The 111,739-nt window shown below is 68.1% G+C and carries 109 protein-coding genes, 2 tRNA genes and 1 pseudogene (1 of these 112 cut by a window edge); 49 read left to right on the top strand and 63 right to left on the bottom strand.

All coding sequences use genetic code 11. From position 1 onward, the window contains the following. The 3 genes in view from AUL33_RS12365 to AUL33_RS12355 are tightly spaced (at most 56 nt apart) and all read left to right on the top strand, a layout consistent with a single transcriptional unit that may run on beyond the window. A protein-coding gene (locus tag AUL33_RS12365) for a transglycosylase domain-containing protein (protein WP_374754427.1) crosses the window boundary here: on the top strand, positions 1-275 show its final stretch. Its footprint begins 1,933 nt before the window's first position; only the last 275 of its 2,208 coding nucleotides appear in the window; the start codon falls outside the window, past its left edge; it ends in the stop codon at positions 273-275. 56 nt (positions 276-331) lie between these two features. Further along, the gene (locus tag AUL33_RS12360) at positions 332-919 is read left to right on the top strand and encodes a DUF1214 domain-containing protein (protein ID WP_062208165.1); all 588 of its coding nucleotides are present in this window, start codon (positions 332-334) and stop codon (positions 917-919) included. Continuing rightward, complete coding sequence (locus AUL33_RS12355) at positions 912-1,508, top strand: hypothetical protein (protein WP_062208161.1); 597 nt, start codon at positions 912-914, stop codon at positions 1,506-1,508. The genes AUL33_RS12360 and AUL33_RS12355 overlap by 8 nt, the downstream gene beginning before the upstream one ends. Positions 1,509-1,542: 34 nt before the next feature. Here AUL33_RS12355 and AUL33_RS12350 read toward each other — a convergent pair whose 3' ends face one another. After that, positions 1,543-1,743 (bottom strand): hypothetical protein, encoded by a 201-nt coding sequence (locus AUL33_RS12350; RefSeq protein ID WP_062208158.1) that lies wholly within the window; start codon positions 1,741-1,743, stop codon positions 1,543-1,545. Between the two features lie 341 nt (positions 1,744-2,084). On the opposite strand from AUL33_RS12350, the gene AUL33_RS12345 reads away from it, so the two are divergent. Next, positions 2,085-3,152 (top strand): hypothetical protein, encoded by a 1,068-nt coding sequence (locus AUL33_RS12345; protein WP_062208156.1) that lies wholly within the window; start codon positions 2,085-2,087, stop codon positions 3,150-3,152. Between the two features lie 121 nt (positions 3,153-3,273). Here the strand turns inward: AUL33_RS12345 and AUL33_RS12340 are convergent, their stop codons facing one another. From AUL33_RS12340 to AUL33_RS12330, 3 genes are read right to left on the bottom strand one after another with little or no spacing between them, the layout of a single operon-like run. After that, positions 3,274-3,609, bottom strand: a complete 336-nt coding sequence (locus AUL33_RS12340) for a DUF1491 family protein (RefSeq protein WP_062208153.1) — start codon at positions 3,607-3,609, stop codon at positions 3,274-3,276. Between the two features lie 11 nt (positions 3,610-3,620). Beyond that, positions 3,621-4,361 (bottom strand): peptidoglycan-binding protein, encoded by a 741-nt coding sequence (locus AUL33_RS12335; protein ID WP_062208149.1) that lies wholly within the window; start codon positions 4,359-4,361, stop codon positions 3,621-3,623. Between the two features lie 25 nt (positions 4,362-4,386). Beyond that, positions 4,387-6,078 (bottom strand): HAMP domain-containing sensor histidine kinase, encoded by a 1,692-nt coding sequence (locus AUL33_RS12330; protein WP_062208145.1) that lies wholly within the window; start codon positions 6,076-6,078, stop codon positions 4,387-4,389. A 550-nt stretch (positions 6,079-6,628) separates the two neighbouring features. Here AUL33_RS12330 and AUL33_RS12325 point away from each other — a divergent pair. Both AUL33_RS12325 and AUL33_RS12320 read left to right on the top strand, forming a co-directional pair. After that, positions 6,629-7,204 carry a DUF5330 domain-containing protein gene (locus AUL33_RS12325; RefSeq protein ID WP_156419389.1) on the top strand — a complete coding sequence of 192 codons (576 nt, stop codon included), beginning with the start codon at positions 6,629-6,631 and terminating at the stop codon, positions 7,202-7,204. 69 nt (positions 7,205-7,273) lie between these two features. Further along, a complete protein-coding gene (locus tag AUL33_RS12320; protein ID WP_062208139.1) occupies positions 7,274-7,696 on the top strand; it encodes a SufE family protein in 423 nt (140 codons plus the stop codon). Between the two features lie 175 nt (positions 7,697-7,871). Here the strand turns inward: AUL33_RS12320 and AUL33_RS12315 are convergent. Further along, positions 7,872-8,282: pseudogene (locus AUL33_RS12315) on the bottom strand (DUF6456 domain-containing protein); the annotation flags it as partial. A 2-nt stretch (positions 8,283-8,284) separates the two neighbouring features. Beyond that, positions 8,285-8,698 carry a helix-turn-helix domain-containing protein gene (locus AUL33_RS12310; RefSeq protein WP_062208133.1) on the bottom strand — a complete coding sequence of 138 codons (414 nt, stop codon included), beginning with the start codon at positions 8,696-8,698 and terminating at the stop codon, positions 8,285-8,287. Between the two features lie 205 nt (positions 8,699-8,903). Between AUL33_RS12310 and AUL33_RS22185 the strand changes: the two genes are divergently transcribed. Next, on the top strand, positions 8,904-9,296 hold the full coding sequence (locus tag AUL33_RS22185) for a hypothetical protein (RefSeq protein ID WP_156419388.1): 393 nt from the start codon (positions 8,904-8,906) through the stop codon (positions 9,294-9,296). 7 nt (positions 9,297-9,303) lie between these two features. Here AUL33_RS22185 and AUL33_RS12305 read toward each other — a convergent pair whose 3' ends face one another. Then, positions 9,304-9,963: a TetR family transcriptional regulator gene (locus tag AUL33_RS12305; protein ID WP_062208130.1), complete on the bottom strand. Its 660-nt coding sequence runs from the start codon at positions 9,961-9,963 to the stop codon at positions 9,304-9,306. Between the two features lie 93 nt (positions 9,964-10,056). On the opposite strand from AUL33_RS12305, the gene AUL33_RS12300 reads away from it, so the two are divergent. Together AUL33_RS12300 and AUL33_RS12295 are read left to right on the top strand one after the other, a co-directional pair. Continuing rightward, positions 10,057-11,244 carry an efflux RND transporter periplasmic adaptor subunit gene (locus AUL33_RS12300; protein WP_062208127.1) on the top strand — a complete coding sequence of 396 codons (1,188 nt, stop codon included), beginning with the start codon at positions 10,057-10,059 and terminating at the stop codon, positions 11,242-11,244. Beyond that, positions 11,241-14,399, top strand: coding sequence for a multidrug efflux RND transporter permease subunit (locus tag AUL33_RS12295; protein WP_062208124.1), 3,159 nt, complete (start codon positions 11,241-11,243; stop codon positions 14,397-14,399). The genes AUL33_RS12300 and AUL33_RS12295 overlap by 4 nt, the downstream gene beginning before the upstream one ends. A gap of 60 nt (positions 14,400-14,459) precedes the next feature. Here the strand turns inward: AUL33_RS12295 and AUL33_RS12290 are convergent, their stop codons facing one another. From AUL33_RS12290 to AUL33_RS12255, 8 genes are all read right to left on the bottom strand, one after another. Continuing rightward, entirely contained in the window at positions 14,460-14,852 is a 393-nt protein-coding gene (locus AUL33_RS12290) for a YkvA family protein (protein ID WP_062208121.1), read from the bottom strand. 144 nt (positions 14,853-14,996) lie between these two features. Continuing rightward, entirely contained in the window at positions 14,997-15,203 is a 207-nt protein-coding gene (locus AUL33_RS12285; RefSeq protein ID WP_062208118.1) for a molybdopterin-binding protein, read from the bottom strand. A 55-nt stretch (positions 15,204-15,258) separates the two neighbouring features. Next, a complete protein-coding gene (gene modC, locus AUL33_RS12280) occupies positions 15,259-16,344 on the bottom strand; it encodes a molybdenum ABC transporter ATP-binding protein (RefSeq protein WP_062208115.1) in 1,086 nt (361 codons plus the stop codon). Then, positions 16,341-17,015 carry a molybdate ABC transporter permease subunit gene (gene modB, locus AUL33_RS12275; RefSeq protein ID WP_062208112.1) on the bottom strand — a complete coding sequence of 225 codons (675 nt, stop codon included), beginning with the start codon at positions 17,013-17,015 and terminating at the stop codon, positions 16,341-16,343. Before modB ends, modC begins: the two co-directional genes overlap by 4 nt. A 27-nt stretch (positions 17,016-17,042) precedes the next feature. Then, a complete protein-coding gene (gene modA, locus AUL33_RS12270) occupies positions 17,043-17,807 on the bottom strand; it encodes a molybdate ABC transporter substrate-binding protein (RefSeq protein ID WP_062208109.1) in 765 nt (254 codons plus the stop codon). 69 nt (positions 17,808-17,876) lie between these two features. Continuing rightward, positions 17,877-18,281 carry a winged helix-turn-helix domain-containing protein gene (locus tag AUL33_RS12265; RefSeq protein ID WP_062208106.1) on the bottom strand — a complete coding sequence of 135 codons (405 nt, stop codon included), beginning with the start codon at positions 18,279-18,281 and terminating at the stop codon, positions 17,877-17,879. 133 nt (positions 18,282-18,414) lie between these two features. Next, positions 18,415-19,107 (bottom strand): dihydrofolate reductase family protein, encoded by a 693-nt coding sequence (locus AUL33_RS12260; protein ID WP_062208103.1) that lies wholly within the window; start codon positions 19,105-19,107, stop codon positions 18,415-18,417. Between the two features lie 103 nt (positions 19,108-19,210). Further along, positions 19,211-20,278: an NAD(P)-dependent alcohol dehydrogenase gene (locus AUL33_RS12255; RefSeq protein WP_062208099.1), complete on the bottom strand. Its 1,068-nt coding sequence runs from the start codon at positions 20,276-20,278 to the stop codon at positions 19,211-19,213. Between the two features lie 184 nt (positions 20,279-20,462). On the opposite strand from AUL33_RS12255, the gene AUL33_RS12250 reads away from it, so the two are divergent. The 3 genes from AUL33_RS12250 to fdhA all read left to right on the top strand — a co-directional run bounded on the left by AUL33_RS12250 (position 20,463) and on the right by fdhA (position 23,674). Next, the gene (locus tag AUL33_RS12250; RefSeq protein ID WP_062208096.1) at positions 20,463-21,386 is read left to right on the top strand and encodes a PfkB family carbohydrate kinase; all 924 of its coding nucleotides are present in this window, start codon (positions 20,463-20,465) and stop codon (positions 21,384-21,386) included. Continuing rightward, a complete protein-coding gene (locus AUL33_RS12245) occupies positions 21,383-22,348 on the top strand; it encodes a sugar kinase (RefSeq protein WP_062208092.1) in 966 nt (321 codons plus the stop codon). Before AUL33_RS12250 ends, AUL33_RS12245 begins: the two co-directional genes overlap by 4 nt. A gap of 135 nt (positions 22,349-22,483) precedes the next feature. After that, the gene (gene fdhA / locus AUL33_RS12240; RefSeq protein ID WP_062208090.1) at positions 22,484-23,674 is read left to right on the top strand and encodes a formaldehyde dehydrogenase, glutathione-independent; all 1,191 of its coding nucleotides are present in this window, start codon (positions 22,484-22,486) and stop codon (positions 23,672-23,674) included. Positions 23,675-23,812: 138 nt separating this feature from the next. On the opposite strand, the gene AUL33_RS12235 is transcribed toward fdhA, so the two are convergent. The 5 genes from AUL33_RS12235 to AUL33_RS12215 form a co-directional block, all read right to left on the bottom strand. Then, positions 23,813-26,053: a xanthine dehydrogenase family protein molybdopterin-binding subunit gene (locus AUL33_RS12235; RefSeq protein WP_306302795.1), complete on the bottom strand. Its 2,241-nt coding sequence runs from the start codon at positions 26,051-26,053 to the stop codon at positions 23,813-23,815. Further along, positions 26,053-27,036: a xanthine dehydrogenase family protein subunit M gene (locus tag AUL33_RS12230; protein WP_062208084.1), complete on the bottom strand. Its 984-nt coding sequence runs from the start codon at positions 27,034-27,036 to the stop codon at positions 26,053-26,055. The genes AUL33_RS12235 and AUL33_RS12230 overlap by 1 nt, the downstream gene beginning before the upstream one ends. Further along, entirely contained in the window at positions 27,033-27,551 is a 519-nt protein-coding gene (locus AUL33_RS12225; RefSeq protein WP_082652544.1) for a 2Fe-2S iron-sulfur cluster-binding protein, read from the bottom strand. The genes AUL33_RS12230 and AUL33_RS12225 overlap by 4 nt, the downstream gene beginning before the upstream one ends. 154 nt (positions 27,552-27,705) lie before the next feature. Further along, on the bottom strand, positions 27,706-28,839 hold the full coding sequence (locus AUL33_RS12220) for an anhydro-N-acetylmuramic acid kinase (protein WP_062208081.1): 1,134 nt from the start codon (positions 28,837-28,839) through the stop codon (positions 27,706-27,708). A gap of 125 nt (positions 28,840-28,964) precedes the next feature. Continuing rightward, on the bottom strand, positions 28,965-29,816 hold the full coding sequence (locus AUL33_RS12215) for a DUF2793 domain-containing protein (protein WP_062208077.1): 852 nt from the start codon (positions 29,814-29,816) through the stop codon (positions 28,965-28,967). A 326-nt stretch (positions 29,817-30,142) separates the two neighbouring features. Between AUL33_RS12215 and AUL33_RS12210 the strand changes: the two genes are divergently transcribed. The 4 genes from AUL33_RS12210 to AUL33_RS22640 all read left to right on the top strand — a co-directional run bounded on the left by AUL33_RS12210 (position 30,143) and on the right by AUL33_RS22640 (position 34,141). Further along, positions 30,143-30,607, top strand: coding sequence for a hypothetical protein (locus AUL33_RS12210; protein ID WP_062208074.1), 465 nt, complete (start codon positions 30,143-30,145; stop codon positions 30,605-30,607). Positions 30,608-30,615: 8 nt separating this feature from the next. Next, entirely contained in the window at positions 30,616-31,704 is a 1,089-nt protein-coding gene (locus AUL33_RS12205; protein WP_062208072.1) for a CsgG/HfaB family protein, read from the top strand. Between the two features lie 125 nt (positions 31,705-31,829). Beyond that, a complete protein-coding gene (locus tag AUL33_RS12200) occupies positions 31,830-32,657 on the top strand; it encodes a hypothetical protein (RefSeq protein ID WP_062208069.1) in 828 nt (275 codons plus the stop codon). Between the two features lie 167 nt (positions 32,658-32,824). Next, positions 32,825-34,141, top strand: a complete 1,317-nt coding sequence (locus tag AUL33_RS22640) for an outer membrane protein (protein WP_062208066.1) — start codon at positions 32,825-32,827, stop codon at positions 34,139-34,141. 175 nt (positions 34,142-34,316) lie between these two features. Here AUL33_RS22640 and AUL33_RS12190 read toward each other — a convergent pair whose 3' ends face one another. The 4 genes from AUL33_RS12190 to AUL33_RS12175 form a co-directional block, all read right to left on the bottom strand. Beyond that, complete coding sequence (locus AUL33_RS12190; protein WP_082652543.1) at positions 34,317-37,799, bottom strand: indolepyruvate ferredoxin oxidoreductase family protein; 3,483 nt, start codon at positions 37,797-37,799, stop codon at positions 34,317-34,319. A gap of 207 nt (positions 37,800-38,006) precedes the next feature. Then, positions 38,007-38,462, bottom strand: coding sequence for an Lrp/AsnC family transcriptional regulator (locus AUL33_RS12185; protein WP_062208063.1), 456 nt, complete (start codon positions 38,460-38,462; stop codon positions 38,007-38,009). Between the two features lie 72 nt (positions 38,463-38,534). Beyond that, positions 38,535-39,500, bottom strand: a complete 966-nt coding sequence (locus AUL33_RS12180; RefSeq protein WP_062208060.1) for a DMT family transporter — start codon at positions 39,498-39,500, stop codon at positions 38,535-38,537. Between the two features lie 93 nt (positions 39,501-39,593). After that, positions 39,594-40,217: a DNA-3-methyladenine glycosylase gene (locus tag AUL33_RS12175; RefSeq protein WP_062208329.1), complete on the bottom strand. Its 624-nt coding sequence runs from the start codon at positions 40,215-40,217 to the stop codon at positions 39,594-39,596. Positions 40,218-40,408: 191 nt separating this feature from the next. On the opposite strand from AUL33_RS12175, the gene AUL33_RS12170 reads away from it, so the two are divergent. The 3 genes from AUL33_RS12170 (at position 40,409) to AUL33_RS21635 (ending at position 42,347) form a co-directional block, all read left to right on the top strand. Continuing rightward, a tRNA-Met gene (locus AUL33_RS12170) sits at positions 40,409-40,485 on the top strand. Between the two features lie 406 nt (positions 40,486-40,891). Further along, positions 40,892-41,947: a GNAT family N-acetyltransferase gene (locus AUL33_RS12165; RefSeq protein WP_062208058.1), complete on the top strand. Its 1,056-nt coding sequence runs from the start codon at positions 40,892-40,894 to the stop codon at positions 41,945-41,947. Continuing rightward, a complete protein-coding gene (locus tag AUL33_RS21635) occupies positions 41,925-42,347 on the top strand; it encodes a hypothetical protein (RefSeq protein WP_082652541.1) in 423 nt (140 codons plus the stop codon). Before AUL33_RS12165 ends, AUL33_RS21635 begins: the two co-directional genes overlap by 23 nt. 21 nt (positions 42,348-42,368) lie before the next feature. Here the strand turns inward: AUL33_RS21635 and AUL33_RS12160 are convergent, their stop codons facing one another. From AUL33_RS12160 to AUL33_RS12100, 14 genes are all read right to left on the bottom strand, one after another. Continuing rightward, a complete protein-coding gene (locus AUL33_RS12160) occupies positions 42,369-42,803 on the bottom strand; it encodes a phage tail terminator-like protein (protein WP_062208056.1) in 435 nt (144 codons plus the stop codon). A gap of 1 nt (position 42,804) precedes the next feature. Then, complete coding sequence (locus AUL33_RS12155) at positions 42,805-43,467, bottom strand: hypothetical protein (RefSeq protein WP_062208053.1); 663 nt, start codon at positions 43,465-43,467, stop codon at positions 42,805-42,807. After that, positions 43,464-43,679 (bottom strand): hypothetical protein, encoded by a 216-nt coding sequence (locus AUL33_RS12150; RefSeq protein WP_062208048.1) that lies wholly within the window; start codon positions 43,677-43,679, stop codon positions 43,464-43,466. Before AUL33_RS12150 ends, AUL33_RS12155 begins: the two co-directional genes overlap by 4 nt. A gap of 152 nt (positions 43,680-43,831) precedes the next feature. Continuing rightward, positions 43,832-44,731, bottom strand: coding sequence for a hypothetical protein (locus AUL33_RS22180; protein ID WP_156419387.1), 900 nt, complete (start codon positions 44,729-44,731; stop codon positions 43,832-43,834). Further along, positions 44,731-46,332: a terminase large subunit gene (locus tag AUL33_RS12145; RefSeq protein WP_062208043.1), complete on the bottom strand. Its 1,602-nt coding sequence runs from the start codon at positions 46,330-46,332 to the stop codon at positions 44,731-44,733. The genes AUL33_RS22180 and AUL33_RS12145 overlap by 1 nt, the downstream gene beginning before the upstream one ends. After that, positions 46,304-46,699 (bottom strand): phage terminase small subunit P27 family, encoded by a 396-nt coding sequence (locus tag AUL33_RS12140; protein WP_062208040.1) that lies wholly within the window; start codon positions 46,697-46,699, stop codon positions 46,304-46,306. The genes AUL33_RS12145 and AUL33_RS12140 overlap by 29 nt, the downstream gene beginning before the upstream one ends. Before the next feature lie 490 nt (positions 46,700-47,189). After that, entirely contained in the window at positions 47,190-47,762 is a 573-nt protein-coding gene (locus AUL33_RS12135) for a hypothetical protein (RefSeq protein ID WP_062208037.1), read from the bottom strand. A gap of 14 nt (positions 47,763-47,776) precedes the next feature. Further along, the gene (locus AUL33_RS12130) at positions 47,777-48,100 is read right to left on the bottom strand and encodes a hypothetical protein (RefSeq protein WP_156419386.1); all 324 of its coding nucleotides are present in this window, start codon (positions 48,098-48,100) and stop codon (positions 47,777-47,779) included. 104 nt (positions 48,101-48,204) lie between these two features. After that, positions 48,205-49,434: a phage major capsid protein gene (locus AUL33_RS12125; protein ID WP_244492168.1), complete on the bottom strand. Its 1,230-nt coding sequence runs from the start codon at positions 49,432-49,434 to the stop codon at positions 48,205-48,207. Then, positions 49,431-49,973, bottom strand: a complete 543-nt coding sequence (locus AUL33_RS12120; RefSeq protein WP_062208029.1) for an HK97 family phage prohead protease — start codon at positions 49,971-49,973, stop codon at positions 49,431-49,433. Before AUL33_RS12120 ends, AUL33_RS12125 begins: the two co-directional genes overlap by 4 nt. Next, complete coding sequence (locus AUL33_RS12115) at positions 49,970-51,184, bottom strand: phage portal protein (RefSeq protein WP_244492166.1); 1,215 nt, start codon at positions 51,182-51,184, stop codon at positions 49,970-49,972. Before AUL33_RS12115 ends, AUL33_RS12120 begins: the two co-directional genes overlap by 4 nt. A 669-nt stretch (positions 51,185-51,853) precedes the next feature. Further along, positions 51,854-52,648 (bottom strand): BRO family protein, encoded by a 795-nt coding sequence (locus tag AUL33_RS12110; protein WP_062208026.1) that lies wholly within the window; start codon positions 52,646-52,648, stop codon positions 51,854-51,856. Then, positions 52,645-53,370 carry a hypothetical protein gene (locus AUL33_RS12105; protein WP_156419385.1) on the bottom strand — a complete coding sequence of 242 codons (726 nt, stop codon included), beginning with the start codon at positions 53,368-53,370 and terminating at the stop codon, positions 52,645-52,647. Before AUL33_RS12105 ends, AUL33_RS12110 begins: the two co-directional genes overlap by 4 nt. Next, entirely contained in the window at positions 53,367-53,564 is a 198-nt protein-coding gene (locus AUL33_RS12100; protein ID WP_062208019.1) for a hypothetical protein, read from the bottom strand. The genes AUL33_RS12105 and AUL33_RS12100 overlap by 4 nt, the downstream gene beginning before the upstream one ends. A 102-nt stretch (positions 53,565-53,666) precedes the next feature. Here AUL33_RS12100 and AUL33_RS21625 point away from each other — a divergent pair, with 102 nt between their 5' ends. Together AUL33_RS21625 and AUL33_RS12095 are read left to right on the top strand one after the other, a co-directional pair. Continuing rightward, the gene (locus AUL33_RS21625) at positions 53,667-53,996 is read left to right on the top strand and encodes an Arc family DNA-binding protein (protein WP_082652539.1); all 330 of its coding nucleotides are present in this window, start codon (positions 53,667-53,669) and stop codon (positions 53,994-53,996) included. Between the two features lie 4 nt (positions 53,997-54,000). After that, positions 54,001-55,236, top strand: coding sequence for a site-specific integrase (locus AUL33_RS12095; RefSeq protein WP_062208016.1), 1,236 nt, complete (start codon positions 54,001-54,003; stop codon positions 55,234-55,236). A gap of 18 nt (positions 55,237-55,254) precedes the next feature. Here the strand turns inward: AUL33_RS12095 and AUL33_RS12090 are convergent, their stop codons facing one another. After that, the gene (locus tag AUL33_RS12090) at positions 55,255-55,827 is read right to left on the bottom strand and encodes a Fic family protein (RefSeq protein WP_244492183.1); all 573 of its coding nucleotides are present in this window, start codon (positions 55,825-55,827) and stop codon (positions 55,255-55,257) included. Between the two features lie 726 nt (positions 55,828-56,553). Between AUL33_RS12090 and AUL33_RS12085 the strand changes: the two genes are divergently transcribed. After that, positions 56,554-57,507 carry a Gfo/Idh/MocA family protein gene (locus tag AUL33_RS12085; RefSeq protein ID WP_062208008.1) on the top strand — a complete coding sequence of 318 codons (954 nt, stop codon included), beginning with the start codon at positions 56,554-56,556 and terminating at the stop codon, positions 57,505-57,507. A 4-nt stretch (positions 57,508-57,511) separates the two neighbouring features. Here AUL33_RS12085 and mnmA read toward each other — a convergent pair whose 3' ends face one another. After that, positions 57,512-58,696 (bottom strand): tRNA 2-thiouridine(34) synthase MnmA, encoded by a 1,185-nt coding sequence (mnmA, locus tag AUL33_RS12080; RefSeq protein ID WP_062208005.1) that lies wholly within the window; start codon positions 58,694-58,696, stop codon positions 57,512-57,514. Between the two features lie 259 nt (positions 58,697-58,955). Here mnmA and AUL33_RS12075 point away from each other — a divergent pair, with 259 nt between their 5' ends. Beyond that, positions 58,956-59,246: a DUF1153 domain-containing protein gene (locus AUL33_RS12075; protein ID WP_062208002.1), complete on the top strand. Its 291-nt coding sequence runs from the start codon at positions 58,956-58,958 to the stop codon at positions 59,244-59,246. Positions 59,247-59,484: 238 nt separating this feature from the next. Here the strand turns inward: AUL33_RS12075 and AUL33_RS12070 are convergent, their stop codons facing one another. Further along, positions 59,485-59,844 carry a flagellar FliJ family protein gene (locus AUL33_RS12070; RefSeq protein WP_062207999.1) on the bottom strand — a complete coding sequence of 120 codons (360 nt, stop codon included), beginning with the start codon at positions 59,842-59,844 and terminating at the stop codon, positions 59,485-59,487. A gap of 376 nt (positions 59,845-60,220) precedes the next feature. Here AUL33_RS12070 and ctrA point away from each other — a divergent pair, with 376 nt between their 5' ends. Further along, positions 60,221-60,916 (top strand): response regulator transcription factor CtrA, encoded by a 696-nt coding sequence (gene ctrA, locus AUL33_RS12065; RefSeq protein ID WP_062207990.1) that lies wholly within the window; start codon positions 60,221-60,223, stop codon positions 60,914-60,916. Between the two features lie 78 nt (positions 60,917-60,994). On the opposite strand, the gene AUL33_RS12060 is transcribed toward ctrA, so the two are convergent. Continuing rightward, positions 60,995-61,369: a response regulator gene (locus tag AUL33_RS12060; RefSeq protein ID WP_062207987.1), complete on the bottom strand. Its 375-nt coding sequence runs from the start codon at positions 61,367-61,369 to the stop codon at positions 60,995-60,997. A gap of 164 nt (positions 61,370-61,533) precedes the next feature. Continuing rightward, positions 61,534-62,169, bottom strand: a complete 636-nt coding sequence (chpT, locus tag AUL33_RS12055; protein WP_062208321.1) for a histidine phosphotransferase ChpT — start codon at positions 62,167-62,169, stop codon at positions 61,534-61,536. A 320-nt stretch (positions 62,170-62,489) separates the two neighbouring features. Here chpT and AUL33_RS12050 point away from each other — a divergent pair, with 320 nt between their 5' ends. Beyond that, the gene (locus tag AUL33_RS12050) at positions 62,490-63,080 is read left to right on the top strand and encodes a DUF1134 domain-containing protein (RefSeq protein ID WP_062207984.1); all 591 of its coding nucleotides are present in this window, start codon (positions 62,490-62,492) and stop codon (positions 63,078-63,080) included. Between the two features lie 285 nt (positions 63,081-63,365). After that, entirely contained in the window at positions 63,366-64,460 is a 1,095-nt protein-coding gene (locus AUL33_RS12045; RefSeq protein ID WP_062207981.1) for a hypothetical protein, read from the top strand. On the opposite strand, the gene AUL33_RS12040 is transcribed toward AUL33_RS12045, so the two are convergent. The 3 genes from AUL33_RS12040 to AUL33_RS12030 form a co-directional block, all read right to left on the bottom strand. After that, on the bottom strand, positions 64,387-65,214 hold the full coding sequence (locus AUL33_RS12040; protein WP_062207978.1) for an RNA methyltransferase: 828 nt from the start codon (positions 65,212-65,214) through the stop codon (positions 64,387-64,389). The genes AUL33_RS12045 and AUL33_RS12040 overlap by 74 nt on opposite strands. 77 nt (positions 65,215-65,291) lie before the next feature. After that, a tRNA-Glu gene (locus AUL33_RS12035) sits at positions 65,292-65,366 on the bottom strand. 59 nt (positions 65,367-65,425) lie between these two features. Then, a complete protein-coding gene (locus AUL33_RS12030) occupies positions 65,426-65,836 on the bottom strand; it encodes a hypothetical protein (RefSeq protein ID WP_062207975.1) in 411 nt (136 codons plus the stop codon). A 30-nt stretch (positions 65,837-65,866) separates the two neighbouring features. Here AUL33_RS12030 and AUL33_RS12025 point away from each other — a divergent pair, with 30 nt between their 5' ends. The 3 genes from AUL33_RS12025 to recQ all read left to right on the top strand — a co-directional run bounded on the left by AUL33_RS12025 (position 65,867) and on the right by recQ (position 70,074). Then, a complete protein-coding gene (locus AUL33_RS12025; RefSeq protein WP_062207973.1) occupies positions 65,867-66,928 on the top strand; it encodes an RluA family pseudouridine synthase in 1,062 nt (353 codons plus the stop codon). A gap of 177 nt (positions 66,929-67,105) precedes the next feature. Then, the gene (gene rpoH / locus AUL33_RS12020) at positions 67,106-68,017 is read left to right on the top strand and encodes an RNA polymerase sigma factor RpoH (RefSeq protein ID WP_062207970.1); all 912 of its coding nucleotides are present in this window, start codon (positions 67,106-67,108) and stop codon (positions 68,015-68,017) included. Between the two features lie 164 nt (positions 68,018-68,181). After that, positions 68,182-70,074 carry a DNA helicase RecQ gene (gene recQ, locus AUL33_RS12015; RefSeq protein WP_062207967.1) on the top strand — a complete coding sequence of 631 codons (1,893 nt, stop codon included), beginning with the start codon at positions 68,182-68,184 and terminating at the stop codon, positions 70,072-70,074. 386 nt (positions 70,075-70,460) lie between these two features. Here recQ and gndA read toward each other — a convergent pair whose 3' ends face one another. From gndA to AUL33_RS11990, 5 genes are all read right to left on the bottom strand, one after another. Further along, a complete protein-coding gene (gndA, locus tag AUL33_RS12010; RefSeq protein ID WP_062207965.1) occupies positions 70,461-71,894 on the bottom strand; it encodes an NADP-dependent phosphogluconate dehydrogenase in 1,434 nt (477 codons plus the stop codon). 137 nt (positions 71,895-72,031) lie between these two features. After that, entirely contained in the window at positions 72,032-72,877 is an 846-nt protein-coding gene (gene fghA / locus AUL33_RS12005) for an S-formylglutathione hydrolase (RefSeq protein WP_062207962.1), read from the bottom strand. Positions 72,878-72,923: 46 nt separating this feature from the next. Beyond that, positions 72,924-73,391 (bottom strand): GNAT family N-acetyltransferase, encoded by a 468-nt coding sequence (locus AUL33_RS12000; RefSeq protein ID WP_244492162.1) that lies wholly within the window; start codon positions 73,389-73,391, stop codon positions 72,924-72,926. Between the two features lie 8 nt (positions 73,392-73,399). Further along, a complete protein-coding gene (locus AUL33_RS11995; protein ID WP_062207959.1) occupies positions 73,400-74,512 on the bottom strand; it encodes an S-(hydroxymethyl)glutathione dehydrogenase/class III alcohol dehydrogenase in 1,113 nt (370 codons plus the stop codon). Between the two features lie 130 nt (positions 74,513-74,642). After that, the gene (locus AUL33_RS11990; protein WP_082652537.1) at positions 74,643-75,605 is read right to left on the bottom strand and encodes a BadF/BadG/BcrA/BcrD ATPase family protein; all 963 of its coding nucleotides are present in this window, start codon (positions 75,603-75,605) and stop codon (positions 74,643-74,645) included. A gap of 179 nt (positions 75,606-75,784) precedes the next feature. Here AUL33_RS11990 and AUL33_RS11985 point away from each other — a divergent pair, with 179 nt between their 5' ends. Further along, a complete protein-coding gene (locus AUL33_RS11985; protein ID WP_062207953.1) occupies positions 75,785-76,273 on the top strand; it encodes a dual specificity protein phosphatase family protein in 489 nt (162 codons plus the stop codon). Between the two features lie 679 nt (positions 76,274-76,952). On the opposite strand, the gene AUL33_RS11980 is transcribed toward AUL33_RS11985, so the two are convergent. The 8 genes from AUL33_RS11980 to AUL33_RS23045 all read right to left on the bottom strand — a co-directional run bounded on the left by AUL33_RS11980 (position 76,953) and on the right by AUL33_RS23045 (position 89,533). Next, complete coding sequence (locus tag AUL33_RS11980; protein WP_062207950.1) at positions 76,953-78,362, bottom strand: c-type cytochrome; 1,410 nt, start codon at positions 78,360-78,362, stop codon at positions 76,953-76,955. After that, positions 78,359-79,060, bottom strand: coding sequence for a cytochrome c oxidase assembly protein (locus tag AUL33_RS11975; protein ID WP_244492160.1), 702 nt, complete (start codon positions 79,058-79,060; stop codon positions 78,359-78,361). Before AUL33_RS11975 ends, AUL33_RS11980 begins: the two co-directional genes overlap by 4 nt. Continuing rightward, positions 79,057-79,437, bottom strand: coding sequence for a hypothetical protein (locus AUL33_RS11970; RefSeq protein ID WP_062207947.1), 381 nt, complete (start codon positions 79,435-79,437; stop codon positions 79,057-79,059). Before AUL33_RS11970 ends, AUL33_RS11975 begins: the two co-directional genes overlap by 4 nt. A gap of 7 nt (positions 79,438-79,444) precedes the next feature. Continuing rightward, positions 79,445-81,973 (bottom strand): cytochrome c oxidase subunit I, encoded by a 2,529-nt coding sequence (gene ctaD / locus AUL33_RS11965; protein WP_062208308.1) that lies wholly within the window; start codon positions 81,971-81,973, stop codon positions 79,445-79,447. Positions 81,974-81,996: 23 nt separating this feature from the next. Next, positions 81,997-82,995, bottom strand: coding sequence for a c-type cytochrome (locus AUL33_RS11960; RefSeq protein WP_244492158.1), 999 nt, complete (start codon positions 82,993-82,995; stop codon positions 81,997-81,999). A gap of 328 nt (positions 82,996-83,323) precedes the next feature. Beyond that, on the bottom strand, positions 83,324-86,839 hold the full coding sequence (locus AUL33_RS11955; protein WP_062208305.1) for an error-prone DNA polymerase: 3,516 nt from the start codon (positions 86,837-86,839) through the stop codon (positions 83,324-83,326). A gap of 26 nt (positions 86,840-86,865) precedes the next feature. Beyond that, entirely contained in the window at positions 86,866-88,308 is a 1,443-nt protein-coding gene (locus AUL33_RS22175) for a DNA polymerase Y family protein (RefSeq protein ID WP_374754428.1), read from the bottom strand. A gap of 253 nt (positions 88,309-88,561) precedes the next feature. Further along, the gene (locus AUL33_RS23045) at positions 88,562-89,533 is read right to left on the bottom strand and encodes an ImuA family protein (protein ID WP_374754426.1); all 972 of its coding nucleotides are present in this window, start codon (positions 89,531-89,533) and stop codon (positions 88,562-88,564) included. A gap of 653 nt (positions 89,534-90,186) precedes the next feature. Here AUL33_RS23045 and AUL33_RS11940 point away from each other — a divergent pair. Further along, complete coding sequence (locus AUL33_RS11940; RefSeq protein ID WP_062207941.1) at positions 90,187-90,645, top strand: Rrf2 family transcriptional regulator; 459 nt, start codon at positions 90,187-90,189, stop codon at positions 90,643-90,645. 25 nt (positions 90,646-90,670) lie between these two features. Beyond that, positions 90,671-92,080 (top strand): FAD/NAD(P)-binding protein, encoded by a 1,410-nt coding sequence (locus AUL33_RS11935; RefSeq protein ID WP_062207938.1) that lies wholly within the window; start codon positions 90,671-90,673, stop codon positions 92,078-92,080. 21 nt (positions 92,081-92,101) lie between these two features. Here AUL33_RS11935 and AUL33_RS11930 read toward each other — a convergent pair whose 3' ends face one another. Then, positions 92,102-92,488, bottom strand: coding sequence for a helix-turn-helix domain-containing protein (locus AUL33_RS11930; RefSeq protein WP_062207935.1), 387 nt, complete (start codon positions 92,486-92,488; stop codon positions 92,102-92,104). Between the two features lie 252 nt (positions 92,489-92,740). Between AUL33_RS11930 and AUL33_RS11925 the strand changes: the two genes are divergently transcribed. The 17 genes from AUL33_RS11925 (at position 92,741) to AUL33_RS11845 (ending at position 109,759) form a co-directional block, all read left to right on the top strand. Continuing rightward, positions 92,741-93,223, top strand: coding sequence for a hypothetical protein (locus AUL33_RS11925; protein ID WP_244492156.1), 483 nt, complete (start codon positions 92,741-92,743; stop codon positions 93,221-93,223). Between the two features lie 29 nt (positions 93,224-93,252). Beyond that, on the top strand, positions 93,253-93,639 hold the full coding sequence (locus AUL33_RS11920) for a hypothetical protein (protein WP_082652533.1): 387 nt from the start codon (positions 93,253-93,255) through the stop codon (positions 93,637-93,639). Continuing rightward, positions 93,639-94,094 carry a hypothetical protein gene (locus tag AUL33_RS11915; protein WP_244492153.1) on the top strand — a complete coding sequence of 152 codons (456 nt, stop codon included), beginning with the start codon at positions 93,639-93,641 and terminating at the stop codon, positions 94,092-94,094. The genes AUL33_RS11920 and AUL33_RS11915 overlap by 1 nt, the downstream gene beginning before the upstream one ends. Beyond that, complete coding sequence (locus tag AUL33_RS11910; protein ID WP_156419383.1) at positions 94,066-94,620, top strand: hypothetical protein; 555 nt, start codon at positions 94,066-94,068, stop codon at positions 94,618-94,620. The genes AUL33_RS11915 and AUL33_RS11910 overlap by 29 nt, the downstream gene beginning before the upstream one ends. A gap of 177 nt (positions 94,621-94,797) precedes the next feature. After that, a complete protein-coding gene (locus tag AUL33_RS11905; RefSeq protein WP_062207925.1) occupies positions 94,798-95,085 on the top strand; it encodes a hypothetical protein in 288 nt (95 codons plus the stop codon). A 66-nt stretch (positions 95,086-95,151) separates the two neighbouring features. After that, positions 95,152-95,757 carry a phosphatase PAP2 family protein gene (locus AUL33_RS11900; protein WP_062207921.1) on the top strand — a complete coding sequence of 202 codons (606 nt, stop codon included), beginning with the start codon at positions 95,152-95,154 and terminating at the stop codon, positions 95,755-95,757. A 600-nt stretch (positions 95,758-96,357) separates the two neighbouring features. Next, positions 96,358-98,232, top strand: coding sequence for a TRAP transporter large permease subunit (locus AUL33_RS11895; protein ID WP_062207919.1), 1,875 nt, complete (start codon positions 96,358-96,360; stop codon positions 98,230-98,232). Between the two features lie 71 nt (positions 98,233-98,303). Further along, complete coding sequence (locus AUL33_RS11890) at positions 98,304-99,323, top strand: TRAP transporter substrate-binding protein (RefSeq protein WP_062207916.1); 1,020 nt, start codon at positions 98,304-98,306, stop codon at positions 99,321-99,323. 39 nt (positions 99,324-99,362) lie between these two features. Next, positions 99,363-100,253, top strand: a complete 891-nt coding sequence (locus tag AUL33_RS11885) for an IclR family transcriptional regulator (RefSeq protein ID WP_244492151.1) — start codon at positions 99,363-99,365, stop codon at positions 100,251-100,253. A 10-nt stretch (positions 100,254-100,263) separates the two neighbouring features. Continuing rightward, positions 100,264-101,433, top strand: coding sequence for an acetyl-CoA acetyltransferase (locus AUL33_RS11880; RefSeq protein ID WP_062207913.1), 1,170 nt, complete (start codon positions 100,264-100,266; stop codon positions 101,431-101,433). After that, positions 101,430-103,091, top strand: a complete 1,662-nt coding sequence (locus AUL33_RS11875; protein ID WP_062207911.1) for an acyl-CoA synthetase — start codon at positions 101,430-101,432, stop codon at positions 103,089-103,091. Before AUL33_RS11880 ends, AUL33_RS11875 begins: the two co-directional genes overlap by 4 nt. 1 nt (position 103,092) lies before the next feature. Beyond that, positions 103,093-103,950, top strand: a complete 858-nt coding sequence (locus AUL33_RS11870; protein ID WP_062207908.1) for a PCC domain-containing protein — start codon at positions 103,093-103,095, stop codon at positions 103,948-103,950. Further along, positions 103,947-104,699 (top strand): SDR family NAD(P)-dependent oxidoreductase, encoded by a 753-nt coding sequence (locus AUL33_RS11865; protein WP_062207905.1) that lies wholly within the window; start codon positions 103,947-103,949, stop codon positions 104,697-104,699. The genes AUL33_RS11870 and AUL33_RS11865 overlap by 4 nt, the downstream gene beginning before the upstream one ends. A gap of 79 nt (positions 104,700-104,778) precedes the next feature. Next, on the top strand, positions 104,779-105,642 hold the full coding sequence (locus AUL33_RS11860) for an alpha/beta fold hydrolase (protein WP_062207902.1): 864 nt from the start codon (positions 104,779-104,781) through the stop codon (positions 105,640-105,642). Then, on the top strand, positions 105,639-106,475 hold the full coding sequence (locus AUL33_RS11855) for an SDR family NAD(P)-dependent oxidoreductase (RefSeq protein WP_062207899.1): 837 nt from the start codon (positions 105,639-105,641) through the stop codon (positions 106,473-106,475). The genes AUL33_RS11860 and AUL33_RS11855 overlap by 4 nt, the downstream gene beginning before the upstream one ends. 128 nt (positions 106,476-106,603) lie before the next feature. Then, positions 106,604-109,165: an FAD-dependent oxidoreductase gene (locus AUL33_RS11850; RefSeq protein WP_062207896.1), complete on the top strand. Its 2,562-nt coding sequence runs from the start codon at positions 106,604-106,606 to the stop codon at positions 109,163-109,165. A gap of 171 nt (positions 109,166-109,336) precedes the next feature. Then, positions 109,337-109,759 (top strand): metallopeptidase family protein, encoded by a 423-nt coding sequence (locus tag AUL33_RS11845; RefSeq protein WP_062207893.1) that lies wholly within the window; start codon positions 109,337-109,339, stop codon positions 109,757-109,759. Positions 109,760-109,766: 7 nt separating this feature from the next. On the opposite strand, the gene AUL33_RS11840 is transcribed toward AUL33_RS11845, so the two are convergent. The 3 genes from AUL33_RS11840 to AUL33_RS11830 all read right to left on the bottom strand — a co-directional run bounded on the left by AUL33_RS11840 (position 109,767) and on the right by AUL33_RS11830 (position 111,635). Continuing rightward, positions 109,767-110,456: a TIGR02117 family protein gene (locus AUL33_RS11840; RefSeq protein WP_082652555.1), complete on the bottom strand. Its 690-nt coding sequence runs from the start codon at positions 110,454-110,456 to the stop codon at positions 109,767-109,769. Positions 110,457-110,532: 76 nt separating this feature from the next. Continuing rightward, positions 110,533-110,739, bottom strand: coding sequence for a DUF1737 domain-containing protein (locus AUL33_RS11835; RefSeq protein ID WP_062207889.1), 207 nt, complete (start codon positions 110,737-110,739; stop codon positions 110,533-110,535). Beyond that, positions 110,736-111,635, bottom strand: coding sequence for a CoA ester lyase (locus AUL33_RS11830; RefSeq protein WP_244492149.1), 900 nt, complete (start codon positions 111,633-111,635; stop codon positions 110,736-110,738). The genes AUL33_RS11835 and AUL33_RS11830 overlap by 4 nt, the downstream gene beginning before the upstream one ends. Between the last annotated feature and the right edge of the window lie 104 nt (positions 111,636-111,739).

Here is a 111,739-nt window from a genome sequence, read left to right as displayed (position 1 = left end):
GCTTCATGGAAGCGGCCCACCAGGGCATCGAACTGCGCCCGATCCCCTTCATCGACGACCCCATTCCCGCGCCCGGTTCCATCGAGGTCGCCAAGACCGAGGGCGACGACGGCGCGCCGCGCATCGCCCGCCCGAGCACCGTCACCGGTTCGACGCAGAAGGTGCTGGCCGACCTCGAACGACTGCTCACCACCACCGAGCCGCTCGCGCCCGAAAAGTTCGCAGCCTCCGCGACGCCGGCCGCGATCCCCGCCACGCCGATCGCCAATCGCTGAGATGGGGTGCGTGACAGGCACTGGCATCGCCGCCCGTTCGGCGCGATAGAGGCGGCATGCGCTTCGCTCTTCTCGTGCTCCTCGCCATCGGCATCGCTCTCGGCCTCGGCAGCTGGTCCGCCGCCACCATGCTGGAGCGGTTCGAGGGCTCGGACATTCTCGTCGTCGGCCCCTGGCATGCCGATCGCACCGCGGGCTCGCCGGGCGCCGATCCCTATTCGAAGGCGCGTCTCGCTCGCTCGGGCAATCTGACCCTGGGTCTCGGCGAAGGCGTCGCCTTCCAGGCCCGCGTCGACACGCAGGGGCGCGAGCTGCGCCGCGAATGCACCTACCGCCTGGAGGGCGCCTATCCGCCTGCCCGCATCGCGACGCTGGCCGCCTACGACTTCGAGGGCCGGCTGATCCGCGGCCTCGAGGGGCGTCCCGATCATCTCGTCTCGCTCGACTGGATGCGCGAGGACGACAATTCCGCGATCGTCTCCGTCAGCGCACAGGCCCAGCCCGGCAACTGGCTGGCGACCACCGGCGACGGCGGCTTCATCCTGGCGCTCACCTTCTACGATTCGCCGATCAGCACCGACAGCGGCGCCGCACCCATCGCCATGCCCCTGATCACGCGCACGGGATGCCTCATCGATGGGTAAGCTGCTGCTCGCCGTCCTCATCGGCCTCGTCGGCGCCGCCGTGATCCACATCGCGATCGTCTTCGCGATCCCTGGCCAGGCCGAGAACGACGCATGGAGCCGGCTGTCGCGCCTCGGGCCGATCTTCTCGGTGGTCCGCATCGAGGGCGACCCGATCGGCGCCGCCGCCGCCCCGGAGCCGCGCCCCGCCGACTTCGTCTTCGTCGATCCCGCCTTCATCGCGGCCGCATGCCGCTTCACCACCGAGGCCGGGCCGGTGCGCCTCTATGCCGAAGCCGAGACCAGCTTCTGGACGGCGTCCATCTACGGCGCCAATGGCGACAATCTCTATTCGATCAGCGAACGCGTGGCGCTCGACGGGCGGCTCGATCTGCTCGTGGGCACCCGCGAGCAGTTGGACCTCGCCCGCGTCGAGGGCTCCGCCGCCGATCCGCAGTCCATTCCCGTCGAACTGCCGGTGAGCGAGGGCTACCTCACGGTCCGCGCGCTCGTCGGCGCGCAGAGCGAACGCCCCTTCGTCGATCGCTTCGCCCGGTCGCTGCAGTGCCGCCCGGCGACATCAGACGAGTCGGGCCAGCCGGCCAACTGAACGCGGATCCCGGTGAAGCGGACGCCCGATCGGCTCAGGACCGCGCGTCGTCCGGTTGGCCCGAATGCCCCAGCGAGAAGCCGAGTTCGACCGGCGACAGCGTCCCGGCGGATCGCTCGCTCAGCCGCTCTCGGCGCACGCAGGGCAGGATCACGATGTCCGCCTCGCCTTGCCATGCGCGTGGCCGAGCCGAGTGTTGCGGATCGGGTCGGATGAAGCGATGCACGACTGCCATGATGGTGTTCCCGCCTGCCGACGTCCCCTCCGGGGCCGCGAGCTCAACTGATCGATCGTACGGTTCTCTCATCGAACCCGGACGTCAGGGCCGATCCACTGCGCTTGTAGCGCCGTGAACTGCCGTCAGCCTGAAGTCCGCGCGTGCCGACCGGGAACCATCCCCGAGTGTCGCCATACCCCTTGTGCTCTGCGTCCCCGCGCCGCCCATCAGGGGCGAGACGGGATCATGCAGGACCGCGTTGTCCCCAGTGAAGCGGCTCAAGGTTAACAGCTTGCTAAGATTTTAGGCGGTATTCTGCCCGTCAGAGCATCAACGCGATGACAAACGCCTGGAGTGTCATGAAAGACGCCGCACCGCGGATCTTCCGATCCCTCGAACGTCAGGCCGGGCAGCAGGAATTCGACACGGTGGTCGCCGCCGCGGTCGCCGCCTACTCGTCCTTGCGCCACCCCAGCACCTCCCAGGCCGAAGAGCTCAGCCGGCTGGTGCTGCCGCTCTGGAGCCGCGTCAACGCCGACACGCAGCGCAACCTCGCCGCCGCCCTGTCCCACACCCAGCGGATGCCGCGCCCGCTCGTCGATCTCCTGCTCGCCGCCCCGATCGAGGTCGGCGCGCCCTTCCTCGTGTCGAGCCCGGCGCTGACCGGCGCCGACATCGCGCGCCTGGCCGCCTCGGGCGACGAGCGGGTCGTTCGTCTCGTCAAGAACCGCGTCGGCCGCGCCGATGCTCCCGCCGCTTGCCCCCTGCCCGAGCCGGAGGCCGCACCGTCCGCCCCCGCCGAGGCTCAGGAGGCCGCAAGCGAGATCCCCGCGCCGAGCCTTGCGGCCGACTTCCTGTCGGTGACGCCGATGATGCCGGATGTCGCGGGCGAGCCGCCGCTGCGCACTGCGGCGAGCGTTCGCGAAACCCTGCGCCGGCTGGCGCTGGCCGGCCGCAAGGCGCCCCCGCCGGTGGCCGCCCAGCCCGCGCCCGCGCCGGAACCACCGACCTTCGCCGCGCTGATGATGGCCGCCATGCGCCGCGACGAGCCGCGCTTCTACCGGACCCTGTCCGACATCTTCGGCCTCACCGACACGACGCTGGCGACCATCCGCGACGACGAGGGCGGCGAGCGGCTCGCCGTGGCGCTGAAAGCCCTGAAGGCGAACGCGGCGGATGCGATGAGCATTCTCATGCTGGTGAAACCCTCCATCGGCCTCGACGTCGCCGCCTTCGACGAGATGGCGCGCTTCTACAAGGCGCTGCGCTCCGAGGATTGCCGCGCCGCCATCGGCGCCTCCCGCCTGCCCCGCCCCGCCGAGCACCAGCCCCTCACGGCCCCGGAGCGCTACGACACGGCGCCCATGCCGCGCCGCGACTTCGGCCGCCGCGCGGCCCGCCCCGACGAGCGCAAGGCCAAGGGCTGAGCGCCAGCGGAGCCTCATACACGACACCGAACGGACCGAGTCGCGGTCCGTTTTCGGATGGGCGACTTGGAACATGCCGGCTGCCGATGCCGTCATCGAGAGATGATCTGAGAACGCCGCCTTAGTCGCTCTCGACGATCGTCAGGTAGGTTTCCGGCCGCTCCGTCTCGATCTCGATCACCCAGAAATCCGGGTCGAACCGCGCTTCGCGGGCCAGCCGCGCCGCGACGCCTGCCTCGTCGCTCGCCGTCTCCTCGACGAAGCGCCGGTCGCCGCACTCGTCCGCCAGGGATTGCGGCGCCGGGCCGAACAGCCGGACCCCGCCGCTGCGATCGCGCGCGACGACGAAGATCGCGCCCGCCGCCTCCGCGCCGCGCCGCTCCACAGCCGCGAAGTTCCCTTCCGAAAACAGCCGCCGGGTGAGCGCGGCGGCGAAGATCTCGCTGGTGAGACGCAAGGCCCCCGCCCTCAGCGGCCGGTGCTGACGGCCTCGAGCCGGGCCAGAACCTCGCGCGACGGCTCGCCCGTCACATCGAGGCTTTCGAGCGCCTGGAACGTGCGGATCGCCGCCTTGGTGCGCTCGCCGAGGATGCCGTCGGCCACGATGTCGGCCACCCGCGCCTCGCCGAGCTTCTCTTGGATCTGGCGCACGAGCTCGGCATCGGCCGAAGGTTGGGCGGCAATGCCAGCGGTCTCGCCGAGATCGACGCCGTCGTCGAGGCTGGCGAGACGCCCGTCGCGCGGCACGTCGCCCGCCTGCCGGATCTGCGTCAGCAGCAGCGGCGTCGCCATGCCGTCGACGCGCAGCCCCCGCTCGCTCTGGAACTCGCGAATGGCAATGTCCGTCGCCTGCCCGGCGCGCCCGTCGATCGGCGCCTTGTAGAGGCCGCGTTCGGCCAGCAGGGTCTGCACCTCGCGCACGAGCGGGAAGGCGAGGATGCGCGGATCGTTGGCGATCTCGACCGGCTCGGCCGTCGGCACGGGAACCTGCCGCACGCCGCGCGTCGCCGGCTGCGACATCAGACGCGCGACCTCGTCGGGACGGGTCGAGAGCATCGGATGCGCATGGCGACCCGCCTGCCGGTTGATCGCATTGTCGGCCACGACGCCGGCCATGGCCGAGAACACCGCGAGGCTGCCGAAGAGGATCGGCCGCGCCGCCAGAACCCGGCCACCGGCGACGAGACCGCCGGCCGCGCCGCGCAGCATCGCCCCGGCCAGTCGATGGGCGGGCTTAGGCCGTGCGGCGGTCCGGGTCGGCTTGCGGGAGGAGACTGTCTTTTTTGCGGGCATGGGTCAGCGCTACGACGTTTTCGGATGGGGTTCCACCGGCGAGGATCCGCTCGGCGCAGTTCGTCGGGATCCGGACGGTGACGACGGTGCCCCGTCCGGGCTGGCTTTTGATGCGGAGCGAGCCGTGGTGGAGTTCGGCCAGTCCCTTCACGAGCGACAGGCCGAGACCCGTTCCCTCGTAGCGACGCGCCAGCCCCTGCGACAGCTGCACGAAGGGTCGCCCGAGGCGGTCGATGTCCTCGGCGCCGATGCCGATGCCGGTGTCCGTCACCTCGAAGACGAGCGCGCCGTCCTGTGTGCGCACGCTGAGGCACACCGTGCCTTCATGCGTGAACTTCACCGCGTTGGCGAGGAGGTTCACGAGGATCTGTTGGCAGGCCCGGCGGTCGGCGACGATCGTGTCGTCGAGCGGCGCGAGCTTGACGAGGAAGCGCAGGCCCTTCGCATCCGCCTCGCCGCGGATCATCTCGGCGGCGCACTGCGCCATCTCGGTGATCGAGAAGGGCTTCGGCGCCAGTTCGTAGCGACCCGCCTCGAGCTTGGACACGTCGAGAAGCCCGTTCACGACGTCGAGGAGATGCTGGCTGGAACGGCGGATCAGCCCCACATATTCCTTCTGGCGCGGGTCGGCGAAGGCTCCGAAGACCTCTTGGTCGAGGAGATCGGAGAAGCCGATGATCGCGTTCAGCGGCGTACGCAGCTCGTGCGAGACGGTGGCGAGCAGCGCCGGCGAGTCCGTCGGCAGGCCGATCGCCTCGGCCCGTGCAGACGCCATCGGCATCGGCTCGGTCGAGCTCAGATCGACGAGATCGACATTGGCGAGCGATCCGTCGTTGCGGCGAACCGGCACAAGCCGCAACGCCATCGCCGCGAAACCCTCGTCGTCTTCGACGCGCAGATCGAGATCGAAGGGACCCGAACCCAGGCGGATTTCGTCCATCGCCTTCAGGAAGGCGACGCGGTCGAGAAGGTGCAGGCGCTGGCTGAAACGCTGGGCTTCGCCCTGCGCCCCGAGCGCCGGCATCCGGCCGGCCGGCGGAAGAATGGTGCCCTCGGCATCGAGCCGCAGGAACGGCGTCGGTAGGGCCTCGGCGGCGCGAGCCCTCGAGCGGCGCAGCCGCCATGCGGCGATTGCGCCGTAGAGCGCGAGGACGGGCAGTGCGACCCAGCCGCCGGCCAGTCCCTGCCCGGCCGGTCCCATGCCGTGCAACGACAGGAAACCGACGAGGCCGAAGGCGGCGAAGACCGACGGCAGCATCAGGCGGAAGAGAAGACCGCAGCCGGCGAGGCGCGCTTCCGCCAGCCCGACGAGCAGAAGCGCGGCGGGCCACAGGCTGTCGATCGAGACGCAGAGCACGCCGACCAGCGCGGCGGCGACGGTGTAGAGCGCGGCGGCGACGAGCTCGAACTCGCCGGACAGCGCCAGAGCGGCGGCCCCCGCCAGGCTGATCGCCGCGATGAGGCTGAAGCCGAGCGTCGCGGCGAGACCGAGGCCGGCCAGCATGGCGAGCGGCGTCAGCAGCGCCGCCAGAAGACCGGCACCGACGAGACCGGCGATCGCACGAGCCTGCAGCCGGCGACGGGCGGGATCGCTCACGCCGGCGGCGACGAGGCCCTCGAAGGGACGGATCACGGCGGCCCGAAGGCTGCCGAGATCAGCCTGTCCCGTCCGATTCCTCCGTGCGCAACCATGGGGATTCATCATCGATCCACATTCATCGGCCGGGAAATCCAGGACCATCATGGCCCCGCCGAACCGTCATTCAACATGGGACGGACGATGGGCCTTAACCGTTTAAGGAAGCCATAAACCAAGTTCGCGGCCCCCTCGAAGCGCCCCGCCGGAGCCTGTGGAAAGCCACCAAGCCGGACCTGCCTGCGATCATGGTTAACGCCCATTGAAGACCGCTTTCCGCAGTTCTCTCAAACACTTGCCGAATTGGCCGCGTCGGGTGCCGTTCGCTTGCCTCGCCCAAACGCGCCGAATTCGCTTCAGTTTGAGATAAATTCGCTCCACGAACGAAACGCCGGTCTCATCGGGGCCGTTCAAGGTGCGTGACATCGGAAGCCCGTCTTCCGAAGACAACACGATTGGGCGTCGAACGATGCGCTTCCTTTTGAAGATCGCTTTCCTGTTGGGGCTTGTCGCCCTGTTCCTGCCGTCGGGGCGGGAGGATGGCGACATGTCGGGGCCTCAACTCTCGCCGATTGTCCTCTTCTATGGCGCGCAGCAGGCGGTGCAGGATCTCAGCGGCTTCTGCGACCGGGCGCCGGCCGCCTGCGCCACCGGCCGCGACGCGATCCGCTTCGCCGGCGAGCGCATCGGCGACGGTCTGGCTCTCGCCTATTCCCTCGCCAACGAGCGCCTGAACGCCCCCACCGACATTGACACCGTGCCGCCCGTCCGCCCCGCGCAGGCCGCTTCGCCCGTCCCGGACGCCGTCGGTTCGGTGGAGCGCACGCCCCGTCCCGTTCACGTCAACACGCAGGCCCCGCGTCCCCGCCCCTACAGTCCGCCCGTCAGCGAGCGCGCGCTCGCCGTCCCGGCCGCGGACGCGCCCGGCGCCGAGGAGACGGCCTCGATCCCGGCCGCTGCTCCCAGGAGCGGGACCCCGCGCACCGCGGCTGCCGGCGAGCCCGCGCAGCCCTTCCGCATGCCGGCCCTTGGCAGCGGCGGCGAGGATTCTCGGCGCTCGATCCCGCTCGGTGACCTGCCACCGCCTCATGCGCCGCTGCCGCAGCCCGCACCCCGCGCCTGACAAGCTGGCCGGCACAGCCTATATGAGGCCCACGCCCGCCCGTCCGAGGGCCGCGACAGGGACCGTTTCATGCGCCGGATCGACGACATCATCGCGGATTTCGAGCTTCTCGACGATTGGGAAGACCGCTACCGCTATGTGATCGAACTCGGGCGCGAGCTGCCGCCTCTCGACGACGCCGACCTGAACGAGGCGACGAAGGTGCCGGGCTGCGTCAGCCAGGTCTGGCTTACCAGCCGCGCCGATGGCGGCTCGCCGCCGCGCATCACCTTTTCCGGCCAGTCGGATGCTCATATCGTGCGCGGACTGGTTGCCATCGCCCTGTCCTTCTATTCCGGCCGCACCGCGCCCGAGATCCTGGAGCAGGACGCCGAGGCGCTGTTCGAACGCCTCGGGCTTCGCGAGAACCTGACGCCGCAGCGCTCCAACGGGCTGCGCTCGATGGTGGCGCGCATCCGCAACGATGCCCGTGCCGCGCTGGAAACCGCCTGAGGGATCGAGCCGGCGCTGGAGTAAATTCAGTGAACAGGGGTTCGCCAAATAGGCTTCAGACTTCCGCTTTGTTCGCATTGTCCGACGGCGAAGCACGTCCGCTTCGTCTGGACAGGCTTTAGCTCCGCCAGCTTCGCGTGCGCGCCCCGGCCGTGCCGGCCTCAGCGACCAGCCCGTAATGGCGGGCGAGCGCGGCGAGCCCGACCTTCAGCAGGAGTTTGGCCGAGCGCGCCGGCCAGCGGCGCTCGCGCTCCACCAGTTCGGTGCCCTTCAGGAAGCAGCAGATATCCACGAGGACGCCGGAGAGTTCCGGACCGACCGCCTGCAGCGCCTCGCTGGCGCGGCGATGACAGTCCGCCCGGTGATCGCTCCAGTCGGTCGGGGCGCCGCCGCCCCCGCCCGTCCCCGGCAGCCGGTCCCAGCGCTGCGTCACGCTCGGCATCATGCCAGCGCGGGTCCAGTCGGCGCGAAGGCGCTCGCCGGCCTCTGCCTCTTCGGCGCTGAGGAAGGGCTTCCCGTCGCCGCATGGTCGGTTGGCCAAGCGGGCGAGCGGCGATTCGTCGGCGGGCGTGCGACGCGTCGCCATCCTCAGGCTTCCCCGGCTTCGTCGCCGGCCTCCGGCAGCGCCAGCCGGCGACAGGACTGCGCCAGTTGCTCCATGCGCGACAGCAGGCGGTCGAAGGTCTCGTCGTCGCGCTCGTCCTCGATCCGCGCGATAGCGTAGGAGATGCTGCTGCGATCGCGGGCAAAGCCGCGCGACACCGCCAGGAGCGGCAGCTGGAAGGCGACGTGCGCCAGATAGATGGCGATGTGGCGGGCATGCGAGACCGCTGCACTGGCGCGGCGCGCCGACAGGATCTCGGCGGCCGACACCGCCAAGAACATCGCCACGATGTCGGCGGCGACGCGGCACTGAAGGCGGCCGCGCCAGCCGAGTTCGGCCAGCGGCGGCAAGCGGCCAAGGGCCGGGCTCGTCAGGGTTCGGGGGGTCTGCGTCGCCATGGGATCCTCGCCTCGTTCCGGGCCTCCCTTCTACAACCCCTGCGCGGATATAGGAATATTTTCTCTTACTTCCCGACCCGCGATCGCCCCGGGACCCGGCTTTTCCAAAGGTTATCCCCGCAATCCCCAACTCGTGCTCAGGATTCTATCCCCCGTCCCCGGCCGGTCGGCATCATCGCCCGACATGTCGATCAGGAGGATGCGGATGACCCCGCTGGAGGATGGCACGGCCCTCGGCCGTTTCGAAATGCGGTTGCGCGAAGCGGCCCGGGCGCACGCGACAGGCGCCGCGAATGCGCAGGACATGCCGCGCTGGCTTCTTCTGCGATACGGGATCACAGCCATCCCGGCACCTCTCGATGCTTCGACACGGCGGATGCTGACGGAGCGGTTGCGGATCGAGGATCGGCGCCTGCTACGTGCGGCCCGCGCAGGTCGACCGGGCTACGACCTCGGCCGCCACCTCGCCTTGCGGCGTCTTGCCTGCCGGCTCGAAGCCCCCGAACCTGCGCCGACCCCACGGCCACCCTCGGGCGCGGAACTCAACGCCCGGTTCGCGCGAGGTCGACGACGCCAACGCGATCGCCAGAACTGTTAGTTCCCGCCTAACCCGCCAAGGCGAGCGACATCGGAGCGGCCTCCACCGGCACCGCCTCGGCCCGGAACCCGGCGAACAGCCCGTCGAAGGTCAGCGTTCCCATCTCGACGATGTCGAACTCCTCCTTCGACTGCAGCCATTCCGTGAAGATGCCGGTGAAGATGCAGATGCACGCGTTGGCGGCCAGTTGCGGCGTCCAGCCGGCGCGCAGCAGGCCCATGTCGCGGGCCCGCTCGAACACCTGGACCACCGTGCGGTGCATGTGGTGCTCGGCCTCGCGGTGACAGATCATCGCCTCCGCCATCTCGCCCACATACTCGCAGCGCAGCGTCAGGATCGTCAGCACCCGACGGGCACGCTCGTCCGCCACAAAACGCCGGATACTTTCCAGCGTGACGCGGTGGAGCGCTGCCATCGGGTCGCTTTCGCCGAGGATGTTCTGCGCCTGGAAGAACTCCTCCTGCGGCAGATAGGCCCGCTCCTGCATCGCCTGGAACAGCGCCGACTTGCCGGTGAAGTGCCAGTAGATCGCGCCGCGCGTCACGTTGGCCGCTGCAGCGATCTGCGACAGGCTGGTCTGGCTCACGCCGCGCTCGAAGAACATCTGCTCCGCCGCATCGAGAATCGCACACCGCGTTTCGGCCGCCGCTTCCTTGGTTCGCCGCACTGACCATCTCCTTGATTACATCCATTTATGAATGTATGTATGGTGCAACGCAATACCCTACATGCCGCGGGATCCGCGGCCGGAGCCTCCCTGATGCGCCTCGACCGACACGCCCTGTCGATCCTCTTTCTCGCCGCCGCGCTCGCTCCGGCCAAGGCCCAGCAGCCCGGCGGTGCGGCCCCGCCGCCGCCCGGCGTCACCGTCGAGACGCTGGTCGCCAAGCCCGTGCCCGTCACCTACGAATACCCCGCCCGCGTCGCCGCCTCGCGCGTCGTCGAGGTGCGTGCGCGCGTCGGCGGCATCCTGCTCGAGCGCACCTTCACCGAGGGTGAGCGGGTGAAACAGGGCGATCTCCTCTTCAACATCGATCGCCGGCCGTTCGAGGCCGAGGTGGCGTTGGCCGAGGCGCAGGTACAGCAGGCACAGGCAACGCAGGCGCAGGCTCGTCGCACCGAGGAGCGCGCCCAGGCGCTCGTGCGCAGCGGCGCCACCTCCACCGCAACGGTCGACGACGCCACCTCGCAGCGCGAACTCGCCGACGCCTCGGTGGCGCAGGCGCAGGCCCGGCTGCAGACCGCCACCCTGTCGCTCGACTATACGTCGGTCGAGGCCCCCGCGAGCGGCCTCACCAGCCTCGAGCAGGTGCCGGAAGGCTCTCTCCTGACCTCGGGCGACCTCCTCACCCGGATCACCCAGCTCGATCCCGCCTACGTCAACTTCTCAGCCGCCGACACCGAAGCCGCCTCGATCCGCCAGCTCATCGAAAAAGGCGCGGCCGAGGGCTCGATCGACGATCTCAAGGTCACCGTGAAGTTCGGTGACGGCTCGACCTACGCCAAGGTCGGCAAGATCGACTTCACCTCCTCCTCGATCGACCAGGAGACCGGCACGATCCTCTCGCGCGCCGTGCTCGACAATCCCGACAGCCGCCTGCTGCCCGGCCAGTTCGTGCGCGTCGAGATCGACGGGCTGATCATTCCCGACGCGCTGTCGATCCCGACAGAGGCGCTGATGCAGGGGCCGCAGGGCACGTTCGTCTACGGGCTGACGCCTGAGAACCTCGCCGAGGTTCGCCCGGTCACGGTCGGGCGCGAACTCGACGGCACGCTCCTCATCGCCTCCGGCCTCAAGGCCGGCGACCGCATCGTGACGCGCGGCGTCATCAAGGTGCGCCCGGGTTCGCCCGTCTCGCCGGTCGCCGAAGCCGCGCCCGCCGCAGCGCCCACGGCCGACGCCGCGCCGGCCGCTCCCACAAAGTCCGTCGCCGAGGCCGCCCAGTGAACTCCCGCTTCTTCGTCGACCGGCCGGTCTTCGCCGCCGTCATCTCGATCATCATCGTGATCGGCGGCCTCGCCGCCATGCGCGCGCTGCCGATCGAGCAGTATCCCGAGCTCGTGCCGCCGCAGGTCCAGGTGGCCGCGACCTATCCCGGCGCCTCCGCCGAGACCCTCGCCCAGACCGTGTCCGCGCCGATCGAGCAGCAGATCAACGGCGTCGAGGATATGATCTACATGACCTCGTCGAACTCCTCGACGGGTTCGGCCACGATCACCGTCACCTTCCAGTCGGGCACCGACCCCGACCAGGCGACGATCAACGTCAACAACCGGGTGCAGCAGGCGATCTCGTCGCTGCCGTCCGAGGTCCAGCGCCTTGGCGTCACCGTGACGAAGCAGTCCTCGTCGATCCTCGCGGTCGCGACGATGTCGTCTACCGACCCGCGCTACGACGCCACCTATGTCTCGAACTACGCGCTGCTCTACGTTCTCGACGAGTTGAAGCGCATTCCCGGCATCGGCAACGCCCAGCTCTTCGGCGCCCGCAACTACTCGATGCGCATCTGGCTGCGGCCAGACCAGCTGGCGCAGTACAAGCTGACGCCGGGCGACGTCGCCACCGCGATCCGCGAGCAGAATGCCCAGTTCGCCGCGGGCCAGTTCGGCGCGCAGCCCTCGAACAACGACCTCGCCTTCACCTATTCGGTGACGACGGCGGGCCGTCTACCCGACGCGCAGGCCTTCGAGAACATCATCATCCGCTCCGACGCCAACGGCGCGGCGCTGCTCCTCAAGGACATCGCCCGCGTTGAGCTCGGCAGCCAGGACTACGCCTTCAACGCCACCTACAACGGCGATTCCACCGTCCCGATCGGCCTCTATCTCCAGCCGGGCGCCAACGCGCTCAACGTGCTGGCGGCCGTCAACTCGCGCATGGAGGAACTCTCCGAGCAGTTCCCGGACGGCATCTCCTTCGCCGTTCCCTTCGACACCACCAAGTTCATCGAGGCCTCGATCGAGTCGGTGATCCACACCTTCATCGAGGCGATGGTGCTGGTGCTCGTCGTCGTCTACCTCTTCCTTCAGAGCTTCCGCGCCACGCTCATTCCGATGATCGCGGTGCCGGTGTCGATCATCGGCACGTTCGGCGTGCTTCTGGCGCTCGGCTTCTCGATCAACCTCCTGACCCTCTTCGGTCTCGTGCTCGCCATCGGCATCGTCGTCGACGATGCGATCGTGGTGCTCGAGAATGTCGAGCGCATCATGCGCGAGGAAGGGCTGAAGGCGAAGGACGCCACAGCCAAGGCGATGACCGAGGTCACCGGCCCCGTCATCGCCATCGTGCTCGTGCTCTGCGCCGTCTTCATCCCCGTCGCCTTCCTCGGCGGCCTCGCCGGCACGATGTACCGCCAGTTCGCCGTCACCATCGCCGTGTCTGTGACGATCTCGGGCATCGTGGCGCTGACGCTCACCCCGGCGCTCTGCGGCATTCTCCTTCGCAACGAGCACAAGGAGCCGATCGCGCCGTTCCGCTGGTTCAACCGGATGTTCGACCGGATCACCGACGGCTACGGCCACGGCGTCGCGTTCATCATGCGCCGGGCCTTCCTGGCGTTGGTGCTGATGGCGGCAATGATCGGCGGCATCGTCTACTTCTTCCAGACGATTCCGGGCTCGCTCGTGCCCAACGAGGACCAGGGCACGAACTTCGTGGTCGCCATCCTGCCGCCGGCGGCCTCGCTCAGCCGCACCACCGACGTGATGAACCAGGTCAGCGCCAACATCCTGAAGAACCCGGCGGTCTCCGACGTCGTCGCCTTCGCCGGCTTCGACCTTCTCTCCGGCTCGCAGAAGTCCAGCGCCGGTGCGGCCTTCGTGACGCTGAAGGACTGGGGCGAGCGCACCGATCCGAGCCAGGACGCCCGCAACCTGCCGGGCACCTTCATCGGCGCCAATGCCGGCATCCAGGACGCGATGGTGCTGGCCTTCTCGCCGCCGCCGATCCAGGGCCTCTCCACCACCGGCGGCTTCGAGCTCTTCGTTCAGGACCGTTCGGGCAACGGCAGCCAAGGGCTGATCGAGGCGACGAACGCGCTCATCGCGGCCGCCGCCAAGCGGCCGGAACTGGCGGGCGTTCGCACCAGCTTCGACGCCAACGTGCCGCAGTACCAGATCGACGTCGACCGCGAGAAGGCCAAGGCGCTCGGCGTTCCCATCGCCTCGATCTTCGAGACGATGCAGTCGACCTTCGGCTCGCTCTACGTCAACGATTTCACCCTGCTCGGGCGCAACTACCGCGTCTCGCTGCAGTCGGAATCGGACTTCCGCGAGAAGCCCGACGACCTGCGCTTCGTCTACGTGCAGGCGGCGAGCGGCTCGATGGTGCCGCTGGATTCGCTGCTCATCACCAAGCGCGTGGTCGGCCCCGACCTCATCGAGCGCTTCAACGCCTTCAACTCGGCCAAGGTCTCCGGCGGTCCCGCCCCCGGCTTCTCCTCCGGTCAGGCGCTCGAAGCCATGCAGGCCGCGGCGGCCGAAGCCCTGCCCGAGGGCTATGAGGTCGCGTGGACCGGCTCGGCCTATCAGGAGATCCAGGCGGGCGGCACCGGCGCGATCGCCATCGGCTTCGGCATGGTGATGGTGTTCCTCATCCTCGCCGCGCAGTACGAGCGCTGGTCGCTGCCGATCGCGGTGCTTCTCGCCGTGCCCTTCGCCATGTTCGGTGCGTTGCTCGGCATCTTCCTGCGGGGCCTCGAAAACGACGTCTACTTCCAGATCGGTCTGGTGACGCTCGTGGGCCTCGCGGCCAAGAACGCGATTCTCATCGTCGAGTTCGCGGTGCTGAAACGCGAGGAGGGTCTGTCGGCCTTCGACGCCGCGCTTCAGGGCGCCAAGCTGCGCTTCCGCCCGATCGTGATGACCTCGCTGGCCTTCGTCCTTGGCGTCGTGCCGCTGGCCACGGCCACCGGCGCCTCGTCAGCCAGCCGCCACTCGATCGGCACCGGCGTCATCGGCGGCATGCTGATGGCGACCTTCATCGCGATCTTCTTCATCCCGCTCTTCTACAAGCTGCTGGCGCGGGACAAGAAGCCCAAGACCACCGACACGCCCGAGCGCGCCGCGCCCGCCGGCGGACCGCACCCGGCCCCGGCCGAATGACCCATGAAAAAGGGCGCCGTGAGGCGCCCTTTTTCATGCCAGGGATCGCACCGGACCCGATCAGGATCGAAGCCAAACTGCGGCCAGGGGCGCGAGCCACCCGATCAACCCGATGGCCATGGCCACCCAGACGAGGATGATGGCGATCATCGCGCCCCGGCTCGCTGGCCGGCCGGACCGCGCCATCGCCGCCGCCCGGTACTCGTCCATCAGCTCGTTCGGGATCATCCGCACGATCAGCGCGATGGCGATCGGCAGCAGGATGACATCGTCCAGATATCCGATGATCGGAATGAAGTCGGGAATGAGGTCGATGGGGCTGAGCGCATAGGCCGCCACAGCGCCGGCCGCGATCTTGGCGCCTCGCGGCGTCCTCGGGTCGCGTGCTGCGATCCAGAGTGCGACGACGTCCCGCTTGATGGCCCGCGCCCACTCCTTGGCTCTCGCCAGCATCGCAAAACTCCCGCCCGCCTTCATCGATGGCGTGCCTGTCGCACCGGACTCCGGGCATGTCCACCCGGCAGTCCTAGCACTAAGCGCCTCGACCGCCTCGCTCGACTCGGCTGGTTGAGCGAGGCAGTCGGGATCTGTTGGCGCTCAGTCGACGCCCACCATCACGTCCGACGCCTTGACGATCGCATAGGCATCCGAGCCGACGCTCAAGGCCAGATCGTCGACGGCCTCGTTGGTGATGGCGGCGGTCACGATCGTCCCGGCGACGTCGATGCGCACATGCGCCGTGGTCGCGCCCTTCTCGATCGAGACGACGCGACCCTTCAGGCGGTTGCGAGCGGAAATCTTCATCGGGTTTCTCCTTCGTGTGATGACCGGATCGGTCGGGGGGACGGGTGCCGCCCCGTCAGGGCGCGGCTTCGGTGGTGGACAGCGAGACGCCCTTCACCTGCGCGAACACGGGCTTGCCGGCGCTCAGATCGAGAAGCCGGGCGGAGCGCCGGGTGATGCGGGCGAGGCATTCCTGCCCGCCGGGCAGCGCCAGGAAGACCTGCATCTCCGCCTCCCCCACCGGCTCGATCCGGCGAATGGTCGCGTCCAGCACGTTGAGGATCGTCGAGCCCGCCGGGCGATCGAGCGCGAGGCTGACATCGGCCGCCGCGATCCGCAGCCGCACCGCCTGCCCCACCGGCACCGGGCGCGCGGTGACGAGCACCGCCTGCCCGCCGAGATCGAGCCGCAACAGCCCGTCGGCCGCATCGAAGCCCGACACGACGGCATCCAGCACGGCCGCCGCGCCCCGCATCGCGGCGAGCGGCAAGGCGGGATCGGTCAGCACGGCGTTGAGTGCGCCGGCCGCCAGCACCCGCCCCTGCCGCAACAGCACGACCCGATCGGCGAGGCGCTCGACCTCGCTCATGTCGTGGCTGACGAGGATCGCGGGAATGCGCAGCCGCGCATGCAGCCGTTCGAGATAGACAAGGATTTCGTCCTTGGCGGTGCGGTCGAGCGCCGACAGCGGCTCGTCCATCAGCAGCAGGCGCGGCTGGGAGAGCAGCGCGCGTCCGAGCGACACCCGCTGGCGCTCGCCGCCCGACAGCTGCGTCGGCGCCCGCGCGATCAGCGGCTCGAGTCCGAGGAGATCCACCACCTCGTCGAAGCCGATCGTCTCCCCGGTGCCGGCGGATTTCGCCCGGCTGCGTCCGTAGTTGAGATTGCCGCGCACGGTGAGATGCGCAAACAGGCTCGGCTCCTGGAACACCATGCCGACGCGGCGCCTGTGGGTCGGCACGAAGCGGTGCCCGTCCTGCCAGACCTCGCCGCCGACCGCCAGCCGCCCCGGCAGGCGCAGCAGCCCCGTGAGGCAGCGCAGCACCGTCGTCTTGCCGCAACCGGACGGGCCGAACAGCGCGGTGACGCCGCGCATCGGCGCCTCCAGCGCCACGTCGAGATCGAACCCGCCCACCCGGCCGGCGAAGGCGGCCTCGATCATGCCGCCCGCCGCCTGGCGCGGCGCTCCATCAGCTGCACCGAGAGGATCACCACGAAGGCGAAGGCGAGAAGACCGGCCGACAGGATATGCGCCTCGCGCCAGCGCAGCGTCTCGACGAAATCGAAGATCGCCACCGACAGGACCCGCGTCTCGCCGGGAATGTTGCCGCCGATCATCAGGATCACCCCGAACTCGCCCACCGTGTGCGAGAAGCCGAGCACCGCGCCCGTCGCCAGACCGGGGCGCGCCAGCGGCAGCGCGACGGTAAGGAAACGGTCGAGCGGCGAGGCGCCGAGCGTCGCGGCGACTGCCAGCGGCCGCTCGCCCATCGCCTCGAAAGCGTTGCGGATCGGCTGCACCACGAAGGGGAGCGAGCCGATCGTAGAGCCGACCACGAGGCCGGTGAAGGAAAAGGCGAAGGTGCGAAGGCCGAGCGGCGCACCGAGCCAGCCGCCGAGCGCGTTGGGCCCGAGCGCGATGAGCAGGTAGAAGCCGAGGACGGTCGGCGGCAGCACGAGCGGCAGCGACACGACGGCCGCCACCATTTCCTTCCACCAGCGCGGCGAGCGCGCCAGCCACCAGGCCAGCGGCGTGCCGACGAGAAGAAGAATCGCCGTCGTTGTCGTCGCCAGTTCCAGCGTCAGCCGGATCGGCGACCAGAGTTCATCCATCGCCCGATCGCCCCCGGCCGTCGCGTTCTATTCGCCCGTGCGGTAGCCGTATTGGCGGATGATCTCCAGCGCCTTGGGGCTCTTCAGGAAGGCAACGAACGCCTTTGCGGCCTCGTTGCTCTCGCCCTTGGTCAGCAGCACCGCATCCTGCCGGATCGGCGTGTAGAGCGACTGCGGCACCGCCCATTGCGAGCCGCCCTTGGCGTTCACCACCTGCCCCAGCGCTACGAAGCCGAGTTCGGCGCTGCCGGTCTCGACAAATTGGTAGGCCTGCGCGATCGACGTGCCCTGAACGATGCGCGGCGACAGCGTGTCGAAGAGGCCGAGCGCCTTCATCGTCTCCACCGCGGCCGCGCCGTACGGGGCCGCTTCCGGGTTGGCGATGGCGATCTTATTGAAGCCTTTGCCCTTCAGGGTCTCGCCGTCCTTCACGAGGGCCGGATCGGCCGAATAGAGCACGAGCTGGCCGATCGCATAGGTGAAGACCGAGCCCTTGACGCCCAATCCCTCGCTCGCCGCCTTTTCGGGGCGCACGTCGTCTGCCGCGAGGAACACCTCGAACGGCGCGCCTTGCGTGATCTGCGTATAGATCTGGCCGGTCGAGCCGAAGGAGAGCACCGCCTCGTCGCCGGTCTCGGCCTGGAAGGCGGTGGCGATCTCGTTGGCCGCGTCGGTGAAATTGGCGGCGACGGCGATCTGCGCCGAGGCCGCGAGCGCCGAGCCGGACGAGAGGAGAAGCGCTGCCAGTCCGGCGAGGATCGCATGGCGGCGGGGGCGTGCGAGGCGAATCATGCGAGGTTGGCTCCGTTATGTCCGATGGACCATATCGAAACCTAGAGCCGCATTTTCGGCTGGCAAGCGTTATGTCGGATCGACCCTATCGCTCGCGCTCTCGTGTTGGGGATGCGACCCCAGGCGGGCCTCCAGCGCTTTCAGATCCTCCGCGATCGCGGCGTCGCTGAGGCGCTGCATCCGCCGGTAGCGCTCCAGAACCTCGGTGCCGAGATCGGTCAGGACGGCGCCGCCATGGCCGCTGCCGCCGCGATGAACCACAACGAGCGGCGTGTCGAACGTGGCGTTCAGGTGCTCGATCAACGTCCAGGCCCGCTTGTAGCTCATGCGCATCGCGCGCCCCGCCGCCGCGATCGAGCCGGTGTCGCGAATGCCTTCGAGGAGATCGGCCCGGCCCGGCCCGACGATGCGCTGGTCGCCGAAGAGCAGTCGCAGGCGCGGGACGAGCGACGGCTCGGCATCATCGGGTTTCATCGAAGCGGGCTCATGCGGGGGTCCATCCTCTTGCCGCGCCAGAGGAGCACAGGCGGGGCGCCCGCTCCACTCCACCCGCGCACAAGATCATTGCGAGAGCCCGCCGAGCCGCGGACGGCGACCGGGCGCGGGCTCAGCCGCGATCGTTGCTCACGCGGTAGTGCAGCTTGACGATGCCACCCTCCACCGTGTCGTTCGACAGGAGTTCGAGCTTGCGCGATCCCCGCCAGTCGCCGGCGATGTCGAAGAGCGAGGGCGCATCCTTCCGCCCGTCCGTCAGCGGCAGGACGAAAACGAGCAGTTCGTCGACGAACCCGGCATTCAGCACCGACCCGTTGACCCCGCCGCCGCCTTCGAGAAGCAGCCGCTTGATCCCAAGCTCGCGGCCGAGAACGTCCAGCACATGGGCGAAGTCGATCTCGTCCTCACCGCCGAAGATGTACGAGACGCCGCGCTGGCGCAGGAAGGCGAGATAGTCGTCGGAAACGCCCGTTGAGAGCACCGCGACATAGTGCTCGCCGTCGATGTTGTCGGTCTTCCAGTTGAGCTTGCCCGAGCGGTCGATCGCAATCGCATAGCCCTTGGCATGGCGCTGCGCGAACCAGTCGGTGCGCTCGATCGGGCCGGTGGCGAGGCCCCGCTCCCAGTCGCCGGCCGCATCGAAATCCTCTTCCAGCGTCACCCGGCCGACGAGCCAGGCATCGCCCTCCAGCGCGTCGTGGGCGTCCTCGAATATCTTCGAAGGCGCGTCGATCGCCCAGCCTTCCGTCAGCACGCGGCCGTCGATCGAGGTCATCATGAGGCAGAGGACGTGAGGCTTGGTCATGTCGGATCGGTCCGGTTGGCGATCGCCGGGATCGGCTGATGAGGGAAACAGCGAAACGCCGGCCTTTCGGCCGGCGTTCCCGTCATGCGTTGAGCGATGACGCTCAGGCAGCCTGCTTCGTCTCGGCGAGCGAGGCCATGTCGATGACGAAGCGATAGTGGACGTCGCCCTTCACCGTGCGGTCGAAGGCCTCGTTGATGTCGGCCATCTTGATCATCTCGATGTCGCAGACGATCCCGTGCTCGGCGCAGAAATCGAGCATCTCCTGCGTCTCCTTGATGCCGCCGATCAGCGAGCCGATCACGGACTTGCGCCCGATGATGAGGTTGGCGCCGCTCACCGGCGGGTCGAGCGGGCCGATGACGCCGACGATGATGTGCGTGCCGTCGCGCTTCAGCGTGCCAATATAGGGGTTGAGGTCGTGCGGCACGGGCACCGTGTCGAGAATGTAGTCGAATCGGCCGGCGGCCGCCTGCATGGCGGCCTCGTCGGTCGAGAAGATCACGTCGCTGACGCCGAGCGCGCGCGCCTCGGCTTCCTTCGTTTTGGATCGGGTGAACAGCGTCACCTCCGCGCCCATCGCCACGCCGAACTTGATGGCCATATGGCCGAGGCCGCCGAGGCCGACCACCGCCAGCTTGTCGCCCTTGGCGAGCTTCACGTGCTTGAGCGGCGAATAGGTGGTGATGCCTGCGCAAAGGAGAGGCGCGGCAGCGGCCAAGTCGAGCTTTTCGGGCATGCGCAGCACGAACTTCTCGGTCACGACGATCTTGTCGGAATAGCCGCCATAGGTCGGGATCCCGTCGCGCTTATCGGTGTCCGCATAGGTCTGCGTCATGCCCTTTTCGCAGTATTGCTCGAGGCCCTCAGTGCAGGACGGGCAATCCTGGCAGCTGTCGACCATGCAGCCGACGCCCACCTTGTCGCCGACCTTGAAGCCGGAGACCTTCGAGCCGACGGCCGAGACGCGGCCGACGATCTCGTGCCCGGGCACCAGCGGATAGGTGGCCCAGCCCCAGTCGTTGCGCGCCTGATGGATATCGGAATGGCAGACGCCGCAATGGGTGATGTCGATGAGCACGTCGTCGTCGCGAAGGTCCCGGCGCTCGAAGCTCCAGGGCTTCATCGGGGCGCTGGCGTCGGTGCAGGCAAAGCCGAAGCTCGGGGTCATGGGAGTTTCCTCGAAAGATGAAGCGGACGGGCGGTCCGATCGCGCGACAGATAATGCAGTGCAGCGAGAAGGCCACCTTAGGAAGTGCGTCGGCGCGAAGGCCCAAGTGCACAAGTGCCCCGCTTGTGACGGTCCCGCTTCTTGGCTACGGATCGGCTCGGGATCGATGGGGAGAAAGAAGCGCATGATCGTCGTGTTCGGATCGGTGAATGTCGATCTCGTCTGCCGGGTCGAGACCATCCCGAAACCGGGCGAGACGGTGCTGGCTCCGGGTTACGAGCGCATGTCCGGCGGCAAGGGCGCCAACCAGGCGGTCGCCGCCGCGCGGGCCGGCGCCGTGACGCACTTCGCCGGCGCCGTGGGGCAGGATGCGTTCGGCGAGGCCGAGGCCGCCACGCTGGAGGCCGAAGGCATCGACGTCTCGGCCCTGGCGCGGCTGAACGAGCCGACCGGCTGCGCCTTCATCACGGTGGCCGTGGACGGCGAGAACGCCATCACGGTGGCCAGCGGCGCCAACCGGCTGGCGAAGGCGGCGAGCCTGTCGGCCCTCTGGTCGCAGAAGCCTTCGGCGCTCGTGATGCAGATGGAACTGCCCTTCGAGGATACGGTGGAGGCCGCTCGCGCGGCGCGCGACCACGCGGTGCCGGTCCTCCTCAACCTCGCGCCCGTGCCGGTCGGCGTCTCCTCAGGTTCGCTGCGCGCCCTCTTCGCCTCCACCGACCTTCTCATCGTCAACGAGCACGAGCTGGCCGAGACCGCCGCCATCCTCGGGATCCAAGGCTCCGAGCCGGCCTCGCTCGCCGCGGCGGTCGCCACTGAAACCTCGCTCGCCGTGCTGGCGACGCTCGGCTCGGACGGTGCCATCCTCGTCGAGGCCGACGGCGGCATCGAGCGGTTCACCGCCCCCTCGATCCGGCCGGTCGATACGACCGGCGCCGGCGACACGCTCTGCGGCGTCCTCGCCGCCGGCCTCGACGCCGGCCTCGGTCGTGCCGACGCCGTGCGCCGCGCAGTCGCCGCCGCCTCGCTGGCGTGCCTCAGCTTCGGCGCCCGCGCCATGCCGCGCGGGCCCGAGATCGACACGTTCCTCGCACGGGGCGCCGCATGAGCGCGCCGCGCCGCATCGCCTTCGTTGGCGAGTGCATGATCGAGCTGTTCCACCGCCCCGGCGACGAAGCGGGGACGCTGCGCCGCACGGTGGGCGGCGACACGCTCAATGCCGCCGTCTACTGCCGCCGCGCGCTCGGAGAGACCCGCGACGTCGAGGTCCACTACGTCACGCGCATCGGCGACGATCCGTTCGGCGCCGAGATTCCGGCCTTCATCGCGGACGAGGGCGTCGAGACCGGCTACGTCCGCGTTGCTCCGGGCGAGACGACCGGCCTCTACGCCATCAGCCGCGACGCGGCGGGTGAGCGCTCCTTCGCCTATTGGCGCTCCACGGCCGCCGCCCGCCGCCTCTTCGCGGACGGGCAGGACGCCGACATCGAGCACGCGATCGAAGGCTTCGACGCGCTCTGCTTCTCCGGCATCTCGCTGGCGATCCTCACCCCCGAGGGCCGCGCCCGGCTTCTCGACCTTGCTTCCCGCATGAAGGCCGCGGGGCGCATCGTCGCCTTCGACGGCAACTACCGCCCGCGCCTCTGGACCTCGAAGGACGAGGCCGGCGCTGTGATCGCCGAAGCGCATGCGAGCGCCAGCCTGTCGCTCCCCGGCCTCGACGACGAACAGGCGCTCTTTGCCGACGCCGACGCCCGCTCGGCGACCGAGCGGCTGCTGGCCATGGGCGCGAGCGCCGCGATCGTGAAGTCGGGCGGCGATCCGGCGATCGTCGGCGACGCCTCGGGCCTTCGCGAGATCGCCGGCGTCGCCGCGCCTCGCATCGTCGACACGACCTCGGCCGGCGACAGCTTCAACGGGGCGGCGCTCGCCGTGCTCCTCACCGGCGGCACGCTGGACGAGGCCGCCCGCGCCGGGCACCGGATGGCCAGCCTCGTTATCGGCGAATACGGCGCGATCGTTCCGCGCGGCGCGACGGTCTGGCCGGACGGGCCGCGCGCCACCCCGTAAGCTGCACCGCACCCTTCGCGCTGCCGCATCGAAAGGCAGGCGAAGGGTCTTCCGCTTCGCCCGATGCAGTCTACCCTTCGCGGTTGCGGATCGGCCTCGCGGCCGCGTCGCCAACACAAGATGGGAGGCCAGCGCATGAGCGGTAACAGAGGCGTCGTCTATCTCGGACCCGGCAAGGTCGAGGTCCAGTCCATCGACGATCCGAAATTCTCGGCGCCGGATGGGCGCAAGATCGAGCACGCCGTGATCCTGCGCGTGGTCTCCACGAATATCTGCGGCTCCGATCAGCACATGGTGCGCGGCCGCACCACCGCGCCGCAAGGCCTCGTGCTCGGCCACGAGATCACCGGCGAGGTCATCGAGAAGGGCGCAGACGTCGAGATGCTCGATGTCGGCGATCTCGTCTCCGTGCCGTTCAACGTCGCCTGCGGGCGCTGCCGCACCTGCCGCACGCTCGACACCGGCGTCTGCCTCACGGTCAATCCGTCGCGCGCCGGCGGCGCCTTCGGCTATGTCGACATGGGCGGCTGGATCGGCGGACAGGCGAAATACGTCATGGTGCCCTATGCCGACTTCAACCTCCTCAAGTTCCCGGACAAGGACCGGGCCATGGCCAAGATCCGCGATCTCACCATGCTCTCTGACATCCTGCCGACCGGCTTCCACGGCGCGGTGAAGGCCGGCGTCGGCGTCGGCTCCACCGTCTATGTCGCGGGCGCCGGTCCGGTCGGCCTCGCAGCCGCCGCCTCCGCGCGGATCTTGGGCGCCGCCGTCGTGATGATCGGCGACTTCAACAAGGAGCGGTTGGCGCATGCCAAGCGGGTCGGCTTCGAGCCGGTGGATCTCTCGCAGAGCGACCGGCTCGGCGAGATGGTGGCCGAGATCGTCGGCGTGCCCGAGGTGGATGCGGCGATCGACGCGGTGGGCTTCGAGGCGGTCGGCCACAGCGGCAAGGAGCAGCCCGCCGTGGTGCTCAACCAGATGATGGAGATCACCCGCGCCGCCGGCTCGATCGGCATTCCCGGCCTCTACGTGACCGAAGATCCCGGCGCCTCGGAGGCGGCGGCCAAGCAGGGCAACCTGTCGCTGCGCTTCGGCCTCGGTTGGGCCAAGGCGCAATCCTTCCACACCGGCCAGACCCCCGTGCTGCGCTACAATCGTCAGCTGATGACCGCGATCCTCCACGACCGCCTGCCGATCGCCGACATCGTCAACGCCGAGATCATCTCGCTTGAGGACGCCGCAAAGGGTTACGAGAGCTTCGACAAGGGCGCGGCGACGAAATACGTCCTCGACCCCCACGGCGACCTCGGCAAGGCCGCCTGACGACGAAACGAAAACGGCGCGGGAGAGAACCCCGCGCCGCCTTCATCATCAATCCGGAGATGACATCACCATCAAAACTTGCAGCTTCTCGCCTCTGGGGAGACGATCAAGCCGCGATGCCGTTGTCGGACCGCCGCCCTACTCCGCCGCCGAGCGAAAACTCGGGCGCGGCAGGCCGGCGATGACCTTGTCCAGCGTCATCGGATAGTCGCGCACCCGCACGCCGCAGGCATTGTAGATCGCGTTCGTCACGGCCGCGCCGACGCCGGCCAGCGCCAGTTCGCCGATGCCCTTGGCGGCCAGCGGGCTCGCCGCATGGTCGCGCTCGGGCAGCAGCACGACTTCAAGCTGCGGCACGTCGGCATTCACCGGCACGTGATACTCGGCGAGATCGTGGTTCACCAGAAGACCGGTGCGCGTGTCGATCACCAGCTCCTCGTGCAGCGCCGAGCCGATGCCGAAGATCTGCCCGCCGTAGCATTGCGAGGTCGCCGTCTTCTCGTTGAGGATACGGCCGGCCGCGGCCACCGTCAGCAGACGGCGAACCCGCGTCTCGCCGGTAAAGGCATTGACCGCCACCTCGCAGAAATGCGCGCCGTAGCTCGCCTGATGGGTGGCGGTGTACTGCTTGCCCGGTGCGAACTTGCCGGTGACGACAATGTTCTCGCCGGCCAGAAGCTGCGTGAACGGGGTCTGCCGGTTGCCGGCGATCGCGGTCCCGTCCTTCAACGTCAGGTCTTCGGCCGAGACGTCCAGCTTCTTGGCCAGCGCCTCGATGATTCCCTCGCAGGCCGCATAGACGGACGAGCCCGAAGAGTTCGCGCCCCACGAACCGCCCGATCCCGGCGCCTGCGGCAACTCGCTGTCGCCGAGCGACACCGCCACCTTGTCGGCCGGCAGGCCCAGCATCTCGGCCGCGATCTGGCGCAGGATCGTGTAGGTGCCCGTGCCGATGTCGGTCATGTCGGTCTCGATCAGCGCCGACCCGTCCGCCGCCAGCGTCACGCGCGCCGAAGACTGCTGCAGCATGTTCTTGCGCGAGGCGGCTGCCATGCCGAGGCCGATCAGCCATTCGCCTTCGCGCCGCGTGCCCGGCCGCACCGACCGCTTGTCCCAGCCGAAACGCCTGGCGCCTTCGTCCATGCATTCGACGAGCATACGCGAGGACCAGGGCAGGCCCTCCTGCGGATCCACCGCCGGCTCGTTCAGCTTGCGGAACTGGACGGGGTCGAGGCCGAGCTTCTCGGCCATCTCGTCCATCGCGTTCTCGGTGGCGAGCATGCCGACCGCCTCGCCCGGCGCCCGCATCGATGCGCCGAGAAGGATGTTCACGTCCGCCTTCCAGTGCCGGATCTGCCGGTTGTCGCCGCCGTAGAGGAAGACGGTCGAGATGCCCGCGGGCTCGAACCCGTCGTCGCCGGGCGTGTTGCCGGTGGTCGTGTCGTGACCGATCGCGGTGACCACGCCGTCCTTCGTCGTGCCGATCCGCACGCGCTGGATCGTGTCGGGCCGCCGGCTCGTCACCTGGTAGACCTGCTGGCGGGTCAGCGCGAGCTTCACCGGCCGGTCGATTTCCTTGGCCGCCAGCGCCGCGAACACGGCTTCGGGCGAAATGCCGAGCTTGCCGCCGAAGCCGCCGCCGACATAGGGGCTGACGATCCGCACGTGCTTCTTGTTGATGCCGAGCGCGGCCGCGAGCTGGCCGACATTGGTCGAGACGAGCTGGTAGGAGCCATAAAGCGTCAGGTCGTCGCCGTCCCAGACCGCGACGGACGTGTGCGGCTCCATCGCCGAATGGCTGTGGCTCGGCGTCGTATAGGTGGCGTCGAACGTCACCTCGGCCTTGCCGAACGCCGCGTCGAAGTCGCCCTTCTCGGTCATCGACGGCATCGTCTGCTCGCCGGGATCGAAGGCGTTCGCCTTCTCGGCATGCAGATCGTACTTGCCTTCCGTCGCCTTGTACTCGACGTGAACGAGCTTGGCGGCATCGCGCGCGATCTCGAAGCTCTCGGCGACGACAAGGCAGATCGGCTGACCGAAATGCGTCACCTTGCCGGCGATCGCCGCCGGCTTGGCATCGCTCGGGTCGGCCGAGGCACGAACCCCGTGCTTGTCGATCACGACATGCAGGACGCCCGCCATCGCCATCGCCGCGTCGGTGTCGATGGAGACGATGTCGCCCGAGCCGATGCTCGACGTCACGAGATAGCCGTAGGCCACCTTGCCGGCATGCTGATGCTCGTAGGCGTAGGGTGCGCGCCCGGATACTTTCAACGGGCCTTCCAGCCGGTCGATGCCCTTGCCGATGACGTTCTGGACGCCGCGGTCGAGACGCGTCTCGCCGATCGGCTCGTCCATCTTGATGCTGTGCGTATCCATCATGCGGCTCCCTGTGTCGCTTCGTCGAGGACGGCCGGCAGGACGCGGCGCATCAGATCGATCTTGAAGTCGTTGTCGCCATGCCCCTTGGCCTCCGCGAGGAGAATGTCCGTGGCCTTGGCGAAGACGGCCTCGCCGGGCGCCTGCCCCTTCAGGGCCGCTTCCACCGCTGCGTCGCGCCATGGCACGGTGCCGATGCCGCCGAAACCGAGCCGCACGTCGGCGATCACGCCGTCCTCCATGCGCACGACGGCCGCGATCGAAATGAGCGCGAAGGCGTAGGACGCGCGATCGCGGACCTTGCGGTAGAGATGCGTGCCGCCCAGCGGCTTGGGCAGCACGATCGCAGTGATGAGCTCACCGGCCTCGAGGTTCGTCTCGCGCTCGGGCGTCGTGCCGGGCATGCGGTGCAGCTCGTGGATGGGAATGCGGCGGGTCGAACCGTCGGCCTTCACCGTCTCCACCACGGCATTCAGCAAGCGCATGGCCACCGCCATGTCGGACGGGTGCGTCGCGATGCACTGGTCGGACGTGCCGAGGATCGCGAGGATGCGATTGAACCCGTCCATCGCGTCGCAGCCCGTGCCGGGCTCGCGCTTGTTGCAGCGCGCATTGGTCTCGTAGAAATAGCCGCAGCGGGTGCGCTGCAGGAGGTTGCCGCCGGTGGTCGCCTTGTTGCGCAGCTGACCCGACGCCCCCGCCAGGAGCGCGCGCGACAGCACCGCGTAGTCGCGGCGGATCCGCTCGTCGGCGGCCAGATCGCTGTTGGTGACGAGCGCGCCGATGCGAAGCCCCTCGCCCTCGGTGTCGATCGTCTTCAGCGGCAGACGGGTGATGTCGACGAGCTTCGTCGGCGTCTCGATCTGCAGCTTCATCAGGTCGAGAAGATTGGTCCCCCCGGCGATGAACTTGGTGGCCGCCGACGAGGCGATGGCCGCCGCCTCGCTCGAACTGGTGGCGCGGGCGTACTCGAACTGTTTCATGCCGCTGTCCCGTCCTTCAGGCTCTTGTCTTTCACGGTGCGGATCGCATCGACGATGTTGGGATAGGCCGAGCAGCGGCAGAGATTGCCGCTCATGCGCTCGGAAATCTCGGCGTCGGAGAGGTCTGCATGGCCTTCGAGGTCGGCCGTCACGTTGCTCGGCCAGTTGTCCTTGGCCTCGCCCAGCATGCCGACGGCCGACACGATCTGGCCCGGCGTGCAGTAGCCGCACTGGTAGCCGTCATGATGCAGGAAGCTTTCCTGCATCGCGTGCAGGTTCCCCGGCTCGCCGAGGCCCTCGATCGTGGTGATCTCGTCGCCGTCGTGCATCACGGCCAGAGTCAGGCACGAATTGATGCGCCGGCCGTTGACGAGAATGGTGCAGGCGCCGCACTGGCCGTGGTCGCAGCCCTTCTTCGTCCCGGTCAGGGCGAGATGATCGCGCAGCACGTCGAGAAGCGTGGTGCGCGGGTCGATATCGAGCGAATGCCCGGTTCCATTGACGGTGAGTTGCATGGAGGTGCCGCTCCTTAAAACGTTTCCAAATCGGGAACGCAGCTAGAGCGGCTTCGATGCATTCAAACGCGAGGGGCGAGTGAATAGTCCTCGCCCGCGACTTCATCTTGCGCGACGTTCCTGCGTCACGGCGGACCTCGGGAGCCGCTTGATTTCAGCGTGCGCGAGGCGCCGGCGGCAGGGCGACGCGCCCGCCCGTCATCGGCGCGGGCACGCCGGTCGTGGTGGGGAAGCTGATCGGCAGGCCTTCGAGCACGCGCACGGCGAGGAAAGCGAAGCACTCGGCCTCGACGGCATCGCCATGAAGGCCGCAGGCGTCGGCATCCACCACCTCGACGCCAGCGCGCGCCGCGATCTCGCGCATCAGCACGGGGTTGCGCCGGCCGCCGCCCGAGACGACGAGGCGTTTCGGCCGTTGCGGCAGGAGATCGAGCGCCCGGCCGACCGCCCCGGCGGTGAAGGCGGTGAGAAGCGCGGCGCCGTCCTCGGTCGACAGACCCTCCGCCATCTTGGCCGTGAAGTCGTTGCGGTCGAGCGATTTCGGATAGGGCGCGCCGCAATAGGGATGGTCGAGCAGCTTCGCGAGCCGCGCCTCGTCGACATGGCCGCGCGCGGCGGTGATGCCGTCACGGTCCATCTCGGCCCGCACCTTCTGGCCCATCCAGTCGTTGAGCGGCGCGTTCGCCGGGCCGGTGTCGAAGGCCTGCATCGTGCCGTCGGCGGACACCCAGGTGACGTTGGCGACGCCGCCGAGATTGAGGAACGCCGTGTCGACGCCCGCGCCGATCCGGCGCAGAAGCGCGCGGTGATAGAGCGAGGCGAGCGGCGCCCCCTGCCCGCCGGCCGCGACATCGCGCGAGCGAAAGTCGAACACGACGGGAATGCCGAGCCGCTCGCTCATCAAGGCACCGTCGCCGAGCTGGCGCGTCGCGCCGAGCCGGGCGGGCGTGCGCGCCCGGTGCAGCACGGTCTGCCCGTGGAAGCCGATGGCGCCGATATCCTCGGCCGGGATGCCCTCGTCCTCGAGGAACGCGGCGACCGCATCGGACTGGGCGATGGTCAGCGCGCGCTCGGCCTCGGCGAAGATCGCCGGCTCCGGGCCCTCGAAGCCCCAGGCGGCGGCCGTCGCGAGGGTTTCCTTCAACAGCGGGCGGATGTCGCGCGGATAGGGCGCGAGCATGCGCGGACCGAAATCATCGATCCGCTCGCCGTCCGTCTGCAGCATCGCGATGTCGACATTGCCGTCGAGCACCGTACCGGTCATGAGTCCGATCGCCCAGATCGACATGGCCGCTCTCCTGTCTTCGTCGAATCGCCCGGGCTCTGCGCCCGGACGCGTCCGTTCTACCCTGTCGCACGGCGTGGTGGGAGCCAGCCTGACGCGGCCGTGGATCACGCCGCCGGCATGGGCTTTTAAGCCACGACGGCGCGGTCGGTGACGCGCCGCCATGCCGCGCCGTCGCTGAAGGCCAGCACCGCGCCGCCCGCTTCGTCGGGGACGAACACGATCTGCCCGGCCCCCGCCGCGGCGGCGGGAAGCGCGGCCTTGGCGAAGGTGCCGACGCGCACGGGACCGCCGACATCGAGCGCGCAGACCGCCGCCCCAGCCCGCGCCACGGCGACGCGTCCGTCCGACGCGCCGATCCGCATCGCATCGCGGAAGCTCGCGCCGTCCGCCGAGACCCGCAGCGAGAAGTCGTCGTTGCCGACGAGGCCGAATTCGGCGCGGCCCGAGAACCCCGTCTGGAACAGGACGGCGGCGGTGCGCCCAGGCGCGGCCTTGTTGATGATCTTGCGGGCGTCCCCCGTCCCCGGCGTGCGCGCGTCGTGCGTCAACAGCTCGGCATCGGCGGCGACCGTCAGCCGGTTCGTGCTCGAGGGCTCGGCATTGACGGCGAAACTCGCGCTCGGCCGAGGGGCGAAGGGCTCGCCCGTCCACGCCCCTTGCGTGTAGACGAGAAGCACCTTGCGATCCCGCACATAGGCGATCTGCCCCTCCGTCGGCTCGATCTCGACGAAGGCGCCGTTCTCGCAGAGCGCCAGCGCGCCCTCCGCCATCGTCGCCCAGCGCGCGCCGCTGCGCCCCGCCGGCAGGATGAAGAGATCGCCTTCCGCCGCCGATTCCGGTTCGTCCGTCCTGTCGGCCGAGACGACCGCCGTCTGCACGAGCACGTCGAGCAGCCTCAGCGCCTCGTTGTGCGTCAGATGCTTCTGCGCCTGCTGCGGCATGAGATAGGGAAACCTGAGCCGGGACGACTGGGACATGAAACCTCCTGTTCGAAGACGAAAGGCAGTCTGCGCGCGGTCGACAGGACGCGGAGAAATCGGGGACAAGTCGGGCTCGGTCTTTCAGACGTCTTGCAGTGCACGCCCGCCACGGTTGTAGCCGTCCTGCAACACAGGCGAGCAGCAAGATTTCCGTATGCAATTTTGAGTTGCAGACGCTGAGGCTTTTATGGCCAAGTCGTTCCCGGGGAAGCTGCCGAAGCGGCAGCACAATCATCAGCTTGCCAGACCTTAGGACCGGACGCGTCTTTGCTGCGCGTTCCCAAGTCTTCGCGTGTCTGTCAGGTGTCGAGGGGAAGCGAACGATGAACCATTGCCTGCGAAATGCCTTCGCCATGGCCGTGGTCGTCGTCGGCGCGTCGGCAGGACTGGCCTTCGCTCAGAGCACGGTGAGCCCGGCGTCCGACTGGAACGGCAACTACGGCTTCAACTCGACGTCCGAGAAGAACCTCCGCCTCCTGCAGAGCGACATCCTGCGCAAGAACGAGGAGGGATATTACGAGTCCCTCGGCAAGACGCAGATCACCTCGTTCAACAACGTTCACTACGGCGACAACATCGCCACGCAGACGAACAAGACGGTCAACGACATCGAGCAGCAGACCACCGCGATCGGCGCGGTGAACAACTCGACGAACAACATCGACATTTCCGGGAAGGGCAACATCAACGTCTCGACGAACAACGAGGCGACATCGCGGGGCTGCCAGGACGGACACGTGTCGATCGACGCGGCGCTGCCCTCTCCCACGATGCCCAGCTGTAATTGAGGCTGGCGATGCGAACCCTTCTCAAGACGCGCCTGATTCCCGCCATGATGGCGCTTGCAACCCTGCCGGGTTGTGCCGCGGCGCCGGGCGTCGCGGCCTCGACGAGCAACGCCAAGCTCGTGCAGGGTCCGCCGATCAGCGACATCGTCACGCCGTTCGACAAGGCGCTGACCTGCCTCAACGGGCGCATCGCCCGCAACCTCGTCTTCTCGGTCGGCGCCGTGCTCGACCAGACCGGCAAGGAAAGCTTCACCGACGGCGGCGTGGGCAAGTTCGTGACGCAAGGCGCCGGCGACATGATCCAGTCGGCGCTGTTCAAGGCGGGCGCCACGGTGGTGAACCGCCGCGACCCCCGCGTCATGACCACCGAAGCCGAGTGGCGGATCCGCGACACGACACGCCAGATCCCGTCGAACTTCTACATCACCGGGTCGATCAACTCGCTCGACTTCATTCCCGGCAGCGGCGCCGAGGTCGAGGTCGCCGGCATCGGCGGACGCTACCGGCAGAACCGCATCCTGATCGGGCTCGATCTGGCGATGACCGACGCCAATTCCGGGCTGATCGTCGCCAACGTGCCGCTTCAGAAGCAGATCTTCTCCTCGGAAGCAGGGATCGGCGTCGGGCGCTTCATCGGCGACCAGCTGACGAACATCGATTTCGGCGGCCGCGAGCGCGAGGCGATCCATTTCGCGCTGCGGCAGATGCTGAACCTCTCGACCTTCGAACTGCTGACGCAGGTGATGAAGGCCGACAACTACGCCGATTGCCGCGACTTCGTGGATCGCGGGCACGGCTACATCGACAACACGAAGACGGCGGAAGCCGTCGGGGCGCTGGCCAAGTCGAAGGCGGCGGCCAAGGCCGTCGGTGCGCCGCCGCCGGGCGTCGCGGTCTCGCTGCCCGCCGCCGGCACCCCCACGCCGCAGCCGACCGCGAACCGTGCCGCATCCAGCGTGCCGGCGACCGCGCCGGCGGCCGGCCGCACCGAGAAGCCCTATGCCGGATCGAGCGGCAACTTTGCGGGCAGCGACGGCGGCAAGAGCGCATCCGAGGTCACGGAGCAGGCGAAGGCCCAGGCTATCCTGACCCAATGAGGAATTCGGCGGAGCGCTGGAACCGCTCCGCCGACCGACAGGGCTCTCTCGAACGACCTGTCCAACCATAGAGACCGCCGACAGGGAGCCGGCACGTCTCGGACATCACAAGCTGGAGCTAACAAATGAAATCCCTTTTCGCAATCGGCGCGTCGGCGCTGGTCATGGGTCTCGCCTCGGTCGGCGGCGCACAGGCGCAGTCGCTCGGTGCCACGATCGGCGGTGATCTGCTCGCCGTTCAGAACCAGTTCTCCAACGGCAACTGGGTTAACGAGTCGATCAACATCGGCGCCATCAACGGCGCGGTCACGCTCGGCCAGGCCGGAGCGGAAGTCATCACCAACGTCGATCTGCCGAACGTCGCGCTGAACATCGAGGCCGCGTCCGGTCTCGGCGTTGCCGTGCTGCCGCCGGCTCTGGCTCTTGCCAACGCCGGCGAGATCGGCCTCAATGTCGACCTCGGCAGCGTGGCCTCGCAGGTTCGCACCCTCGGCGGCATCGACTCCCTCTCCGAAATCAAGACCACGGTCGTCGGCGCCGTCAATACCGGCGACATCGCGTCGGCCGTCTCGACGGTCTCGGCCGCGACGAGCAACTCCACGACCCTCGACACCGGCAGCATCTCCGCAACCGTGTCTTCGTCGGCCCAGGCCGCTGCCAACACGTCGAACACCGCCTCGTCCTCGGCGGCGTCGCAGCTGGCTTCGCTCGACCTTCAGGGTCCTTCCAGCACTGTGACGACGGCGACCGAAGCCCTCGTCAGCGGCCCGCTGCTGGACGTCTACGCGACGAACCGCGCCTTCAACTCCGGCCCGATCACCGGTTCGGTCACGGGCATCGCCAACGACATGAACCTCAACGGCATCTCCACGACGGTCGTCGGCGCGGTCAACACCGGCACCATTTCGCAGGGCTTCAACGGCGCCGCCTTCGCCGCCAGCCTGCCGAACTAAAGTCCTTCGTGGGCGGGCGATCCGTCCCGCCCACGTCCCTATCCCGCCGTTCGATGCCAACCGCCTGCGGCCACGCGGGAGGGCTCGCGGACGACTGCACCCAACACCGCACCCTCGACCGGCGGTCCGCGAACGACGTCGGACCCATCATCTCTGGAGCTGATGTCGTGAAAACCCTTCTCCTCGCCCTTGCCGCCTCCACGATCGCCGGCTCCGCCTTCGCTGCCGACATCGTCGATTATCCGCCGCCCGAGCCACCGGTCGTCTTCGTTCCCGCCTTCTCGTGGACCGGCGCCTATGTCGGCGCGCAGGCCGGCGGATCGTTCAACGACGGCTCGAGCAACATTCCGACGTCGCTCATCTTCGTGCCCGGCATCGCCGCCATTCCCGGCACGCCGGGACGGCCCGCCGTTCCCGCCAATCCCGGCAACCCGGCGATCCCCGGCAATCCCGGCTCGCCAGCCATTCCCGCCAATCCCGGAAGCCCCGCCATTCCTGGAAATCCGGGTTCGCCCGGGACGCCGGCCACCCCCGGCTCCCCTGCCGTCTTCGGCACCCTCGAATATTCCTGCACGGCCGCGGCCGCCGGTGGCGCAGGCGCCGGCTCGTGCGCAGTCCAGTACCCGAACGGCACGAGCGGCATCATCTCCGCCGACGAACTCTCGGCCACGCTCGCCGGCACCGGCGAGGCCATCGCCTTCGGCGTGGCGCGTGAGGTCAGCATCGTCGTCACGCCGGCCGTTCCCGCATCGCCGGGCACGCCGGCCATCCCGGCCACGCCCGGCACCCCTGCCGTTCCCGCCACGCCCGGCAGCCCTGCGGTTCCCGCCACCGAAGGCACGCCGGCGGTTCCCGCGACGCCCGCCATTCCCGCCGTCGCCGCCACACCGGGCACCCCCGGCACGCCGGATGCGACCTACGCCTACGACTTCGGCGCCAACACGCGGGTCTATTCCGAGGATGACGACAGCTTCGCGGGCGGCGTGCATGTCGGCTACAACCATGCCTTCGCCCCGATCGGTGCCAACACGTTCGTGCTCGGTGCGATCGCCGATCTCTCCTATGTCGACATCACCAAGAGCGCCGGCATCACCGACGGCATCCAGACGATCGGCGTGTCGCAGGAGCTCGACTATCTCGCCACCCTGCGCCTCAAGGCCGGCGTCGGGCTCGACCGCTTCCTCGTCTACGGCACGGGCGGCGTCGCCTTCGGCAATGTCGAGACGACGATCATCAACACCGTCTTCGATGCCGCCACGGCAAAGGACGACACCCGCGTCGGCTACGCGGTCGGCGGTGGCACGGACTATGCGCTGACCGACAACGTGCTGCTCGGCCTCGAATATCTCTACACCAATCTCGGCTCCGACGACGACGCGAAGCAGGTCGTTCCGCTCCGCAACGGCGCCACCTTGACCACCAGGCCGGAGGGGGATTTCGACTTCCACACGGTCTGGGCCAAGGCCTCCTACCGCTTCGACTAAGGCCTGCCCGAAGCCTGAGGGACGGCGGGACAAATGTCCTGCCGATCCCCGGTCTTCGAGCGGCCATGAGGCGCAACCCTTCGGGCCCCGGCAATCCGTGTCCTGCCGCCGGGGTTCGATCGCGGGAGTGGAGCTGCCTGCCCGGCTCCGCTCCCGCACTCGTTTCCAACGTCGGCTACTCGGCCGGGATCGCCACCGGCACCAACGAGGCCGAAGCCGGCGTGCCCGCCTCGAAGCGCAGCCAGAGCTCCGCCGCCTTCGCCGCGGCCTTGGTGCGGTTGGCCTCCTTCACCGGACCGAAGCCGCGCACCTCCAGCGGCAGGCGCAGCAGCGCCAGGGCCGCCGCGCGGTCGCCGCGCGCGAGACCGGCCAGCACGCGCTCCACATCCCGTTCGAAGGCCGGGATCGCCGCCCGCTCGGCACGTCGCTCGGTGCCATAGCCGAAGGGGTCGAGCGCGGTACCGCGCAGCCGCCGGCCCTTGGCCAGCAAGCCGAAGGCCCGCAGCATCCAACCGCCGAAGACGCGCTTCTTCGGTCGCCCCTTGCCGTCGAGGCCAGCGTTGAAGATCGGCGGCGCCAGATGGAAGCGCAGCCCCTTCACGCCTTCGAACTCCCGGGCGATCATCTCGGCGAAGCGCCCGTCGGTGTAGAGCCGCGCCACCTCGTACTCGTCCTTGTAGGCAAGAAGCTTGGCGTAGCTTTCCGCGACCGCCCGCGCCAGCGCCTCGTCGCCGGTGGTCTTCCGCACACGCTCGACCAGCGCGAGGTATCGATCTCGCAGCCGCCCGTCCTGATAGTCCGCCAGGAACGCGCCCCGCTGCGCCACCAACTCGTCGAGCGTCATGTCGGCGAGGACCGGCCGGATGGGCTCGTTGCCGCCAATCGCGCGGGCCACCTCGTCCGGCGCATGGGCGGCGAGCCGCCCCCAGTCGAAGGCCGTCTCGTTCGCCTCCACCGCGACCCCGTTCAGCCGGATCGCCTCGCGCAGGGAGGCGAGCGTTAGGGGCACTAGCCCGCGTTGCCAGGCAAAGCCCAGCATCATGATGTTGGTGGCGATGGAATCGCCGGTCAGCGCCTCCGAGATCGCGGTGAAGTTCACGAAGTCGGCGTCCTCGCGGACGCTCGCCCGCAGAGCCGAGCCGACCAGCGTGCGGCGGAAGTCGAAGTCGGGATTGCGCACGAACTCGGCCACCGGTGTCAGGTGCGTGTTCACCACGGCCCGCGTGCGCTCTTGCGCCAGCAGCGCCGCGCTCTCCTTCGAGGCCGCCACCACGTCGTCGGCGGCGATGAGGAGATCGGAACTCCCCGCCACGATCCGCGCCGAGGTGACGTCCTGCGGCCGGGCGCCGAGCCGCACGTGGCTAAGCACCGCCCCGCCCTTCTGCGCAAGGCCCGCCATGTCGAGGATCATCGCGCCGCGTCCGTCGAGATGGGCGGCCATGCCGAGCAGTGCGCCGATCGTCAAGACGCCGGTGCCGCCGACCCCGGTAATGGCGATGTTGTAGGGCGCGGTGAGATCGGCGGGGATCGCGGGCTCCGGCAGGTGGGCAAGATCGGGGCGCGCGGCGGCGGCGCGCTTGCGCGGCGTTCCGCCCTCGATCGTGACGAAGGAGGGACAGAAGCCCTTCACGCAGGAAAAGTCCTTGTTGCAGGAGGACTGGTTGATCTGCCGCTTGCGGCCCCACTCCGTCTCCAGCGGCTCCACCGAGATGCAGTTGGACTGGACCGAGCAGTCGCCGCAGCCCTCGCAGACCGCGGGGTTGATGACGACGCGCCGGTCGGGATCTTGCATCAGCCCGCGCTTGCGGCGCCGCCGCTTCTCGGCGGCGCAAGTCTGGTCGTAGATCATCGCCGAGACGCCGGGCTTGGTCTTCAGATCCGCCATCACCTCGTCCACCGCGTCGCGGTGGCGGATCGTGACGCCGGGGGCGAGATCGGCCGCCTGATAGCGCTCGGGTTCCTCCGACAGGAGCACGATGGGCGAGACGCCCTCGCGATACAGCTGGTGGCTGATCTTGGCGGGGTCCTGCTGCCCGTCGACCTGCTGCCCGCCGGTCATCGCCACGGCGTCGTTGTAGAGGATCTTGTAGGTGGCGTTGACCTTGGCGGCGACCGACTGGCGGATGGCGAGCTGGCCGGAATGGAAATAGGTGCCGTCGCCGAGATTGACGAAGACATGGGCCTCGTCGGTGAAGGGCGCGGTGCCGACCCAGGAGACGCCCTCGCCGCCCATGTGGCTGAAGAGCCGCGTCGAGCGGTCCATCCAGGTCACCATGTAGTGGCAGCCGATGCCGGCCATGCCGCGGCTGCCCTCCGGCACCACGGTCGAGGAGTTGTGCGGGCAGCCCGAGCAGAAGAAGGGCGTGCGGTTCACCGGCGGCACCAGAACGCGGTTCTCCTCGCGCCGCGCCGCAAAGAAGGCCAGCCGCTCCTCGATGTGGCGGCGCAGGCTGGGGTCGAGCCCCGGCAGCTTGAGGATGCGCTCGCCGATGACCTTGGCGGCCGAGCCGACGCTCAGTTCCTCGTGCAGCGATAGGACCGGGTGGTCCTCGTGGTCGAACTTGCCGATGATGCGCGGGCGCACGTCCGCCCGCCAGTTGAAGAGCTGCTGCTTGATCTGGTTCTCGATGATCTCGCGCCGCTCCTCCACCACGAGGATCTCTTCCAGCCCGACCGAAAAGCGACGGACGCCCTCGGGCTCCAGCGGCCAGGGCATGCCCACCTTGTAAAGCCGGATGCCGATCGCATGCGCCCCGTCCTCGTCGATCGTCAGCTCGCGAAAGGCTTGGCGCACGTCCTCGTAGGCCTTGCCGGAGGCGATGATGCCGAGCCGTGCGTTCGGGCTGTCGAGGGTCACGCGGTCGATGCCGTTGGCGCGGGCAAAGGCGATGGCGGCATAGGGTTTCAGGCTCTGCATGCGGGCGTCCTGCGACCAGCGATCGTCGGGCCAGCGCAGGTTCAGCCCGCCTTCGGGCATGTCGAAATCGGTCGGCAGCAGGATGGTGCGGCGCTCATCGGCAAGATCCACCGAGGCGGTGGTCTCCACCGTGTCGGCGATCACCTTCATCCCCACCCAGCAGCCGGAATAGCGCGACATGGCGATGCCGAGCAGCCCCATCTCGACGAATTCATGGATCGACGAGGGGTAGAGCACCGGCATCAGCGCGGCGCCGAAAGCGTGATCGGACTGGTGCGGAACGGTGGAGGACTTGGCGCCGTGGTCGTCGCCGGCGATGCAGAGGACGCCGCCCTTGGCCGCAGAGCCCGCCGCGTTTCCGTGCTTGAAGACGTCGCCCGAGCGATCGACGCCCGGCCCCTTGCCGTACCAGATGCCGACGACGCCCTCTTTGCGCGCGCCCGGCGACAGATGCACCTGCTGCGAGCCCCAGACCGCGGTGGCCGCCAGATCCTCGTTGATGCCGGGCTGGAAGACGATACCCTCGGCGTCGAGGATCTTGCGCTCCTTCATCAGCTGCTGGTCGTAGCCGCCGAGCGGAGAGCCGCGATAGCCGGAGATGAAGGCGCCGGTGTTCAGCCCCGCCGCGCGGTCGCGCCGCATCTGCACGATCGGCAGGCGCACCAGCGCTTGGATGCCGTTCATGAAGACCCGGCCGTCCTCGGCCCGGTACTTGCGCTCGAGTTCGCCGAGATACGCCATCACCGTTCCTCCCGCAGGGCTGACATCGCCGGCGGGTGGTCCCGCTCTTGGGCGAAATCGTAGAACGGGCCGAAGGGAGCCGCATCCTCGTTGATGGGATGCGAAGGGCGGGAATGAGGAGGAACGTCCTCAAGAAGCGTCGATCTTGAGGAGAGTTTGACCGTTATTGCGTCGCCGAAGAGATCCGGCCTATGTTTCGCGCTGCGATCAGATCGGCAGCCGGCCGCCGTCCTTGACGCGGCGCATGACCACGGTCGAGTGCATGTCGCCGACATGCGGCAGGTTCGACAGGCGCGTCTTGAGGAAGGTCTCGAAGGCGTCCATGTCGCGCGTCACGATCTTCAGCGCGTAGTCGTAGGTCCCGGTCACGAGATAACACTCGACGATCTCGGCGAGCTTCTCGGCCTCGCGTTCGAAGGCGTCGAGCGCAGCCTCGTCGTGCCGGTCGAGCTTCGTCATGGTGATGACGGTGATGCCGAGGCCGACCGCCTTGGGGTCGAACTGGTAGGCGCGGCCGCGAATGACGCCGTCCTCCTGCATCCGGCGGATGCGCCGCCAGCACGGCGTATGGCTGACGCCGGCGATGCGCCCGACCTCCTCGATCGAACTGTCGGGATGATCCTGCAGCGCCCGCAGGATCCGAAGATCGGTTGCATCCAGCATGGCCCGGCGCCTCCGCTCGCCTTCACTCGCCGCCGAGCTTCGCATTCCCGGCGGCCGGCCGCCAGCTTGGGGTCAGTCGCGCCGCGTCTCGTACACCAGCGCCACGCCGTCGGGCGCCGCCGAAACGGAGGCCGCACCGCGCGCCGTGGTCGCGACCTTCAACCGCTGCTCGCGCAGGAAGATGAAGACGCCGGACACGGTGATGAGCGCGGCGCCGACGAGCAGCGGCAGGCTCGGCGTCTCGCCGAAGATGAAGACGCCGAAGACGATGGCCCAGATGATCAGCGTGTACTGGTAGGGCACCACCACCGAGGCCGGGGCGATGAGCAGCGAGCGGTTGACGCAGACGTGGCCGCCCATCGACAGGATCCCGAGGAGCAGCAGGAAGGCGAGATCGAAGGGCGGCGGCGACACCCATTGCAGCGGCGAGAGCACGATGCCGGCGAGGAGCGCGGCCACCATCTGCCAGGCGATCAGCGTCGTCTCGCCGTCGGAGGCGAGGAACCGCGTCGAGATCATCAGGACGGCATAGGCGAAGGAGCCGCCGACCGCGATCATCGCCGGCCAGCCGGCGCTCATCAGGTCCGGCCCCAGCGCCACCAGCACGCCGGCAAAGCCCACGAGCACGGCGCTCCAGCGCACCCAGCCGACCTGTTCCTTCAGCACCAGCGCCGAGAGCGCCGTCACGTAGATCGGCCCGGCGAGATAGAAGGTCATCACGTTGGCGAGCGGCAGGTAGCTCAGCGCCCAGTAGAACAGCGCCACCTCGATCGTCGAGCCGGCGGCGCGCACGAGATGCAGCGGCCGGTTGCGGGGGCGCATCACCCGCCGCGGCCCCTCGCGCCAGATGAAGGGCGCAAGCACGCAGAGCGCCGCGAGCGAGCGGATGAGCAGCACCTGCCCCACGGCGTAGCGGTCGACCAGCCACTTGCCCATGGCGTCGTTCACCGAGAACAGGAACACGCCGAGCAGCATGAACGCCACGCCGACGAGCGCGCTGGAAGCGGGAGTGGAGGCGGCTCGCGAGGCGGTGGTCATGGGACGGGGTCGCAGACTTCGGGGCATCGAGGACACCGGGGCGGATCGACGCGCCGGACACGCGCCCCGGTTACACCGCGCGGCCCATCCGCTTCAAACGGTTTCCTTGAGGTTGCGAGGCTTTGTCGGGGCCGGGAAGCCGCGACTGAGAAAGCGCGACCCTTTCAGCCCGAACCGCCAGGGCTGCTCCGCCGCCTTGGTGATGCCGATCCGGGGCCCGATGACGAGGTCGACGGGGCCGCCCGGCCGCAGCACCTCGAAAGGCGCCTCGCGCAGCGACAGTCCGTCGAAGCCGAGATCGAGGCCCAGCGCCTGCGCCAGCCGCCCCGGCCCCGCGCAAAGAAGCCGCGGGGCGGCGAGCCCCCGGCGCTCCGCCATGCGACCGAGCCCCTCCAGCGGTTCGATGGCGCGGATCAGGACGGCGCTGCCGGGTTCGGCAACGTCGCAGACGACGTTCAGGCAGAAATGGATGCCGTAGGAGCGATAGAGATAGGCATGCCCCACGGGTCCGAACATCGCACGGTTCCTGGGGGTCTCGCCGCGAAAGGAATGCGAGGCCGCATCGTCGCGCCGATAGGCCTCGGTCTCGACGATGCGCCCGCCGACGCCATCGACGAAGAACCCGGCACCGACGAGATCGCGCGCCAGCGTCACGGCATCGCGCGCGAACCAGCCGGCATCGAGGGGATCGCCGAAATCGGGAGCGCTGCCTGTCATGGGGTCCTTTCCACGGAAGCCGGACGGCGCGACGCGCCCGAGGCGTTCGATGCCGCCCAAACCATCTTGACAGGCCGGGCCGCCGATCCGTATATCCGCGTCAGTTGCGCTGTCCACCGGGCGGCGGCAACCTATCCCGTATCGGCCCCGGTCGTTCGGGTCGGCGGCGCAAGCTGCTGGATGGTGGAAATGGCAGTGTAGCTCAGCTGGTTAGAGCGCCGGATTCATAACCCGGAGGTCGGTGGTTCAAGTCCACCCATCGCCACCACCCCAACCACTTGATTTTACGACAAATTCTGCAGCCAACGGCATTGTTGAGCCTAGCTCCGTGTCGCAGCTTGTTGCGCTTCACTTCCCTTGGATTGCGGGGGGTTCCCGGCACCCACGGCTACTCCATGCAACATGTCGCGCAACATGGCGGGCGCAAAGATGACCGCCATGAGCGGTGCGAAAGCCGTTTAAACGGCAAGCCATGGTCGACGCAGAGAGCGAATCATTCACGACTGAAACGATTGATGGCTGCCCAGACGGGTTGCCGCCCCTCAGCACCCTGCCTGCAGGGTGAGACTCACCTTGGCCTTACAAAAAGGTGCTCATCACGTTGGGTCTGGCAAACAGCGGTAGGGCCGGCTTATTCTCCACCTCAAGTTGAACGAATCACGCGGGAGGGTTGGTTGGGACGCAGGCTTGAGTTAACGAAATTTCGCAACTTGTCTATTGATGATCCTTTCTTTGATAGTCTGAAGGCAGGATATGATGAGTTTCCTCGCTGGTTTGCAGGCAAAGCCGATGAGGAACTTTACGTTGTAAGAGACGATGAGAACAATTCTCTAAGCGGTATGATATACCTAAAAGAGGAGAACGGTCCAGTTGAAGACGTTGAACCAAACCTCCCCGATCTCCATTGGCTGAAGGTTGGAACCCTCAAGATAGATGGCAAAGGGACTCGATTAGGTGAGCGTGTCATCAAAAAGATATTTGATACCGCGATCGATAGAGGTTGTGATGGGATCTACGTTACGGTGTTTGAACTTCATGATAAGCTGATAAAGCTTTTCACAAAGTATGGTTTTGTCAGATCAGGCACAAAAGCAACCGATAATGGCATTGAATTGGTGTTTACGCGGTCACTTACAACTACTGTAGGCGACAGGACTCGGGATTACCCTTTCATAACACTTGCCAACCATAAAGCATGGCTTTTGGCGATCTACCCAGAGTACCATACTGAGCTTCTACCCGATTCAATTTTGCATAACGAAGATGCAGATATGGTCAGGGACGTCTCGCATACAAATACGATCCATAAAGTCTATATTTCGAAGCTTGCACTTAGTCGCTTATCGCCTGGTGACACTGTCATCTTCTACAGGACAAACGATCACAAAGGACCTGCCTATTATCGCTCGGTCATAACGTCTGTATGCGTCGTTGAGGAGGTCCGGAAGAAGCGTGATTTCCGGGATGGCCAAGATTTTATAGATTATGCGTTGCCCCGCAGCGTCTTCCCCGAGGAGGAGTTACGTGGCTATTGGGCCGCTTGGTCCCGTTTGTACGTTGCCAAGCTGACTTATAATGCAGCCCTTTCAAAGCGCATTACGAGGGGGCGCCTAATGGACGATGGGATCGTGACAGAGCAGCCGCGCTGGGATCTTCGGGAGCTGACCCACGATCAGCTCAGAAGCATGCTGGAGCTTGGAGAAGTAAATGCGCGTATTATTGTCGATTAATCCAGTCCATGTCCGGAAGATTCTTGACGGGGTTAAAATATTTGAGTTCAGAAAAAAAATATTTTCACGAAAAGATGTAAGAAAAATCTTGATTTATTCAACTAAACCAGTCGCTAAAATTGTGGGTGAGTTTTCTATAGATAGAATTATTCAAGACTCTCCGGAGGCTTTGTGGGAGACGACTTACGCCGGATCGGGAATCTCTAAGGACTTTTTCGATTCCTATTTCGCAGGTCGTCAACTTGGCTATGCGTTGCAAATCGGCTTTGTACAGGAGTTTGATTCACCATTAGACCCGGATGAAATGTTCCCGAATTTCACACCTCCTCAGTCCTTTATGTACGTCCCCTCTGTACAGCCGGCCAAGCACAACGAATTTCAGCAGCTTTCACTTTTATAGTCGGGTAAAGTTATTGCGGCGTCATATTCGCTTATGCTCCTCAATCTGGAACTGGAACTCGTAAGGCACGCTAAACGAAACGCGAAAATACGCGTCAGTTTCGTTAGCGTCGTCGATGACCGGCGAGCCGGGCGCCATGCACCACAGGCCTTCGAACTCTTCGCTGCGGAACAGAGCCGCGATCCGCTCCGCCCAGGTCGGCCCTTGGCCGAGCCCTTCGCCCTTCGGCAGGGCGATGACGAAGCGGAACGTCCCCTGTTCGGCAAACCACTGGCCGCCCGGCGCCCCGACTGTCGCGGGATCCGAGCGGCACCATGGAAACTGCAGCACGACGAAGGCCGTGCGCGTCTTGTCTGCGCCGGGCTTGTCGTTCACTTCCCGGATCGGGCAATCCGGCTCGACGAAGCCGGCACGGAAGCGGGCGTCGACGGCAGCAATCACATGCGGGTGCGCCATGTCAGTTCGGCCTCACGGTGATCGCGGGTTGTCGTTTCAGCCAGTCCTGCAGGTCCGCCCCTTTGAGGTCGCGATCCTTGCGCGTCATGCTGGTCTTGCCGGCCCAGGCATCGAGCGCGCCGGCGCCCTCCAGCGAGCGCCAGGCGAAGCCGATCCGGGCGATGTTGCCGAACCGCTGCGCCGCCATCGTCGCGACGCCCTCATAGAGACCGTCCGGGACTTTCTTCGACCAGCCCTTCTCGATCCGCCGGGCGTAGGGCTGGACGTTGATGAAGGCGTATTCCTCGCCGTCCAGGTACGGCGTGCCCGGCACATGCGGCGTCCCGTCGATGTAGAGGACGTGACTGCGCGCGAACTGCCCCGTCAGAACGGGACTGTTCTTCACCAGCTCGTCGCCGATCCAGATCAGGGCCTCGGTGACGAGATTGAAGCGGGCGACGATCACGCCATCGGGCTTCACCGAGGCGAGCGGCGCCCCCTCCCGGCCGTCGACGATCTGGCGATGCGGAGCGGGCCGATCGGCCGTGCCATTGATGCGCTTAGCCTCGCTGATCTTATCCAGCGCATAGGCCGCCAGTTTCCTCGAGCGCACCCTCGGCGAGGAATGCGCCGCGAAGCTCAATTCGACCTCGCGGAAGATCGGCGCAATCTTCGAAGGCTTCATCGCCCGCCCGCCGTGACTTCGTAGGCCATCAGCGTGCCGTCGACGCGGCGCCGCTGGTCGTCGACCGTGTTGACGTAGAGTTCCGCGCCGTCGACGATCGCAAGGTCGCCCTCGCGCAGCGGATCGGACCAGGTGACGTCAGACGCGAACACAATCAGTTTGCGCCGCCCTTCCTGCACCCCGCCGACGATCTCCGCTGCCGAGAAACCCATGACGCGTCCCCGAGCGTAGCAGTCGGGCGCATCGTGACGCCGTAGCAGGATCGGGTTTCCGGTCAGCTGCCTTCGGTAGGCGGCCATGACACTGAGAGCGCGAGGCGAGATTGTGCGGCTTGATCCAAGGCGTAGTGGTTCGGCAGCGACCATCATTCGGTCCCTTCACATTTGAACGTGCTCCGCCCAGCGAACTGCGCGCTTCGGGGCGAGCATCGGGCAGAGCAAAATTTCTGCGGAATTGTCCGGGTTCGCCATCGGAAGACGCTCTCGCACGTCGGGCAAGTCGCTTCCGGCTTGGCCACGCGCTTCTGCTCCCATGAGCAAGCGTTCGAACAGAATTTCTTCTCGATGCCGTTTTTGACGTTCGGGTAAAACAGCTTGGCACACGTCGGACAGGGCTTGTCCTTGTAGATCTTGCGGCGAGCGCCGGAGCACTGTGTGGAGCAAAACCGTTGGCCGATCTCCAGCGTCAGCATGTATTTTCCGCAATGCTCGCAGGGTTCGGAGCGCTCTCGTATGGCTTCCTCTTTGCGAAGCGCCAAGCTTGCTAGGTATTGCGCGCGGTCAAGGCGTTCACTGCTTGCTCTCGCTTTTGTTTGCGATGCAAGCTGGCCGCAACTCTTGCTGCAATATTTGTATCGGTCTCCTTCGAGAGCGCCACCGCAGCGGGCGCAACGATACCGCTCGCCGCGATCGGCAATGGCAAAGTCCGACTGACCTTCCTTCCACGTGGGCCGCTCGGCGCCGAGAGAATGAAGAGCCGTTTCCACGACCTTCGCCGCGCTTCTGTCCGCATCGGCCCAAACCCAGCCCTGCCGAATGAGAGCGATCCGAAGACCGCGCCGGCAAGCCCCCTCGTACTCGAACAGCGTGGGATGCCCTGCGCGAAGGATCAGGGCGGCTGAGGCCACCAGACGGCTTAGCCTCTTGTGGTCAAGCTTTCTCGGCGGCTTGTGAACCGCGACCGCGAGGCGCCGCCGCTCGGCTGCCTCGGCCGCCGCCTGTTGTTTTTTCAGGAAGAGGAGGGTTTCGGCTGAGATATGCAGCATCAGAAGACCAGCAGCCCTTCCGGCCGCGCCCCGAAGTCGCTGTAGACCGAGCGATCGTCGTCGCCGGCAGCGGCGCGGGCGACGGCCATGGCGGCGGCAACCGCGCCGTCGATGCGGTCGCGGCTCTTGCCCTTGTGGAACATGCGGTTCCCGGCCTTGTCGGTCTCGACGGAGATGTTCTGGAAGTTCCAGCGTAGGACAGGGTGGCCGCCGTGCTGGAAGCCGCCGCCGACGATCGCGCGCTCCAGTTCCTTGACTGCCGGCGCCATCGTCACCCAGCCCTGCCGCATCTCGACCGCGGGGAAGCCGTCTTCGAGAAGGTTGTTCAGCATGTTGCGGGCGAGGTGTGGATCGAACGCGATTTCGCGCACGTCGAACCGGTCGCAAAGATCGCGGATCTCGTCCTCAACCCGCCGGAAGTCGACGACGTTGCCGGGCGTCGGGATAATGTGTCGCTCGGTCGCCCAGGTCGTGTAGGGCACGCCGTCCAGTTCCGACCGCCGCCGCAGATTGTCGGCCGGGCAGAAGAACCACGGCACGACGACGAAGCCGTCCGCGTCGTCACGGAAGGCGGCGACGATCGCCGTAAGATCCGAGTTCGACGACAGGTCGACACCAAGCCAGCACGGCCGCCCGGCGAGCGCCGCAAGGTCGATGCGGGCCGCGCCCTGGTCGTACACGTCCATGTCGACGAACGGCTCGGCCGAGTGATCGAGCCAGACGTTCAGATGGAGCTGCCGGAAGGCCTCACGATCGCCAGGACGGTTCTTCGCCTCGCGCGCCAGGGCGCGCAGGCCTTCGATATCCGGGAAGCCATCGACGAGGCCGGGGTTCACCGCGCGCCAGACGGCCTCGTCCTGCCAGTCGGCGTTCTTCGCGGTCTCGAAGATGACCGGGACGTAGGACGGATCGTCGATCTCGCCGGCCTGCACCTTGCGGGCATAGTCGACGATATCCCAGGCGATGTTCTCTTGCCCGCGCCCGGCCGTGGTGATGACCACCATGAGCGATCCGGCGACCTTCACGAGGCCGGTGCGGATCACGTCCCATAGGTCTCGGTTCTTCCACGCGTGCAGCTCGTCGGCGAGTGCGAAGGTCGGCGTGCGTCCGTGCTGCGTTCCGGCGTCGGCCGAGATCGCCTCCAGTGCCGCGCCGCTCTTCGCGTGAACGATCCGGTTCTTGTAGGCTTGGAAACTGAGGACGGCCGCGAAGCGCGGGTCCTGATTGAGGATGCCGACCGCCTCTTCATAGGCGATCAGCGCTTGCTTGCGATCCGAGGCCGCGCAGAGCGCTTGGCCCCCAGCCAGCTTCTCGAAGCCGATCGTATGCAGGAGCGCCAGCGCGGCGCCGAGGCTGGTCTTGCGGTTGCCGCGCGGCAGGAGGATCACGACGGTTCGCGCGATGCGACGACCGTTCTCATCACACGGGCCGTAAATCTTGCGCACGATGCGCTCCTGCCAGTGCGGCAGGTCGAAGGCGCGGCCGGGCAAGCGGCTTTTGGGATGCTTCAGGCCGCGCAGGAACTGGACGGCGCGCTCCCCGTACCCGAAGGGGTCGGGGATCTCGCTGCCGTCAAAGATCCAGCTGGGAGAAGAGGTCATTTTGGACACTGCCTTCCTCCTGTTCGCGGAACGTCGAGCGCGAGCGAGCCGAAGGCGTCAGACCGATTTCCACCGCGAGCTGGCGGGCGGTCGACATGCTCTTGTCCTGCATGCGGATCATCTTGAGATCGAGATCGTCGCCGGCCCGCTGGATGGCGCGCTCCAGTTGCCGGGAGCGGCCGACCGCCGTGCAGTAATTCTCCAGCGAGGCCATGTCGGCCGCCGTGAGGACGCGGCGAACGGCGACGATCGGGTAAACCCGATCCCATTCCTCGCGCGCCTCTACGCTCATCCAATCGGGCGCGGACGAGGCCGCCGGGAGCGGGTTTTCGTTCGACACGACGAGGTGCGGCTTGACCCCTCTCATCGGTCAAGCCCATCAACCCAAACGGAAAAATCCATTTGGCCTCTCTCGCGCGCGTGCCTACCCAGACGGTCTCCGGCCTTTGGGGTGAAGTTCGCACCCACCCCCCCGGTCGGGCGGTCGATCGAGGGGAGATCGAGGGTCCGGGCGCCCGATCGGGCGAAGCCCTGGTCGCGTGCCGTGCGCTGTGAGTGGTGCGGCTTGCAGAAGGGTCGAAGATTCGACCACGACAGGCGCAGGTCCGGCCGCTCCGCGACGCTGACGACGTGATCGGCTTCGGTCGCAGGCTTGCCGCAACCGGGCGAGCAGCACACGGGATGGCGCTTGAGGAAGTCGGAGCGGACACGCTTCCAGGCGGCGTCATAGCCGCGCACGGCCGCAGAGGGGCGGCGAGCGTCCGCCTCGGCACGTGCCTTGATCCGGCAAGCGCACGTCTTGCCGCTGGCGACCGTCTTGCCGCAGGAACAGATACGGGGTGCGTGAACGGGCATCGCTACAGCGCCACCGGGACGCGGTAGGCGGCAAGCGGCGCCGTGACGGCGCTCATCGTGGAGCCCGCGCCGAAGAACGCGATGCTCGACACGCCGTCCACGTCCTCAGAACGGATGGACGCGTCACGGCCACGGCTCAACCAATCGAGCTTCACCAGCTCGATCACGACCCGCTCGATATCATAGGGAAGGTCGCGACCCTCGACGCCGGGCAGCACGTACCCAGCGCTATACTCGACTGCGACCCGTCCAAAGGCGCCCGACAAGATGCCGTGATCCAGCGCATAGGCGTCGTCGCCGAGCGCACTGCCGTTGGCGGTGACGCTGTGGATCTCGGCGATCGGCCAACGCGAGAGCGTGAGGCTTCCACCCTGCCGAAGGACGCTGGCGCTGGTCTCCCGGACCCGCTCAAGAGCGAAGGTCCGACCGCATAGCGTCTCGACTGTGGCGGACGCCCGGAGGATCATCTCCTCCACTAGACCGCGCTCGTTAGCGTCGAAGCTCCCCAACTCGGCCTCCACGGCCACAGTGGTCGTGAGGGCCTTGCTTGCCGCCTTCTCGATGATGGTGAGCATGGCCCTCTCCGATCCTACTGGACGGGCTTGGCGCGAGCGCCAGCGAGGAGGACCACGACGCCGACGACGGCGCCGGTTGCAGGCGACCCGGAGACGTTCGCTTTCACGCGGACGTAGCGGGCATCGCCCAGGTAGCCGACGAGGGTCGACGCGTTGCCCTTGCCTGCCGCATCGACAGTCGGCAGAGCCTTCGTCAGGGATGCCGCAGGGACCGCCGTCCAGTTGGCGTTGTCGGCTGACTCTTCAGCGACGACGGCATGCGAGCCGTTCGTCCAGTCGCCAGTCGTCACGAGGAACGACAGCTTCTCGAAGCCGAGACGATCGATGGAACCGCCCATCGCCGAGGCGGCCCGAACCGCCGGGCTCAAGGCCACGACGGGTTTGATACTGCTTGCGTGTTCGCGCATCGGATGGTGCTCCAGAGATGAAGGGGGATCGCGGCTTAGGCCGCCGCGACCTTGAGCTTGCGAACGGCTTCAGGCCGCACCACGCCAGCGCCGACGCGGCGGCGGGCATGGAAGCGCACGAGGCCGTTGGTCTGCTGGGTGTAGGGGTCGCGAAGCACGGTCAGGCCGACGCGATCGAGGATGCGATAGGCCGAGCCGAAGTCGCCATAGGCGACCGGGACGGCGCCAGCGCCCACGTCGGCGAGATCCGGGGCCTCGATCACGGGACGGCCGAGAAGGGTCGCCGGCTGCGGCGCTGCGATCGTTCCGACCCCATCGACCCACATGAAGTTCCCGCCGGCATCCTTCATCTTGCGGACAGCCGCGATCGTCCGGCTGTTCATCAGGAAGGAGCCCCGGTTCCGGTAGACCTGCGGAAGCGAGTACATGAGGTCGATCAGGCTATCGGGCGTGATCGCGGTGGCCGATCCCGTCGCCACGCTGGCAACGTTCGGATCATTCAGGATACCGACCGGCTTCTTGATCCCGTCGCCGCTGACGAAGGCGAGGCCTTCGAGACGCCCGAACTCTTCGGCGAAGTCGATCGCCAGTTCCTGTTCCATGTTGATGGCCGCGTCTTCGAGAAGACGGTTCGACACGTCGACCCAGCACGCCATCTCGTGAACCGGGATCTCGATTTGACCATAGGTCGGCTCGGTACCGGGACGCTCCTCGACCTCGCCGACCCACTTGGCGGTGATCCGGCCCGTGCGCTTCGGCAGGATGACGGCGCCGGACGAAACGGGCGTGACGCGAGCGGCCTGACGAAGCGGCGAGATCTCGACCAGCTCGCGCAGAAGCGTCGCTTCGAACTGGTCCGGGGCGAGATAACCGCCGGCAACCTGCGCGTCGGTACGAAGCGCGCGGATCTCGTCGGCGCCGAGAAGTTCGCGGCCCTGCCGAATGAAGCCGGTGAAGGCGCGGACCTCGATCGTCGGACCAGCCGGAGGCGGATTGCCGCCGCCCGGACGGTTGAGGCGGGTTTCCAGCCCGGCCAGGCGCTCGGTGAGACCTCGAACCTCGGTCTGGTGACGATCGGCAGCGGCGGCCTGTTCGGTGCGGAAGTTCTCGTTCGCCGAACGCAGCTCTTCGACGGCAGCCGTGGCGGCCGCCAGCGGATCGTCATTCGGCTCGTCGCGGGTTTCGAGCGGCAGCACTGAGCGGGTTTCGAGCGCCGCCATACCGGCCAGCGCGCTCGAAGCGGAAAGGAGGGCGAGGGAATTCATGATCGTGTCTCCAGAGAGCGCGCGGCCTTACGGCAGGCTTCGATGAAGGCCGCCGCGCTCGACGGACGGCCATGTTGCGAGTGGATGGTCTTGATCCGCGCCCGTGCCGCCGAGGGCAGGCCGACGAGCGAGATCTCGACGAGGTCGATATCGGTGATGATCCGGCTGCCGTTCGGGCCCCGCGTATCGGCGCGGGCGCGGAAGCCGATCGAGAGGCCGTTGACGGCGCCGGCCTTTACGAGGGCGTAAGCCTCGGCCCCGCCAGCGGTCTCGCGAATGAAGCGGCCGGTGACGGCAAGGCCCTTGTCGGTCTCGACGATCGTTTCCCACACGCCAACGATCGCGCGGGGATCGTGGTCGCGCAGCATGAGAGGCCGTGTGCCGGCGCGCTTGTGCTCGGCCAGCGTCCGCTTGAACGCGCCGAAGCGGATCGTCTCGCCGTGCGAGTTCGGTTCGGTGTGGACGGCAGCAAGGCCGGTGAAGATCCCGCTCTCGTCGGGCGCGGCGAACCGGAACGACAGGTCGATATGGTCGGTCATGCCTCGCCCCCGGCGCTGCCGCTCGTCGTGTGTGGATTGGCGAACTCGTCACCGCCCGCGTAGGGCGGCAGGTTCTCGCGGGCGCGGACCTCGTTCGGGTTCAGGATGCGAGCCGTGATCGCCTTCGAGTAGGCCTCGAAGCGCGTCGTCGTATCGGCGCGAAGGAGATCGTCGAGGACGAACTCGGCGGTGAACCGGGAGCGTTCCTCGGCGGTGAAGAGCTTGAGGCGCAGCTCGCCCTGCCAAGCCTTCACCCAGCGCATCAGGCCGAAGCGGACGAAGCTCGCGCCCATCTCTTCGGCGTTGCCCCAGGTCGCCCGCCCCAGCTCGAAGAGCATGTGCGGGGGGACGCGGAAGATCCGGGCAATCTCGGTGATGACGTGCTGCCACAGCTCTAAGAACTGCGCGTCGACCGACGAGAAGGTCAGGGCTTGGAAGTCGCCGCCTTCCTCCAGAACGGCCGTGCCACCCGACTTCGCGCCGCCGGCATGGCTAGCGTTCCATGACGCCTTGATGCGGGGCGCGGTCTCGGCACCCAGCTTGTTCGGGAACTTCAGGATGCCGGACGGGCGAGCGCCGTTCGCGAAGAGCTTGGCCGCATGCTCTTCCATGACGAGGGCAAGCGCGATGGCCTCGCGGCCTTGCGTGATCGGGCTGGCGCCGGAAAGCCCGTCCATCGATGGCGCCTTGATGTGGATCAGGTCGCGCCGATCGAGGTAGCGGCGGCCACCCTGTTCCGTGATCGAGTAAAGCGGTTCGCCCGTGTGGCGGTCCCGCTCGACCGTGAGGGACGGTGGATCGAGGCGGATCAGTTCGCGCGGCTGGCCGTTCTGCCGGTTGATGAAGGCATAGCCGTTGCCATGAAGGAGGGCGTCCCTTGTGACCTGTTCGAGAAGGTCGGAGGCCGAGGTCCAATCGTTCGCCTGGTCGTGGACCAGCGCATAAGCCGGATGATCCGTCGCCCGCGACTTCGAGCCGTTCTCGCCGCGCTCGACGACGTGAATGGGAAGCTGACCGATCGCCTCGGCGATCGTCTGGACTGCGCACCGGACGGGCGTCGACCGCATGGCCGAGGCCGGGGTAACGGCGATGCCGGCGGCGGCGGGCGTTGCGCCGAAGATCTCGACCAACCGGGCGTCGGAAAGGCTGACGACGCCCGCAACGTCGCGGCGCAGAAGCGACCCGATAAATCCGCCAATCCAGTTCGACACGTCCGGCCCTCAAGTGAAGGCCCTACTTGGTCGAAGTCTTTCCTGAAATGCAAACCGAAGTAACTGTACTGATTGGAGTTTGAATAGGCGTAACAGCTATATTTTGCAGTCTGAGGGGAGCCAAGAGGATCGTTCTTTTGCATCTGCCCACAAATAAATTTCCTAGGTCAGACTTTACGAGGGTTTGCGAGGGTAGATCAGTAGTTAGCGAGGGTGGAAAATCCGAAATTTCACTAATTTTTTCAACGACTTCGAAAGTCTCGCGATAGTTTTTCCAGTTTCTATAGGCATATAACCAATCTTACTCGGTGAAATGGTCTTACGCGCGCCCACGTGAGGAAGCCTCGCACCTATCGCAAACCCCTTGCGTCACAGGGCTTCGCGGCTCCCCGGCGCCCCTCGCAAGGTATCGCAAACCCTCGCAAACTATCGCAACCGCACACTAGACACAGCTTTCCCGTTCCCTGAATAGGGTGATTTCGGCCGCAAACTTGCGGTAAAACAAGGCTCCTTTACTGATTTTGCGCGCTTATGGTCCGTTCGCCATCTCCCAAAAAACGGCGAAGCGCCGCCGCCGCACGGTGGGGGTGCGGGGGAGGCTGACGGCGGCCAAATAATGGCGCTCGCGCGGCATGGCACGCGGGCGAAGACATGGTTGCGGTGACCTCGTCACGTGTGGCGCATCCTATGCGTGGCGATGTCGGTCAGCTTGAGCCCCAAATAGTGCCGCCGGCGGCCGTCCTCGCGCTCAATCTCCGTCTGCCGCATGAGGAGACCGAACATGGTTTGCGTCAGCCGTTCCGCGTTCACGATCGGCGCCCAAGCCGCATAGGCGGCATACAGCGTGCGAGCCCCCACTTTGCCGCCGCGAACTTGCCGGCAGCAGCAGCGCAGGAACCGACGAACATCCTTGAGCTGCCGCATGTTTCGTGCGCTTGGCGGCGATGCGGTCGATCGCGGCGCCTCGCCTGCCGGGGGTGAACGTCTCGCGGCTCGCTCTTCGTCGACGGGCAAGGGCATGCCGCCCATTTCAGACCAAAGGCGCTGTGCGGCTGGACGACCGTGGATGCGACGGACCAGCTCGCAGGATCGAGCAAGCGCGAGGACGCTATCTAGTTCGGGTTTCGCCGTCGCGCCGCCGAAGCGGCCGGTGCGCCGGATCTCCGGCAGCACCGTCCCGAACACCCAGGACTTGAACCGCTCGGCCGCCTGCTTGCGGCTTTCGAAAATCAAGCGATACATGCCCGGCTCATACAGCACGACCATCTTTTGCGGCCCGCCAAGGGTGCGGATACTAACCGCCCCCTTTTCATCGGCTGGAATGCGACCGAACACATCGCGGTAACGTGCGACCCCGATAGCCAAAGCCATATCTTTTCCGATGACAGCTTCGCGGCCATCCACCGTCAAGAACCTAATAGGCTGGCTCTCGAATTCGAAATCGAATGTCGCCAGCGCGCTCAAGCGTCCTTTTCCATCATCGAACTGAAGAGCAACCACAGCTCGCCCTCTTCCGGCTGCACATCGCGCCAGAGACCACGCTCGTCGTCAGTCAGGTACTTGATGCGGATTGCATTGCCTTCGAGCGTGCGCGGGCGCCACGACAAGAGGTCGCGGGACGCGTGATCCAACAGTGCCCGAGCCTCCTTCTCACCAGCGGTTTGAGTTGCCGAGGAGCGGTTAGCGCTAGCCGCCGCGTCAAGGACCGACCTAAACGCGATCGCGGCGGCACGGTGACGGGTGAGCAGCAGCGCAAGCTCTTCGTCATCGCGTGTCCGATCCTGGATCAGCTTGCCCCTCCGCTCGGTCTCACTGACAACCTCCGCCGGCCAGGTCTCTCGATAGATCTCGTCGAGGGCTTTGACGGCGCGGTGAACTTCTTCGATCATGAAGACGATGGTGCGCGCCTGGTCCTCGAAGACCTTGGTGACCCCGCCCTCGGCAGCCATGGCGAACGTAGTATCCGCGAGCATGCAGAGAACGTGAGATCGCCCTGCCGCAGAGTGGATCGGCTCTTCGATCGCCTCATAGAACTGGCGGTAGTCGAACGGCGCCCTTGCCGCCCCGCTGGACGCGGTGTTATGAAGCTGACTGTTCACAGCGCTTTCCTTGCAGGAATTGTTGGAACCACGGCCCGGAGAGGTGGCAGCCTCTGCCGGGCCAGTTTCGTCGATGACGCGGATCAAGACGCGAACTCCACGAAGAAGTTGGTGAGCTTCGAACGCTCGGCCACCCACTTCCCGCTCACCTTTTTGGCCGGCAGCTCGCCGCTTTCGAGCATGCCGAACGTCGCACGCTCCGTACGCCCGATAAATTTGGAGATCGCCTTGGCGCCCCAGATCAGGTTGAGGGTTTCCCCTGCACTCCCTTGAGTATGCACTTTCCATCTCCTGTTAACCCCACAATGATATGGGTAGCAGAGTGGGAGGATTGGCGTCAACGGATCTACCCCATAGTGCTATGAAAAACGAGGGTCGGGTCGATGCCGCCAAAGGCTGCTGATTTTGAACAGTTCCAAATCAGGCTCCCGCCGGGGATGCGCGAGAAGCTCAAGCGTTCAGCAGCAGAGAATAAGCGCTCGATGAACGCCGAAATTGTGAAACGTTTGGAAGAAACTTACGAATTCGTCCAAACCTATTTCGATTTTGATAAAGGTGTTCAGAGTACCCATCGCCCTTCAGGCTGGTATAGAGAACAGTCATATCGAGCCATGGACGAGGACGAAATTACCGAAGCGGTAATTCGATACTCCGAAGAGCTAAACCTAGCCATTGCCGCTCTTAGAAATATTAGAGACAAAAACGGAAAGTAGTGAAATGTCTGTCCGCAAGCGGGCTTGGACCACGCCCGGCGGCGAAGCGAAAACCGCATGGGTCGTCGACTACACCGACGCCACGGGTAAGCGCCGGCTCAAGACCTTCAAGCTCAAGAAACAGGCCGACGCCTTCGCCGCTACCGCCCTGGTCGAGATCCGCGCCGGAACGCACGTCGCCGATAGCGCCAGCGTCACGGTTGCCGCCGCCGGCAAGCTCTGGCTGGCAAGCGTCGATGCGGCCGGGCTGGAGCGGACGACGGCGGCCAGCTACGAAGGCCATCTCCGATTGCATATCGTGCCCTACCTCGGCGAGGCGAAGATCTCGGCTTTGACGATCCCCGCCGTCCGCGCTTTCGAGGACCAGCTTCGGACGGCCGGGCGCTCCCCTGCCATGGTGCGGAAGATACTCGTCTCCCTCGGCACGTTGATCGCCGACGCGCAGGAACGGGGCCTGACGAACAGGAATGTCATTCGCGACGTGCGCGGCCGACGCGGCGGCAGCGATCGGCGCCAAGAGAAGCGTCACCGGGGCAAGCTGAAGATCGGCGTCGACATTCCGACCCGCGAAGAGATCAAAGCGCTTGTCGGCGCCGTCGAAGGCCGATGGCGTCCGCTGATTCTCACGGCAATCTTCACCGGCCTGCGCGCGTCCGAGCTGCGCGGCCTGCGGTGGTCTGACGTGGATCTCGATCGCCGCGAGATCCGGGTGCATCAGCGCGCCGATCGCTACAACGAAATTGGGTCGCCCAAATCCTCGTCGGGCGAGCGCACCGTGCCGGCGCCGCCGATCGTCATCAACACGCTTCGAGAATGGAAGCTCGCCTGCCCTCGCCGCTGGACAGGCAAGCGGGACGCGGACGGCAATCCGGTCCTCGTCCTCGATCTCGCGTTCCCAAACGGCGCCGGCAAGGTCGAGCAGCTCAACAACATCGTGCGGCGCGGCCTGCATCCGGCTTGGATCGCTGCCGGCGTCACGGTCGAGACGGACCAGGTGGACGCGGACGGGCACCAGGTCCTCGCCCCGAAATATTCCGGCATGCACGCCCTGCGCCATTGGTTCGCGTCATGGTGCGTCAACCGCCGCGAAGACGGCGGCCTTGCCCTGCCCCCGAAGACGGTACAGGACCGCATGGGCCATTCGACGATCGCCCTGACGATGGACCGCTACTCGCACCTATTCCCGAAGGCCGACGAAGCCGACGAAATGGCTGCCGCTGAAGCGGCACTCCTTGGGTGAACGTCTGAACGCATATTTTCAGCTAGGCTGATTATTTTCGCTCGGCTGGTCTACGGCGCCACCCTCGTATGGGAGGCCTTCATCGTCGATCTGCGCTTGGACCAAGACCGCGAGATAGTCTTCCATATCTGTAAAGTCGAGATGCCCGGCATCCCAAGCGGTATCAGCAGCGATTAAGGCTTGCTCATAGCCATCTCGAGCGTCGCGAATACGCTCAGGGAGTATGCGCTTCCCGGGCTGCAAGGCTCCACTTCGAACACATAGCAAGAAGTAGCAGACAGCTCTTGCAGTCCGGCCGTTTCCCTCAACAAATGGATGGATCCAATTGAGGCGCCACAATCCGTATGCAGCCAACTCAGTGGGCGTCCAAATGTACCAATTTTCTTGAACCGTCGAAATAAACCGATCCATCCAATCACCCACCTCATTGAAATGGGGTGGCTTGTGATCGCCTACATATATCGGCTCTTGGCGAAATCTCCCACCAAAAGCCGATATATTTGCCACTGCGACATGGTTTAAGGACCAGAGCAAAGACCTGTCAAATGATCTAGGACCTTGCTTGAGACCAATCTCAATGCAATTCAGCATTAGACTATACTGTCGGCCTAGATTTTGCTCCTGTACACGGTCATAAAGCTCCGGGTCCTCATCCTCAAGAACGATCATATCAAGCTACACAGGCTCTTGGACGCCAATTCTAACATGAGTAGTCGCACGCTGGGCTGACTCCCGGGTGATCCGCGATCCCTTAGGAGCGTTCCCGTAAACGAAACTTGCGCGCTGCTCCCGTAGCTGCTCTTCGGTCAAAACTACGGTACGCGCATTTGCCAGCTTCGCTTCCAGCTCGGGGCGCGCAGGCGCTCTCTTCAAGGCTGATTTGCGTTCGGCCATACGATTCTCCAGTCCAGGATATTTGTCTCTGAACATATCCGTGGATGCAGGAACAGCAAGGCTTTTGCGCGTACAGGACACAACGAGGGACAAGGTGTGGCAGCTGGGAACCGGCGTACCTAAAAGCTCGGTTGCGTCACACAATTCGTACGATACGGATATAGAACGACAGAGAACGCACAGGCCATCGACGCACAAAAAACGCAACATGTTCGCAACATGAGGGCTCAAACCCTTTTAAAAGCTGGATTGCCAATCGTCTTCATAACCCGGAGGTCGGTGGTTCAAGTCCACCCATCGCCACCCCCCCTCTCATCAACATCACGCTCGGCATTCACCTTGCCGCTTCGCGCAGCCAGCTTGCGGCATTGCGCTTCGGGCGATAGGCACGCCCGCAGACAGGTGCGATCGCGAGGATCCGGAATGACGAAGCGTTTGGCGGTGGTCGGCTGCGGCCAGTGGGGCCAGAATCACGTGCGCACCCTGCACGAGATCGGCGCCCTCGCCGCGATTTCCGACGCCGATCCCACGCGCGCCGCCGATCTTTCCGCGCGCTACGAGGTGCCCGCGCTGCCGCTCGACCAGCTGATCGAGGATCGCACCATCGACGCGCTCGTGCTGGCCATGCCGCCGCGCCTGCATGGGCCGACCGCGCGCCGCGCCTTCGCCGCCGGCAAGGACGTGCTCATCGAGAAGCCGATCGGGCTCGACCCCGTGGACGCCACTGAGACGGCGCGCGCCGCGAGCGAGCATGGCCGGCTGCTGATGGTCGGGCATGTCCTGCGCTTCCATCCCGTCTTCGAGCGGCTCGACGCGGTGGTCCGCGAGGGGCGGATCGGCGAGGTCCGCCACATCGTCTCGACCCGGCTCGGGCTCGGGCGTTTCCTGGGCATGGACGTCGTCTGGGATCTCGCGCCGCACGATCTCTCGCTGGTGCTCCACATGGCCGGCTCGGCGCCGGAGCGCATCGAGACGCTGCGCCGCACGGTGCTCAGCGACGAGACCGACGTCGCCGATATCGCCATGACGTTTGCCGGCGGCCTCACCGCCGAGATCCACGTCTCGCGCGTGTCGCCCTATCGCGACCGGCGGTTCTCGGTGGTCGGTACCGAGGGCATGATCACCTTCGACGACCTGGCGCCCGAGGGTCAGAAGCTGGCGCTCTATGCCCATCAGGTGCGGCGCACCGAAAACGGCTTCACGTTCCGCAACGGCGACGCCGAGCATCTGGAGACGGTGCCGGGCCTGCCGCTCGACCGCGAGCTGCGCCATTTCATCCACTGCGTGGAAACCCGCGAGACGCCGCGCACCGGCGCGAGCGAAGCCGTAGAGACCGTGCGGATCCTCGCGGCCGCCTCGCCGCGCCGCGGCGACTGACGCCTCAGGCGACGAGCGTCGCCTCCGCTCCCGCCATCGTGGCCGGTGCCTCCACCCGCACCGGCTCGGTGCGCGCGATGATGCCGCCGCCGAGCACCTGAACACCGGCGCCCTCCCCGGCGTAGAAGACGCAGGCCTGTCCCGGCGAGACACCCTCTTCGCCGGCGCCGAGTTCCACCATCACCTCGCCGCCGTCCTCCACCAGCCGCGCGGGCGCGGGCGGGCGGGTCGAGCGGATCTTGACGAAGACCGGCCTGCCGGCGAGCGCGGCGTCGATCGCCGTGCCCTCGCCCAGCCAGTTGATCGAGCGCAGCGCGAGACGACGCGTCTGCAGCGCCTCGCGCGGGCCGACCGTCACCCGCGCCGCCCGCGCATCGATGGCGACGACGTAGAGCGGCTCGCCGGAGGAAACGCCGAGACCCCGGCGCTGGCCCACCGTGAAATGCAGGATCCCCTCGTGCCGGCCGAGCACGCGGCCATCGACATGGACGAGATCGCCGGGCGCGCCGGCATCGGGCCGCAGCTTGGTGATCACGTCGCTGTAGCGACCCTTCGAGACGAAGCAGATGTCCTGGCTGTCGGGCTTGGAGGCGACGCCGAGCCCATGGCGTTCGGCGATGGCGCGCGTCTCGGGCTTGGTGAGGCCGCCCAAGGGAAAGCGCAGGTAGTCGATCTGCGCCTGCGTCGTCGCATAGAGGAAGTAGCTCTGGTCGCGGTCGAGATCGGCGGGGCGGTAGAGCGAGCGATGGTCGCCGTTCGCTCGCGATTCGATGTAGTGGCCGGTGGCGAGCGCATCGGCGCCGAGGTCCTGCGCGGTGGCCAGCAGATCGCGAAACTTCACCGTCTGGTTGCAGGCGACGCAGGGAATCGGCGTCTCGCCCGCCAGATAGCTCGCCGCGAACGGATCGATCACCGATTCGCGGAAGCGCTGCTCGTAGTCGAGGACGTAATGCGGGACGGCGAGGATCTCGGCCGTGCGGCGGGCGTCGGCGATGTCCTGGCCGGCGCAGCAGGCGCCGGCGCGCTTGGGCGTTGCGCCGCCGTCGTAGAGCTGCAGGGTGATTCCGACGACATCGTAGCCCTCGGCCTTCAGAATCGCGGCCGTGACGGAGGAATCGACGCCGCCGGACATGGCGACCACGACGCGCGTGTCCGCCGGCGACTTCGGCAGATCGAGGCTGTTTCGCATGGCAACCACTCTTCGGATGCCGATCTCGGTCGGCGTTGTCGTTTCTTTTAATCCCGACCTGCCATCGTGCCAACTGCACGAGGGATCAAGGCGACTGCCGCGGCTCTCTGGCAAGACAAACCGCTGAAACTGTGACGCCCGTCGCTTCGCATTTGGCTCAAGCTCTTCTCGAATTGTTTTGAGAGGCTTAGCGGAATTTTTAGAAGCGGAAGGCTAAGGTCGGGGGCGATTAGGTCTTTGCGTAATTGTAGAGAGTTCAATGACCGATCAGGTTAGACCGAGAGTCAAATACGTCATCGGCCCCGATGGGAGCCCGCTGACGATCGCCGATCTCCCGCCCTCGAACACGAGGCGCTGGGTCATCCGCCGCAAGGCGGAGGTCGTCGCCGCAGTGCGCGGGGGGTTGCTGAGTCTCGACGAGGCGTGCTCCCGCTATACCCTGACGGTCGAGGAATTCCTGTCCTGGCAGGTGTCGATCGACAGCCATGGGCTGGCGGGCCTGCGCACGACGCAGCTGCAGGAATACCGAAAGAAGATCGACTTCCACTAGGGGAAGCCGGTCCTCGACCAGACGATCGAACGGACCGGCCTCGTGCCGGTCTTTTCGTTTGTGGCGTTTGGTGCGGCCGAAGAGGCTTTCCCCCCATTCCGTGCTGTCAGCGACGCGCCTTTGAGGCATCCACCGCCGAAACGACGAAGCGGCCCGGCATGCTTCACGCATGGGGCCGCCGAACCACCGGCACAACTCAAGAGAGAGGCGATCGGGAGCCCTAGCGGGCTCCGCCAGATCAGGCCACCGCGACCGAGCGCCGGTCGTCGCCGTCGCGCTGCTCGAGCTTCTCGGCGTTGGACAGTTCGGCCTCGGCCTCTTCGAGCGCGATTCGGGCCGCGTTCATCTGGATGCGCAGGTCGCCCACCGAATTCATCAGGTTGTCGCGGCGGGTGCGGGCGGCCTTGGCGAAGGTCGGGTAGGCGAAATGGGTGATGTCGGTGATGCCCGACTTCTTTTCCTCGTTGGCAATCTGGGCGTCGAGCTCGCCGGCCATCCGCTCGAACTCGCCGAGCATCATCTGCAGCTGGTCCACTTGGCGGCGCTTCTCGGCCACCTTGAAACGCGTCAGACGCATGAGGTTGTCACGTTTCGACATCGAGCCCACTCTCCTGTTCCTAGGGCTTCTGGACATGAAACCCCGTGCTGCGGTGCAGTCTGCGGCTTCGGGCAAGCCTCAAAGGCTAGATCTTAACCACCTGTTTACGCGCACCGTTAATCATAGGCGCCAAGGATTTAAGGCTGAGTAAATTGCTTGATTAGAACTCTCCGGTCCCTGCGCATGGTTTGCGGATTGTCACCCGCCGCGGATTGTGACGCGCAGAACGGTCTCAGACCGAAAAGATTAGGTTGATGGAACGAGCGGACTTGAAGGCATTGTTAACCATTCAGTGCCAAGCTCTAAGCCGGCTCAAATACGAACTCCAACCTAGTCGGAACTGTGTTCCCGCCGGGCTGATGCAGAGGATTAAGTGATGCGCGTTCTTTTGATCGAGGATGACAGCGCCGTCGCGCAGAGCATCGAACTCATGCTCAAGTCCGAAAGCTTCAACGTCTACACCACCGATCTGGGTGAGGAAGGCGTCGATCTCGGCAAGCTCTACGACTACGACATCATCCTCCTCGACCTCAACTTGCCCGACATGTCGGGTTACGAGGTCCTGCGGACGCTGCGTCTGTCGAAGGTGAAGACGCCGATCCTGATCCTCTCCGGCATGGCCGGCATCGAGGACAAGGTTCGGGGCCTGGGGTTCGGTGCCGACGACTACATGACGAAGCCCTTCCACAAGGACGAGCTCGTCGCCCGGATCCACGCCATCGTGCGTCGCTCCAAGGGCCATGCCCAGTCGGTCATCAACACCGGCGACCTGACGGTCAATCTCGATGCCAAGACCGTCGAGGTCAACGGCCAGCGGGTTCACCTGACGGGCAAGGAATACGCCATGCTCGAGCTGCTCTCGCTGCGCAAGGGCACGACGCTGACGAAGGAAATGTTCCTCAACCACCTCTACGGCGGCATGGACGAGCCCGAGCTGAAGATCATCGACGTCTTCATCTGCAAGCTGCGCAAGAAGCTGGCGACCGCCACCGAGGGCAAGAACTACATCGAAACGGTCTGGGGCCGCGGCTACGTGCTGCGCGAGCCGGAAGCCGACACCCGCGCCGCCTGATCTTCGCATCCCGTAGAGCCGCGACGAACCCAAAGCCCGCCGTCCCCTCAAGGACCGCGGGCTTTTCGGTGTCCGGTCTCAGGCCGCGACCTTCACGAACGGATCGACCCAGGCGAGAAGCGAAGCGCGATCGAAGGGCCGGAAGATGAAACCGTTGGCCCCGGCCCGCTTGGCGCGGGTCATGACGCCGAGATTGGCGTCGACGAGCGAGACGAGGATGGCCGCCTTGGCGGTGGCGGGCTTGGCGCGAAGCGCCTTCACGGCCGCTTCCACCGGCGTCCCGTCGAGGGCGGCCGACAGGATCACGAGTTCGCAGAGGCCGCTCTTGGCGAGCAGCATCTCGGCTTCGGCGAGCGAGGCCGCGCCTGTCGTCTCGATGTCGATGCCGCCCAGGATCCGGGCTGCGACCTTCACCACGACGCTGGAATCGTCGATCACCAGGCACTGCGTCATCGTCGGCTCTCCCGGTCGCGCCACCCCGGCGCCGTTCCTTGTACCGGCAGAACCCTACGCGCAGATCCTTTTCGGACCCGTTGCCAAGAACGGATAAGGAACGGTCAATCCGATCGCTCCAACTGTCGGCATCCGCCCCGCCACCGGGCGGGACGAGGTGTCCTTCAGGCCGGGCGAACCGTGAAGGTCGCCATCTCCTCGACGATGTCGAGCGTGACCGTCAGGCCGCATTCGCGCGCCAGCAGCAGCGTGTAATATTGCTGGATGCCGTGGGCGTCGATCGGCTCGGCCGGGGTCTCGCCGGCCACCAGCGTGCGGAACAGGGCGGGGACGCGCAGCGGCTTGCCGCGGGCGGTGATCGTGATCTCGGCCGCCGGCTCCAGCTTCTCGATCTGCACCTCGACCTCGCGGCCGCGCGGCACCGAGGCGTTGGCGACGAGCACCAGGTTCAGCACCAGCTTGGCGATGTTCTTAGGCACGTAGGCGCGCTCGCCGGTCCAGGCGAGATCGGCCTTCTCGAAGGACATCAACCCCTCGGCCACCGACTTGGCGTCGCCCATGTCGATTTGCGCGACCGTCGAGCCCGACGAGCCGTAGGCGACGCGGGCGAACTGCAGCTTGGTCACGGCGCTGTGCGTGGAACGGCGCACCAGCGCCATCGCCTCGGGGTCGTTCGGCATTTCGTCAAGGAGCTCGAGACCCGCCTGCACCGCGCCGACCGGCGAGATGATGTCGTGGCACAGTCGGCTGGCGAGAAGTGCCGCCAGATCCGGCGCGGACATATCGGGCAGGTTGGTCATCGTCGATCCGTTCATGGCCGTTGAATTGCTTAAAATTGCGTGAACTCTTCGAGCGCCGTAACACGGCGTGCGAATCGCGGCGAGAGTCGCGGCGGCGTCGCCGCAATTTCGCCCCCCAGGTGGCGCGTGCGCGCCACGGTTCGCCTCCCCCTGTGGCGCGTGGACCCAGATCCGCTCAGGGCCCGACCGTCGCTTTCGATGCCCTCGTTTACACTCTGGCAACCATGGCGAGCGCAATCTGGGGATCGACGCGGATCGACGCGGCGCACCGGCGCCGTGACGGATCCGATTGCCGTCTCACGCTTTCGAGGAGCCGTCCGATGAACCGCATCGCCCGTCAGATCCGTTCTCTGTCGCTCGCCCTGCTGGCTGCAACGGCGCTGCTCGCCGTCGCTCCGCCACCGCCCGCCAGCGCGCAGGAGCAGGCCAGCGGCTATACGATGGACGAGATCGTCACCGAGGGGCACCGCTTCTTCGGCTCCACCGCCGGAGGCCTCGCCACGGTGATCGAGAAGGCCTTCCAGCAGAAGGGCCTGCCGAACGGCTACATTCTCGGCGAAGAGGGCTCGGGCGCCTTCATCGGCGGCCTGCGCTTCGGCGAGGGCACGCTGTTCACCAAGAATGCCGGCGAGCACCGGATCTACTGGCAGGGCCCCTCGATCGGCTTCGATGCCGGCGGCGACGGCGCCCGCACCATGATGCTCGTCTACAACCTGCCCTCGGTCGAGGGCGTCTACGGTCGCTATATCGGCGTCACAGGCAGCGCCTACCTCGTCGGCGGCCTCGGCATGACCTTCCTGCAGCGCGACTCCATCACGCTCGTGCCGATCAAGACCGGCCTCGGCGCGCGTCTCGGCGTCAATGTCGGCTACCTCAAGCTGACCCCGTCGGCGACCTGGAACCCCTTCTGATCCAGAACGACAAACGCCCGACCTCGCGCCCTCGCACGACGTCCGTCCGGTCGCGGCGCGCGAGCGGCCGGACGTCGGCGCCGGCCATCCGACGGCTTGCCGCACACACGGCCCCGTCCCGGTGTCTTTTCGCGAATCGTCGAACGCCGCTCTAGGCAGATCGCGAGAGACTGCCCTAAGTGTCGGGAACGGGCAGCGATCTCCACAGGCGTGGCGGGTGCGACAAGACCCGCGGGGACCGGGGCGGCGCGCGATCGGGGCCCTCGATCAAACCTTGGGATTGCCATGCTTGCGACCGGCCTCGTCTTCGTCCTCGGCGCCCTCATTGCGAGCCTCGTGGCCCTCCTCCTCGTGCCGCTCGTCTGGCGCAAGGCGCAGCGTCTGGCCCGCCGCGACTTCGAGGCGACGATCCCGACGAGCGTCAACGAGATCCGCGCCGAGGTCGATGCCGTGCGCGCTGCCTCGGCCTTCGACATCCGCCGCATCGAGATCCAGGCGCGCGAGGCACGCGAGGCCGGCGCCCGCGAGCGCGCCGAGGCCGGCCGCATCGTCGTCGAGAACGGCGAACTGCGGATCCGCCAGGCCGAACTCCAGAACGAGCTCGCCGCCGGGGCCGGCGCCTTGCGCCGTCTCGAGGAAAAACTGGAGGCGCTGACCGGCGAGCGCGACGAGTTGCACGAGACGCGCCAGGAACTGCGCCACAAGCTGCAGCTGCGCGGCGAGGAGTTGGAAGGACTGGCCAGCAAGTATCAGGAGATGCGCGAGGCCGCCGACGACCGCCGCCTCGCCCTCGCCGCCGCCGAGACGCGCATCCTGCAACTCACCGACGCGATGCGCGCCGGCACGACCCGCTCGAAGGCCGATGCGCCGGCGCCTGCCCCCGTTCCAGCCCAGGTGGAAGCGCCCGTCGCGCCGCTCCTCGCTGCGGCGTCTCTTCCCACGACAGGCAGACCCGAGACCGTGTCGGGCAGCCATCGCCTGCGTGCCGCCATCGCCTCGCGCACCGGCGAGCGCCGTCCGGCCTCGCGCGAGGAGAACGCCGAGATCCGTGAGCGCATCAGCGACATCGCCGCGCGCGTCATCCACAAGCAGGTCGAGACGGACGGGCCGCAGTCGCCTGTCGCCCGCATCATCTCCGAAAGCGGCCCGGCGCAGACGAGCGCAGCACCGACGCTTGCCGACCGGGTGAAGCGCCTGATGGCCGGCGAGGACATGTCGGCCGGCGAGCCAACCCTCGCGCTGGCGGCGCCGGACGAGACGAGCATGACACCCACCTTGCAAAGCGCCACTACGTCCGAAGCGGCGGTCAGCGAGCCGGCGCGTCCGGTCGCAGCGAAAAGAAATGGTGGAGGGCGATCGCGGCCGCGGTCGCGACGTTGAGACTGTCGAGCCCCGGCGCCATGGCGATCCTGAGGCTGCGGCAGTCCTGAAGGAAGCGCTCGGCAAGCCCCTCCCCTTCCGTGCCGAGAAAGAGCGCCCGCGGCCGGGGCTCGCGGATCTCGTCGAGCCGCCGCTCGCCGGCCGGCGACAGCGCCAGGCACTCGAACCCGGCCGCGCTCAGCCGCTCGCGGATGGCACCCGGCTCGCCCGCGCGCCAGAACGGCACCGTCAGCACCGTCCCCACCGAGACGCGGATCGCTTTGCGATAGAGCGGATCGCAGGCCTGCCCGTCGAGCAGCACCGCGCCGGCCCCGAAGGCGGCGGCGTTGCGGAAGATCGCCCCCATATTGTCGTGATTGGCGATGCCGCAGGCCACGACCACCTGCCCGCCCTCCCGCGCGATCGCGGCGAGATGCCGGTCGAGATCGTCGGCCGGCATCGGCACCGTCTCGCCGTGGGCGAGGATGCCGCGATGCACGGGAAAGCCGGCGACCGCATCGAACACTGCCTGTTCCGCGACGTAGAGCGGCACGTCGTCCGGTAGGTCGGCGATACGCATCTCCAGACCCGCCAGCCGGTTGCGCAGGATCAGGAGCGCCGTCGGCCGGAACCGCTCGGCCTTGAGCAGGAGGTCGAGCACCACCGCCCCTTCCGCGATGAACCCGCCGCGCCCGACGAGGTCGCGGTCGCGAATACAGCGAAACGGCTCGATCCGCGAATCGGCGGGGTCGGTGATGAGAAGGGGCTGGATCATGCGTCGCTCTCTTGCCGGTTTCGCTCTAGCCCTTGAGGTCAGAAAGCCGTTTGCAATGCAAAAAGAAGAGAGATGACTGGTACGCCCAAGGGGAATCGAACCCCTGTTTGCGCCGTGAGAGGGCGCCGTCCTAACCGCTAGACGATGGGCGCGAGCCAGTGGTTGTCCGTATAGCCACGGCGTTTCCGGATGGCAAGCGCTTTTTTGGCGCTTACGGCGTCGTCGTCGCGGGAGCCGGCGAAGCCGCGCCCTCGACCCGGATCGGGTAGCGCGAGACCACCTCGCCGGTCGCCAGATCGACGATCAGCAGCTCTTCGCCGCCGCCCGCCAGCGCGATGCGGATCAGCGCATGGTTGGCGTCGAGCGCGCTCTCGGCGATCCGCGCGCCGGCCGGCAGCAGGATCGGCGCGCTGTTGCCCTCGGTCAGCCCCTGCGTGGCGCCGGCCGGCGCGGCGGCGGTCTCGGCGGGCCGGTCGGAGCTGCGATAGACAACGGCGGAGAGAACCGCGATAAGTCCCACGAAGAGGACGGCGATCGATAACGCGAGGAGCCGTACCATCTTGCGGCGAACCCGCTCGAAGGCCGGATCGATCGGCGCCTGCGTCCCGTTTTCATCCGTCATCGCGTTCAGTCCAGTCTCTCGGAGGGTGTCATTTCGGCCGTTGGTACAGGGGGAGCCGAAGCGGGCGCAAGCCGCTTCGTGGTGGAGGGCGAGAACGCCGGAAAGCGTCTCGACCAGTTCCTGGCGCAGGCGGTCGGGGGCGAACTCTCGCGCTCGCGCGTCCAGGGCCTGATCGAGGCCGGCGAGGTCAGCGTCGATGGCGCGCCCGTGCGCGTGCCCAAGCGCAAGGTCGCGGCCGGCGAGACGGTGGCCTTTACGGTGCCGGAGGCCGAAGCCCCCGAGCCGGTCGGCGAGGACATCCCGCTCGACGTGCTCCATGAAGACGAGCATCTCATCGTCATCGACAAGCCCGCCGGGCTCGTTGTCCATCCCGGCCCCGGCAACTGGACGGGCACGCTCGTCAACGCCCTCCTCTTCCATTGCGGCGACACGCTGTCGGGCATCGGCGGCGTCAAGCGGCCGGGCATCGTCCACCGTCTCGACAAGGAGACGAGCGGCGTCATGGTGGTCGCCAAGACCGATCTCGCCCATCGCTCGCTCGCCGACCAGTTCGCCGCCCACGGGCGCGACGGGCGGATGGAGCGCGCCTATCGGGCGGTGGTCTGGGGCGTTCCCTCGCGCCCCGTCGGCCGGATCGAAGCGGCTCTCGGGCGCTCCAATTCCGACCGGATGAAGCGCACCGTGGTCAACGAGGAGCGCGCCGACGCCAAGCATGCGGTGACGCATTTCCAGGTGATGGAGCGCTTCGGCGGCGCGGCCGAGCACGCCGCGCTCGTGACCTGCGTTCTGGAGACCGGCCGCACCCACCAGATCCGCGTCCACATGGCTCATATCGGCCACCCGCTCGTCGGCGACGACGCCTATGGGGCGCATTTCCGCTCCAAGGCCCGCAAGCTCGGCGAGAATGTCGCTGCCATCATCGAGCACTTCCCGCGTCAGGCCCTCCATGCCTTCCGCCTCGGCTTCGAGCACCCGGCCAGCGGCGAGCCGATGGAGTTCGAGACCGAGCTGCCCGCCGACATGCAGGAACTCCTCGAGGGCTTCCGCCATTGTGCCGATGAGCCGCGCGGTTCGACCTACAAAAGCCGCTGACGAGACGTCGGATTTGGGCCGAAAGGTGAACGGATTGTAATCCGGTTCATCGGTTTGCGATCATGAAACGCCGGGTTCGCGTCCCCATATGAGTTCGGGCGGAATGGGTCTTCAGGGACGCTCCGTCGTCGGCCGGCTCGAATGCGAGCGGCCGTTGCAGTCGAAGGAGGGTTTCACATGGCGCGAGCCAATCTTCCGAGCATCGCCTCGGGCGAAGGCGGCCTCAGCCGCTATCTCGAGGAAATCCGTCGGTTTCCCATGTTGGAGCCCCAGGAAGAATACATGCTCGCCAAGCGTTACGCCGAGCATGACGACCGCGATGCCGCACATCGGCTCGTGACCAGCCATCTGCGTCTCGTCGCCAAGATCGCCATGGGCTATCGCGGCTACGGCCTGCCGATCGGCGAGGTCGTGTCGGAGGGCAATGTCGGCCTGATGCAGGCGGTCAAGCGTTTCGACCCGGAGCGGGGCTTCCGTCTGGCGACCTACGCGATGTGGTGGATCAAGGCCTCGATTCAGGAGTACATCCTGCGCTCGTGGAGCCTCGTGAAGATGGGGACCACCGCCAACCAGAAGCGGCTGTTCTTCAATCTGCGCAAGATGAAGAGCCGCATCCAGGCGCTCGACGAAGGGGACCTGCGCCCGGATCAGGTCGATCAGATCGCCACCCAGCTCGGCGTCTCGCCCGAAGAGGTCGTGTCGATGAACCGTCGCCTGTCGGGCGACGCCTCGCTGAACGCCCCGATCCGCGCCACCGAAGGCGAATCGGGCGAGTGGCAGGACTGGCTGGTCGATCAGACCGAGAACCAGGAAGACATGCTCGTCGAGCAGGACGAGCTGAACCAGCGCCGCGACATGCTGCATCAGGCGATGGACGTGCTGAACGACCGCGAGCGCCGCATCTTCGAGGCGCGTCGCCTTTCCGACGATCCGCTGACGCTCGAGGCTCTGTCCGGCGAGTTCGACATCAGCCGCGAGCGCGTGCGCCAGATCGAAGTGCGCGCCTTCGAGAAGGTTCAGAAGGCGGTGAAGGACACTGCCGAAGCCGCCCGCCGGGCGCTGCGCGTGGTCGAGGACGTCCACGCCTGATCTGCGAGCCGGCCGGCCGTCGCCGTCCTTCCAACCCCCGGAGCCGCCAGCTCCGGGGGTTTTCCATGTCGGGCCTTCGCCGGGTGCTGGGGACGACGCCGCGCCGGCGGTTGCCTCGACGCCCGTGATACCCGACAGTGCCCGACGCTTTCCCGGAGACCTCGATGCCTGAAACCGGACGCCGCACCCAGGCCGGGTCGGCCCCTTCCGACGCCCTGTTCGACGGACCCAAAGCCGATGGCCGCCTTCGCGAACCGCGCGAGGTGCTGCGCACCGTCTTCGGCCACGGCGCGTTTCGCGGCGAGCAGGAGGCTGTGGTCGAGCAGATCGTGCGCGGCGGCGACGCGGTGGTGCTGTTCCCGACCGGCGCCGGCAAGTCGATGTGCTATCAGGTGCCCGCGCTCTGCCGCCCCGGCACGGCGATCGTCGTCTCGCCGCTCATCGCCCTGATGCGCGATCAGGTGGAGGCGCTGCGCCAGGCCGGCGTCTCGGCGGCCTCGATGAACTCCTCGATGAGCGAGGAGGAGCGCAGCGCGGTCTGGCGCGATCTCGTCGGCGGCAAGCTCGACCTTCTCTATGTCACGCCCGAACGGCTCGTCGGCGAAGGCTTCCGGCGCACGCTCTCGCAGGTGCGCATCGCACTCTTCGCCATCGACGAGGCGCATTGCGTCAGCGCCTGGGGCCACGACTTCCGGCCCGAATACCGCGAGCTCGCGCGCCTTGCCGACGACTATCCCGACGTGCCGCGCATCGCCCTGACCGCCACCGCCGATCCGACGACGCGGGCCGACATCGTCGAGCGCCTGCGGCTGGCCGACGCGCCGGTCTTCATGACCTCGTTCGACCGGCCGAACATCCGCTACGCGATCGTCGAGCGCGACAATCCGAAGAAGCAGCTTCTGGCCTTCCTTCAGAACCACAAGGGCGCCAGCGGCATCGTCTACTGCCTGTCGCGCCGCAAGGTGGAGGAGACCGCCGCCTGGCTGAACGAGCAGGGCCTATACGCCCTGCCCTACCATGCCGGCATGGAGTCCGCCGTGAAGGCGCGCAACCAGGACGCCTTCCTCAAGGACGAGAACCTCTGCCTCGTGGCGACGGTGGCCTTCGGCATGGGCATCGACAAGCCCGACGTGCGCTTCGTCGCCCATCTCGATCTCCCCTCCTCCGTCGAGGCCTACTATCAGGAGACCGGCCGCGCCGGGCGCGATGGCGCACCCTCCGAGGCGTGGATGGCCTACGGGCTGCAGGACGTGGTGCAGCGCCGCCGGATGATCGACGAGGGCGGCTCGGAGGAGGCGATCAAGCGGGTGGAGCGGGGCAAGCTCGATGCGCTCCTCGGCATCTGCGAGACCGCCGAATGCCGGCGCGCTGCGATCCTGCGCCATTTCGGCGAGGCCCATCCCGGCAACTGCGGCAATTGCGACACCTGTCTCTCGCCCGTCGAGACCTGGGACGGCACGGAAGCGGCCACCAAGCTTCTCGCCGCCGTCTACCGCACCGGGCAGCGCTACGGCTCGGGCCACGTCATCGACGTCCTCACCGGCAAGGCGACCGAGAAGGTGCAACGTGCCGGCCACGACACGCTCGCCGTCTTCGGCGTCGGCCGCGACATCGACGCGCGCACCTGGCAGTCGGTGGCGCGCCAGCTCACCGCCGCGAGCCTGCTGACGATCGATCACGAGGCCTTCGGCGCGCTGACGCTGCCGGAAGAAGCCCGCGCGGTGTTTCGCGGCGAGCGGCGCGTCACCCTGCGCAAGGATCGCGCCCGCGTCGCAACGCAGTTCAAGCGCTCCGGCGGGCAGGCCACCGACGGGCTGGACGGCCTGTCGGCGACGGTGTTCGAGGCCTTGCGCCGCGAGCGCACCCGCCTCTCGCGCGAGCAGAAGATCCCGCCCTACATGGTGTTCTCGGACGCGACCCTGCGCGCCATGGCGCAGGCCCGCCCGACGCGTCCGCAGGACCTCAAGGCCATTCCCGGCGTCGGCATGGCCAAGCTCGAACGCTACGGCGAGATCTTCCTCGACGCCATCCGCCTCGCCGCCGACGGAGAGGTCTGACAAAGGCTCTTGAAGAACCGCTCGGCCGGGGCTGCCGCGGCTGCCGGACGCCTTCGCATCTGCAGCCCTTGCGAAGCCAAGAGGCCGCTCCAAGCGATCCCTTGATGGACGCCAGAAGGAAAAGGGCGCGCCGATCGAAGGCCGAAGCAGGCGAACGGCCGATGCAGGGGCCATCCGCGTGAGCTCGCAGGAGAAGAACGGGAAGCGACCTCGTCGCCTCCCCTCGTCAATCCGGCGCTGGCCCAGACTGACTATCTCTCGTCAGCTCGACCTCGAGAAAATAGGCGACGAGTCGCGCCCGCCGCCTGAATCGCGGCTCCATGCGGACAGTCCGACCCGCATGGAACCAAAGCGCGCCCCCGCGAATGCGGGAGGCGAAGGCCCGGTCAGACCGCCGGCCAGCGGTGGTGGAAGACGCCTTCGCGGTCCAGCCGCTTGAACGTGTGAGCGCCGAAGAGGTCGCGCTGCGCCTGCGTCAGGTTCGTCGTGCCGCGTGCGCGCCGGTAGTCGTCGAAATAGGCGAGCGCGGCCGAGAGCGCGGGCACCGGCAGGCCGGCGAGCACGGCCTTGGCGACGACGCGGCGCAGCGAGGCCTGCCCCTCTTCCACCAGCGTCTTGAACGAGGGCGCCTGCAGCAGGTTGATCACCTCGCCGCCGCCGCTCTCATAAGCCTGTGTGATGTCGTCGAGGAAGCGCGAGCGGATGATGCAGCCGGCGCGCCAGATCCGGGCGATCTCGCCGAGCGGCAGGTGCCAGCCGAACTCCTTCGACGCCTCCGCCATCGTCGCGTAGCCCTGCGCATAGGCGATCAGCTTGGCGGTCTCGAGCGCGGCTTCGAGTTCCGCCAGCCCGTCCTGATCGGCGTGGAACTCGGCCTTGGCCGTCGTCACCGCGCCGAAGAGCTTGGCGGCACCGGCGCGTTCCGCACGGCGCGAGGAGATGCCGCGCGCCGAGACGGCGGCCTCCAGCGTGGTGGCGCCGATGCCGAGCTTCTGCGCCTCGATCACCGACCAGCGCCCGGTGCCCTTCTGACCGGCCTCGTCGACGATGACGTCCACCAGCGGCTTTCCGGTCTCGGGATCGGTTTCGCTCAAGGTCACCGCGGTGATCTCGACGAGATAGGACGAGAGGCCGCGCGTGTTCCAGTCGGCGAAGATGTCGGCCATCTCGCCGGCCTGAAGGCCGACGCCGTCGCGCAGGATGCCGTAGACTTCGGCGATCATCTGCATATCGGCATATTCGATGCCGTTGTGGATCGTCTTGACGAAATGGCCGGCGCCGTCGGGGCCGAGCCAGTCGACGCAAGGCGAGCCCTCGTACTTCGCCGAGATCGGCTCGAGCAGGGGCTTCAGGCGCTCCCAGACCGCCTCGTCGCCGCCCACCATGATCGACGGCCCGTGACGCGCGCCCTCTTCGCCGCCCGATACGCCCATGCCGACGAAATGGATGCCGGTGTCCTTCACCTCGCGGTCGCGGCGCACCGTGTCGTTGAAATCGGCATTGCCGGCATCGATGAGGATGTCGCCCTTATCGAGATGCGGCAGCACCAGCGCCATCTGCTCGTCCACTGGCGCGCCGGCATTCACCATCAGCACGACGACGCGGGGGCTCTTCAGCGTCGCGATGAAATGCTCGATCGAGTCGGTCGGCACCAGACGCTCGGCCAGCGCCGGATTGTCGTCGCGCACGCCGTAGGCTTTCGCCACCGTGCGGTTCGACAGCGCCACCGTGAACCCGCCATTGTCGGCGAAGTTCAGCGCGAGGTTCGCGCCCATCGTCCCCATTCCGAGGACACCCAGGTCCGCCTGCCGCTCGCTCATGCCCGTTCCCCCTTGCCGCCATCCGGGTTCGCATCCGGTGGAATCGGCCCTCGCCATGGTTTCGCGTTACCGATAACAACCGGCGAAACGATTGAAAAGGTGGAGACCGGCAGAAGCTGGCCTCCACCTCGATATCGTCAGCCCCGGTGCAGGTGCTCGGCGTGATAGGCGACGTGGTCGGCCATGAAGGACGAGACGAAGTTGTAGGAGTGGTCGTAGCCGTCGCGCATCGTCAGCGTCAGCTTGATGCCGGCCTTGGCGCACGCCTCGCGCAGCAGATGCGGGCGCAGGCCCGTGTCGAGGAACTCGTCGGCGGTGCCTTGGTCCACGTAGAACTCGGGGAAACGCTTGCCGTCGGCGATCAGCAGCGTCGTGTCGTACTCGCGCTGCGCCTTCGAGCCGACGCCGAGATACTTGTCGAGGGCCGGCTTCGACCAGTCGGCCGTGGTCGGCTGCACGATCGGCGCGAAGGCCGAGGCGCTCTTGTAGGCCTCGGGGTTCTTCAGCGCGATCGTCAGCGCGCCGTGGCCACCCATCGAATGGCCGGAGATCGACTGGCGGCGCATGTCGGCCGGGAAATGCGTGGCGAGATAACCCGGCAGTTCGTCGGTGACGTAGGAATACATGCGATAGTTGGCGGCGTATGGGTCGCGCGTCGCATCGAGATAGAAGCCGGCGCCCGAGCCGAACTGCCAGTTGCCGGGCTCGTCGGGAACGTTGGTGCCGCGCGGGCTGGTGTCGGGCAGCACGATCATCACGCCGTGCTCGGCGGCGGCCTTGCGATACTCGGCCTTGTCCATCGCGTTCTGGTGCGAGCAGGTGAGGCCCGAGAGATACCAGAGCACGGGTACCCGGCCCTCGGATGCCTGCGGCGGCGTGAAGACCGCGAAGGTCATCACCGTGTCGGTGGTGCGCGAGTGATGGCGGTAGACCCCTTGCGTGCCGCCATGGGCCTTGGAGGACGAGATCGTATCGAGCGGCATAAGCGGGGCATCCTTCTTCGATCGGGCGGTCGTCTTGCGAGCGGGTTCAAGCCGTATCGGCGGGCCGTCGCATGTCGACATGCGGAATGTCGTCTTCCAGATAGGCGTCGGAGACGCAGGTGAAGCCGTGGCGCTCGTAGAAGCGCACGAGATGGGCCTGCGCCGAGAGATCGATGGGGTGGCCGGGATAGGTCTCGCGGCAGAAGCGGACCCCTTCCACCATCAGGCGGTGGCCCAGCCCCGTGCCGCGAAAGGCCGCTGACGTCGCCACCCGGCCGATCCGCGCGGCTTGACCTTGGGCCGGCGGCGCGAAGACGCGCAGGCACGCGGCCAGCGCGCCCTCCACCGTGTGGAGAAGGTGAAGCGCGTGCGGGTCCTTGCCGTCGATCTCGGCGAAGGCGCAGGCCTGCTCCACCACGAAGACGTCCATCCGCAGCTTCAGGAGGTCGTGGACCTCCCGGCCGCTCAAAGCGTCGAACGTCGTCCAGCGCCAGCCCTGCACCCCGCCGGTCACGATCTCGCTCAGTAGACCACCACGGAGCGGATCGACTTGCCCTCGTGCATCAGGTCGAAGGCCGTGTTGATCTCGTCGAGCGGCATCGTGTGGGTGATGAGGTCGTCGATGTTGATCTTGCCCTCCATGTACCAGTCGACGATCTTTGGAACGTCGGTCCGGCCCCGCGCGCCGCCGAAGGCCGTGCCCTTCCAGACCCGGCCGGTGACGAGCTGGAACGGCCGCGTGGAGATCTCCTTGCCGGCCTCGGCCACGCCGATGACGATCGACTCGCCCCAGCCGCGATGGCAGCATTCCAGCGCCTGGCGCATCACGTTGGTGTTGCCGGTGGCGTCGAACGAGAAGTCGGCGCCGCCCCCGGTGAGGTCCTGGATCGCCTGCACCACCTTGTCGTTGCCGATCTCGGCGGGGTTGATGAAGTCGGTCATGCCGAACTTGCGGGCCATCTCTTGCCTTGCCGGATTGATGTCGACGCCGATGATCTTGTCGGCGCCCACCATCCGCGCGCCCTGCAGCACGTTGAGGCCGATGCCGCCCAAGCCGAAGACCACCACGTTGGCGCCCGGCCAGACCTTGGCGGTGTAGATCACCGCGCCGATGCCGGTGGTGACGCCGCAGCCGATGTAGCAGATCTTGTCGAAGGGGGCGTCCTCGCGCACCTTCGCCACCGCGATCTCGGGCAGCACGGTGAAGTTCGAGAAGGTCGAGCAGCCCATGTAGTGGAAGACGGTGGTCTCGTCGCAGCGGAAGCGCGACGTGCCGTCCGGCATCACGCCCTGCCCCTGCGTCGAGCGGATGGCGGTGCAGAGGTTGGTCCGCTGCGACAGGCAGCTTTTGCAGTTGCGGCATTCCGGCGTGTAGAGCGGAATGACGTGGTCTCCGGGCTTCACGCTCGTCACGCCCGCGCCGACCTCGCGCACGATGCCGGCGCCCTCGTGGCCGAGGATCGCGGGGAACTTGCCTTCGGAATCGAGGCCCGACAGCGTATAGGCGTCGGTGTGGCAGACGCCGGTGGCCATGATTTCGACGAGCACTTCGCCCGGCTGCGGACCCCGGATGTCGACGGTCTCGATCGTGAGCGGCTTGCCCGCTTCCCAGGCGACGGCGGCGCGTGACTTCATCGAAGGATCTCCTCGGAAGGGGCCGGCGGCAGGCCGGCCAGGATGTCGGTGGCCGATGCAAGCCGTCCCCCGTTCGCGATGCTGGATACAACGGGACGCCCCCCGGGCGCCACTGCTGCGGCGATGACGATCATGCGTTTCGCCTCGCGCCCGATATCTCCGCGAGCCGGGCCTTCGCCAATCCCAGCGCCCCGTCGAGGGCATCGCCGAGGGCCGGGGCGAGACGGGCCATGCTCGCCGCCGGCAGGAAGGGCCGCAATGGCTCGGCCAAACCGCCGAGCAGCGCGATCCGCCGGCAGCCCGCCCCCGCCAGCGCATCCACGAGGCCGCCGATGCCGCGCCCGGCCTCCATGAGCAGCGCGGCGGCGTCTTCGTCCTGCGGCGCCGCGGCGAGCACGAGCGGCGCCAGACCCGCATAGTCGGCGGGCGAGGCGCGTTCCATCCAGCCGGTCATCGCGGGCGTGCTGTCGGCGAAGCGCTCGAGGATCGCCGCCGCGAGCGAGCCGCGCAAACGTCGCCCGTCCACCACCTCGAAGGCAAATGCCATCGCCGCCTGCCCGAGCCGGGCGCCCGATCCCTCGTCGGAGGCCGGCAGGCCGTAGCCACCGAAGCGCAGCGGCTGGCCGTGCAGCAGGCCCACCGCGATCGACCCGGTGCCGACCACCACCACGCCGCCCTCAGCGCCGCCGTGGGCGCCCAGACACGCGATCGTGCCGTCGTCGGTGAAGGCGAGGTCGGCGAACGGATGCGGCCGGCCGGCGAACGCCTCGGCCGCACCCTCGCGCCGAAAGCCGGCGACCCCGGCCGCGGCGACCACGCGCGAGAACACCGGGGGGCCGAGCCCCGCTTGCCCCCAGGCGCCGCGCACTGCCTCCATCATCGCGTCGAAGGCGGGCGCGACGCCAAGGCGCGCCGAGGCTGGCCCGCCGCGCCCCTCGCCGAGGACCCGTCCGTCGGCCAGCGCCAGCCGCGCCCGGCAGGAGGATCCCCCGGCATCGATACCGAGAAGCAGCAGGTCGGTCATCGCAGCCTCGCGAAGGGGTTCAAGGGGACGAACGGCAGCGCCGTTGATCGAGACCCGGCCCCTGCTCATGAATTTTCCATGAGGGGGCCGGCGGGCGCTCGCCGCCCTCCCGCGAATCGCATATCGCAAGCGCGCCGTGAAGACGCGCCGTCGCCGCCCCGCCTGCGGAGCGACGCAACACGGACCCGCCGCCCCCGTCTTTTCGGACGCATTCCGTCCTGCCGATCTCGAACCCGGAGCCTTCCCGAATGGCGGTGTCGCCGCATGTCCTGCCGCCCGCGTCGCTGCGTCGCGGCGCCCTGTTGATCCAGCCCTGCCCCGGCCGGCGCCGGCCGTTCCGCGGTGATGTCGCCTCCCTGAAGCTGCTGCAGGTCACCTGCCTTCTCGGCCTCGTGGAGCCGCACGAACTGCCCGACGCCGACGACCTCGGCGACGAGCTCGCGGCCGCCGGCATCGAATGGCTGCACATGCCGGTTCCCGACTTCGGCATTCCGCCCAGCGCCGCGCTCTGGCGCGAGATCGCCGGCCGCATCCACCCGCGCCTCGACCGGGGCGAGACAGTGGCGATCCATTGCTGGGGCGGCCTCGGGCGCTCCGGCATGATCGCGGCCCGGCTGCTGGCGGAGCGCGGCCGCTCGCCGGATGGCGCCGTCGCCAAGATCCGCCAGGTGCGGCCCGGCGCGATCGAGACCGAGGCGCAGGAAGCCTGGATCGCCACCGCCGGGACGGCCGCCTGAAGCATGTCCAGACGAAGCGGACACACTTCGTCTGGACATGCGGGCAAGACAGAGACCCACAGCATCGGACGATGAACGGGGCGCAAGTCCGTGGGTCCTGTCCGTCCGATCCCTGCGACGGACTGCAGGCCTGTGGCCCGGCGCTGCGGCCAACGGGTTCGAGGCAATGGAGCGGATAGGCACGGCCCATGCGAACGGCTGAGGGCGTTGTCCGCCAATCCCGTCGGCGTGCGTCATGGCTTCGGCCCCTACACGCCTCTGCCCACCTTCGCGTTGTCGAAAGGACAAAGGCACGCGCTCGCCGTGGCGGGCCAAAGGCAAGCGATCAGACGCAGTAAGCTGGCTGGCAAGGGCCGAGCCGAGGGATGACGCCCTGTCGGCCAATCCCGACGGCGTGTGTAGCGGCCTGAATCCCGACCGCTCTGCCCCCACCTCAGCCTTGTCGGTCGACTGATGGACGAACTCGCCGCGGCAGGCCATAGGCAGGCAATTCGACACCGTAAGCTGGCTGGCAGGGGCCGAGCCGAAGGGATGACGCCCTGCCGGCCAATTCCTGCAGCGCGCGTTGCGGCCGGACCTCCGGTACGGTCCTGCCAGCCATTCTGATCCGAGCCGACAAACCGCACTCGGAACGGGACCCGATAGATCGCCCAATGCCCAGAGGGCGGTGCCGCCCGCCTCAGCGGCCGGCGGGCTGGCTCGCGTACCAGAGCGCCACGGCGTCGATCTGCTCCTCGGTCATGTTGATGGCGATCGGCGTCATCACATGGGCGAGCGGCGTGCCGCCGCGATCGCCGTCCTTCCAGAGCTGCAGGTTCGTCGCCGTAAACCATTCGGGCTGGCCGGCGAGATAGGGATAGAGCGGGTTCTTCGCACGCCCGCTGGCGCCATGGCAGCTGTCGCAGGCGGCGATCTTCTCGCTCGGCAGCCCTTCCTCGGCAAGCCGCCGGCCGAGTGCCAGAAGCCCGTCGACGCTGTAGGGCGGGCCGTGCGCAGCGGAGGGATCGACCACGGCGTCTGCGCCGGTCAACGCCGGCTCGGTGGCCGGCGCGTCCGGCCCGATGCTGGAGCGGGGCGCGCGCACCTGATGCTCCGGGCCGATGGCGACGCCGGAGACCGGCGGCACGGCGGACGCCGCGCCCTCGACAGCGACCGCGGGTTGCGCCGCATAGTGCGCCGCCAGCCGGCGCAGCGTCTCGCTCTCGTGGATGCCGGCGGCCGGGGTCATGATGCCGCTTTCGCGCGTGCCCGCGGCATAGGCGAGCAGCGTCTCGTAGAGATAGGCTTCCGGCTGGCCCGAGATCACCGGGAAGGCGCCGGGCGCCCCGACGCCGCGCCCGCTCTCGCCATGGCACCGCGCACAATCGGCCAGCGCGGGATCGCCCGCCTGCCCCATCGCGCTCAGTCCCAGCGTCTGCGGCGAGGCGCCGGACGCCATCGGCGCGGCATTCGTCGCCGAGGGAAGCGGGACGGCAGCGCCGGGCGAGGACGCGGGAGCGATATCGACGGATCCATCCGCCAAGGCCGCATTCGCCGTCATCTCTCGCAAGGCCGCGTCGGCCGGCCGGCCGAGCGCCAACGTGCCATAGGTCTCTGCGCTCATCGTCGGCAGGGCGCGCAGGAACGCCACCATCGCCCAGACCTCGTCCGGCCGCTTCTGCGAGACCCAGGCCGGCATGCCCGAATATTTCACGCCGTGCTGGCCGATCCAGAACAGTTCGCGATCCCGCCACTCGCCGACCTTGCCCTCCAGGCGGGGCGGCCAGGGCATCATCGCCTTCACCACCGGCGACTGCAGCTCGCCCGGCGCGCCGTGGCAGGGCGCGCAGCCGCTGGCGAAATGGCCGGCGGCGCGCTGTACGAGAGCGGGATCGCCGAGGTCGATGCCCTCGGGCAGCGTGATCGCCATCGATTGCGTGTCGACGGCGTTGCCGAAGGTCCAGTGCAGGAACCATTCGACGGGCGCGAAATGGCCCGACGAGGCGGCGATCGAGACGAGGCCCGACCAGCCGACAGTCAGCGCGCCCGCCAGCCCCACCACGGGCAGAAGCGCCAGACGCTTCCAGGTGATGGTGATCTGACGCTTCATGGATGCGAACTTCCGGTGGATGCGAGGGGGCCGCTCGCGCGGCGCTCGTTGAGAAGGCCGGCGAGCAGCAGGAGCCCGCCCGCGAGATAGGCGGCACCGCCGATCCCCAGCATGAGGACGCCGCCGAGCTGCTGGTCCTCCAGCGCCGTCAGCGTCGCGAAGGGGGTGCAGAGCTGGGCACAGGCGTAGAGCGCGCGCGGGCTGAGGAGGAGCAGCGCGCCGAGCAGCGTCATGTGCATGGAGGTGACGAGCAGCCCGGCGGCCCCGGCAGCGCGTGACTCCGTGCGGTTGCCGTTCGCCCCGGCACTGAGGGCCGTCAGCCAGACGAAGAGACCCGCCGTCAGGAAGGACGCCTGTTCGAGCAGGAGCAGCGGCAGGCTCTGGCGCGCGGCATCGTGCAGCGCCGGCGCGTGCCAGCCCCAGATCAGCACGAATTCGACGAGCGCCGCCATCAGCGCCAGCCGGCCGGGAACGCGGCGCACGAGACCGGGAAAGGCGCGCGCCAACCCAAAGGCCAGAAGCGGCGCGGCCAGCGCCACGACGCCCATGTGCATGACCATGTGCGCGGCGAACGAACCCTCCGCGCGCTCCGGCAGCGGCCCGCCCCAAAGCAACGCCAGAAGCCCGAGCGCACCGACCAGCGGCGCGAACCGGGCCAGCCGGCCGGTCTCCGTCCCGCTCGCCAAGGCCGCCCTCACCGGCAGTCCGCCACGAGGAGGACCGGCAGCGCGGTGAAGACGATGGCGAGGAAGGACAACGCCGAAAGAAGAACCGAGGCCAGCTCCATCTGTCGTTCGCGGTCGTGTTCGGTGGGCTGGTCGTGCGGCGGTGTTCCGCCCGCCGCCTTCCACTCGCGCAACGCTCGCAGCCCCGCGAAGAAGCAGAAGGCCAGACTCACCGCGGTCGCGACCGCGATGGCGATCCGCGCGCCGTTGATCGACTTGAACACGTCCTCGTTGGGGGCGCAGGCCGAGGCGACGAGCACGTAGCAGAAGAGGAAATGCAGCGCCCAGACGGTGGGCGTCGCGATCATGGTGATGAGCGAGTCGGTGGTGCCGCGGCGAAGTCCGAACATCCGAGCCTCAGACCGTCAGAGGAAAATAGGCGATCGTCAGGATGGTGACGAAACCGGTGGCCGCGGCGAAGTGCCAGTAGAGGGCGACATTGGCGATGTCGATGTCGTAGCGCGGGGTCAGCTTGCCGGCGAAGGAGCGCGCCAGGCAGTAGGACAGCATCAGCGCCCCGACGCCGGCATGGATCGCCGTCCAGATGCAGAGCACCCAGACCGTTGCCGGGTAGACATGGACGCTCGGCTGCAGACCCGTGACATGCGGCGCCCAGAGCAGCGCCGCTCCCGCCGCCAACGAGGCGACGATGCCGACGAGCATCATCAGGCGCGACAGCATGACCCCGCCGCGCCGCATCTCGCGGCGTGCGAAGACCGCGCCGGCCCATGCTGCGGCAAAAAGGGCGAGCGAGACGCTCGGCCAGAGGAGGCCGGGACCAAGCGTGCCCGCCGGCGGGAAGTCGGCATGGATGGTGAAGAAGAAATAATAGCCGAAGACGAGGCTGAGAAAGGCCGTGGCATCGCCGATCATGGTGATGAACATCGCCCACCACGAGACCGAATGCGGGCCCGACACGTAGATCGGCAATGTCAGCCCCAGGCCGACATACTTCTCGTCCTTCTCGGGAATGACCGAGGTTGCCTTCCACAGCCAGAACATGATGACGAAGATGGCCACGGCGAGCGCACCGAGCGTCAGCGTCCAGTAGTGGAAGGTCGCGGCGATGAAGCAGGCGCCGAGGAAGAAGGCGGCGATCATCGGCACGAAGGACGGACCGGGCACGCGCAGGCACTGCACCGGTTCGGCGTCGAGAACGGTCGTCACCATCGTCTCGCGCTTCCCCTCCTGCGCGTCCGGCATGTAGAACCGGCCCTTGTCGATGTCGTCGAGAAGGCCGGGCTGGTCCCAGATCGGGTAGCGCGACTTGATGATCGGCACCGACCTGACGCCCCAGGGCTGGTCCGGCACCTCGCCGGCCCATTCGAGCGTGCCGGCGTTCCAGACGTTGCGGGCCGCATAGGGGTCCTTGCGCGGGCGCAGCATGTCGGCGACCACGATGAGGAAGCCCGCCGCGAAGACGAAGGCGCCGACGGTGGAGATCAGGTTCGGCAGTTCGAGCCCGAGCGCCGCCGGATAGGTGTAGACCCGGCGCGGCATGCCGATCATGCCGGAATAGTGCATCGGGAAGAACGCCACGTTGAAGCCGATGAACATCAGCCAGAACGCCACCTTGCCCCAGCGGTCGTGCAGCTTCCGCGACGAGACGATCGGCCAGTAGTAATAGAGGCCGGCGACGATCGGGAACAGCACGCCGCCGAGGATGACGTAGTGCAGGTGCGCTACCACGAAATAGGTGTCGTGGACCTGCCAGTCGAAGGGCGCCAGCGCCACCATGACGCCGGTGAGGCCGCCGAGCACGAAGATCGCCAGCGACCCTGAGACGAAGAGCATCGGCACGGAATAGAGGATGCGGCCGGCAAGGCAGGTCGCGAGGAACACGAAGATCTGGACGCCCGTGGGGATCGCCACCGCCTCCGATGCCGCCGAGAAGAAGCCCAATGACATGGCCGGCAGGCCGGTCGTGAACATGTGGTGGACCCACAGGCCGAACGACAGGAAGCCGGTGCCGACGGCAGCCAGCACGATCCACGAGTAGCCGATGAGCGGGCGCTGCGCGAAGGTCGGGATGATCATCGCGAAGAGCGCGATGGTCGGCAGGAAGATGATGTAGACCTCCGGATGGCCGAAGATCCAGAACAGATGCTGCCAGAGCATCGGATCGCCGCCGCGCGTCGGGTCGAAGAAGGGCCAGTCGAACAGGCGCTCCAGCTCGAACAGGATGTCGCCGGCGATGAGTGGCGGGAAGGCGAAGAGGATCATCGCCGCCACCACCAGCACATACCAAGCATAGAGCGGCATCAGGTTGAGGCGCATGCCCGGCGGGCGGCACTTGAGCGCGCCGACGATGAGCTCCACCGCCGCCGCGATCGAGGCGACCTCGATGAAGGACAGGCCGAGCAGCCAGATGTCGGCGCCGTAGCCGGGAGTGAAGCGCTCCTGCGTCGTCAGCGGCGGATACATGAACCAGCCGCTGTTCGGCGCCTGCCCGAAGAAGATCGAGCCGCAGACGAAGATGCCGCCGATGAAGAAGCACCAGTAGCCGAAGGCCGAGAGCCGCGGGAACGGCAGATCGCGCGCGCCGAGCATCTGCGGCAGGAGGATCACCGCCACCGCCTCGAAGATCGGCACGGCGAAGAGGAACATCATCACCGTGCCGTGCAGCGTGTACACCTGATTGTACATCGTCGCCGACAGGAAGTCGTTCTCGGGCACCGCCAGCTGCACGCGGATCATCAGGCCGAGAACGCCGGCGAACAGCATGAAGGCGAAGGCCGTCGCCGTGTACCAGACGCCGACCGTGGTGTTGTTGACGTCGGACCAGTAGCGCCAGCCCTTCGGGCTCTCCCAGACCTTGATCAGCCGCTCCTGCTGGCCGCGGCGGACGGCCTCGTCCTCCTGGTCGGGATCGTCCGCACGGCGCATCGCCATGAGTTCGGCGGCGGCGCTCATTTCAAGGCTCCCAGCCACTGCGCCATCGCCGCGATCTCGGCCTCCGGCAGCATGGCGAAGGCCGGCATCTGGACGCCCGGCTTCTCGTGTTCGGTGAGCGCGACGAAGCGCGCGATGTTGTCAGGCGTCACGGGCAGGATTCCGGCGCCGAGCGTCTGGCGCGCGGCGAGATGGGTGAGATCGGGGCCGACGAGGCCGGCAGACGGCGTGCCGCGCACCTGGTGGCAGGCGCCGCAGCCGTTGCGCTCGAAGGCCTCGCGCCCGGGATGGTCGAGGACGGCGGCCGGCGCGGCTTCCGCCGCCACCTTCGCCGCGTAGTCGGCTTCGCTGACGACGCGCACGCGGAACCCCATCTGGGCGTGCGCGGTGCCGCAGAACTCGGCGCAGATGCCGTTGTAGATGCCCTCGCGCGTCGGCTCGACGACGAGCCGGTTGATGCGGCCGGGGATGGTGTCGGTCTTGCCGGCGATGTTGGGCACCCAGAAGGAATGGATGACGTCGGGGCTGCCGAGCAGGATCTCGGATCGGCGCCCGACCGGCAGCCAGACCTCGTTGGCCGAGGGCGTGCCGACCATCGACAGCGCCTTGGCGACGCCGGGCTGATCGGGCGTGTCGTAATGGACGCGCCACCAAAAGCGCTCGCCCGAGACCGCGATGCGCGGCCCGTCGGCGGGTGCGCGGAACGCCGGCATCATCTGCAGGCCGAAGACGAGGAGCGCCGTCAGCACCACCACCGGAAAGGCGACGCCGCCCCAGAGGATCAGGCGCAAGCCCGACTTCTCGCTATGGGCTTCGGGATGCGCCTTCGTGGCGTAGACGGAAATGCCCATGACGACGAGCCAGATCGCGACGGCGCCGGCCAACATGACCCAGAACAGGCCGAGCACCCGCTCGGCCTCCATGCCAGCGGGATCGAACACCGACTGCGGGCCCTGGCAGCCCGCCAGCACCGCAAGCGACAGGACGGCCAGCGGCCGCGCCAGCCGGCGCGACACGGAAGCGATAGGGGCATGGCACGCCGGACCGTTCGATGCCCTGCTGGGAGATCGATCGGCGCATGGCGGCGAAACGTGGCAGCGTGTCAGGATAAGCCCCTCAGTCGAAGACATGACGGCCGTCCCGCCGCATCGTCCTCATCGTCGTCCCCCGGCAAGGCGGCGGCACGCCCACGAACATGCCACCTTTTTGCCTTATTGGAACCAAACTAAATCGTGGACGAGGTTTTCCTAGGGGGCGGGTCGGGCCTTGTGCACTCACGGCTTCGTGTTCAGGCTTCCTTACGGCACCGGTAGCCTTATTCCGGATCGGCCGGCCGGCTCGCGATCAGTGAAAGTTGCGCCCGCGTGGCAGGACCGCATGCGTGTCGCCGACCGTAGTCCCGTCGGCTCCACCACCTGAGCCCGCTTGCGAGGGCGGGCGGTGTCGCGCCAGGAGCCGCCCCATCATCGCCGCCTCGTTCACAGGGCGGCGCACCTCGTCGGCACGCGCCAGCGCCGTGGCCAGAGCCGTGGCGGCCTCGGCGATCTCGTCGCTGATCGTGCCGTCGACGCTGCGCGGTCGCGTCGGCGATCGCAGCGGGCTCTTCACGTGGTCGGTCGGCTGCAGCGTGCGCGCCCCCTCGAGCCCGCCGGCGACGAGATGCGAGAGCAGCGGCGACAAGTCCTCGATCCCCTCGGCGACGACATGGATCACCCCGCGGTCGCTTTGCATGCGCCCGCGCACCCGCACGAAGCGCGCGCCCAGCACCACCGGGCGAAACACCTCGAAGACCTTCGGCCAGACGATGATGTTGGCGACGCCGGTCTCGTCCTCGATCGTCATGAAGATGACGCCCTTGGCAGAGCCCGGACGCTGGCGGATGAGGACGAGGCCACAGACATCGGCCTGCCGCCCGGATCGCCAGGTCTCCATCGCCGCGTTCCGGACGATGCCGAGCGCCGTCAGCCTGTCCCGCAGGAACGAGACGGGATGCGCCTTCAGGGACAGCGACAGGAAGCGGTAGTCGTTGACGACCTCCTCGCCCATCGGCATCGCCGGCAGGTGAACCTCGGGCTCGGGTCGCAGGTCGGCATTCCCCGCCGTGGCAAAGAGTGGCAGATCCTCGCTCACCGGGTCGAGCGCCTCGACGGCCCAGAGCGCGTCGCGGCGCGACAGGCCGAGCGCGGCGAAGGCGTCGGCATCGGCGAGGCGCTCCATCGTGCGGCGCGCCAAGCCGGTGCGCCGCTGCACGTCGCGCACCGAATCGAACGCGCCCGCCCCGTCGCGCTCGAGGACCAGCCGCTCCATCTCCGCCTCGGGCAGCCCCTTCACCTGCCGGAAGCCGAGCCGCACGGCGTGGCGGCTCCGGATGGCCCCGGCCATCTCGCGATGGCGCGGCGCGACCCGGCTGGGATCGAAGGCTCGAGCCTCCAGCAACTGGTCCCAGCGCGAGGCGTTGACGCAGACCGGCCGCACCTCGATCCCGTGCTCGCGCGCGTCGCGCACGATCTGCGCCGGTGCATAGAAGCCCATCGGCTGCGAGTTGAGGAGGCTGGCGGCGAAGACGTCGGGATAGTGGCACTTGAGCCAGCAGGAGGCGTAGACGAGCAGCGCGAAGGAGGCCGCGTGGCTCTCGGGGAAGCCGTATTCGCCGAAGCCCTCGATCTGCCGGAAGCAACGTTCGGCGAAGTCGCGCTCATAGCCTTTCGAGACCATCCCCTCGATCATCTTGGAGCGGAAGTCCTGCACCTTGCCCGAGCGTTTGAACGTGGCCATGGCGCGGCGCAGCTGGTCGGCCTCGGCGCCGGTGAAGCCGGCGGCGACCATGGCGATCTGCATCGCCTGCTCCTGGAACAGCGGCACGCCCCAGGTGCGCTCGAGCACGGCTTTCAGTTCGAGGCTGGGATAGTCGACCTTCTCGAGCCCCATGCGTCGCTTGAGGTAGGGATGCACCATGTTGCCCTGGATCGGACCGGGACGCACGATCGCGACCTGCACCACGAGGTCGTAGAACTCCTTCGGCCGGAGCTTGGGCAGCATCGTCATCTGCGCGCGCGATTCGATCTGGAAGACCCCGAGCGTGTCGGCCCGGTGCGTCATCGCCCAGACGGGACCCTTCGGCCCTTCCATCGGCAGCGTGGCGAGCGTCGGCTTCTCGCCATCCCGGCCGACCTCGCCGGGATAGATCTCGTGCAGCATGTCGAAGGCGCGGCGCAGGCATGAGAGCATGCCGAGCGCCAGGATGTCGATCTTGAGGATGGCGAGCTCGTCGAGATCGTCCTTGTCCCACTCGACGATGGTGCGTCCCTTCATACCGGTGTTGAGCAGCGGCACCACCTCGTCCACCCGCCCCCGCGTCAGCACGAAGCCGCCGACATGCTGCGAGAGATGGCGCGGGAATTCCATCAGCTCGCTGGAATAGGCCAGCACGTTGCGGGTCGTCGGATCGGCTGCGGAGAGACCCGCAGCCTCCACCTCGCGCTCGCCGAGATCGGAGGGCGAATAGCCCCAGACCGAGGCTGAAAGCGCCGAGACCGCATCCTCCGACAGGCCGAACGCCTTGCCGACCTCGCGCGCCGCCGAGCGGGTGCGATAGCTGATCACGGTGGCCGCGAGCGCGGCCTTGTCGCGGCCGTAGGTCTCGTAGATCCACTGGATCACCTCCTCGCGCCGCTCGTGCTCGAAGTCGATGTCGATGTCCGGGGGCTCGTCGCGGTCCGGCGAGATGAAGCGTTCGAACAGGAGACCGGTGATCTCGGGATTCACCTCGGTGACGCCGATGCAGTAGCAGACGGTGGAATTGGCGGCCGAGCCCCGCCCCTGGCAGAGGATGCCCATGCCGCGCGCCGCCTCGACGATGCGGTGGACGGTGAGAAAGTAGGGCTCGTATTTCAGCTGCGAGATAATCGCCATCTCCCGGTCGATCTGCTGCGTGACTTTCTTTGGCACGCCGTCGGGGTAGCGCCAGAGGGCTCCGGCCTCGGCCAGCGCCCGCAGCTCGGCGGCGGGGCTGCGGGTGAGGCGCAGTCCCTCGTCGGGATATTCGTAGCGCAGCGTCTTGAGGTCGAACTCGAGTTCGCCGAAGAAGCGCCGCGCTTCCGTGATGGCGCCTTCATGCCCCCGGAACAGGCGCAGCATCTCGCCCTCGTGCTTGAGGCGGCGCTCGGCATTGGCGGCCAGCCGGAAACCGGCCTCGGCCAGAGGCACATGCTCGCGGATCGCGGTGACGACGTCGCCGAGCCGCCGGCGCTCGTCGACGTGGTAGAAGACGTCGTTCGTCGCCAGGAGCGGCGTGCCCCGGTCGACCGCCAGTTGCGCGGCGCGGGCGAGCCGGCGCGCGTCGCCGCCGTCAAAGCGCGGCGCCAGCGCCAGCCGGACCCGGCGGGGAAAGGCCGCGCGCAAGGGTTCGAGCGCGCCGTCCAGCCGATCCTGCGCCGCTTGCGGGGCCGCCCCGTCACCGCCCAAGCCATCGGGGGCCAACACCGCGAGATTGATCCCCTCCCCCCATTCGAGGAGATCGGCCAGCGTCAGATGGCAGGCGCCCTTGGCGGCGCGCAGGTTTCCAGCCGTCAGCAGCCTGCAGAGCCGGCCCCAGCCAGCGCGATCGCGCGGATAGGCGAAGATGTCGGGCGCCCCATCGGCGAAGACGAGGCGGGCGCCCGGCCGGAAGGGAAAGCCCTCCTCTCGCGCCTGCCCGTAGCCGCGCACGACGCCCGCCACCGTGTTGCGGTCGGCAAGGCCGAGGCCCCCAAGCCGCAGGAGGTTCGCCGCGCTTACCAGCTCGCGCGGATGCGAGGCGCCGCGCAGGAACGAGAAGTTCGACGCCGCCCCGATCTCGCAGAAGCCCGTGCCCGGCGGAATGACGCGCGGCTCCTCCGCCGGGGCGCTCACGCGAAGAGGCCGTGCAGGAACCAGCCGGGCACCGGGCTGGAGGCCAGCGTCTCGCGGAACAGCCAGTAGCGCCGGCCGTGATCGTCCTCGACGCGGAAATAGTCGCGCTCCGGTCCCGCCGCCTCGCGCCACCATTCGGGCGCGATGCGCTCGGGCCCCTCGATCCGCCCGACGCGATAGAAGGCGCGGCGCCAGCGAAACTGGCGGATCGGCCCGTCCGGCACCTCGGCGGTGGCCTCGACGAGTTCGGGCGTCTCGAAGAGGCGCAGCGGCCGCGCGCCCCTATCGAGCCGCAGGTGCGCGGGAACGGCGAGCGCCGGCGCGCATAAGTGCCGGGCCCGCTGCTGGGCCCGCTCCGGCCGGTGCGAGGCGACGTCGCCGAGGCCGAAGACGCAGGCCTCTCCGAGCCGGGTGCTCAACCGGTCGAGGAGTTCGGCCAGCGTCTCCTCGGGGGCTTTCGGATCCTCGCCAAGATCGCTCTGGCGCTCCGCCATATCCTCGGTGGCCAGTACCGACAGGCGCACGAGATCGTAGCCGAAGCCGGCGTCGATCTCGTCGCCGGTGGCCTTCAGCCGTTCGGTGAAGAGACGCTCGATGCGGACGGGATCGCGCAAGGGCGCGCCGGTGCGCACCATCAGCCGCTCCACCCGGCCATCGACGCGGAACAGCGCGAGTTCGAGCAGCCGGGCCCCCTCGCCCCGCCGCTCCAGATCCTCGCGCAGCCGCGCGGCGAGATGGCCGGCGAGACGCAGGATGTCCTCATGCAGGCTGACGGGCTCGAACAGGCGGCGCTCGTGAATCACCAGCGGCACGGGGCGGCGCGGCCCGATCGGCCGGCGCGAGGCGCCGACGGCCTCGTCCAGCCGGCAGGCGAGATCCGCGCCGAAGCGGCGCGTGAGCGCGGCGCGCGGCAAAGCGAGGAGATCGCCGACGCATTTGAGGCCGAGCCGGTGGAGCGAGCCGGCGAGCGCGGGGTCGAGCCGGAGCGCGGCAAGGCCGAGCGCCTCCACCGCGGCGCGCTCACCGCCAGGCGGGACGCTCAACCGCGAAGCGCCGGAGGCCATGATGGCGCTCGCGGTGCCCGCCGTGGAAGCCACCGCCGCCTCCGCCGCAAAGCCCTGCGCGGCGAGCTTGGCGAGGAGATCGTCCATGAGCGCCTGCTCGCCGCCGAAGAGATGGGCACAGCCGGCGATGTCGAGGAGCAGCGAGTGCGGCCCGTCGAGGGCGACGAGCGGCGTGTAGCGATCGCACCAGTCGGCGACGGCTTCGAGCAGGCGCGCGTCGGCGGCGGGGTCGCCCGGCACGAGGTCGAGCGCGGGATAGCGGGCGCGGGCCTCGGCCACCCCGAGCCCGGGCCGCAGCCCCAGCGCCTCGGCTTCGGCCGAGACGGCCGAGATCCGGTCGGCACCCTCGCGGCGCTCGAACAGGGCGAGCGGCACGAGCGCACCGGCGGCCGGCAGCGGCGCGGGGCCGCCGAGACCGAGCGCAGCGCGAAGCGGCGGGCGATGGGCGCTGCCGGCGGCGACGGGCACCGGCAGGAGAGCGCCCTGCGCCAAGCCGGTGGAGCCTGCGCCGAAGGATGCCTGCGGAGCCTCGGCGAAGCCGGACGGGGGGGACCGGCGCGCATCGCCGGCGCGTCCCGCGGCGCTGGCGGTACCCTGAACCTCGCGAATGATGCGAGGCGCGGCGACCTCACCCCAAGCGTCGGGCGCCACCGAGCGCCAAGACCGGCCGAAGCGTTCGCGCCGGATCCGGTCGCTCGGCAGGCGTCGAAGCGACAGCGACAGGAACCGCGGCGGCGGGGTCTTCGAAGCGTCGGTCATGGCTGTTCCATTCGATGAGCATGTGGTCGGAGCGGCCGTCGCGCGATTTCTCGACGGCAAGGACGAAGCGCGGGCGGCCGATGAGCCGGGGGTCGGCAAGGCCGTCCACCGGCGCGGCGCGGCCGGGCGAGAGATGAAGCCGCAGCGGCGCGGCGGTGGGCTCGGCCTCGGCGCCCTGGCGCAGGAGCAGCACGGGTCGCCCCGCGTCGCGGGCGCGGGTGTGCAGCCGCCGCGTGCCCTCGAGCGAGAGGCGCGCGGGATTGCCGCGCAGTTCGAGGATGGTGAGCGCGGCCGCACCCGAGCGGGCCGCCTCCTCGCCGGCCCAGGCGGCGTCCTCCAGCCGGCGCGTGCGCACCACGACGAGCGCATCGGGGTCGAGCCCGAAGCCGGCCAGGCCGGGACGATAGGGCAGCCCGGCCTCGCCGAGCATGGCGGCGGGGGCGATCCAGATCAGCGGACGGCGCGCGGTGGCGCCGAAGAGCACGGCGAGCGCCAGCGCGAAGCCGAGGCCAGCGCCCCCGTCGCGCACCGCGTCGATGCGGATCTCGGTGAGCGCGGCCCGTGGAAACCCGCCGCCGAGAAGGCGATCGGCTTTCGCGATTCCCGTCGCCAGCCTCGCGGCCCGATCGGAGGGAGAACTAGGATGACGGTCCTGATCCGGCCGTCCCACGTCTCGCGGCGGCGAGGCTTCGAGCCGGGCGGCCGGGACCCCCTCGATCCGGCAGATGGCCGCGCGCAGCCCCTCCACGAGCGACGAGCGGGACGGCGGGGATGCAAGAGAGCCCGAATCGATACCGGTCTCGATACCGTGCCCCGCCTTCCATGCATTGTCAGGCGACAAGTCGTTGCAATCCATGACGTTTGCCGGCATCGTCCGCCCTGCGGTTCCCGGCATGGAACGCGATGGCGACCGCCGGTCTCCCTCCCATCCAGACGCCATGAAACCTCCCGTCGCCGATGCCGCGCATCGTCGTTCCGCTCAAGGGATCAGCAAAACTGTTCCCTCTATGTTCCCCATGGATTCCAGAGCGCCTAAGACGAGTCAAGCAGCCTGGACGTATGATTATTTTCCTGTGGAGAAGGAACAGAATCTTGTGGAGCGTTTGCGGGTCATCCCGCTCGGCGGGCCGTCGCGGCCCATCGAGAGCTCGCCCGGCGGAGGAGACGGGCATCGCAACATTCAATCGGGGCCGTGTCCCGTTCGGTCGAGCAGGCCCCTCTTTCGATACGTCGATCCCGACCCGTCGATCGACCCGAAATGGCGAATGTACGGGCGTCCGATGCACCCCGTCTTCCGAAGGGCGTAGAACACCCGGCTTGCATTCTACAAAGATTATAGACAATGATTTGAGATCGCAGCCTGCGCTTCCCTCCTGCCACGAGGTTGCCCGATGCCCATTCCGTCCTTCCCGCTAGGCACCGGCCCCGCCGATCATTATATCTCGTCGATAGACGAGGATCGCCGCGATCCCGTGCAGACGAGGCAGCCCCGCGATGCTCACGATGAAAGGCAAGTATGGGCTGAAGGCCATGCTGCATCTGGCCGGCGCCGAGCCGGGGCGCCTGACTCTCTCGGAGGAGATCGCGACGGCGAACTCGATCTCGAAGAAATTCCTCGACACGATCCTCGGCGACCTGCGCAATGCCGGCTTCGTCCACGCGCGCAAGGGCCGCAACGGCGGCTACGCGCTGGCCCGCACGCCGCCGGAGATCCGGGTCGGCCATATCCTGCGGGTGCTCGACGGACCGCTCGCGCCCATCGCCTGCGCCAGCCGCACGGCCTATCGGCGCTGCGACGACTGCGGAGATGTGGAGCGCTGCTCGGTGCGGCTGGTCATGCTGGAGGTGCGCAACGCGATCTCGGCGATTCTCGACGAGAAGACGCTGTCCGAGCTGAAATCGATGCCCGCGCTTCTCGACGCCGCGCCGGAGGCCTGGGCCGCCACCGCCTGACCCGGCCCTTGCAGGAGCGCGCGGCATGAGCGCGAGCGGACGAATCCTCGTGATCGGCGGCGGCGCGAGCGGCACGCTCCTCGCTGCCCATCTGCTGGGCCTGCCGGGCAGCCGCCTGCGCGTCACCCTGGTCGAGCGCCGCCGCGAGATCGGCCGCGGCGTCGCCTATTCGACCGATGACAGCGACCACATCCTCAACACCCGCGCCGCCTCGATGAGCGCCTTCCCCGCCGATCCCGAGCACTTCTGGCGCTGGCTGGTCGACAACGGCCACGCGAGCGACCCCAACCGCAGCTGCGCCGACCCGTTCTGCTTCGTGCCGCGCCAGCTCTACGGCCGCTATCTCGAAGGGCTGCTCGCGCCCTATCGCACCGGCAGCGGCGACGGCCGGCTCGACATCGTCACCGGCGAGTGCGTGGGCCTCGGCGTCAGCGAGAGCGGCGTCGCCGCGCAGATGGCGGATGGCAGCGACCTGATCGGCCATGCCGCCGTGCTCGCCACCGGCCACGACATGCCCGGGCTCGAACCCGGCAGCCTTCATGGCGACGCCTGGGGCTCGCCCGAGCACAACGGCATCGCGCCGGACGACACGGTGCTGATCGTCGGCACCGGCCTGACGATGGTCGATGCGGTGATCCGGCTCCTCAATGCCGGGCATCGCGGGCGCATCGTCGCGCTGTCGCGCCACGGCAAGCTGCCGCAGCCGCACGCGCGCAACAAGCCGTTGCCCTTCGACCCCGCCGATATCCCCTTCGGCACCGAGATCTCGTATCTGTCGCGCTGGTTCCGGCGCACGGTCGCCTGGGCTGTGAGCGAGGGGCGCGACTGGCGCGACGTGATCGACGGCATCCGTCCGCACACCGCCGCGCTCTGGACCTCGCTGACGCCGACGGCCAAGCGCCGCTTCCTGCGCCACGCCCGCACCTTCTGGGACATTCACCGCCACCGCATGCCGGCGGAAAGCCGCGAGCGGATTTTGGCCGCGCAGGCTTCCGGCCAGCTGGACATCCTGGCGGGCCGCCTCCTGTCGGCGACCGCGACGCCCGTTGGGGGCGAAGCGACGATCCGCAGCCGCAGCGACGGCGCGATCCTCGTCCTGCCGGTGCGCCGGATCCTCGCCTGCACCGGCACGCTGCGGCCCGACCTGCCGTTCCGCACGCCGCTTCTCGCAGCGCTCGAAGCCGGCGGCACGATCCGGCGCGATCCGCTCGGCCTCAGCCTCGACGTCGACGACGACAGCGCCGTGCTCGGCGCGGCCGGCACGCCATCGCCCCGCGTCTTCGCGCTGGGGCCGCTGACGGCGGCGAAATTCTGGGAGGTGACGGCGGTGCCCGATATCCGCGTCCAGTGCGCGGGGCTCGCCGCCCGCATCGAGCGCCTGCTCGACCGCCCGGCCCCGGCGCTCGCCGCGCAGGCGGATGCATCGCGGGCCTGACGGCGCGTCGACGCGCGGGCCCTAGCGACCGATCGCTTCCGCCTGCGCCGTGCCTTCGAGCGCGTCGATGAGATCGCGCATGCGCCGACGCACGATCGGATCCTCGATCCGGTCGAGGGCTGCTGCCATCGTCTGGTCGAGCTTCGGCTCCGCTTCGGCCGCCGGGGCCACCGCCTTGTGACGGGGCATCAGCCCATCGAAGAACTCGGCGATCTCGATGTCGAGGATGCGGGCCACTTCCATCAGCGAGACCACGCTGATCCGGTTGAGGCCGCTCTCGTACTTGCGGACCTGCTGGTAGGTGATGTCCAGTTCACGCGCCAGGCTGACCAGCGTGAAACCCTTGCTCTCCCGCAGGTGCTTCAGCCGAGCGCCCACCACTTCGTTCAGTTGCTCGCTCTTCACCATCGGCTTTGCAGATTCTTCTTTTCAAGGTCGGCGCATCGGTTTCGAACCGATGTCGCCAGCCTGAAAGCAAATGCGGGCGTCCCAGTTCCTATCGTCAATCTCTACGGCCGAAACGCGGCAAATAATAGATCGCGCGACAATCGTTCGACTATCTTGATGCGCCCGACCACAACTCGTCTAGAACCATAAGTTCTACACAACCTTCCGGCGATAATTCCTATGTCATCTCTCCTGCAGACAAAGGTCTTCGAGATGGCAAAACGAACCGCCCTCGCCGCACTATCCAGCGGCCTTCTCGTCCTGCCGGCCCTGCCCTCTCCGGCCCTTGCGGCGACCGGGGCCGTCACCTTCAACGGCACGGTCACCTCGAGCTGCGCGATCACCGTGACGAACGGATCGGGCACGATGACCCCGGATCCGACGCTGAAGACTCTCAGCTCTCACAATACCGGTGGTTCTGCCGGCGCGCTGACGCTCACCACCACCGGGAACGTCACGGTGAGCCTCGACCCCGTCAGCGCCGTCAGCGTTCCCGCAGCTGATTCGACGGCGACGACCTGGGTGCCTTCCTATTCGATGACGGGTGCGCAGACCGTTCCCGACACGAGCGTGGCGACCGCCATCGCGGGCTCGGGCACCAACACGCTGGCCGTGCATCTAACGGGCACCAAGACCGGCACCAACACGTTCAAGAACGGCGCCTATGCCGCCACGGTGACGGTGCGATGCGAGTGAGGCGACACATCGTTCACCATCTCGCATGGGTGGCAGTGGTGTCGCTGCCGATCGTGGGGGGATGGGGGTCGGTCGCGGCGGCGCAGTCGATGTCGCCGATGCGCGGCGAGATCAAGAGCTTCTCGGACGCTTTCGCCCTCAAGGTCGTTCCCTCCAACCCCTATCCGCACCGCATCCGCATGGAGGTGCGCGTCTACGACCAGGATTTCCACGAGATCTCCGCCCGCGTCTCGCCGTCCGAGTTCGCGCTCGGCAGCCAGGGGTCGAGGCCGGTGACGGTCGTCGTCCCCTTCGACGGCGACCGGATGCGCAAGGTGCGCGTCTGTGCCGAAAGCGTCCCCTTTCCCAACGGTCAAACCCAGATCAAGGCACAGATATGCGGAAAATTTCTCGCACGAAGGCTGTCGCCGTTCTGATGGCGATCATGACCTTGCCCGCGACTGCGACCACCGCCCGCGGCGAGGACATCTACTATCTCAACCAGACCCAGAGCGGCTTCAACCTGCCCGGCGTTACGCTGCCCCAAGGGCAGGACGAGGTGCATGCCTCCGACGGCACGACCTGTCGCTCGGCGGTCGGCGGCTCCGGCGCCTATCTCGACGTCGGCGCCATCAACGGCAGCTCGAACCGCTCAGGCGAGGTCTCGACCTACGGCCGCGTCGTGATCCCGCTCGGCCGCAGCGGCAAGCGCCTCGACTGCTCGCAGCTCTACGAACTGGAGGTCGCGCGCCTGAAGATGGAACTGAAGCTCCTGCAGATGGGCATGGGCGGCGCCGTGGCCGAGGCGCGCCCGGCATCGGCCACGGCGGACGACCGGAACTGGGCGAAGGAGGGATGGAGCGATGACGGAACGCGCGCCGCCAAGCGCTAGCGCTGCGAAAGCGGCAACGCGCCGCGCAAGAGATGCCGCCAGCCGATGCTTCCGCATCGCAAGCCTCGCCTCGGTGCTCGTCCTCGCCTGTTCCGCGTCGGCGCGCAGCGCGGCGCTCGGCACCTGCACCATCGTCGTCGAGACGCCCGGCGTCCTCAAGGTCTCGCCCGATCTCAAGACGCTGTCCTCGCTCAATCCAGGCGGCTCCTCTGCGCGGGCGAAGGTCACGGCGCTGGCCGGAGGCGGCATACCCGCCCTCCTCTGCAGTCTCGGCCTGCCGTTGAACTGCTTCACGCTCAGCGTCGTCCAGCCGGCAGGCTTCACCGCCGCGCCCAACGCCGCCGACCCCACCGTCGCCTTCGCCGGCGGCTGGCGCACGCTCGGCTCGTCCAGCGCCCTCAATCTTCTCTCGGCCATCATTCTCAACGGCACCCAGTCGCTGGAACTCGATCTCACCGCGACGAAGGCGACGGGGGTGTTTTCGGCCGGAACCTATCAGGCCCAGCAGACGATCCGCTGCGAGTGAGACCGCGGCTTTCGACACCGTCATGGCTTGTGTCCGCGGGCTTTGAGAGGCATAGGCACGGCATGGCGGGAGAGCGTTCGACGAGCGCGACGACCGGTGCCGCGCCCCGCAACGATTCATTCACCATACGCCCGACCTTCCACGGATCCTTCGGCGATCGGGGGTATTTGAGGAAGCATGGAAGACATCCAATCGATCCACGAGACGCTCGAAGCCTGGTCCGCCGGACGGCTGAACGATGCCACGGCGATGGCCGCGGCAAAGGTCGAGAGCTTCGAGGATCTTCTGTTCTGCGTCGCGCTGGCCGGCCTGCCGCTGCCGCTCGCGACAGCTCTTCGCCTCGGCCTCGACGACGGGCTGCGCGGGCATCTGACGTCCGCCATGCTGGCCTGCGGGTTCGATGCCCTTCACATCCGCAAGAGCCTTTGGCTCGACGCGGCGACGCCGATCCGGTTGGCCGCCTGATCGCCTGACCCGTCCCGCCGTCCCCGAGGCGCCGGAACCGGAAGGCACGCCTCGGGTTGAGCGTCCATGACCCAAGGAACGACGTCGCCGCAGGCCGATCCCGAAACCAGCGATCTGGAAAAGGCCGATGTGGAAGCGGGCGCGAAGGCGGCGCGCAACCGGAACCGGCCGCTCGTGCGCCTTGCCGGAACGCTCAGCGAAATCGCCGATCAGCCGCAACTCGCCGTGGTCTGCGGCCTGACGATCCTCGCCGGCCTGCTGCGGCGCGACTCCCGCCTTGCGGCCACGGGCGTTCGGATGCTCGCGGCGCACGGCCTTGCCACATTCGCCAAGGGCTGGATCAAGGACCGGGTGAACCGCACCCGGCCGGGCGTCGCCGTGGAGGAAAACCGCTACGAGATGCGCCCCGGCACCAGCGAGGACGGACGCGATCGCTCCTTCCCGTCCGGGCACACGGCCGGCGCGGTCGCGGCGGCGGCTTCGCTGATCCCGCACTACCCGGCCGCGTCGGTTCCCGCCTTCGGCCTCGCAGCCGCCATCGCGGCGATCCAGGTGCCGCGCGGCCATCACTATCCCGGCGACCTCGCGGCCGGTCTCGCGATCGGCCTCGTCGCCGCCGGCACGGTCGATCTCGGCATCCGCTTGGCCTCGGCGATCGTGGCGCGGCGGTAGGCTGGCGGCCAAACGTCAGACCGCCTCTTCACCGACCTCTACAAGGTCCACAATATGGATCGATCCAGACCTCTCGATCGGCAGGCGCGGCATAGGCTGACGGACGCGTGATCATTGGGTGCGTCCGGTCGCTCGGCGCCTCTGGACAGGCCCGGTGTGAACGATCGGAGGGATGCTCGATCGACGTCGGGCCGCCATCATCCGCTTCGAACGCTTGAGATCACGACCTTTCAGGCTCCGGCTTCCCATCCAGAGCCGAGGATCCGCAGCGATCGGCATCGACGGGCGGCAAGACGCCATCACGCCTGCCGACCCGTCTTCCTTCACAAACCGGCCACCGGCGGCTTGTCATGTCGCGACGCTTCGTGCTCTGATTGCACCAATGCGAAGAACAAGGTCCATCCAATGGACCGATACGGCGGACAGATCGAATGATCGCCGCCGGGGGAGGAACGAAGGACAGCGCCGCCCGGCGTCGTCAACGGGATCGTGCAGCGCGGCAACGCGCGGCGGTCTCCAGCTCGCTCTGCACGGACGCCGACAGGCGATCCGGCCTCCCCGCGACAGTCGAGACCAGCGCGACCCGGGGGAGGACACGCGATGACGCTGAGCACCATGGTGGGCGACGATCCCGCCCTCGTCGCGGGCCTGGAAGGCGCCAGCGTGCAGCCGGGCTCGCGCTGGATGCGGCCGGTGGAATGGATCGCCGCCTCCCTTCTCACCTTCATCATCGGGCTGCTCCTCGTCGGCGTTCTCTCGCGCTACGTCTTCTCGACGCCGGTGATCTGGATCGACGAGGTCGCCTCGCTTTCCTTCCTCTGGCTGGCCATGCTCGGCGCCGCGATGGCGGTGGACCGCAGCGAGCACCTGCGACTCACCGTCTTCGTCAACCTGCTGCCGCCACAGGCTCGCGCCTTCGCCTCGACGCTCGCGCTTCTCCTCATGGCCGCCTTCCTCGCCGCCATGCTGCTGCCGGCGATCGACTACGCCTCGGAAGAGGCCTACGTGACCTCCGCCGCGCTGAACATTCCCATGAGCTGGCGCGCCTCCGCCCTGCCCTGCGGCATCGCGCTGATGCTGCTGCTGGCGGTGGTCAACGCGCTGCGCGACGCGCGCCCCTGGCTGATCCTCGCCGGCCTCGCGCTCATCGCCATCACGGCGCTCGGCCTCTGGCAGCTGACGCCGGTGCTGCGCGATCTCGGCAACTGGAGTATCCCGATCTTCCTCATCGGCTTCGTCGGCCTGTTCCTGGCGCTCGGCGTTCCCATCGCCTTCTGCTTCGGACTGGGAACGCTGGCCTTCCTCGCCTTCTCGACCTCGGTGCCGGTCTTCGTGATGATCGGGCGGATGGACGAGGGCATGTCCTCGATCATCCTTCTCTCCGTGCCGATCTTCGTGCTGCTCGGCTGCGTCCTCGACGCCACCGGCATGGGTCGCGCCATCGTCGAGTTCCTGGCCTCGCTGCTCGGCCATGTGAAGGCCGGCATGTCCTACGTGCTGCTCGGCTCGCTCTTCCTCGTTTCCGGTATTTCCGGCTCGAAGGTCTCGGACATGGCGACCGTTGCCCCGGCGCTGTTTCCCGAGATGAAGCGGCGCGGCCACGAGCCGCGCGAGATGATCGCGCTGCTGGCCACCGGCGCAGCGATGGCCGACACGGTGCCGCCCTCGATCGTGCTCATCGTGCTCGGCTCGGCCGCCGGGGTCTCGATCGCCGGCCTGTTCACCGCCGGCTTCGCCATCGCCATGGTGCTGCTCCTCATGCTGGCGGTGCTGGCGCGCTGGAAGGCGCGGGGCGAGTCGCGCGAGGGCGTGCGCCGCGCCTCTTTCGCCGTGATGGGCCGCACGCTGGTCATCGCCGCGCCCGCCCTCCTCCTGCCCTTCCTCATCCGCTCGGCGGTGGGCGGCGGCATCGCCACGGCGACGGAGGTCTCGACCATCGCGGTGCTCTACGCGCTGGCGATCGGCGCCGTGCTCTATGGCGGCATCCGCCCGGCCAAGCTCTATTCCATGCTGGTCGAGACGGCGGCGCTGTCGGGCGCGATCCTCCTCATCCTCGGCACGGCCTCGGCCATGGCCTGGGCCCTGACGCAGACCGGGTTCGCCGGCCAGCTCGTCGCCGCCGTTCAGGACCTGCCCGGCGGCTGGCTGTCCTTCATGGGCGTCACGATCGTCATCTTCCTCGTGCTCGGCTGCGTGCTGGAAGGCCTCCCGGCCATCGTCCTGATGGCGCCGATCATGTTTCCGGTCGCCCGATCGCTGGGGATCAACGACATCCACTATTCGATGGTGGTGGTCACCGCGATGAACATCGGCCTGATGACGCCGCCGATCGGCATCGGCTTCTACATCGCCTGCAAGATCGGCAACGTCTCGCCGGACGAGGCGATGCGCGCGATCTGGCCCTACATCGCGGCTCTCATGGTCGGGCTTCTCGCCATCGCCGCCGTGCCCTTCTTCTCCACCGCCTTTCTCTGATCCCACCCAGCGGACGGACGCACCAGAAAGCCCGCCGCCTCGAACCCGACCGACCCGGAGGAAACGACCCCATGACCGTCAACCGCAGGCATTTCATGATCGGCGCGGCCGCCACCGGCCTCGCCACGTCCTTCGCGATCCGCACGACGCCGGCGCGCGCGGCGGAGTTCAACTACAAGTTCGCCAACAACCAGACGCTGACGCACCCGATGAACGTGCGCGCCAAGGAGGCGGCGGCGAAGATCCAGGAGGAGAGCGGCGGGCGCGTCGCCATCAACATCTTCCCCTCCTCGCAGCTCGGCGCCGACACCGACGTGCTGGGCCAGGTGCGCAGCGGCGGCGTCGAACTCTTCTCGCTCTCGCCGCTCATCCTCTCGACCTTCGTGCCCAACGCCTCGCTGTCGGGCATCGGCTTCGCCTTCGCGGGCTACGACGCGGTCTGGCCGGCGATGGACGGCGCGCTTGGCGGCTTCGTGCGCGGCGAGATCCAGAAGAAGGGTCTGCACGTCCTCGACACGATCTGGGACAACGGCTTCCGGCAGATCTCCTCCTCGCGCGGCGCCATCGCGACGCCCGCCGATCTCGAGGGCTTCAAGATCCGCGTGCCCGTCAGCCCGCTCTGGACCTCGATGTTCTCGGCCTTCGGCGCGGCGCCCGCCTCGATCAACTTCGCCGAGACCTACACCGCGCTGCAGACCGGCATCGTCGACGGGCAGGAGAACCCGCTCGCCATCCTCTCCACGGCCAAGCTCTACGAGGTGCAGAAGTTCGTCTCGATGACGAACCACATGTGGGACGGGTTCTGGATCCTCGCCAACCGGCGGGCCTGGGCGGCGCTGCCGGAGGATTGCCAGGAGATCGTCTCGCGCAACTTCAACGCCGCCGCCCTGCTGCAACGGGCCGACGTGATGGCGCTGAACCAGTCGCTCCAGGGGATGCTGGAGGGCAACGGCATGGCCTTCAACGCGCCCGATCCCGCGCCCTTCCGCGAGAAGCTGTCGAGTGCCGGCTTCTATGCCGAGTGGAAGGGCAAGTACGGCGACGAGGCCTGGAAGATCCTCGAAACCTCGGCCGGCCACGCGCTCGGCTGAGGCGGACCACGGGCGGGAGCCGCGCGAGTGGAGCATCCGGTGACGACGCTGGCCGGCCTCGGCGCCAGTCTGGGCAACGCTCTGCCCGGCGCGTCGGGCGCGCAGGCGGTGGAGCGGGCCTTCCGGCTCCTCTCCCTCGTCGGCGGCAGCGGCGAGCGCGGGCTGGCGCTGAGCGAGGCGGTGGCGGCAAGCGGGCTGAACAAGCCCACCGCGCGCCGGCTGCTCGTGGCGCTGATCTCGGCCCGCATGGTCGAGCAGGACGAGACGACGCGGCGCTATCACCTGGGATCCGAGCTCTACGTGCTCGGCCAGATCGCCTCGCGCCGCCACGGGCTCCTCGAAATCGCCGGCGAGAGCCTGAGACGGCTCGCCGCCGCCTCGGCTGACACCGCCTTCCTGTCGATGCGGCGCGACGATTTCGCCGTCTGCCTGCATCGCGAGGAAGGCGGCTATCCGATCCGCACCCACGCGCTGCAGGCCGGCGACCAGCACCCGCTCGGCGTCGGCGCGGGGTCGCTGGCCATGCTGGCGGCGCTGACGGACGCCGAGGTCGAGGCCGTCTTGGCGCGCATCGCCCCGGTGCTGGCGGCGCGCTATCCCGGCTACACGCCGGAGATCGTCGCGCGGGACGTCAGCCTCACCCGTGAGGCCGGCCATGCGTTCAATCCCGGCCGTGTCCTCGCCAATTCCTGGGGCATCGGCTGCGCCCTGCGCTTTCCCGGCGGGCGGCTGGCCGGGGCCCTGTCTCTGGCGGCGATCGACGGCCGCATGGGCGAGGACCGCCGCCGCGACCTCGCCGCGCTGCTGGCCAGAGAGGCCGCCGAGATCGAAACGAGGCTGGACCGCCTCTTCCGGGCCGAGGCCGGCGCGCCGCAGGGCGACGCCGATGCCGCGCCCGCCCCCATCCGGCCGAAGCGGCCGAAGACTTGAGGAGGACACCATGGCAGATCCGCAGATCGTCGGCTGGGCCCATTCGAAGTTCGGCAAGTCGGAGGCGCCCTCGACGCGCGAGCTGATGGCGGAGGTCGTGGGCCCCGCGCTCGACCATGCCGGGGTCTCGGCCGGCGACGTCGATGGCATTTTCGTCGGCGTCTACAACAACGGCTTCTCGCGTCAGGACTTCCAGGGCGCCCTCGTCGGCATGGCCTGCGAGGGTCTCGACCACGTGCCCGCCGTGCGGCTGGAAAATGCCTGTTCCACCGGGTCGGCGGCGATCAACACCGCGATGGACTTCATCGCCGCCGGGCGCGGCCGGATCGCGCTCGTGGTGGGCGCCGAGAAGATGACGGGCGTACCGACGGCGGAGGCCGGCGACATCCTCCTCTCGGCCTCCTTCCGCGAAGAGGAGGCGGACGTCGCCGGGGGCTTCGCGGGCCTCTTCGGCCGCATCGCCGCCAACTACTTCCAGCGCCACGGCGACCGCTCGCATGAGCTGGCGATGATCGCGGCCAAGAACCACCACAACGGGCTCGCCAACCCTTACGCCCACATGCGCAAGAATTTCTCGGTCGAGTTCTGCGACACCGTGTCGGAGAAGAACCCGCTCGTCGCCGCGCCCCTGCGGCGCACCGACTGTTCGTTGATCTCGGACGGCGCCGCCGCGCTGGTGCTGGCCGACGCCGAGACCGCCGCCGGCCTGTCGCGCGCCGTCGCCTTCCGCGCGCGGCGGCAGGTCAACGACGTGCTCGCCCTGTCGCGGCGCGACCCCATCGCCTTCGAGGGCGCCCGCCGCGCCTGGAGCGGTGCGCTGGAGAGCGCCGGCCTCCAGCTCGATGATCTCGACCTCGTCGAGACGCATGACTGCTTCACCATTGCCGAGCTCATCGAATACGAGGCGATGGGCCTCGCCGCGCCGGGCGAGGGCTACCGCGTGGTGCGCGAGGGCACGACGCAGCGCGGCGGCCGGCTGCCGGTGAACCTCTCGGGCGGGCTGAAGTCGAAGGGCCATCCGATCGGCGCCACCGGCGTCTCGATGCATGTGATGGCGGCGATGCAGCTCTGCGGCGAAGCCGGCGAGATGCAGCTGCCCGGTGCCTCGCTCGCCGGCGTCTTCAACATGGGCGGCGCCGCCGTCGCCAACTACGTCTCGATCCTGGAGCGCGCCAAATGAGCGGGACCGGCTCGACCGCGCCCGAGACCCCGCGCGGCGGCCTGCCGCCGGTCTCAACGCGGGTGATGAATCTCGCGCGCTTCGTCACGCAGGCCGCCCGCCGCGATCCCGCCGGAATCGCGCTCGTCTGGGGCGAGGCGATCTGGAGCTGGGCCGAGATGGAGGCGCGCATTGACGCGATGGCGACGGCGCTGACGGAGCGCTTCGGCGTCGCGAAGGGCGACCGCATCCTCGTGCAGTCGCAGAACTGCAACCAGATGTTCGAATCGATGTTCGCGTGCTTTCGCATCGGCGCGGTCTGGGTGCCCACCAACTTCCGGCAGACGCCGGACGAGGTCGCCTATCTCGCCAAGGCCTCGGGCGCCACCGGCCTCATCTGCAACGCCGCCTTCCCCGACCATGCCGCGGCGGTGCTGCGCGCGACCCCCGCCATCGGCTTTACGATCGCCATCGGCGAGGCCCCGTTCGGCCCCGCCTACGACGACCTCGTCGATGAGCATCTCGGGCGGCAGGTGCCGGAAGCCGCGGTGAACCGCGACGATCCCTGCTGGTTCTTCTTCACCTCCGGAACCACCGGCCGGCCGAAGGCCGCCGTGCTGACGCACGGGCAGATGGCCTTCGTGGTCAACAACCATCTCTGCGACCTGATGCCGGGCCTCTCCGGCGAGGACGCCGCGCTCGTCGTCGCGCCGCTGTCGCACGGGGCCGGCGTCCACCAGCTGACGCAGGTCGCCAAGGGCGTGAAGACGATCCTGCTGCCGACCGAGCGCTTCGACATCGAAGCGGCCTGGGCCCTCGTCGAGCGCTGGCGGGTCTCCACCCTCTTCACCGTGCCGACCATCCTCAAGCTCATGGTCGAGCATCCCGCAGTCGGGCGCCACGATCATTCGTCGCTGCGCTACGTCATCTATGCGGGCGCGCCGATGTATCGCGAGGACCAGAAGCGGGCGCTGCGCGTGCTCGGCCCCGTGATCACGCAATATTTCGGCCTCGGCGAGGTGACGGGCGCCATCACCGTGCTCGGCGCGGCGCTGCATTCGGCCGAGGACGGCGAAGGTGTGCGGGCCGGCACCTGCGGGGTGGCGCGCACCGGCATCGCGGTGGAGGTGCAGGACGAGGCCGGCGAGCCCGTGGGGCCGAACGAGACCGGCGAGATCTGCTGCGCCGGACCGGCGGTCTTTCCCGGCTATTACGACAACCCGGAGGCCAACGCGAAGGCCTTCCGCAACGGCTGGTTCCGCACCGGCGATCTCGGCCATCTCGACGAGGCCGGCTTCCTCTTCATCACCGGCCGCGCCTCCGACATGTTCATCTCCGGCGGCTCCAACGTCTATCCCCGCGAGATCGAGGAGAAGATCCTCACGCATCCGGCGATCGACGAAGTGGCGGTTCTGGGCATGCCCGATCCGCTCTGGGGCGAGGTCGGGGTCGCCGTCTGCGTGGTGCGCGCCGGGATGAGCGTCACGGAGGCCGAGCTGGCGGCCCATCTCGACGGGCGGATGGCGCGCTACAAGCTCCCCAGGCGCTTCGTCTTCTGGGAGGCGCTGCCGAAATCGGCCTATGGCAAGATCACGAAAAAAATGGTCCGCGAGGAGCTGGAGCGGCGCGGCGACCTGACGCCGCCGCCCGGCGACGCCACGCTGCGCCGGAGCGCCTGAGATGCGGCGCCTCGCCCATCCCGGCCCGCCGGCCGAGCCCCGGCGCGAAGCCATCGCGACGCGGCTGAAGAGCATCGCGGGCGAGCTGCGGCCCGGCGCCCTCGTCATGGACGAGGTGGCGCGCATCCTCGACGAGGCCGGCTGCCGGGGCGGCGTCCTCCATCTCGAGGGCGGGCGCTGCGAGCCGTTCCGCTACGTGCTGCCGGCCCTCTCCACCGACGGGCTGCACGCCGCCTGGTACAGCGAAACGATCGCGCCGCCGGACGGGGCCAAGCGCCTGCGGGCCACCGCCATCGTCGGCATGCGCGACGGCGCGCCCTTCCTGCATTGCCACGGGCTTTGGGACACCGGCGAGGGTGCCCCGCGCATGGGCCACATGCTGCCGCTGGAATGCCGGGTCGCCGAGCGTGTCGTGGTGCGCGGCCTCGCCTCGCCCGATGCCGGGTTCGAGGCGGTGGCCGACGCGGAGACGGCCTTCACCCTGTTCTCGCCGCGCGAGTTCGCCGGGTCTCCAGGCCCGGCGACGGGCCGGCACGGCCTCTTCCTGCGGCTGCGGCCGAACGAGGACGTCTGCACCGCCATCGAGACGGCGGCGGCGCAGGCCGGCCTTCGAAACGGCACGGTCCACGGCATCGGCAGCATCAACGAGATCGTCTTCGAGGACGGCGCGGCGGTGCGCTGCCTCGCCACCGAAATCGCCATCGAGACGGGGACGCTCGCGGCCGGGTCCGTCCGGCTCGACGTCGCGGCCGTCGACATCGCCGGTGCGGTGTCGCGCGGGCGGCTGCGGCACGGCGACAACCCCGTCGGCGTCACCTTCGAACTGGTGATCGCGGCGCATGAGGAGGAACCGGCATGAGCGCTCGCAGCATCGTCGTCACGGGAGCGGCCTCCGGCATCGGCCTCGCGACGGTCGGCCGGCTCCTGCGCGACGGCTGGCACGTCGTCGCCGTGGACCGCGAGGGCGAGGCCCTCGCGCGCTCCGCCGGGCAGCACGACGCAGGCGCGAAGCTCACGACGCGGACCCTCGACGTGACCGACGCATCCGGCATCGCGGCGCTGGCCGAGACCTGTGCGCAGGCGCCCGTGCCGCTACGCGGCCTCGTCAACTGCGCCGGCATTCCCGCCAACGCGCGTTTCTTCGACACGACGGCCGAACAGATGCGCCGGCTCTACGAGGTCAACGTCGTCGGCGCCTTCGCGCTCAGTCAGGCGCTGGCGCCGGTGATGACGGCGGCCGGCGGCGGCGCCATCGTCCACATCGCCTCCGTTTCCGGCATCAAGGGCAATCTCGGCCGCTCGGCCTACGGCGCCTCGAAGGGCGCGCTCGTCACGCTGACGAAGATCATGGCGGTGGAACTCGCCAGTGAGCGCATCCGCGTCAACGCCGTGGCGCCCGGCCCGATCGAGACGCCGATGGTGCGCGAGGCGCACACCGCCGCGACGCGCGAGGAGTGGCACCGCACCGTGCCGATGCGCCGCTACGGCACGCCCGAGGAGATTGCCGAGGCCGTCGCCTTCCTCTGCGACGAGGCCCGCGCCTCCTACGTCACCGGCCAGATCCTCGCGGTCGACGGCGGCTTCACCGCCGCCGGCCTGATGGCCTGAACCGGGCGCCTTCGGCTTGACCATCCCCTTCAAACCGCACGACGCCCCCCTCAAACCGCACGGCGCAAGGAACCCCGCGATGGCGACCCGATCCTTCATCACCTCCGACGGGGCCGATCTGTCCTATGTCGAGGAGGGCGACGGCGCGGCGCTCGTGCTGCTGCACGGCTGGTCGCAGTCGGCCGAGATGTTCCGGCACCAGATCGCCGAGTTTTCCAGGACGCACCGCGTCCTTGCCCTCGACTTTCGCGGTCATGGCGCTTCGCCCGATGCGGCGCGCGGCCATCGCATCTACCGCTTCGCGGCCGATCTCGCCGAGTTCCTCGACCATGCCGGGGTCGAGCGCGCGAGCGTCCTGGGCTCCTCGATGGGCAATTCGGTGCTCTGGGCCTTCATCGACCTCTACGGCACGGCGCGGCTCGACCGCCTCGTCTTCGTCGACGAGCCGGCCTCCGTGATGCGGCAGGTCGGCATGAGCGACGAAGATGCCCTCGACGCCGGCGCGCTGTTCGACGGCGAGACCATGCTGGCCGTGGCCCGGCAGATCGCAAGCGCAGAGGGCCACGCGGCGCGCGAGGGCTTTCTCGACGCGATGATCACCAAGGGCATTCCCCACGATCTCCGCGACGTCCTCCTCCGGATCAATCTACGCGCCGATCCCGCCGATATCGCCTCGCTCTTCGTCAATCACTGCGCGATCGACTGGCGGGACCTCTTCGCGCGCGTCGATCGGCCGACCCTCGTAATCGGCGGGCGCGTCAGCCACGTGAACCCGCGCTCGCAGGACTGGATCCATCGCCAGATCCCCGGCTCGCAGCTCGTGGTCTTCGAGGAGGCCGAGGGCGGCGCGCATTTCCCGTTCCTCGAAGCGCCGGCCGCCTTCAACGCCGTTCTCGCTCGCTTCCTCGACGCGCCCGCCCCGGTGATCGAGGCCGCGCCATGAGCGCGCTCGCGCTTCCCGCGCATGCCCCCGCCCCCTCGCGCCGGCTGGCCGGGCGCACGGTGCTCGTGTTCGGCGCCGGCACGTCCGGCCCCGGCTGGAGCAACGGACAGGCGGCGGCCGTTGCCTATGCGCTGGCCGGGGCCGACCTCGTGGTGGTGGATCTCGTGAAGGAGCGGGCGCAGGAGACCGCCCGGCTCTGCGAGGGTGCGGGCGTGCGCGCCCTGCCGCTGGCCGCCTCCGCCACCGACGGCCAAGCCGTCGAAACCGTCTTCGCGCACGCGCTCGACGCCTTCGGCGCGATCGACGTCCTCCACAACAATGCGGGGATCGCCGAGGTCGCGCCCACCGCCGAGATGAGCGACGAGACCTGGGCGCGCGCCTTCGCGCTCAACGTCACCGCGCCCTTCATCGCCTGCCGGCTCGCCATCCGCCAGATGCGCGCCCAGCCACGCGGCGGCGTCGTCACCAACATCTCCACCGTCGGCTCGCTGCGCTATTGCGGCATCACCTATGCCGGCTATGCCGCCTCGAAGGCGGCGCTCAACCAGCTGACGAGTTCGATCGCGCTCGAACACGCCGCCAACGGCATCCGCGCCAATGCCGTGGTGCCCGGCATCCTCGACACGCCGCTCGTCCACAACCAGCTCGGCGCCCGCTTCGGCGGCGACATCGAGGCGGCCCGGCGCGAGCGCGCCGCGCTCTGCCCGATGGGCTTTGCCGGCGACGCATGGGACGTCGCCAACGCCGCCGTGTTCCTCGCCAGCGACGAGGCGCGCTACATCACCGGCCAACTTCTCGTGGTCGATGGCGGGCTCTCCTCGCGCTGCGCCTGACGGGGCGTCGGGCGCGATGCCGCACGTCGCATTGGGTCGCGACGAAACCGTCCTATGTCGGAAATAGGACTGCATCGGCGCCGCGCCCCGCCTATGCTGGCGCCCGAATGGCAATCGGAGCAGCAGACTTGTCCGGGTTTCCCACCAAAGCGAACGTCGTCATCATCGGGCTCGGCGGGATCGTCGGCGCCTCGGTCGCCCACCACCTGATCGAGCGCGGCTGGGACGACATCGTCGGCATCGACGCGAGCGGCATCCCCACCGACGTCGGCTCGACGGCGCATGCCTCCGACTTCTGCTACACGACCAGCCACGACTTCCTCTCGTGCTGGACGACGCTCTACTCCATCGATTTCTTCGAGAAGATGGGTCACTACGCGCGCGTCGGCGGGCTCGAGGTGGCGCGCGTCGGGGACGATGCGCGGATGGACGAGATCCGGCGCAAGGTCTCCTCGGGCAAGGCGTTCGGCACGCGGGTCCGCCTGATCGAGCCCGCCGAGATCAAGGAAAAATTCCCGCTCATCGAGGAGGACCAGGTCCAGGGCGGTCTGTGGGATCCCGATGCCGGGCTCGTCATCCCGCGATCGCAGACCGTCGCCGGCAAGCTCGTCGACCAGGGCGAGGCCGCCGGCAAGCTCCGGGCCTTCGCCAACACGGCCGCGCACTCGCTGGTCATCGAGAACGGCCGCATCGCCGGCGTCGTTACCCCGCGCGGCACGATCATGGCCGAGCACGTCGTGGTCTGCGCCGGCATCTGGGGCCGGCTGATCGCCGAGATGGCCGGCGAGGACCTGCCGGTCATGCCGGTGGACCACCCGCTGACCTTCTTCGGGCCCTACAACGAGTTCGCGGGCACCGGCAAGGAGATCGGCTATCCGCTGATGCGCGACCAGGGCAATTCCGCCTACATGCGCGACACCGGCGACCCGACCACCGCCGAGGGCGGGCAGATCGAGTGGGGCTACTACGAGGAGAACGATCCCCGCCTCTGCCACCCCCGCGACATCCTCTCCAAGCGCGAGGCGCGGCTCTCGCCCTCGCAGCGCGACCTCGACATGGAGCAGATCCTTGAGCCGCTGGAGCGCGCCATCGAGCTGACGCCGATCCTCGGCGAGCTCGGCTACAACGAGAGCCATTCCTTCAACGGCCTGCTGCAGGTGACCTCGGACGGCGGCCCCTCCTGCGGCGAAAGCCGCAAGGTGAAGGGCCTGTGGTACTGCGTGGCGATCTGGGTGAAGGACGGGCCGGCCTACGGCAAGCTCATCGCCGACTGGATGACCGACGGGCGCACGCAGATCGACCATCACGCGATCGACGTCGCGCGCTTCTATCCGCACCAGCTCACCGAGGAGATGATCTTCGAGCGCTGCACCGAGACGGCGAAGAAGATCTACAACCCCGCCGTGCATCCGCGCGAGCCCTTCTCGCTCGGACGCGACGTGCGCCGCTCGCCCTTCCACGCGCGCGAAGTCGCGCTCGGCGGCCACTTCATGGAGCTCGGCGGCTGGGAGCGCGCCCACGGCTACGCCGCGAACGCACCGCTGCTCGAAAAATACGGCGACCGCATCCCGGTGCGCGAGAACGAGTGGGACGCGCGCCATTTCTGGCGGGTGTCGAACGCCGAGCAACTCGCCATGAGCGAGGATGCCGGCATCATCAACCTCTCGCACTTCGCCATCCTCGAAGTTTCCGGCCCCGACCACGTCGCCCTGCTCGAATGGCTCTGCGCGGCGCGGATCGGGGGCGACGCCAATATCGACAAGGGCATCTACACGCACTTCCTCGACGACGAGGGCATGGTGCGCTCCGACCTGACGGTGCTGCGCCTCGCCGACCGCCTGCGCGTCGTCGACGGCGCGGACGCCGCACCGCGCGACTTCCACTACATCACTGAGGTCGCCCGCGAGCGCGGCCTCGATGTGACGATCGAGGACCGCACGAGCGACCTCGTCACGGTCGGCATCTGGGGCCCGAACGCGCGCGCCAAGCTGCAGGGGATCGTCGAGGACCCGGCCGCGCTGGAGGCCGCGGCCTTCCCCTTCGCGGCGCTGAAGCCTGTGCGGATCGCGGGCGTCGACGTCCTCGCCTTCCGCATCTCCTATGTCGGCGAGCAGGGTTTCGAGCTGCACGTGCCCTATGCGGACGGCCTCGCGGTCTGGGACGCGCTGGCCTCGACCGGGGCGGTGCCGGTGGGCATCGAGACCTATGCCAACTCGCGGCGCATGGAGAAGAGCCTGCGCCTGCAGAACGCCGATCTCCTGACCGAGTACAATCTCTACGAGGCGGATCTCGCGCGCCCGAAGGTGAAAGACGCCGATTTCCGCGGCAAGGCCCGCCATCTCGAATATCGCGCCCGCGAGCGCCAGCCCGCGACGCTCTGCACCCTCGTGATGACGGGGAATACCGACCGCAACGGCGTCGCGCGCTATCCCGTCGGCATCCTGCCGGTGCTCGACCCGGCGACGGGCGAGACGCTGGTCGATGCGCTGGGACGACGCTCCTTCACCACCTCGATCGCCTACGGACCGTCGATCGGGCGCACCATCGCGCTGGCCTATCTGCCGGCGGATCATGCCATCCTCGGCCGGGCGCTCGAGATCGAGTATTTCGGCGAGCGTTATCCGGTGGAGGTCGCGGCGGTGGGCTCGCGGGCGCTCTACGATCCCGAGAACCTCAACCCGCGCAGCTGACGCGCGGGACGGCGGACGGACGAGCCGCGCCATCGCGCCTCGCGGGCAAGGTGTGACGGCGAGGCCTGCTTCACCACGCGGGCGTTGAAATTTTCGCCCGCCGGCCGAACTTGTGGCAACAGGATCGGCGCGGGCTCCAGTGCGAGCCCGCGCATTCGTCACGGGGACCGCATGGGACAGTTGGATCAGACGAGCGACTGGGGCCGCCGGCTCGCGCCGAGCCTCGAAGAACTCGAATCGCTCGCGCTCGAAGCCTATGCGGCGCTACCGGCCGAGTTCCGGGCGTTGTCGGGCGAGATCCGGTTTTGTGTCGCCGACTTTCCCGAGGAGGACGTGATCGAGGAAATGGGACTGGAGAGCCAGTTCGACATTCTCGGCCTGTTCGAGGGGCGCGCGGTGGGCGCGCTCGGCACCCCCGTCACCGGCGAGATGCCGAACCGCATCCTGCTCTATCGCCGGCCGATCCTCGACTATTGGGCCGAGCACGAGGAAAGCCTGGGCACGCTGGTCGGCCACGTGCTGATCCACGAGATCGGCCACCATTTCGGCTTGTCGGACGACGACATGGAAGCGCTGGAAGCCGCCGCCGACTGAGGCTGGCTCAGCCCGCGTGGAGGTCGAGCCCCCAGAGGAGGTTCGGCGGCAGCGGCGACCAGAAGCCGGTGCGAAGGCCGGCCGCGCGCAGCGCCGCCGCCGTCCAGGTGTTGCAGCCCACGAGCACGTTGAAGCGCCCCTGTGCCTCGTAGAAGCGGTCGAACGGGCCGTAGGCGACGCCCGGCAGAACGTCCGGCGTGCCGTCGCGTCCCGGCACGAAGCTCGCCTCGATGAAGCTCACCAGCGCCTCGAACGCGGCATCGCCGAGCACGACGCGGCGCACGCCCGGCACGCTGTCGTCGATGGCGCCGCCGAGGCCGACATGCAGCACCGAGCGGTCGAGCGTCAGCGAGCGCCAGAGCGCATCGAAGGTGAGATCGGCCCAGGTCGGCGTCTGCGTGTAGAAGGCGCGGCCGCCCCAGCCCACCACGATCGTGCGAAGGTCGGGATGGGCCAGCGGCAGGCCGTCACGGGCGAGAAACCCGAAGCGCTCGAGGAGCTCCGGCGTCGCCTCCAGGGCGATGTCGGTGTGGATCGGGTTGGCGACGAGCGTGACGACATGCGAACCCGCCCCCTCACCCGCCGGCGCGAACCCGCCCGCCCCGCCGCGCGGCAGCACGACGCCGAGGACCATCAGCCCGGCGACGACGGCGAGGCACGCCAGCGCGAGAGCCAGCGCTCGGGCGAGAGCTTTCAAGAGCGGGCGATCCAACGCGAGCGGCGGCCGACCTCGTCCATGAGCTGGCGATGCTCGCTCGCGACGGCGGGTGCCGTCACTGTTGGCCGAGCTTCATGTCGGGCTCGTAGGTCTTGCCCTCGACGGTCTTCACCACGGCCTGCGCGCATTTCATCACGCCGGCCGCCGCGTCGAAGCCGTAGGCCGGGCTGCCCTGCAACTCCCAGCCCTTGGCGAGCGCGTCGCAGATGCGGTGGCAGAAGGCGGCGTCGTCGGGTCCGGTGATCAGGCGATAGAGCTTCATGGGGTGGTCTCCCTCGATTGGATGGCGATGAAATGGGCGCGGGCGAGAAGCGCTTCGGCGCGCACGAGATGCAAGCGCTCGACCATGCGGCCGTCCAGCCGCACGACCCCGCGGCCCGCCGCGGCCGGATCGGCGAAGGCCGCGACGATGGCTTGCGCCCCCGCGATCTCGGCCGGGCTCGGCGAGAAGGCGGCCTCGGCCGCGCCGACCTGCGCGGGATGAATGAGCGTCTTGCCGGAAAAGCCGAGGTCGCGCGCGGCATGGCATTCGGCGGCGAACCCGGCGGCGTCGGAGAAGTCGTTGAAGACCCCGTCGAGCACGGGCACGCCGGCCGCGCGTCCGGCAATGAGCACCGGGCCGAGCCAGGGCATCAGTTCGGAGCGCCCCGGCGAGAGGCGAAGGTTCGCTTCCGCCACGAGATCGTTCGGCCCGACGACGAGCGCGCCGAGGCGATAGTGCAACGCCGCGTCGGCGATGGCGAGCGCGTTGGCGACTCCCCGCGCGGTCTCGATCATCGCCCAGAGCCGCAGGGTCGTCGGGGCGTCGGTCTCGATCAGGGCGCCGTCGGCCTCGCGCAGCCGCTCGGGGCCATCGACCTTCGGCAGGAGGATCGCATCCACCCGCGCGCCCCGCGCCATCAACAGGTCTTCGGTGCCGTGGCGGGTTCGCAGCGGGTTGATGCGCACGACGCGCAGCGGGTCGCCGGCGCGCCTCGGCACCGCCTTCAGATGGGCGCGCAGGCTCTCGCGCGCGGCGTCCTTCTCCTCGTCCGCGGCGGAATCCTCGAGGTCGAAGATCAGCGCGTCGGCCGGGATCGCGGCGGACTTGGCGAGGGCCCGCGCATGGGCGGCGGGAACGAAGAGCACGGAGCGCAGGAGCGGTTCGACGGGCAGCATGGCCCTCCTCTGCCCCATCGGCGCCGGGCGGGCAAGCGGTGCGCGCCCGGCTCCCGACCCATGTTCCGCCGCCGGTTTTCGGCAAGAGCCTTGTTTTTGATCCG

This window comes from Aureimonas sp. AU12, from assembly GCF_001463705.1.
Classification (GTDB): Bacteria; Pseudomonadota; Alphaproteobacteria; order Rhizobiales; family Rhizobiaceae; genus Aureimonas.
This window is presented reverse-complemented; position numbering and strand designations above follow the sequence as displayed.

Coding starts and splice junctions, on each gene's coding strand:
- AUL33_RS12265 (WP_062208106.1), bottom strand. CDS start 18,281: ATGAAACCCGATGATGCCGAGCCGTCGCTCGTCCCGCGCCTGCGACTG.
- AUL33_RS12085 (WP_062208008.1), top strand. CDS start 56,554: ATGACGAAGCGTTTGGCGGTGGTCGGCTGCGGCCAGTGGGGCCAGAAT.
- AUL33_RS12350 (WP_062208158.1), bottom strand. CDS start 1,743: ATGGCAGTCGTGCATCGCTTCATCCGACCCGATCCGCAACACTCGGCT.
- AUL33_RS12095 (WP_062208016.1), top strand. CDS start 54,001: ATGTCTGTCCGCAAGCGGGCTTGGACCACGCCCGGCGGCGAAGCGAAA.
- AUL33_RS12320 (WP_062208139.1), top strand. CDS start 7,274: ATGCGCCGGATCGACGACATCATCGCGGATTTCGAGCTTCTCGACGAT.
- recQ (WP_062207967.1), top strand. CDS start 68,182: ATGCCTGAAACCGGACGCCGCACCCAGGCCGGGTCGGCCCCTTCCGAC.
- AUL33_RS11895 (WP_062207919.1), top strand. CDS start 96,358: ATGACGCTGAGCACCATGGTGGGCGACGATCCCGCCCTCGTCGCGGGC.
- AUL33_RS11940 (WP_062207941.1), top strand. CDS start 90,187: ATGCTCACGATGAAAGGCAAGTATGGGCTGAAGGCCATGCTGCATCTG.
- AUL33_RS11995 (WP_062207959.1), bottom strand. CDS start 74,512: ATGAAGTCACGCGCCGCCGTCGCCTGGGAAGCGGGCAAGCCGCTCACG.
- AUL33_RS21635 (WP_082652541.1), top strand. CDS start 41,925: ATGCGCGTATTATTGTCGATTAATCCAGTCCATGTCCGGAAGATTCTT.
- gndA (WP_062207965.1), bottom strand. CDS start 71,894: ATGAGCGAGCGGCAGGCGGACCTGGGTGTCCTCGGAATGGGGACGATG.
- AUL33_RS12200 (WP_062208069.1), top strand. CDS start 31,830: ATGAAATCCCTTTTCGCAATCGGCGCGTCGGCGCTGGTCATGGGTCTC.
- AUL33_RS11855 (WP_062207899.1), top strand. CDS start 105,639: ATGAGCGCGCTCGCGCTTCCCGCGCATGCCCCCGCCCCCTCGCGCCGG.
- AUL33_RS12050 (WP_062207984.1), top strand. CDS start 62,490: ATGAACCGCATCGCCCGTCAGATCCGTTCTCTGTCGCTCGCCCTGCTG.
- AUL33_RS12090 (WP_244492183.1), bottom strand. CDS start 55,827: ATGCTGAATTGCATTGAGATTGGTCTCAAGCAAGGTCCTAGATCATTT.
- AUL33_RS22185 (WP_156419388.1), top strand. CDS start 8,904: ATGACCCCGCTGGAGGATGGCACGGCCCTCGGCCGTTTCGAAATGCGG.
- AUL33_RS12075 (WP_062208002.1), top strand. CDS start 58,956: ATGACCGATCAGGTTAGACCGAGAGTCAAATACGTCATCGGCCCCGAT.
- modA (WP_062208109.1), bottom strand. CDS start 17,807: ATGATTCGCCTCGCACGCCCCCGCCGCCATGCGATCCTCGCCGGACTG.
- AUL33_RS12060 (WP_062207987.1), bottom strand. CDS start 61,369: ATGACGCAGTGCCTGGTGATCGACGATTCCAGCGTCGTGGTGAAGGTC.
- AUL33_RS12150 (WP_062208048.1), bottom strand. CDS start 43,679: ATGGGTTTCTCGGCAGCGGAGATCGTCGGCGGGGTGCAGGAAGGGCGG.
- AUL33_RS12210 (WP_062208074.1), top strand. CDS start 30,143: ATGAACCATTGCCTGCGAAATGCCTTCGCCATGGCCGTGGTCGTCGTC.
- AUL33_RS12175 (WP_062208329.1), bottom strand. CDS start 40,217: ATGACAGGCAGCGCTCCCGATTTCGGCGATCCCCTCGATGCCGGCTGG.
- AUL33_RS12245 (WP_062208092.1), top strand. CDS start 21,383: ATGAGCGCGCCGCGCCGCATCGCCTTCGTTGGCGAGTGCATGATCGAG.
- AUL33_RS11830 (WP_244492149.1), bottom strand. CDS start 111,635: ATGCTGCCCGTCGAACCGCTCCTGCGCTCCGTGCTCTTCGTTCCCGCC.
- AUL33_RS22180 (WP_156419387.1), bottom strand. CDS start 44,731: ATGCTGCATATCTCAGCCGAAACCCTCCTCTTCCTGAAAAAACAACAG.
- AUL33_RS11970 (WP_062207947.1), bottom strand. CDS start 79,437: ATGTTCGGACTTCGCCGCGGCACCACCGACTCGCTCATCACCATGATC.
- AUL33_RS12185 (WP_062208063.1), bottom strand. CDS start 38,462: ATGCTGGATGCAACCGATCTTCGGATCCTGCGGGCGCTGCAGGATCAT.
- AUL33_RS12310 (WP_062208133.1), bottom strand. CDS start 8,698: ATGGCGACGCAGACCCCCCGAACCCTGACGAGCCCGGCCCTTGGCCGC.
- AUL33_RS12190 (WP_082652543.1), bottom strand. CDS start 37,799: ATGGCGTATCTCGGCGAACTCGAGCGCAAGTACCGGGCCGAGGACGGC.
- chpT (WP_062208321.1), bottom strand. CDS start 62,169: ATGACCAACCTGCCCGATATGTCCGCGCCGGATCTGGCGGCACTTCTC.
- AUL33_RS12250 (WP_062208096.1), top strand. CDS start 20,463: ATGATCGTCGTGTTCGGATCGGTGAATGTCGATCTCGTCTGCCGGGTC.
- mnmA (WP_062208005.1), bottom strand. CDS start 58,696: ATGCGAAACAGCCTCGATCTGCCGAAGTCGCCGGCGGACACGCGCGTC.
- AUL33_RS12070 (WP_062207999.1), bottom strand. CDS start 59,844: ATGTCGAAACGTGACAACCTCATGCGTCTGACGCGTTTCAAGGTGGCC.
- AUL33_RS11870 (WP_062207908.1), top strand. CDS start 103,093: ATGCGGCGCCTCGCCCATCCCGGCCCGCCGGCCGAGCCCCGGCGCGAA.
- AUL33_RS12260 (WP_062208103.1), bottom strand. CDS start 19,107: ATGACCAAGCCTCACGTCCTCTGCCTCATGATGACCTCGATCGACGGC.
- fghA (WP_062207962.1), bottom strand. CDS start 72,877: ATGCCGCTCGATACGATCTCGTCCTCCAAGGCCCATGGCGGCACGCAA.
- AUL33_RS12230 (WP_062208084.1), bottom strand. CDS start 27,036: ATGAAACAGTTCGAGTACGCCCGCGCCACCAGTTCGAGCGAGGCGGCG.
- AUL33_RS12040 (WP_062207978.1), bottom strand. CDS start 65,214: ATGATCCAGCCCCTTCTCATCACCGACCCCGCCGATTCGCGGATCGAG.
- AUL33_RS12045 (WP_062207981.1), top strand. CDS start 63,366: ATGCTTGCGACCGGCCTCGTCTTCGTCCTCGGCGCCCTCATTGCGAGC.
- AUL33_RS11900 (WP_062207921.1), top strand. CDS start 95,152: ATGACCCAAGGAACGACGTCGCCGCAGGCCGATCCCGAAACCAGCGAT.
- AUL33_RS12335 (WP_062208149.1), bottom strand. CDS start 4,361: ATGCTGCGCGGCGCGGCCGGCGGTCTCGTCGCCGGTGGCCGGGTTCTG.
- ctrA (WP_062207990.1), top strand. CDS start 60,221: ATGCGCGTTCTTTTGATCGAGGATGACAGCGCCGTCGCGCAGAGCATC.
- AUL33_RS12360 (WP_062208165.1), top strand. CDS start 332: ATGCGCTTCGCTCTTCTCGTGCTCCTCGCCATCGGCATCGCTCTCGGC.
- AUL33_RS11890 (WP_062207916.1), top strand. CDS start 98,304: ATGACCGTCAACCGCAGGCATTTCATGATCGGCGCGGCCGCCACCGGC.
- AUL33_RS11835 (WP_062207889.1), bottom strand. CDS start 110,739: ATGAAGCTCTATCGCCTGATCACCGGACCCGACGACGCCGCCTTCTGC.
- AUL33_RS12205 (WP_062208072.1), top strand. CDS start 30,616: ATGCGAACCCTTCTCAAGACGCGCCTGATTCCCGCCATGATGGCGCTT.
- AUL33_RS12145 (WP_062208043.1), bottom strand. CDS start 46,332: ATGACCTCTTCTCCCAGCTGGATCTTTGACGGCAGCGAGATCCCCGAC.
- rpoH (WP_062207970.1), top strand. CDS start 67,106: ATGGCGCGAGCCAATCTTCCGAGCATCGCCTCGGGCGAAGGCGGCCTC.
- AUL33_RS12140 (WP_062208040.1), bottom strand. CDS start 46,699: ATGAGAGGGGTCAAGCCGCACCTCGTCGTGTCGAACGAAAACCCGCTC.
- AUL33_RS11865 (WP_062207905.1), top strand. CDS start 103,947: ATGAGCGCTCGCAGCATCGTCGTCACGGGAGCGGCCTCCGGCATCGGC.
- AUL33_RS11910 (WP_156419383.1), top strand. CDS start 94,066: ATGACGGAACGCGCGCCGCCAAGCGCTAGCGCTGCGAAAGCGGCAACG.
- AUL33_RS12300 (WP_062208127.1), top strand. CDS start 10,057: ATGCGCCTCGACCGACACGCCCTGTCGATCCTCTTTCTCGCCGCCGCG.
- AUL33_RS12285 (WP_062208118.1), bottom strand. CDS start 15,203: ATGAAGATTTCCGCTCGCAACCGCCTGAAGGGTCGCGTCGTCTCGATC.
- AUL33_RS12215 (WP_062208077.1), bottom strand. CDS start 29,816: ATGTCCCAGTCGTCCCGGCTCAGGTTTCCCTATCTCATGCCGCAGCAG.
- AUL33_RS12125 (WP_244492168.1), bottom strand. CDS start 49,434: ATGAATTCCCTCGCCCTCCTTTCCGCTTCGAGCGCGCTGGCCGGTATG.
- AUL33_RS11875 (WP_062207911.1), top strand. CDS start 101,430: ATGAGCGGGACCGGCTCGACCGCGCCCGAGACCCCGCGCGGCGGCCTG.
- AUL33_RS11930 (WP_062207935.1), bottom strand. CDS start 92,488: ATGGTGAAGAGCGAGCAACTGAACGAAGTGGTGGGCGCTCGGCTGAAG.
- AUL33_RS11980 (WP_062207950.1), bottom strand. CDS start 78,362: ATGAAGCGTCAGATCACCATCACCTGGAAGCGTCTGGCGCTTCTGCCC.
- AUL33_RS11925 (WP_244492156.1), top strand. CDS start 92,741: ATGGCAAAACGAACCGCCCTCGCCGCACTATCCAGCGGCCTTCTCGTC.
- AUL33_RS12235 (WP_306302795.1), bottom strand. CDS start 26,053: ATGGATACGCACAGCATCAAGATGGACGAGCCGATCGGCGAGACGCGT.
- AUL33_RS11905 (WP_062207925.1), top strand. CDS start 94,798: ATGGAAGACATCCAATCGATCCACGAGACGCTCGAAGCCTGGTCCGCC.
- AUL33_RS11845 (WP_062207893.1), top strand. CDS start 109,337: ATGGGACAGTTGGATCAGACGAGCGACTGGGGCCGCCGGCTCGCGCCG.
- AUL33_RS12160 (WP_062208056.1), bottom strand. CDS start 42,803: ATGGCGCACCCGCATGTGATTGCTGCCGTCGACGCCCGCTTCCGTGCC.
- AUL33_RS11990 (WP_082652537.1), bottom strand. CDS start 75,605: ATGAGCAGGGGCCGGGTCTCGATCAACGGCGCTGCCGTTCGTCCCCTT.
- fdhA (WP_062208090.1), top strand. CDS start 22,484: ATGAGCGGTAACAGAGGCGTCGTCTATCTCGGACCCGGCAAGGTCGAG.
- AUL33_RS12255 (WP_062208099.1), bottom strand. CDS start 20,278: ATGACCCCGAGCTTCGGCTTTGCCTGCACCGACGCCAGCGCCCCGATG.
- AUL33_RS12155 (WP_062208053.1), bottom strand. CDS start 43,467: ATGAAGCCTTCGAAGATTGCGCCGATCTTCCGCGAGGTCGAATTGAGC.
- AUL33_RS12120 (WP_062208029.1), bottom strand. CDS start 49,973: ATGACCGACCATATCGACCTGTCGTTCCGGTTCGCCGCGCCCGACGAG.
- AUL33_RS11985 (WP_062207953.1), top strand. CDS start 75,785: ATGGCGGTGTCGCCGCATGTCCTGCCGCCCGCGTCGCTGCGTCGCGGC.
- modB (WP_062208112.1), bottom strand. CDS start 17,015: ATGGATGAACTCTGGTCGCCGATCCGGCTGACGCTGGAACTGGCGACG.
- AUL33_RS12345 (WP_062208156.1), top strand. CDS start 2,085: ATGAAAGACGCCGCACCGCGGATCTTCCGATCCCTCGAACGTCAGGCC.
- AUL33_RS12135 (WP_062208037.1), bottom strand. CDS start 47,762: ATGCTCACCATCATCGAGAAGGCGGCAAGCAAGGCCCTCACGACCACT.
- ctaD (WP_062208308.1), bottom strand. CDS start 81,973: ATGCGCCGTGCGGACGATCCCGACCAGGAGGACGAGGCCGTCCGCCGC.
- AUL33_RS11915 (WP_244492153.1), top strand. CDS start 93,639: ATGGCGATCATGACCTTGCCCGCGACTGCGACCACCGCCCGCGGCGAG.
- AUL33_RS21625 (WP_082652539.1), top strand. CDS start 53,667: ATGCCGCCAAAGGCTGCTGATTTTGAACAGTTCCAAATCAGGCTCCCG.
- AUL33_RS12030 (WP_062207975.1), bottom strand. CDS start 65,836: ATGACGGATGAAAACGGGACGCAGGCGCCGATCGATCCGGCCTTCGAG.
- AUL33_RS12225 (WP_082652544.1), bottom strand. CDS start 27,551: ATGCAACTCACCGTCAATGGAACCGGGCATTCGCTCGATATCGACCCG.
- AUL33_RS12130 (WP_156419386.1), bottom strand. CDS start 48,100: ATGGGCGGTTCCATCGATCGTCTCGGCTTCGAGAAGCTGTCGTTCCTC.
- AUL33_RS12220 (WP_062208081.1), bottom strand. CDS start 28,839: ATGTCGATCTGGGCGATCGGACTCATGACCGGTACGGTGCTCGACGGC.
- AUL33_RS11860 (WP_062207902.1), top strand. CDS start 104,779: ATGGCGACCCGATCCTTCATCACCTCCGACGGGGCCGATCTGTCCTAT.
- AUL33_RS11880 (WP_062207913.1), top strand. CDS start 100,264: ATGGCAGATCCGCAGATCGTCGGCTGGGCCCATTCGAAGTTCGGCAAG.
- AUL33_RS12355 (WP_062208161.1), top strand. CDS start 912: ATGGGTAAGCTGCTGCTCGCCGTCCTCATCGGCCTCGTCGGCGCCGCC.
- AUL33_RS12325 (WP_156419389.1), top strand. CDS start 6,629: ATGTCGGGGCCTCAACTCTCGCCGATTGTCCTCTTCTATGGCGCGCAG.
- modC (WP_062208115.1), bottom strand. CDS start 16,344: ATGATCGAGGCCGCCTTCGCCGGCCGGGTGGGCGGGTTCGATCTCGAC.
- AUL33_RS11935 (WP_062207938.1), top strand. CDS start 90,671: ATGAGCGCGAGCGGACGAATCCTCGTGATCGGCGGCGGCGCGAGCGGC.
- AUL33_RS12180 (WP_062208060.1), bottom strand. CDS start 39,500: ATGACCACCGCCTCGCGAGCCGCCTCCACTCCCGCTTCCAGCGCGCTC.
- AUL33_RS12290 (WP_062208121.1), bottom strand. CDS start 14,852: ATGCTGGCGAGAGCCAAGGAGTGGGCGCGGGCCATCAAGCGGGACGTC.